Here is a 113,746-nt window from a genome sequence, read left to right as displayed (position 1 = left end):
TGCTGGCCTTGCCGACGGCGCCGACCATCCACAAGCGCAGCGAAGTCGAACGCGATCCCGCATACGCTTCGACCAGTCTCGGCCTGTTCGTGAACTTCGCGCCTCATCTCGGTATTCCAGCGTTGTCCGTGCCCAACGGGATGCGCAGGGATGGACTACCGAGTGGCTTGATGTTCGTTGGTCGGGAAGGCGACGATGGCTTACTGGTCGATATCGCCCAGAGCTTCGCCGAGTTACAATCGGTCTCTGCAGCCATTGGTGAGCTGCCCTGACACTATGTGTCGTGTGCGGATGGCGAGATAGCGTGCTCCCCAATAGGAGGTGCGATGCGGTGACCGCTGACCCGCTCCGGGCCTATCGTCCGCTTTGGACGTGGGGATAAGCTGTCGATCAACGAACTGGCGGCTCCATTCCTTGCGCCGTCAACTATGATGCGTTCTCGCGGTTGCGCAGCCCCAAGGTTAGCCAATTGGCATGTTCTCTAAGTGCGATGATCTTGTCTGGCATCCGGATCGGCGCTGGAGCTACCGGTCGCGGCTAGACTAAGCTCCGGCAGCGCGCTCAAGACGGAACATTTTCGCCGCGAGGTCTTTGATCGTTGGGTGACGTCAGGACCAGCGTCGGCGCTCGTCGTGATCACCGACTACCATCGCCGCGAGAATCCGCTCTGCATCGAACTTCTGCATGTAGAGGATGCGCTCACACGCGGCGAACGTCACATCGCCGGCCACAAGCAGCCCGGAGATATGATAGATCGGCAGGGCGTGGATCAGGACGTCCGGGGTGAGTGGCGCCATCGCTCGAAGGAAGCAGGCCGAGATGCAGGTGCGAATCAGGCTACGTTCAGTAAATGTGTTGACGTGGATCGACAACGCGGCTCCCAAAACTGCAAACGAGGCCAACGTTACGATCTCGAATGACCAAGCGCGAAATGGACGCCGACCAGGGTTGAGGCTTTTCTTCCTGCATCAACTTCCGCGCAACTTTATCGGTCGCCGCGAGGTGGTCCGGATCGAACGCATGGCGTAAGTCGAAGGTGCAGGCAAGCACGGTCGCTCCGAGGAGTTCAGGTTGACCACTAAGGGCTTGCAGAGTCCAAACCCAGATCGCCATGTTGGCGATGATCCGAAAGGCGAAAGTTGCGATGTTTACGGCGTTAGGTTAATTCCGTCGCACATTTTCTGCCATTGCCTCCTTCCTGCCTCGCATTGCTTGCGGAATCAAACCAGTTAGACTTTGAGCAGTTGTGCCGCCTGGGCCCCTGGCATCGCAGAGCCAATGTTGTGGCGATACTGAGTCGGCGGTGTCTGGAAGGCGCGAGCGAACGCGCGGCGCATGTTAGCCGGGCTCCCGAACCCAGCCCGATGAGAAATTTGTTGGACGGACAGCAGTGTCGTTTCCAGAAGGATGCGCGCCGCTTCGACTCTAATACCCTCGACAAAGCGAGCCGGCGTCGTCATCATTTCGTCCGTGAACGTGCGGCTGAAGTTCCGAGAGCTCATCGCTGCGCGTTTCGCCAATGCGTCGACCGAAAGATCGGCCGCAAGGTTCGCCAACGCCCAATCCATGACATGGCTGATCTGAGAATTTCGGATCGACTGCGCTTTGAGAAACTCGCTCACCTGGGGGTGATTGCCCGGCCGCCGCAGGAAAATGACCATCATCCTGGCCACGTCCAGAAATGTGGCCTGCCCACAGTCATTCTCGATCAGGTAGAGACAAAGGTCGATGCCGGCCATTCCGCCGACGGCGGTATAATATAAACCGTCATGAGCGAAGAGCCTATCCGGCTCCATATGGACCTGCGGAAATCTCGCTGCGAACTGCCTGGTGTAGTTACGGTGCGTTGCGACCCGCCGTCCGTCGAGCAGGCCCGCTGAAGCAAGGACGAAGGTCCCTGCGCAGGTTGCGCAGATTCGACGTGCGGACGCCGCGGCTCGGGTCAGCCAATCGATCAGTGGCTGGTTGTTGTCTCCGGACGGCTGAAGTTCCTGACTGCCAGCAACCAGGATCGTGTCGTAGAACGTATCCAGTTCGGATCCGATGACCTTGTCAGGAACTATGCGAACACCGGAGGAGCCGACAATGAGACCAGGTGCGGCCCCGATCAGGTCAACCTTGTAACGAACCGATGTTGCAGGTGATCGACCGGCTTCATTGAATGCATCGATTGGTCCCATGAAGTCGATCGTGTTGGCGCCGTTGATGACGACGATGCCGACACGAATGGTCTGTTCAGGAACTCCATGACCATCTCTGGATCGACCAGGAGCGGGGACGTCGCCATGTGTCATTGATCGAACCTCGACTATTCGAGCATCGAGGACTGAGCCGGGACAGACGAGTCCGCTGTCACCCGGGCCGGCCCCTGCCGACCCTGCGAGTTTTGCTTAGTCTCGATCAGACAAGCCGTTTGATTACAGATGTACCGGGATTCACGGCGTCAATTCGGCCAAACTCACGTCGACATCGGCCATGTGTATCCGAAGATCGCCGTCTCCGGGCAGCCCGACGGACCGGCCCGTACGATTCCGGGACCTTGATCCAAATCTGTTGTCGCTGCCGTTCGTCCTCGCGGCAGCTCTCTTCGTCACGGGGACGAGGCGCGTGTTCTATGGCCGGCTGGCGGACGGATCGTTCGCGGTGCATGACTTGTACCGGCCCAGGCACTTCGAAACCGAAGGCGGTATTCACCTGGGGCTATACCCAGATTGCGGACAAACGCTCGCCTCATGCCATCGGCATTCCCGAAGCCGCACCGTATCGCGATTTGTTGCAGCGACTTTGCGCTGTCTTCGAGGAGCAATCGCGCTGCGTCCAGCCTTGCCGCGTCCACGAATTCGGTGGGGGTCATGTTCATGTCCTGGCGAAACACGCGCGTGAAGTTCCGAATGCTCATTCCCGACTGTTGCGCCAGATTGTCGACTGAGAGCTGGGTAGCGAGGTTGTCGAGAACGTACTGCTGAACTTGTTGGATCCGGCTCTTGCCCGACATTTGCGCCGCAAGGTGCGCGCTGAACTGCGACTGTCCGCCTGGGCGTTTCAGGAACATCACCATGTAGCGCGCGACGATCAGAGCCAGGTCGCGTCCGTAGTCTTCTTCGACGAGCGCGAGCGCAAGATCCATGCCCGCTGTGACGCCGGCTGTGGTGCAAAGATTCCCGTCCCGTATGAAGATCTGATCGGAATCGATATCGAGATTGGGAAATTCATTCCGCAAACGGGTGGCGCATTCCCAATGCGTCGTTACGCGCTTGCCTTCGAGCAAGCCCGCTGCCGCAAGCAGGAAGACGCCCGTGCAGACGGAGCCAAGACGGCGAACTGTGGCGGCTCTGCGCCGCAGCCACTGGACCATGGCGGGGTCGACGATCGCAAATGATGGATCGCCGCCGACCAGAAGTGTGTCGATCGGCTCGTCTGGATCGAAGATATGCCGGTCGGCCACGAAGCGAAGCCCGCCCGTTCCGCGGACGGGATCTGCCGACCCCGCGATTACCTGTACGGTGTAGGCGTTCGGATCCCCTAGTCGCCTGCCCGCCTCCCAGAACACTTCGGCCGGACCGACGATGTCGAGAGACTGAACTCCTGGGGGCGCGAGCAATGCGATCCGCATCAACAATCCTCAAATGAGGCGAGTTGTTAAGCAATTTTCATTCCGATGGGCCGGCACGAAGGCATCACTTTCGGCCAAACCTGCGTCATATTCGGACTCTCTGGAGGTGGGCGACTTCATCCCGTGTTCATAGCACGAACCGGGACGAGCGACGAATTCACTGTTCATTGGTCTGGGGTGAGCAGAGGGTCTTAATCAGGGCGCCTCTGCCGCGCGGTCACCGAGGCCGGACCGTTCCACCATCGTCTCGAGCACGGTGAGCCAGATTTCGTAGTAATCCCAACTCGGGTCGGACTTGTCGTGGGTCGCCTCCCAGGCGGCGATCGTTGATATCAGCTCCGAACGGAAGTCGTCCCATTCGAACAGGCCCAGCTTGGAAAGTGCGAGCGCCATGCCGAAAGCCTGCCGCTGCCAAGGCGCACCGAAGCAAAGGCTTCCATTGTCCTTGGGCGGCATGTCGGACTGTCCCAACATTGCGCCCAAGGCGAAATGCTCGAAGCTTGTCTGCATTGCTGCCTCAAGCGCCCGGGGGCTTGACGACGGCGACGCCCATCATCGATTCCGGCGTGACGAGGGCCGCCAGTTGCTCCTCACTGAACCCATCCGTGCCCGTCGGCCGCTCGGGAACGACGAACCAGCGGATCTGAGCACTGCTGTCCCAAGTCTTGATTTCCTTTTTCGGATCTATGTCCAGGCCGAACTCGCCGAGCACCTTCCGCGGCTCCCGCGCGGCCCGCGCGCGGAAGGACGGATCCTTGTACCAGTAAGGCGGCAGACCGAGGATTGGCCAAGGGTAGCACGAACACAGGGTGCAGATGATGAGATTGTGCACCTCAGGCGTGTTGATCGCCGCCTTCATATGCTCGCCTTCCGCGCCTGCGCCCTTGGTCGCAAAGTTCATCTGTTCGACGGCGGCCATGGTATCTTCGGCCAGAAGTGTCTTAAAGGCGGGATCGACCCACGCCTTCGCAACCAGCCTGGCGCCGTTGAACGGACCCATCTCGGTCGCGAAGATCGCCATGATCTTGTCCACGGTCTCGCTGGTGATGATGCCCTTTTCGATGAGAAGCGCCTCCAGTGCGCGCGCGCGCGCCGCGTTCACCGCCTCACGGTCCTTGGAGTATTCGAAACGTTCCATCGGGTGGTCCTCAGGCGGCGGTCGCGGGCTCGAGATAGGCCTCGAACAGGTCTGCATAGAAAGTGAAATTCGTCTCCGTATTACCAGGCCAGAGATCCCCGGGATCGAACCTGACGCAGTAAACGGGCATCGCCTTTCCGATTCCATCGACGCCGGTGTCGCAAAGATAGGTGTAGGCATCTGGGTAGACGCTATCGATGATGCCTGCCTTGTTGCGGAGGTGACCGGGCAGACGCGTGTGGTCGATCGATTTCGGGCTGGCGACCCAGACGGCGTCTCCGGCCGCGAAGCGGGGCGGCGCTGACCGCTCACGTTTCGGATCGTCTCCGATGAGAAGATATTTCCGGACCCGGGCATCGACCCCGGCATCTCCGCCCTTAGGCATCGCGCTAGATGCCGACATGAAGGTTTCGGTGCGCGCGTTGAGTTCTGCCTGCGTGATATATCCGTTGGCGACGAAATATCCGGAGATGCCACCAAGCCATTTTTCGTAGTACCGGAATTTGAAGTAGTCGAACGGATTCATCGACTCTGCACCTTTGCGCAGGTCGGCCCAAGTCCACGTGGTGTTGAACTTGCTCGGCGTCGCATCTAGCTCGAGTTGCGGGCTTAGTGCCATCATCGCGGTGTGGATGCCGAAGATGCGCTCCTCCCAGGCTTCCACGAAGACGCGCGTTTCAAGCGATATCGGGTCGAGGCCTTCGAGGCCTCCGAGATAATGTTGCAGCTTCATGCGGAGCAGGCCTTTCCTGAGGTTGAGCATGCCACCACCCGCGGGCGGCCGGTACGTCGACGGATCCTTCGGACACGAAGCCGACCATCTCTCCGGTCAGCATGGAACCGCGGCGGAAATGACGGATCGTCGGCCCATGCTAGGCTACGAGACTTGCGCCCTGCTCGGTTAGTTCGGCGATTTCATCGCGAATTCGAGCCGCCTCAAGGCCCCTTCCGATGAAGACGATCGCGCTGGTACGAGGCTCGTTGGGGGCCCACGGCCGACCTGGCCGGCCGTCGAGCGTCATGTGGACGCCATGAAACACCCAGCGTCGCGGTTCGCTTGCCAGCGACAGAATGCCTTTGCAGCGCAGAAGGCCCTCACCATTCTTCTGCACGAAGCCGTTCAGCCATCGAAAGAATCGAGGTCCGTCCAGGGGCCGTTCCTCGCGGACTTCCACGCTGATCACGGATAGATCGTGCTCGTGCTCGAGGTCGGAGAGCAGTAGCGGCTCGATCGTCAGGCAGTTCTTCAGATCAAAAGCCTTGACGTCGATAATCGAGGCGGCATTTGCGCGGCCTTCGACCGAAGTCACCACCCGAACCATCGGATTGATTGCCCGGATGGTCGCCTCGACCTTGGCGAGGCAGCCTTCGCCAACCAGATCCAACTTGCTGATCACCGCGATGTCGGCGAAAGCGATCTGCTCGGCCGCGACGTTCTCGCCGGCGCTCTGGTCGGCAAGCCATCGGTCGATATGGGTGGCGTCGACCACCGTCACGACCGCATCGAGCGTGGTTGCGGCAGACAGAGTTTCATCGACAACGAAGCTCTGAATGATGGGAGCGGGATCGGCCAGACCCGTGGTTTCGATGAGAATGCGACGAATGGGCCTCGTTCCCGATAGAAGTTTGGTGATCGTCGTAACAAGATCCGTCCGAACCGTGCAGCAGATGCAGCCGTTGTTGATCTGGAGAATCTCTTCGTCTACGCCAACGACCAATTCCGCGTCGATGCTGATGGCCCCGAACTCATTCACGATGACAGCGGAATCTGCCATCAAGCCGCTTTCAAGGAGCTGATTGAGCAGCGTCGTCTTGCCCGACCCCAGGAAGCCGGTGAGGACGGTAACCGGAATTTTTTGTGATGCCACCATCGAGCCCTGCGCCTCGTCGCAAAGCACGCTAGTTTTAGGGCAAGGGCTGGTGCAACTTTGGTGAACGTGCAAATCCTGCCAAACAGCGTCAACATTGTGCGCCGACGACGGCAAAGCCCTGATATTTAAGCGGCTGGTAAGGCAGCCCGACCCAGTCTGGCGATCATTTTTCCGGTCGTGAGAACCCCATGCATTTTCTTGGTTTGAGAACCAAATTCCTTGTCATCATCGGCGTCGCGCTCACCGGCATGATCGTTCTGGTTCCGATCGCGCTATACAACATTCGCAGCCAGATGATGACGGATCGACAAGCCAAGATCCAGCAGATGGTCGACATCGGCCACGGTATCCTGGCGCACTATCAGAAGCTTGAAAGCGACGGAAAGCTTGGCCGCGAGCAGGCCCAGGCTGCCGCACTCGCGGAGATCAAGGGGCTGCGCTACGACAAGGTCGAGTTCTTCTGGATCAACGACATGGCTCCGAACATGATCATGAGTCCGGCCAAGCCTGAGCTTGATGGCAAGCCGGTCGGAGAGTTTAAGGATCCGGCTGGCAATTACCTCTTTCGGGGCTTTGTCGACGTTGTACAGAAACAGGGTGCCGGCTTTTACGGCTACTTCTGGCCAAAAATGGGTTCGGATCAGCCGGTCTCCAAGTTGTCCTACGTGAAGGGGTTTGCGCCCTGGGGCTGGATTATCGGGACCGGCATCTATCTCGACGATATCGATGCGATCTTTCGACAGGCCGCCTGGACGTTCGCGTGGCTTTGCCTTGGCGTCGTTGTGCTGGTGGTCGTCATTTCCTTGGCAATCAGCCGCACCGTGACTCGGCCACTTACCACGGTTACCTCGCTTACCGAGAAGCTTGCTTCGGGCGAAGACGATTTCGAAGTGCCATACACAACCCGTCACGACGAGGTCGGGAGTCTCGCCCGCGCTTTGAGCGTATTCAAGGAGAACGCGGCGGCCGTGCGCAAAATGCACAGCGAACAGCAAGAACTCAAGCGAAGTGCGGACGAAGACAAGCGCAGGACCATGGTCGAACTTGCCGGAAAATTCGAGGCGAGCGTCGAAAGCGTGGTCCGGGAGGTTTTCGCGGAGGCGAGCGAGATGCAGAAAGCCGCACAGAGCATGTCAGCAAGCGCTGATCATGCCAATGGACGCGCGAACTCAGTTGCTGAAGCATGCCGCGAGGCTTCCGAGAACGTACAAATGGTTGCCTCGGCCGCCGGTCAGCTGTCGGCCTCGATAAGCGAAATAAGCCATCGCGTAACGCAGGCGGCCCAAGTTGCCGACAAAGCTGCCAACGACGGGCAGCGCGCTAACGCGACCGTGCAAGGACTGGCCGCGGCGGCCTCCAAGATTGGCGAGGTCGTAGGACTCATCAACCAGGTCGCCGCTCAGACCAACCTGCTGGCGCTGAACGCAACGATTGAGGCGGCGCGGGCTGGCGACGCCGGACGGGGCTTTGCCGTCGTCGCGGCCGAGGTGAAGTCGCTTGCGACGCAGACTGCCAAGGCCACGGACGAAATCAGCGCTCAAATTTCTTCGATACAGGCTGAGACGTCTTCTGTGGTCGGCAACATTCAGAACATTCTCGCGACGATAACCGAGGTGAATGAGATCTCGTCTTCGATCGCGTCGGCGGTAGAGGAGCAAGGCGTCGCAACGCAAGCCATCGCGCAAAGCGTGAGGGATGCGGCCTCCGGCACGAACCGGGTTTCGCAGAACATCTCTGACGTTAACACCGCCACGTCGGAAACAGGACAGGTGGCGGGCAGCGTCCTTGGCTCGAGCGTGCGCCTGACGGGCAAGTTGCGGCTGTTACAGGAGGAAGTCAGCGGCTTCGTCGCAAGTGTCCGTGCGGCTTAGGATGAAATCATTGTCCTGTGTCGTAAGGTGGTATCGACCCTTGATGCGCACAATTACAGGCTTCGCTCCTTCATGAGCCGATAGAGATGTGCGCGGCTGATGCCCAGTAGCTCGGCCGCGCGGCTCTTATTCCCGCTGGATTGCTCCAAGGCGGTCCGGATCTCCGTGGCCGTCTGCGACTGGATACGCTGCTTGAGCGGCTGCGGCGTGCGTTTCTCGTCCTTCTCGGGACGTGGATCTGCAGGAAGCAACATCAGTTGGCCGGTTACCACGAACCGGGTGAGCACGTTTTCAAGTTCTCGAACATTGCCGGGCCATCGATGTGCAATAAGCGCCGCGATCTCTCTTCGGCTCAGGTCCCTCGGCTCCGCGCTCAATCGGGCTGCGATCCGCGTCAGCAATTGCCGGGCGAGAAATTCGATGTCCTCCCGATCTCGAAGGGGAGGTACGTCAATCGGCAGCACGCCGAGGCGATAATAGAGGTCTTGTCTGAAGCGCCCCCCGCGCGAGAGCTCGGGAAGCGATTGATTGGTCGCGCAAATGACGCGGGCATTGATGGCGACTGGCGTCGTGCCACCAACGCGTACCATCTCGCTGGTCTGGAGAACGCGCAGCAAGCTGCCCTGTAGGTGCAGCGGCATATCTCCGATCTCGTCCAGGAAAAGGGTGCCCCCGGAAGCCAACTCGAACTTCCCGAGTTTTCCGCGACTGCGCGCGCCGGTGAATGCGCCGCCTTCATAGCCGAACAATTCGGCTTCGATCAGCTCGCTCGGGATCGAAGCGCAATTGATCCAGACGAAAGGACCTTCCGACCGGCTCGACTGTGCGTGGATGGCGTGAGCGGCCAACTCCTTGCCGGAACCGGTTTCGCCCGAGACCAATACAGGGAGATCGTGCCCGGCGACCATGTCAAGCGAATTTCGGTAGGCCTCCATCAGTTCGCCTTGACCCACGATGTCGCTGATGCCGGACCGTGAGCGCCAAGGCTTGTTGCCTTGGGGCATCGCCAGTTCGGCTTGCGTAGCCCGTCGAAAGGTTCTCTTCAGGGTGCCGAGATCCGAGAACAGTGCGAGGCCGACCGCGCCAATGATGCGGCCGTCCTGAAGAACGGGAACCTGTCTGGTGATCAGTTGATGGCCGCGCACCTTCAATGGATAGCCGACGTGGCTTCCTTCGCCGCGTGCGACGAGATGGAGCTTGGTTTGCGATCCCACCACGTCGGTTATGTGTCGTCCGACGAAATCATCGGCAACGCCCCCCAGGAGTCTGCAATAGGGCTGGTTGATCAGGACGATCGTGCCTGATGTGTCAACCGCGACCAGGCAGTCGGAGACGTGATCGAGGACGAGCCTCAGGAAGCCTGCTTCCTCCGACGACCCGGCAATCCACTGCGAAAGGACCATTGCGGAAATCTCGATGTCCAAGTGTCACAAGATTAGGACAGATATGTAACGCAAATGATACACTAGCGTCACGATCGCTGGACGTCAAACAGCGCCGCTCTGTTCCAGCCATGAGAATTTGGATCGCATTGCCAACGCGTTAGGCGTCGTCCTGTTACAAGAGGCCGAATTGGCACGGCGCTTGCGAACCTCCTGTTCGGAAAGAAAACTCGGGAGGAGCAGAATGACAACCATCAGAACCACGACAATAGGAGACACCGTGGTGCAGGTGTCAGGAGAGGGAATGCCGCTTGTGTTCGTGCACGGCTTCACGACCACGGCCGAGTTCTGGCGCGAGCAGGTCGAGGCGTTCTCGGCCCGTCACCAGGTGGTCCGCATCAATCTACCCGGTCACGGGCGTTCGCCGCGTCCCGAAGACCGAAGCTACACGATCGAGGCCTTCGTCGAAGACGTGCTGAAAGTGCATCGCGCACTGGCGATCGACTCGGCCGTCCTGGTCGGCCTTTCGATGGGCGGCACCGTGGCCCAGAACTTTACGCTCTCCTATCCCGAGCGCGTAAGGGCGCTCGTGCTGGTTGGAGCCACGCCGCACGGATTGGGAGCCGACGTCAATGTCGACAACGTGCTCAAGGCCATCGACGATCTGGGCGTGGTGGCGGCAAGCCAGCAGGTCATCGAACGATCTTTCGGTTCTGTTGCAAGCCCCGCGCTCATCGACTTCGCCAAGAACGAGGTCGCGCAGACGCCGGCCTTCGTGGCGCGCCAGGCGATCACCTCGCTCAATGCGTCGGACAGCCGCGCAAGGCTTGGAGAGATCCGCGTACCGACGCTGGTCGTCGTCGGCGAAGAGGACATCATCACTCCGCCAAGTGAGTCACAGACCTTGGCGAACAACATTCCCAATAGTCAGCTCCATAGCTTGCGGTGGGCAGGCCATTTTCCGATGCTCGAGCAACCTGAAACATTCAATCGCTTGCTGGGCGACTTCTTGGCGAGGCACGGATTGCCGCCGCCGCGCCTGAGGGAAGAAGCACCATCAAATTTGCAGCAAAACGTTTGATGCGGGAGAACAAGATGTCAGTTCACGCCATTGAATCAGAAGCCGAACTCGCTTCCCGCCACCTCGATCGCGACACCAAGCGCATCATCTTCGCGGCCGCCCTTGGTACCGTTTTCGAATGGTATGATTTCTTCATCTACGGCTCTCTGGCAGCGTTCTTCAGCACGCTGTTTTTTCCGAAGGGAAACGAAACGGCAGCATTGCTGGCTGCGCTGGCAACCTTCGGGGCGGGTTTCGTTCTGCGCCCATTTGGCGCGGTCGTCTTCGGACGGCTCGGCGATCTCGTCGGACGCAAGAAGACTTTCCTCGTAACCATGCTGGTGATGGGTCTCGCCACCGCGGCTGTCGGGCTGCTGCCCACCTTCGAAACCTTTGGTTGGTGGGCTCCTACCATCCTGGTCGGCTTGCGTCTGCTGCAAGGTCTCGCTGTCGGCGGCGAATTCGGCGGCGCGGTGACGTACGTTGCGGAGCACTCCGAACCAGACCGGAGGGGTTTCACGACAAGCTGGATCCAGATCACGGCGACGCTGGGATTATTCCTCTCGCTGCTCGTCATCATATTGTGCCGCTCTTCTATCTCAGCGGAGAACTTCGCGAATTGGGGCTGGCGGATTCCGTTCATTGGATCGATCGGTCTTCTGGTTCTCTCCTTGTACATACGGCTCAAGCTTCAAGAATCGCCGGTGTTCCAGCAAATGAAAGCCGAGGGTAAGGGCTCGAAGAATCCGATCGCCGATACATTCGGGGACGGTCGCAATCTGCGCCTCGTGCTCGTCGCTATCTTCGGGGTCGTGGCCGGTCAGGCGGTGATCTGGTACACCGGCCATTTCTACAGCCTCTATTTCATGACCACCACGCTGAAAATGAGCCAGGATCAGGCCAACTTCTACCTCCTGATCGCGCTCACGCTCGGAACGCCGTTCTTTCTGTTCTTTGGCTGGCTATCCGACAGAGTCGGGCGCAAGTGGATCGTTGTGACAGGATGCGCGCTGTCTGCGTTGCTGATCATGCCTCTATTTCAGAGTCTGGCAACTTACGGAAACCCGGCGCTTGCGGAATTCCGCGCTAGGACCTCGGTGGTGATACACGGGAACGACTGTAGCGAGGATCAATCCCTGCTGGGTCAGCTCTTCCAGCCCCAGGCGACGAAGGATTGCACCCGTGCGAAGGCATTTCTGACGGCGCGTGCCGTTCCATACGTTGTGAAGGCGGATTCGGCGTCGCTCGGCATCCAAATGGGCGACGAGACAGTCGTTGGCTTCGATGAATCCAAACTCCTGAAAGCGCTGACCGAAAGAGGCCTCCCATCGACGAAAACACCCGCAGAGCCAAACGGGCCAATGGTCATAGCGGTGCTATTCGCCCTCGTGTTCCTGGCGACGATGGTCTACGGGCCACTTGGTGCTCTTTTGGTCGAACTGTTTCCTGCCCGTATCCGCTACAGCAGTGTTTCCGTGGCGCTGCAACTGGGAAACGGCTGGATCGGCGGATTTGCACCGTTCGTGGCAACCGCAGTTGTCATCACGACCGGCAACATTTTCGATGGGCTCTGGTACACCATTGCGTTCGCAGGTTCGACGGCGGTCATCGGGGCTCTATTGCTGCCGGAAACGCGTGGTCGAGACATCAATACGTGACCGCCGACGAGACCGAGATGTCGCGCTCGCCGGTTCTTAGCACCTAGGCCGGTTGGGAGGCATTCGACAAGCAACGGACTGCATAGGATCCGCTGGCAGACCGGCTCGTCTGCTCAACCTCCCTAGACTGGGCAGGGCCGCTGCTGGATCACGGCAGCGGCCCTTTTTTCTGTCGTGAACCGTAGGGGGGCAATCGCGCTCTTCTGGATGATGAGAGAGGCAAGGAATCGTATTTCGAATTTCAGGAGCACCCCGGTCTTACCCCGCGGTCAGTCTCGCACTCGAGTGCGGCGTTCGTACCAATTGCTGAAGAACGCAGCCTAACTGCAAACGCTTCTCGCATACCATGAACGGAGAATGCTCGATGGGCGCAGAGAATAGGACTGCCGAGGAGAGAGTTTATTCAGTACCTGCGGAGTGGGCGAAGCATGCCTGGGTGGACCAGGCCAAGTACAAGGAGATGTACGCCCGCTCGATCGCGGACCCGAACGCCGTTCCAACACCTATTCCAACATTTTTCAGCTTTTCGGGCGATTGAGATCACTACAGAATTTCTCTTTGTCGGAGTGCATTCCGGCGCTCGAGCGATCAGAGAAGTTCGACTGCTCAGCTGAGCCAAAGGGCTTCCTTAGCTCCGATATGCCACGGGATGGATCCAGATCTGCGCAACGTTGGGTTTTTTCTTGTCTCTCATTGTTGTTCTCGCGACGCAGCAGATTACAGGCGTGGGCTTCAAGGACTACGGCTGGAGAATTCCGTTCGTGCTGTCCATCTTATTGCTCGCAGTGTCGGTCTACATCCGCTTGCGACTTGAAGAGTCGCCCGTGTTCTTACAAATGCAGGCCGAGGGTCGGACAAGCGCCAATCCAATTACCGAAAGCTTCGCAAGATGGGGCAATTTAAAGGTCGTCTTGCTTTCTCTTTTTGGCGCCGTCGCCGGGGTTGGAGTGGTCTGGTACACTGGGCAATTTTATGCTCTTATTTTCATGCAAAAAGTGCTTAAGGTCGAATTTGCGACGGCCTATATCATGATGTCGGTCGCTCTCGCCTGCGCCGTGCCGTTTTTCGTGATCTGCGGTTGGATATCCGACAAGATCGGCCGAAAGCCCGTAGTGCTTACCTTTTACCTCACCGTTCTCGATGGGAAGCGTTGGTCGAATTTTGGCATATTCTTTTTCCAGGCTGCTCTTACGCGCGTCGGGAACGATCAGCGCCCCGATCATCGAGATGCTAGCTCACAAAAGATTCTGGCGACGCCGTGCACCGTCTTTAGAGGGGAGGAGCTTTGCTATCTGTTCGTCGGTCGGCCGGCTTACAAAACGCCCAGCGTTCCGAACCCCTCACCCTGGCAGCTGCCGATCGCGTTTGTTGTACGGTTTAACAAGCCGCCGCCATTGAAGCATGTCCACCCCTTTGATAGCGGCGCGTTCTTCCACAAGCGGCTGCCTAGTTACATCACAAACTTCCCACTGGAGCGGTTCGATCTCGCTGCGAATCCGGCACTGATGGGGCGTTTGGTCTCGCTGATGTTTAGGACGCCGGCGAGGTATATGTCGCGCGAGCCGGTGGGTGACTATGAATTTAAGAATGACTTCAGCCTAAAGTCCTGAACGCACGCTCGATCGCCTCGCGGCCGGCCGTGGTTTCGCGGCTGCGGGACGTGATTCGCGATCCCGCGCGGGAAGGCGACAGGCCGCCTTGCAAAAAAGCCCGCTTCTTCCCCCGGGCCAGCTCAAACCCGGCGCGTTGGCCCAAGTAGTCGGCACGATGCATCGCATGGATGCAGCCAAGGCGCATTAAACGGGCAGGCGGGTTCGTCTCCGCACGACGCCTTGCGAAGATTCCCAATGGTGGCGGAAATCCGGATGCAGTTACGCTCCTGTCATATCGAGGACGGAGCGAGGCGACATGATCACAAAGCGAAGAATTCTTTCTGTTCTGGGCAGCGCGGTTTTACTGAGCGGTTGGGCATCCGTTCCGGCAGCGGCAAAGGATACCGTCAAGATCGCCTTCATAGGCCCGTTGTCGGGCGGCAATTCTGCACCGGGCCTCGGCGGACGGAATTCAGCGACATTGGCGGTGCAGCAGAGGAATGCGGACGCGAACGCGAAGTACACCTACGAGCTCGTCACCTACGACGACGAGTGCAAGCCCAATGTCGGCATCCAAGTCGCGACCAAGGCGGCGTCCGACAATTCGATCGTCGCCGGCGTGACCCATTACTGCTCCGCCGTCGGCATCGCGACCGTCGACACCTATTCGCGCTTCGGTCTGCCGGTTGTCGTCTGGGGAGCGATCCTGCCCGAGATCACCTATGGCAACGACTACAAGGAGGTCCATCGCGTCAACGGCACGATGATCAACGAGGGCAAGCTGGCCGCGGAATTCCTGACCAAGCAGGGCTACAAGAAGTTCGTCATGATTCACGACACCACGGACTACGGTAAAGGCCAGTTCAAGTATTTCTCCGAGTATCTGAAGCCGACGGGCGGCGAGATCCTGGCGACTTTTCCTGTGAGCCCGGACCAGCAAGACTTCACCGCAGAACTCACCAAGATCAAGGAACTGAAGCCCGATGTGATCTTGGTTGGCGGCTTGACGCCGCTCGGCGTCCGCCTGCGGTCGCAGATGGATCGCGTGGGCGTTCAGGCCCAGTTCGCAGGCGTCTCCGGCATCATGACGGCAGGCTACATTGAGGGCGCCGGTGCGGCGAGCGAAGGGACGATCTCCTTCCACAATGGTGCACCGCTGAGCAAGTATGCCGAGGGGCAGGCCTTCCAAGAGGCGTACACCAAAGCCGGTTTCCGCGAAGATCCGGATGCCTACGGGCCGTTTGCCTACTCGGCCGCGAACCTGATCATGGACGCGATCGAAAAGGTCGGCCCGGACCGCAAGAAGGTGAAGGCCGAACTGAACGGAACGAAGGGCTACAAGGCGCTCGTCGGTGAGATCAACTTCGACGACCACCGTCAGAACATCATGAGCGCAAACGTCTACGTCGCGCAGGGCGGGAAGTGGGTCTATTGGCCGGATAGCGACTACGCGGCCGGCAAAAAGAAGCTCGCAAAGGACTGACGATCGGACGGCCGCCGCGCGCACAGGCTGCGCGGCGGCCATCGCCCTCACGAACATCGGAATCGTGCGATGGACTTCGGAATACTGGCGCAGCAGCTGTTCAACGGCGTGATGTTGGGCGTCATCTACGCGATGATCGCCGTCGGCTTCTCGCTGTTCTTCGGCGTGCTCGACGTCATCAAGTTTTCCCACGGCGACGTCGTAACGGTCGGGGCGTTTTCCAGCCTCGGCGCTATCGGGCTCGTCGGCGGACTGGTCGCACTTCCCCCGCTCGTCGCGCTGGGGACGGGCATCGCCGCGGCCATCGCCATCGGTAGTCTGGTCGGAGCGTTGATAGGCCGCTTCCTCATCCTGCCGCTGCGCCAGGCACCCGCGGTCAACGTGCTGCTCGCGACGCTCATGGCGGGTACCGTGCTTCGCGAGGCGATCCGACTGGGCGTTCCCAACGGCGGCAATCCGAAGCCATTCCCGGCGTTGCTACCTGCCGGATCGATCCGGCTCGGCTCCTTCAGCGTTGGTTTCGACAGCGTCATCATCCTGTGTGCGGGACTGGCGCTGGTATTCGCGACGCATCTTCTGATTTCGCGGTCCCGGATGGGATTGGCCATCCGCGCCGTGGCGCAGGACGGCGAAGTGGCCCGGCTTGCGGGCGTCGATTTCCAGCGGGTCGTCCTCGGCACGTTCGCCCTCGGTTCCGCGCTTGCGGCCTTCGCTGGCTGCATGCTCGGGCTATACTACCGGGAGATCAACTTCAACATGGGACTTCTTCTCGGTGTCATCGGATTCGCTTCCGCCGTCGTTGGGGGACTCGGAAGTCTGCTCGGACCGATCATCGGCGGCTTCCTGTTCGCCAGCGTGCAGACGCTGGTGGTCGTGGCGCTGCCGTTCTCGAGCGCCTACAAGGATGTAATCGCCTTCGCCGCCGTGATTGTGCTGATCGGGTTGTTTCCCACCGGCCTGATCGCCGAGCGCAGAAGCGAGCGGGTGTAGGATGAGCAGTATACCGGCGCCTGCGCCATCCCTGTCCCTGATGATGCGGCTTCAGCGTTTCCCGCGCGCGGTCGCGGCCTTCACCGTGCTGCTTCTTCTCGGAGGTGGAGCGCTTGTGATCCATTCGGAATCGCAGGCGCAGGTGCTCGGCATGCTGGCCGCATTCCTGGTCGTTTTCGCGCTCGCCGACAAATCGGCGGCGGGTAGGGAGATCGCGGCGATCTGCGGCGATTTCAGCGGGTTCGGCAATACGGTCGCGATGATCGGCGCCTTGACGATCGCCGTTGTCTTCAGAGGAGAGCACTATACGCTCTTGATGCTGTCGACGGTCGCTCTGTTCGCGACGGCATGCGTTGGTCTGAACATCCAGCTCGCGTTCGCCGGCATCGTCAATTTCGCCGGGGCCGCCTTCTTCGTGATCGGATCGTACGCGGCCGCGGTGCTCACGACATATCCAGGCCTGCCTCATTTGGCGATCCTGGCGATCAGCGGTCTGGTCACCGGCGCGCTGGGCCTCGTCCTGCTGCTTCCCGTCCTTCGCACGCGCGGACATTACGCGGCGCTGGTGACCATGGCGTTCGGGCTGCTCCTCCGCACCCTCCTCGAAGTGAACGACACCCTCGGGGGACCGCAGGGAATGAAGATCAAGGGCTTTTCGGTCTGGGGCTTCGACTTCAGCCGGACAACATCGATCGGCTCGTGGGAGGTGTCGTTCTACTTTCCTTATGCGATTCTCGCTATCGTCCTGTTCGCGCTTGCGTTCACCTTCGCCAAGCGCCTCGAGGCTTCCTGGATCGGGGTCGCGCTGGACGCCGTCCGCAGCGACGAAACGGCCGCATCGGTGTTCGGGCTTTCGATCGTGCGCTGGAAGGCCGTCGCGTTCATCCTGGGCAATGCCATCGTGGGTGTCGCCGGTGCCGTCTACGGCATGATGAACGGCTTCGTCACCCCGAACGGAGCGGGTCTGGGCGAATCGCTCCTGATGCTGTCGATCGTCGTGCTCGGCGGGTTGGGAAACATGTGGGGCGCGGTCGTCGCCGCCTGCATCATCATCGTCCTGCCCGAGAAGCTGCAGGCGATCCAGGAGTATCGCCTGCTCATTTTTGCCGTGCTGGTGCTCTGCATCCTGCTCTTCAGACCGCTCGGCATTCTCCCGCGGCCGCTCCGCGACTTTTCCCGCTTTTCCGCGGGTCGGGAGGAGGGGCTGTGACCGGAGCTCTGCTTGCCTGCACGGGACTGACGATGCGTTTCGACGGCCTCGTCGCGCTGGATCGTCTCGATTTTACACTCGACTACGGCGAAACCGTAGGTCTCGTCGGACCCAACGGCTCCGGAAAGACGACGTTCTTCAACGTCGTCACGGGTCTCTATCGCCCGACTGCCGGAACCGTCCGTTTGGGAGACCTCGATCTCTTCGCCAAATCGCCCCAGACGATCGGGCAGGCGGGCATCGTCCGGACATTCCAGCGGTCCCGCCTCATGCTCGAACAGAGCGCGTTCGACAACATCGTGGTCGGCAAACTCACGTCTCTCGATCTCGGTCTGACGACGAACATCTTCCGCCGTGGACGCTGGGGGGCCGAAGTCGACGCCTCGATCCGCGAGGTCCGGTCGCTCGCTCACCGCTTCAATCCTGTGATCGCGGACCGCCTGTTCCAGCCCGCCGGCTCGTTCACGATGATCGACCGGCGGCGCATCGAGATATGCAGGGCTCTGATAGCCAAGCCGCGCGTGCTGTTGCTGGACGAACCGTCGGCCGGCATGACCCACGACGAGACCCGGCAACTGATGGGCGATCTTCTGGCGTTCCGCGCCGAGCTTCCGGAACTCGCCGTGGTTCTGGTCGAGCACGAGATGGACGTGATCCGCAGGGTATCCGACCGCTGCGTCGTCCTGAATTTCGGCCGCAAGATCTTCGAAGGGTCGTTCGACGCGCTGTTGGCGGACCGGGACGTGCAGACGGCCTATCTGGGAGAAGACGCATGAGGACCGCTTCCGAGAGCTCCCGCAAGCTGTCGATCATCGGCGTCACCGCAGGCTACGACAAGGCCGACGTCCTGAAGAACGTGACCGTGGAGGCGAAGCCCGGTCAGGTTACGTGCATCCTCGGGGCCAACGGAGCCGGCAAGAGCACGCTCATCCGGACGATCCTCGGCCTCAACCGGGCGCGGAAAGGCGAGATCTATTTCGGAGGCGATGCGATCGCGCGCATGCCGACCCATCGGATCGCCGCCCTCGGAATCGCGACCGTGCCGGAGGGCAACCGCGTCCTTCCGAAGATGACGGTGTCGGAAAATCTCAAAGTTGGCGGACTGCTCATCCGTGACAATGCGCGCGTCGCAGCCCGGATGGAGGAGCTCTTCGAGACGTTTCCGAGGCTCAGGGAAAGATCCGGCCAGCTCGCTGGCACTTTGTCCGGCGGAGAGCGCTCGATGCTGTCGATAGCCCGCGGCCTGATGACGGACCCGGAACTGATCGTATTCGACGAGCCGTCTCTCGGCCTCTCGCCGCTGTTCGTGTCGGAGGTGTTCGCGATCGTGAAGAGGCTCAAGGCCGCTGGGCTTTCGATCCTGCTGGTCGAGCAGAACGTCCGGCAGACGCTACGGGTGGCGGACTACGGCTACGTACTCGTTCAAGGCCAGGTAATGGCCGAGGGAGATGCCGAAACGCTGATGCAGAACCCAGAACTGCACAGAGCGTATTTCGGCGTCCATTAAGGGAGAGAGCAGGGACATGACCATCCAGATCTACGAGCGGGTCAATCCGCTGCGAAAGCCAAAGGGGTTTGAACCGGTCGTTCAGCGCTGGTCGACCGCGTTCGTGAACGGCTGCGACGAAATCTGCGTCGCTTTCCATGGCGTTCACGGAAGGTCGGCGGAGGACGTGCATGCATCGCCGTTCTTCCGGTGGATCGAAGCGGCCCTCGTCCTGCGCAACGGCCCGACCGTCCACGATCACGCGTGGTTCGTCGATCAGAACGGCCTGTACACCCATATCGTGGCCGCATATTGGGTCGACCGGCAGAAGCGCGACGACTGGTTGGCCGACCCCCATGTGAAATCCTGGTGGGACGACGACGCGCGCCTGGCCGAACCGACCGGCTATTTCCGCGAGAGTATCACCGTTCCGGTCGACCGGCAGGAGAGCATCTATTGGCTGGACTACCCTGCCGGGCTGATGCGTTCCAAGGAAGTCGCGATCTATCCGACGCCTTACTGCGGCTACTACGGCGCGATGCGAGACCGCATTCCGCTGGCTGCGGCCGACAAGCTGGAGTCGCCGATGCCCGATCTGCCGGCTCCGAAGGCGCGGGCGACGAAGGGGGCTCGCTGGCGCATCGTCACGCCGGAAAATCTCGCCATCATTCGATCGGCGGCCTTCTGGGGGCGCTGCGATCCGTCCCAGACGGAGGACTATATGCGCGAGCTGCGCGCGCCTCTTCTGCGCGGTATGGATTTCCTCAAGGAGAGCCCCACGGCCACGGGGTGCGCTTCGCTACGTTTTCAGCAGACCTGCGACGTCGCCGGGCAAGCCGTGCTCGAGACGCACGCGCTGGGCTACTTCCTGTCGCTCAAGCACATGGAGAACTGGGCCGAGCATCACGCGTCGCACGAAGCGATCTTTTCGGCGGCGATCGCGCGCTACCGCAAGTACGGTAAGGCCAATCAGTTGCGGACGTGGCACGAGGTGTTCGTCATTCCGAAGCAGGGGAACGTCTTCGAGTACGTGAACTGCACGCCGGGGACGGGTCTCTCGAGCTACTTCGATGGCGAGAAGCTGTCCGCCTGACATTCACGACATACCAATGGAAACGAGAAAAAGTCATGTCTTCACCGGTCAAGGTCGCCGCGGTCCATGCCGCTCCCGTGTTTCTCGATAGGGCGGCCACTACGGCGAAAGCCGTTTCGATCATCCGCGAGGCCGCGAAGGCTGGAGCGCAACTGATCGCGTTCCCGGAAACCTACATTCCCGCTTTCCCTGTCTGGGCCGCTCTCTGGGCGCCGATCGACAACCACGATCTGTTCGTGCGCATGGCCGAGCAGTCCGTCGCCGCAAACGGTCCCGAGATTGCCGCCATCCGGAACGAGGCACGCACGCTCGGAGTCACCGTCTCGATCGGGATCAGCGAGAGCTCGCCGGTCAGCGTGGGGCTGATCTGGAACAGCAACATCATCATCGGCCCCGACGGAAACGTGCTCAATCATCACCGGAAGCTGGTGCCGACCTTCTACGAAAAGCTCGTATGGGCCGCCGGCGACGGCGAAGGTCTACGGGTCGTCGATACCCCGGTCGGGCGCGTCGGAAACCTCATCTGTGGGGAAAACACCAACCCTCTCGCCAGGTACACCCTGATGGCTCAGGCCGAGCAGGTCCACATTTCGAGTTGGCCACCCATGTGGCCGACCCGACGGCCCAAAGGCGGAGGAAACTTCAACAACGTCGCCGCCAATCGCATCCGCGCCAGCGCGCACTCGTTCGAGGCGAAGGCGTTCGGCATCGTCACTGCCGGCTACATGGACAAGGCGTTGCGCGACTTCCTCATAGATCGGGATTCGACCGCTGCGGACGTGATCGACGCGACGCCCCGCGCGGTGAGCTTCTTCGTCGATCCGACTGGCGAAACCCTGGGAGACACGCTGCAGGACGAGGAGGGCATCGCATATGCCGAATTCGATCTGCGCCGCTGCATCGAACCTAAGCAGTTTCACGACGTGGTCGGCTACTACAACCGGTTCGACGTCTTCGATCTGACCGTCAGCCGAAAGCGTCTGATGCCGGCGACCTTCGTCGATACGCCAACCGAGATGGGCGCGATCGAGATGGGTGAACGTCTTCAGACATCCCCCGATATTCAGCCCGTGAACTGATCCTCCATACGGATGGATCGCGACGAGAGGAGGCCCTATTGAGCAATAGATTTCGCGATCGACTCTCCCGGATCCGAGGCTGTTTCTGCTGTGCCCCGGCCGATGCGTCCCGGACAACGATCGAACAGGCGGTAGCGGACGGCATCGAGCGGTCGCTCCTTCACGCCTTGTTTCCGGAGCCTGTTCTGCGACGGCAGCTTCTGAAATCGGTGGGCGCCGCGACCCTTCTCGGTGCCCTCGGCAGCATCCTGCCGTTATCGACCCTGCAAGCGATGGCGCAGGAAAGGAAACCGCTTGAAAAGACGAAACTCAACGTCGGCTTCCTGGCCATCACCTGCGCGGCGCCGCTGATCTACGGCGAGCAGATCGGTTCCTACGCCAAGGAAGGTCTCGAGGTCTCGCTGCAAAAGATCGCCGGCATCGCCCTGATCAGGGACAAGATGTTGAACGGCGAGCTCGATGTCTCGCAACAGGTCATGCCGGTGCCATTGACGATGACGGCAGGTCTCGGTGGCAACCAGCAATCCATCAAGATCCTGACCATTCTGAACCAGAACGGCAACTCGCTCGTCCTCGCGATGAAACACCGGGACAATCGCGATCCGAAGAATTGGAAAGGAATGACGTTTGCCATTCCCTTCGACCAGAGCCATCAGGCCTTGCAGTTGCGCAATTATCTCGCCGCCCACGGACTGGATCCCGACAACGACGTCAAATATCGAGTTGTGCCGCCCACGGAATACGTTTCGAATCTGCGGGTCGGCAGCATCGATGGTTTCTTCGGCGGCGAGCCGGGCGGGCAGCGGGCCGTGTTCGAGGGGGCAGGCTTCATCCACCTCATTTCGCGCGAAATATGGGACGGGCACCCGTGCTGCGCGGTATCGGCGGCGGAAAGCTGGATAACGCAGAACCCGAACACCTTCATGGCCTTCTACCGGGCGATTGTTGCGGCCAGCCTTCACGTCTCCGACGACCGAAACCGGGTTGGAATGGCGAAGGTCCTGTCGCAGCCGCAGTACCTGAACGCGCCCGAAGTCGTCATCGACCAGGTCATCACGGGGCGGTACGCGGACGGGTTGGGAGCGATCAAGGAGGATCCGAAGCGCGTCGATTATCGGCCATTTCCGCAATACTCGGCCGCGGTCTGGCTGATGACGCAGTTGAAGCGATGGAAGATGCTCAAGGAGGACATTGACTACAAGGCTCTCGCGGAGAAGGTGATGCTGGCGACCGACGCGGCGCGGATCCTCAAGGAGGACGGTGTCGAGCCTCCGCCGATCGTGTTCGGCAAGGAGCGGATTTTCGGTCGCGAGTTCGACTCCGCGAAGCCGGAGGAATACCTGGCGACGCTGCAGAAGACATGAGTTTAAGGCCATTCGCGAAGGACAGCAGAACGCTTCATGAAGGCATTTTGAACGCGGAGATTGCCGAAACGACGGTCTCCGAAGCTGCCTTGGCGCTGTTGGCCGCCGGGTGACGGGAGGCTAGGATGTCGATATCGTCGGCTGGCCCGCATTTTGTCGGGACGCCTATTCGAGTGGATCGAGGCACGGGCGGCCGCATTGTTCGACTGGAATGATCTCGTATTCTTTCTGGAACTTGCCCGACAGGGGCGGCTGGCGCCGGTCGCCCGCCGGTTGAAGGTCGATCATACGACGGTAAGCCGCCGGATCGCGGAGCTCGAAAAGGATCTTGCCGTCAAGCTCTTCGATCGCAACCGGGACGGCTTCGTGCTGACGGAGCGGGGACATCGTCTGTTCGACATCGCCGAACGCATCGAACAGGAGGCCTCGGCCGTCGAGCCGGCGATGGGGGCGGACAATGCGACAGCAGCGGGCCGGGTCCGTGTCGTGACGATGGAGGGTATCGGAGCCTTTTTTCTTGCTCAGCGCTTCGCCGAGCTCGCGGTTCAAAGTCCCGGCATTACTGTCGAACTGGTGACCGAACGGCACATCATCAGCCTCACCAAGCGCGAAGCGGACATCTTTATCAGCTTCGTGCATCCCGCGGGAGCGAAACTCGAGGTCAAGAAGCTCGGATCGTTCCGTCTAGCGCTCTACGCCAGTCAAGCCTACCTCGCCCAGCGCGGCGCGCCGAGGGACCGGGACGGACTGGCGGCCCATACCTTCGTGGACTATGTGGAGGATCTGATCGCGATCCAGCCCGTTCACTGGTTGCTCGACGTGCTGGATCCCACCAACGTGGTTTTCAGATCGTCGAGCATGCACGCGCAGCAGCAGGCCATCGCTGCGGGAGCCGGCATCGGTTTGCTGCCCTTGTTCTCTGCGAAGACCGATCCCAGGCTGATCCCGGTGCTTCCCGATCAGGTGAAGGTCTATCGGGACGTCTTCCACTCGGTTCACGAGGACCTGCAGTTCCTGGCGCGCGTTCGGACCGTGAGCCGTCACCTATCGCGCATCTTCGAGCGGGACAACGCCTACCTCAACGAGTTCTAGTTTTCTCGTCCATGCGGCCGCTCCTTCTCGGCTGGTCATCGGCCGGCGTCGGCTCCATCGCGCAGTTGCTACGGAAACATTGGATGTCTGAAGCGTTCGAATATAAGGTCAAAGGCTTCTTCGCGCGGATCCCGTCCGAACCCCACAAGCTGATCGAGCGGACGACGCCGACGAAGGATTGCATCGTTCTCTGCCACCTGGGCGTCTTGGAGGTGAGCGACGGTGATGCGTGGGAGATCGAGATCGCCGGCATGATCGGCCGCCCAATGCGCGTCACCGTGCGGGATCTCAAGCGGATGCCGAAGGTAACCGTCGCCTCAGTGCACCAATGCGCGGGAAGCCCGTTGGCTCCGGACAAGCCGACGCAGCGTGTTTGCAACGTGACATGGGGCGGCGTGCGTCTGGACGATGTCCTCCAACGTGTCGAACCGGACCCGGAGGCTGCCTTTGTCTGGTCCATCGGTGCGGACGCGGGTGAGTTCGGCGGCGCGGATTGCGGGCACTACACGAAGGATCTCCCTCGCTCGCGCGTGGGGGCCGACGTCCTCCTGGCCTACGAAATGAACGGCGAGCCTCTGTTACCGGAGCACGGTCATCCGCTGCGGCTGGTCGTACCGGGATTCTATGGGACCAACAGCGTGAAGTGGCTCCGGAGGATCGAGCTTCGCAAAGAGCGCGCTCCTGGTCCCTTTACGACACGATGGTACAACGATGTCGTCGCCGAAGGCGTGACGCGCCCGGTCTGGAACATCGCCCCGCAATCGGTGATCGTGTGGCCTGTGCCCGGGACTTCGCTCGAGCGGGAGGCAGTCGTTCGGGTATCAGGCTGGGCGTGGGCGGATGGCGGCGTGGCCGGCGTGAAGATCAGCCTGGATGAGGGGCTTTCCTGGAAGGCCTGCGCCGTCGAAAAGCCTACCGGCCATTCGTGGACGCAATTCATGTGCGACTTCGAGGTGGCGGCGGGACAACAAAGCATCGTTTCCCGCGCGACCTCCCGTTCCGGCGAGAATCAGCCGGACGACGGAAAGAGAAATGCTCTCTATCGCGTTCCTTTCACGGTCGTATGAGACCTATGACGCTTCGCGTCGCCGCATGTTATTCGGCGTACGGATTGACCCCCGATCGGCGCCGAAGGTTGACCCCGCCCAACACCGCCCAATTCCTTGAACCATCACCGGAATGCCCATCACGTGTGGGTTCAATGTTGGAAGCCGATGGGGGGCACGGCGCTTATTTGCAACCGCGTCAGGTGCGCTAAGGGATACCTCTGGCCAAACGGCGCCATCAGCGTGGCCGCTCCTGCCTCCCCCCTTGGCCGCTTCGGCCCTCTTCGTCGAGCAGGCGTTCCGCGCATGCTGGTCCCCCTCAACATGTCGAATAAGGGCTCAAGCATGTCCAGCTCCACGGCCCAATGCACGAATAACTGCGCTACCGGCTTAGCGGCGCACCGCGGAGACAGCACTATGGCCGAGGTGCGGATCTTTTCCTACTTGCCCAATCCTCGTGTTTGGAAGGCGGTCATCGCCGCGCGCATCGGCGGCGTCGCGTTGGAGGTGCGGGGCGCCGCGGGCGCAGAACTCGTGGACTGGCTTTGGGATTTTGACGCTCACCCGCTGAGCGAAGTGTCCGCAGAGGAACGCTCAGCCGCGGAGCGGGTGGGCCGCATCGGGTTCAAGGGCCGCAAGCTCTACAAGACCGACGCCTTCCTTGCGGCCCAGCCGTTCGGGACGGTCCCCGCGGGTTTCAGCGGGGACGGACAAGTCGGCATTTTCGAGTCCAACAGCATCATGCGCGCGGTCGCCCGCCAGGCGGAGCGGAGCGGTCTATATGGCCACGATCCATTCGAGGCCTCGCGGATTGACAGCTTTCTGGATGTCAGTCTGGTGTTCGGCCGCGACGCGCAGATCTACCTGCTCGCCATGCAAGGCTCCGAACTTGCCGCGGATGTCCACGCTCGCGCCGACGAAGCTTTCACGACCTACATGGCGGGGATCGACCGGGCCCTGCGGCCTGCGCGCCAAGCCCTGGTCGGCGAGGGGGTGAGCCTGGCCGACATCTGCTTCGCCTGCGAACTGGCCCTGTTCCACAATGAACTGGACCGTCGCGAAGCCCTGAGGACGCTCGGCAAGGCGCCGTTCCTGGACATCGCCCGGGAGCGGTTTCCCCGCGCCATGGCACACTTCGACCGCCTTGCGGCTAATCCGGCGTTCGCGCCAGAGTTTGGGCCTTATCTCGCCAAACTCGCAGCATAGCGCGCATCCGCCGATGGCTGCCAGATGATCAACATCATGCAGAACGACGCTTGCGTCAAAGGAGCTCCAAATGAGAACGCTTGATTTCTATTTCGACTATCGCAGCCCCTACACCTTCCTGGCGCTGTCCCAGCTCCGGCAGATGGACGTCGAAATCGTATTCCGTCCATTCGAGATCGCGGCCCTGATGAAGCTAGTGGGGAACGTGCCGACCAGCATCACCAGCGCAAACAAGGGCCGCTACGTGTGGACCGACGTCTCGCGATGGTCGATCCATTATGGGGTACCGCTCAATCGGCACCCCCAGGCTTCGGAGTTGGACGCCGGCCGGCTGTTGCGCGCCACGCTCGTGGCGGGGCAGTTGGGCGCTATGCCCGTGGCGGTGAAGGCCATCTTCAACGCGTTCTGGTCGGTTCCGGCGCCGTTGGCGACGGCGACCGAGGTCGCGGCCCTGCTGGGCGCCGAGGGTCTCGACGCCAAGGCGCTTGAAAGTCGGATGGACGAGCCGGCTGCGCACGTTCTTTTGGAGGAGGCGACCGCAGAGGCGGCGGCGCGCGGCGTGTTCGGCTCGCCGACCATGTTCGTGGGGGACGAGATGTTCTTCGGCAATGACCGCTTGCAGTTCGTGCAAGATCGCCTGGCGCGCGCCGCATGATGCCGCTCGCCATCATCACCGGCGTCGGGCCGGGCACCGGCTCAGCCATGGTCCGGCGGTTCCACGACGGCGGCTACAAGGTCGCCATGCTGGCGCGTACGGCCGAACGCTTGGCAGATCTCGAGAACGAGCTTCCGAACGCCTTTGCTGTCCCCTGCGATGTGGCCGACCCTGTCGCGCTTGCGGCCGCCCTCGAAGGCATCGAGCAACGTGCCGGCGCCCCCAAGGTGGTGATCCACAACGCCGTGGGCGGGGCCTTTGGCAACTTCCTCGACATCGAGCCGGCAGTCCTCCAGCGGAATTTCCAGATCAATGTCATGGCCCTGCTGCATCTGGCCCGGTGGGCGGCGCCGCGGATGGAGGCCGCAGGGGGCGGCGCCTTGCTGGTCACGGGCAACACCTCGGCCTTCCGCGGCAAGGCCGGCTTTGCCGGCTTCGCGCCAACCAAGGCGGCGCAGCGAATCCTGACCGAGGCCATTGCCCGCGAAATGGGACCGCGGGGCGTGCACGCATCCTTCATGATGATCGACGCCGTCATCGACGTTCATTGGGCCCGCGCGCGATTCCCGGACAAGCCGGATGATTTTTTCATCAAGCCATCCGACATCGCCGAAGAGGTCTGGCACGTCACCCACCAGCCGCGTTCGGCCTGGTCGTTCCTGACGGAGGTGCGGCCCTTCCGCGAGTCCTGGTGATCGGAGGCGTTCAGCTCGATTGCGGTCGACGGAAACCAGACCGCCAGGTGCAGGCACTACCGCTGCTGCGATCCCGCGTCTTCTGAAGCGGTAGGCCTGAAAATCGATGACGTCGATCTCTCGGAGCTGAATGAATCCTATGCTGTCCACGTGATCTACCGCCGCGACAAGCTGGCACTGACCCGAACAAGCTGAACGTCAAAGGCGGCTCGATCACGTCGCGACGCCTGCGCTATGGAAAGGCCACGCCGCGGCAGGGTCTTTTACTGGAGGCGATGCGGGACGAGGGCGAGCGGTGGAAGATGTTCGGCGAGCTCATCGAGGGCTGCAACGTGCAGGAGTAGCGATGGCGCCCCAGGCCGTTTCAACTGCCGCATTCACATCGGTTCAATTCCGATCTCTCTGATGATCGCGGCCCATTTGGCAGTTTCCGACGCCATGAAGTTTCTGAGTTCTTCCGGGCCGAGGACAAGCGGTTCGGCGCCTTGCTCGACGAGGAGCGTGCGCACCTTGGGATCATTCTCGGCCTCCACCACAGCGGCATACAGCTTGTCGATCACGGCCTTGTTTGTGTTAGCCGGCGCGAGCAGGGCAAGCCAGGCAGAGCTCTCGTAGTCCGGAAGGCCTGCCTCGGCAGCCGTCGGGATGGCGGGTAGCGCAGTCATGCGTTTGCTGCTGGCGACCGCGAGCGCCCGCGCATCGCCGTTCCTGATCAGGCCGATCACGTTGGGCAGAAGTTGGAATCCGAGCGGCACCTGGCCGGAGATGAAGTCCGGCGTATAGTTGGAAATGTTGCGGTAGGGAACGTGAGTTAGCTCGGTGCCCGTGAGCTGCTCGAAATAGGCGCCCGCCAGGTGCTGCGACGAGCCTACACCGACCGTCCCGTAGTTCAGCTCCCGAGGATGCGCCTTGGCATAGTCGATCAGCTCGTGCAGCGATTTCGGCGGCAGCCTCGAATTGATCACGATGACGTTCGGCAGTGTCGCGAACAAGCCGATGGGCGCGAGATCCTTGATCGGATCGTAGGGGAGCTCCTTGTACAGCGATCTGTTCGCGGCCAATGGGCCGGAGGTGCTCATCAGCAACGTGTAGCCGTCCGGTGCCGCATGCGCTGCGGCCGCGGTGCCGATATTGCCGCCGGCGCCCGGGCGGTTGTCGACCACAAAGACCTGCCCGAGTGACGAGCCCATGCGGTTGAGCAGGATGCGCGTGATTACATCGCTGGCGCTGCCGCCGGCAAAGGGCACGAGCACCTGGATCGGCCGGGCACGATAGTCTTGCGCTTGCGCAGGAACCAGCCCGGTTGCGGCGAGAGCCGCGCCTGCGCCGAGCGACAGCAAGGACCTGCGGTCAGGGTGAAACCCCTCAGCGTGCCGCGCCGTAATGCCCGTGATCTTGCTGCGACCGAACCTTGCCATCTCGGACTGAATCTCCCGACTGTGTCTTGTCTGCGAGCCCTGAGATCGTCCGGGACAAGAGTCGTCGGGATCAGCGCCAGGTCGCGATTTTCTGCGCCTGGACCGTAGTTAGCGGCTTGATGCAGCCATCATGCCGGCCGGTCTCAAAACTTACCAACCCGTCTCATTTCTTGTCCGCGTAGAGATTCTGCATTCAGGAGATCGTTTTCCGCCGTGGCTTCCTGCGCTCTTTGCGGGAGGACGAGCTCGCGCCGCCCGAGGCGGGCTCGACAAACTCTCTCGCCACGGCGGCGGCCTGCGCAAGGTCTTGGCTGATGACATCGAGTACGGCCTTCGCCGCGACGGACACCGCTCGTCGTGGATGATGCACCCAGGCAATCGAGCGCACGATCCTCTGCTCATCGAAGCGATGCGCCCGGATGGTGCCGCTCGCCAGCGATTGCCGGAGTGCGATGGTCGGCAGCACGGTCGCGAAATCGGTGGTGGCAATGACGTCGCACAGGGCGGGCAGAGTGTCGAGCTCCAGCCGCGGCCGCAGGTCGATGCCGACGGAGGCGGCATGCTCGTCAAGGATCAGCCGAAGGCCGTGGCGCTTCGAGGGCAGCACGAGATCGAAATTCGCGATGTGGTCGAAGCGTAATTTGGCATGCGGCTTGGTCGGATTCTCCCTCCTGCAAGCAAAAACCATCTCCTCGTCCATGATGTGATGTGCGGCCAGCGGCGTCTTCCGCCGCGGCACGTTGATCAGCGCGAAATCGAGCTGGCCGGTGTTGACCCAGTCGACCAGCGTCTCGGTATAGCCCTCGCAGGCGGACAGCGTGATCTCGGGATAGCGGCTGGCGACCGTCGCCGACGAACTGGCCATGGTGCTCTGCGCCACCGAGGTGATGAGGCCGACCGAGACGCGGCCCGAGATGCGGCCGCCGAGCTGGGCCATCTCCTGCCGCGCATATTCGGCATCGCGCACGATCGGCGCTGTCAGCCGCACCAGCGCTTCACCGGCGCTGGTCAGCGTCATGCCCTGGACGCTGCGATCGAACAGTTTTTGGCCGAGCTCGGCTTCGAGCTTGGCGATCTGCATGCTCAGCGCCGGCTGCACGATGTTGAGCTGGCGCGCGGCCCGGGTGACGTTCTTCTCCTCGGCCAGGCACAGGAAATATTGCATCTGCCTGAGTTCCACGGACCCGTCCTTCCTTCGCCGGTCTTGCACCCGAACCATCATCGCAAATGATGAATGATATAATCAATCATTATTTGTGATGATGATTGCGATTGCCTAGTCTCACGGCGGACCCGCGTGGCGCGGAGCTCAGGGAGCGAAACCACAAATATGCAGGACGCAACGCCCAAGCGGATGATCATCGGCATTTCCGGCGCCTCGGGCGTCACCTATGGCGTGCGCCTGCTGCAGCTGCTGCGCAATGCCGGCGTCGAGACTCATCTGGTGATGTCGAAGACGGCCGAGCTGACCTTTGCCTATGAGACCGATTTGAAGATCGCGGAGGTAAGGGCGCTCGCCAATGTCAACCATGCGATCGACGACATGGCCTCGGCGATTTCGAGCGGCTCGTTCCGCACCGCAGGGATGATCGTGGCGCCGTGCTCGATGCGCTCGATGTCTGAAATCGCCTCGGGCGTGACCACGACCCTGCTCACTCGCGCCGCCGATGTGGTGCTGAAGGAGCGCCGGCGCCTGGTACTGATGGTGCGCGAGACGCCGCTGCACACCGGGCATCTCAGGACAATGACGGCGCTCTCAGAGATGGGCGCGATCATCGCGCCGCCTGTGCCGGCCTTCTACGCCAAGCCTGAAAACCTCGACGACATGGTCGAGCACACCGTCGGCCGCGTGCTCGACCTGTTCGACATCGATATCGGCGTGGTGCGCCGCTGGGGCGAGGACGAAGCGCTCAAGCGTCGCTCGCCGTCGCTGCGCAAGATCGCGCCCTGACCTTAAGGAAAGACCCGTATGCGAATGGAAAATGTTGCGAGCAAGGGTGTGAGCTCGCCCGCCGATCTGCGCACCTGGCTCGCCTACCTCGCCGAACGCGGCAGGCTCGCCATTGCCCGCGAGGGCATTGGGCTGGCTGACGAACTCGCCGCGATCGCCAAGCGGCTGGAGCGCGATAGCGCGGTGCTGTTTCCGCGTCCCGACGGGCACGAGATTCCTGTCGTCGCCAATCTCTTCGCCGGCCGTGACTGGGTCGCCGAATCCATCGGCGTCACCGAGGACCAGTTATTGCCGCGGTTCCTGGCCGCCGCGAGTAACCCGTTGCCGACGCATGAGGTCGCGAGTGGGCCGGTGCAGGAGGTCGTGCACGACGAGGTCGATCTGCTGCGCCAGCTTCCGGTGCCCAAGCACAACGAGCGCGACAGCGGCCCCTACATCACGGCCGGCCTGCTGATCGCCCGCAATCCCAAGACGGGCGTGCAGAACGTCTCGATCCACCGCTGCCAGATCTCCGGCAAGAACCACATCGGCGTGCTGCTGTTGCCGCGGCACACGTTCTCCTATTATCGCATGGCGGAAGAGTTGGGACAGGCGCTGGAGATCGCGATCGTCATCGGCGCGCATCCGGCGCTGCTGCTGGCCTCGCAAGCGATCGCCGCGCTCGACGAGGACGAGATGGCGATTGCCGGTGCGCTGCTCGGCTCTCCCGTGGACGTCGTCAAATGCCGCACCAATTCGGTCCGCGTGCCCGCTCATGCGGAGATCGTGATCGAGGGCCGCATTCTGCAAGGCGTGCGCGAGCCGGAGGGGCCGTTCGGCGAATTCCCCCAATATTACGGTCCGCGCGCCAATCGCGAGGTGATCGAGGTCGATGCCATCACGCATCGCAAGGCGCCGATCTTCCACACCATCGTCGGCGGCGGTTTTGAGCATCTGATCCTCGGCGGCGTGCCGCGCGAGGCGACGCTGCTCCAGCATCTGCGCCGCAGTTTTCCGAACGTGATCGACGTCCGCCTCACGCGCGGCGGCACCTGCCGCTATCACCTCGCGATCAGAGTCGATAAGACCAATGATGGCGAGCCGAAGAACATCATGATGTGCGCTTTCGGCGCCCACTACGACATCAAGCAGGTGGTCGTGGTCGACAAGGATGTCGACATCTCCTCGTCCGAGGAGATCGAATGGGCGGTGGCGACGCGCTTCCAGGCCGACCGCGATCTCATGGTCGTCGCCGGCGCGCTCGGCTCGAAACTCGATCCGACCACCGACAACGGCATCAGCGCCAAGATGGGCCTGGATGCGACCGCGCCGGTCAGTGCGCCCGAGCTCGCCTTCAAGCGCATCCGTGTCAAGGGCGAGGAGGAGGTCGATCTGGCCACCGCCTTGCAGGCCGACCCCGGCGTCGCGATCGCGCGGCTGCTTGCGGAGGCGGGGACATGAGCGGGTTACCGCTTGGAAGCAACTTGCGTCGGTTTGCGCGATTGGAATATGTAGCTGACGCTGCTTATAGTGCCGCGCCAACAAGGCAACCATTTTGCGGCGCAATGCCGGGAGGAAGGAACTGATGTCGACGGCCCTGCGCATTGCTCATGGCGCTTTCGGCAGGGTCGCTCTGCTCGACATGGATCGTTCGCTGGTCCGCCACGCCCATCATCATTGCCACGTCCTGCTCAAGGTCGAGGGCGCCGACACGCAGTTCCTGGTGGGCGACCGGGTCACGCCGCTGACGGACACCGCCGCCGTGCTGGTCGACGGCTGGAAGCCGCATGCCTATGTGCACGACGCCAACCGTCCGCGCACGCTCATCATGGCGCTCTATATCGAGCCGGAATGGCTGAAGGAGTTCCGCCCCGGCTGGGCCGCGAGCGGCGCGCCGGGCTTTTTCGAGCGGCCGTCAGGCGAGGTGTCACCGCGCATCCGCCAGCTCACACTGCATTTGGCGTCCGAAATGATGGCGAATCCGGATGCGGTGCGGACTCACGAGCAGACGCTGTCGGACCTCATGATCGCGGTGATCGAGCGCTTCACGCCGTGGCGCAGCTTTCCGGTCTCGATCCGCGGCATGAGTGCAGTGAGCTGCGACTGGCGCATTCGCCGCGCGATGGACGCGATGCGGACGCACGATTCCTATGCCAACGTCGATCAGTTCGTGAAGGGCGCCGGCCTGTCGCGAGCGCAATTCTTCCGCCTGTTCGAAACCTCGCTCGGCGTCTCGCCAAAACTCTATCTCAACGTCGTCCGCATGGAGCGCGCGCTCGATGCGGTGATGCGCGAGGAGACGCCGCTCGGTGAGCTCAGCGAGCGTTTCGGCTTTCCGGAGCCGGCGCATTTCACGCGCTTCTTCCGCGATCATGCCGGCGTCAGCCCGCGCGAGTTTCGCAACGTCTCGCGTCTTGCCGGCTGATATTGCGCTGCACGCTCTCGAATGAGACGATTTGGTAAGTCGTGAGAGCGGGCGGTATGGCCGCCGCGCCCCCTGTCCTGACAAACGTCACCGTCGCGTCAAAGAGCGCGTCGGGAGGTATGCCGGGACATGGTGCAGGCTGCGGTTCAATCCGCAAATTCAGTCGATCAAATTGGCGACAGGCCGTGGGTCGGGCGTTCGATCGAGCGCGTCGAGGACGCTGCGCTGCTCAGCGGCCGCGGCCGCTTCATCGACGATCTCGGCGTACAGCCCGGCACGCTGCACGCGGCGATCCTGCGCTCGCCGCACGCGCATGCCGATATCCTCTCGATCGACATTGAAGCCGCAAAACGCCTGCCGGGCGTTGCCGCGGTCCTGACCGGCGAGCAGGTCAAGGCGGTCACAACAACCCTCGTTGTCGGCGTGAAGGCGCCGGTCGAGTGCTGGCCGATCGCGATCGACCGGGTGCGCTATGTCGGCGAGCCCGTGGCTGTGATCGTTGCCACCGACCGCGCCCGCGCCGAGGATGCGGCCGAGCTGATCAATGTCGAGTATCGCCCGCGCGGCGCCGTCGTTGATCCGCTCGGCACGCTCGTCTCAGGCGCGCCTGTCCTTCACGACGGCTTTCCCGGCAATCTCGCCAGCGACCGCGCCTTCCGTTACGGCGACCCCGAAAAGGCCTTTGCGGATGCGCCGCATCGCTTCTCCATCGACATCCGCTATCCCCGCAATTCCTGCACGCCGATCGAGACCTATGGCGTCGTCGCCTCGCATGATGCCGGCGAGGACGCCTTCGAGGTGCTCGCCAATTTCCAGGGCCCGTTCAGCATCCACACCGTGATCGCGCGCGCGTTGAAAGTGCCGGGCAACCGGCTGCGGCTGCGCACGCCGCCGGATTCCGGCGGCAGTTTTGGCGTCAAGCAGGGCGTGTTTCCCTATATCGTGCTGATCGCCGCCGCCGCCCGCGTCACGGGTCGGCCGGTGAAGTGGATCGAGGACCGGCTCGAGCATCTCACCGCATCGGTGTCGGCCACCAACCGTGCAACGACGCTGGCCGCGGCGGTTGCGGCCGACGGAAAGATCCTCGCGCTCGACTGGGACCAGGTCGAGGATTGCGGCGCGCATCTGCGCGCGCCTGAGCCGGCCACGCTCTACCGCATGCACGGCGATCTGACCGGCGCTTACGACATCCGTCACGTCAAAATCCGCAACCGCGTCGTCGTCACCAACAAGACGCCGACCGGCCTCAACCGCGGCTTCGGCGGACCGCAGGTCTATTTCGCGCTGGAAGGGCTGGTGCAGCAAATCGCGATCGGGCTCGGCCTCGATCCGCTCGATGTCATCAAGCGCAATCTGATCGATGCCGGCGCGTTTCCCTATCGTACTGCGACCGGCGCGCTGCTCGATTCCGGCGACTATCAAGAAGCGATCGCGCGCGCGGTCGAGCAGGGCAGGCTCGCGGAGCTTAGGGCGAAGCGTGTCGAGGTGCGGGCGCGTGGCGGCCTCTACGGCATCGGCTTCACCGCCGTGGTCGAACCCAGCGTCTCCAACATGGGCTACATCACCACCGTGCTGACGGCGGCCGAGCGCCGCAAGGCGGGCCCGAAGAACGGCGCGCAGGCGACCGCAACCGTCGGGCTCGATCCGGTTGGCAGCGTCACCGTTCACGTGGCGTCGGTGCCGCAGGGGCAGGGCCATCGCACCGTGCTGTCGCAGGTCGTCGCCGATGTCTTCGGCCTTCAGCCAAAGGAGATCCGCGTCAACACCGAGATCGACACGGCAAAGGACGCCTGGTCGATTGCGTCGGGCAATTACGCCAGCCGCTTTGCTGCGGCCGTGGCCGGCACGGCGAAGCTCGCGGCCGAACGCGTTGCGGGCCGTCTTGCCCGCATCGCGGCCAGCCAGCTCAACGTCGAAGCCTCGGACATCGTGTTTGCAAAAGGCTTCGTCGCCTCAAGACACAATCCGGAGAACCGGATCGCGTTCTCGCGCGTCGCAGCGCTGAGCCATTGGTCGCCCGGATCGCTGCCCGATGATGCAGGCCAGACCATCCGCGAGACCGTGTTCTGGACGCCGCCGGAACTGACTCCGCCGGACGAGGACGACCGCATCAACTCCTCGCTCTGCCACGGTTTCATCTTCGATTTCTGCGGTGTCGAAATCGATCGCACCACGCTGGAGACGCGGATCGACCGTTACGTTACCATGCACGACTGCGGCACGATTTTACATCCCGGAATGGTCGATGGCCAGATCCGTGGCGGTTTTGCCCAGGCGCTCGGCGCCGCGCTTTACGAGGAATATGCCTACGCCGAGGACGGCAGCTTTCTGACGGGAACGCTCGCCGACTATCTGCTGCCGACCGCGACCGAGGTGCCGGAGCCTGAGATCATCCACATGGAGACGCCGTCGCCGTTCACGCCGCTTGGCGCAAAAGGCGTCGGTGAAGGCAATTGCATGTCGACTCCGGTTTGCATCGCCAACGCGGTCGCGGATGCGCTTGGCATTGCCGACATCACGCTGCCGCTGGTGCCGGCACGGCTCGCCGAGATGGTGCGTGGCGCCGAGCCGCCGCCTCCGGCAGGCGGCGCGACCGCGGCGCCTGTGCGCGAAGGCGACCGGCGGCTACGCGGCGAGGGGCAGGCCTCGGTGAAGGGCGCGCCCGAGCAGGTCTGGGCCATGCTGCTTGATCCGAACACGTTGCATTCCGTCATTCCCGGCTGCCAGCGCGTCGACAAGGTCACCGACACGCATTTCCGTGCCGACGTCACGCTCGGCATCGGCCCCGTCAGTGGGCGCTATCGCGCTGACGTCGATTTGTTCGATCTCGATCCGCCGCGCGCGGTGACCCTGCGCGGTGGGGCCACAGGTGCACTTGGCTTTGGCAACGCCGAGGGACGCATCACGCTTGCGCCCGATGGCAAGGGCGGGACAAAGCTGACCTACAGCTATGACGCCGCGATCGGCGGCAAGGTCGCCAGCATCGGCGGGCGCCTGCTCGATGGTGCGACACGCGTGATCATTGGCCAGTTCTTCACCGCGCTCGCCCGCAAGGCCGGTGGCGGCGGCGCATCGGGCGGCGGCTTCTCGCTGTTCGCGCTGCTGGCAAAGCTCGCGAGCCTGTTCGGGGGACGCCGATGAAGCCGCCCGCTTTCGACTATGTCCGCGCCGAGACAGTTGGCGACGTCCTCGATGGGCTCGCGCAGGAGGCCGGCAATGCGCGCGTGCTCGCCGGCGGCCAATCGCTGATGGCGATGCTGAACATGCGCCTTGCCAAGCCAAAACTCCTGATCGACATCATGCGTCTCAAGGAGCTTCGCAGGATCGAACGGCAGAAGGACGCCGTCGTGATTGGGGCCGGGGTGCGCCAGGCCGATCTGCTGGCCTGGCCGGATCTGGCCGAGGTGCTGCCGCTGGTGGCGATGGCGCTGCCCTGGGTCGGGCACATGCAAACCCGCAGCCGCGGCACCATCTGCGGCTCGCTCGCGCACGCCGATCCAAGTGCTGAGATGCCGCTCACCCTGGTCGCGCTCGGTGGTGAGGTGCATCTGCGTAGCGCAAAGCGGCGGCGCCGGGTGGCGGCAAAAGACTTCTTCGCCGGCATGATGCTGACCGCGCGAGCCGATGACGAACTGATCGAGGGCATCTCGCTTCCGGTGGTCCGCGAACGCCGCTTCGCCTTCCGCGAGGTCGCGCGCCGGCATGGCGATTTCGCCATCGTCGCCTGTGCGGCGATGAAGACCCCGAGCGGCGTGCGCCTCACCGTAGGCGGCGTCGCTGACGTTCCGACCGCGCGCGACTGGCCGCGGCTCGATGGGACTGCACTCGACGACGCGCTCAACGCCTTTGCCTACGAGCTCGGTGCGCGTGACGACGTCCACGCGACCGCGCGTTACCGCCGTGACCTCGTCCGCATGATCGGCCGCGATTTGATCTGCGAGGTACTGCAATGATCCGCCTCAAGGCAGATAGCCGCCATCCTGTCCGCTTCACGTTGAACGGCAAGCCGGCCGAGGCCGAGGCCGAGCCGCGCATGCTGCTCTCGGATTTCCTGCGCCATCAGTTGGGCGCGACCGGCACCCATGTCGGCTGCGAGCACGGCGTCTGCGGAGCCTGCACAATCGTCGTCGACGGCATGCTCACGCGCTCCTGTCTCACGCTCGCGGCGCAAGTCGATGGTTGCGATCTGAGAACGGTGGAAGGGCTTGCACCGTCGGCTGATCGGCTCGGCGTGCTCCAGCGCGCGTTCCGCCGCAACCACGCGCTCCAGTGCGGCTTTTGCACAGCCGGCATCTTGATGTCGCTTGACGACTACCTCAGCAAGAACGCCAAGCCGACCGAAGCGGCGATTCGCGATGTCCTAAGCGGCCATCTGTGCCGCTGCACCGGCTACACCCCGATCATCCAGGCGGCGCTCGAAGCTGCTGCGGAGCTCCGTTCAACCACAAAAGAGACGTCAGATGCTTGATCTCGCCTGCAGCTTCGTAACCAGCGTGGCGCGCGATCCCCACGCCATTGCGCTGGTCGATGGCGACCTGCGCCTGACCTATCGGCAATGGTACGACAAGATTTCTGCCCTGGTGGCGTCCTTCGATCGCCTTGGCCTCATGCCGGGCGACCACGTCGTCACCCTGCTGCAGAACCGCTGGGAGGCGGCGACGCTGCACTGGGCCTGCCAGTTCGCAGGCCTCGTGATCACGCCGATCAACTGGCGCGCCAAGGCTGACGAGCTCGATTACTGCATCGAGAACGCCGAAGCCTGCGCGGTTTTCTATCAGGACATTTCCGCCGAAGCCGTCCAAGGCTCGGCGCTTGCCGGCCGGCTGCTGCGTATATCCGTCGATCCGGGGACAGGTGAGGTGGCGAGCTTCGCCGACATGCTCGGGGACCGCGCGCCGGACGCCGAGCCGCGTGTCGGCGCCGACGCCTGGTCGATCATGCTCTACACCTCGGGCACGACCTCGCGGCCGAAAGGCGTCCCGCGGCGGCATCGCGCCGAGCGGGCCGCTGCGATCGCCCATGTCGCGCAAAATCTCTACGGCCGCAGCGAGCGCACCCTCGGCGTGATGCCGCTCTACCACACCATGGGCGTCCGCTCGCTGCTGGCGATGTCGCTGATCGGCGGCACCTTCATCTGTCTGCCGCGCTACGACAGCCGCCAGGCGCTGGCGCTGATCGAGAAGGAAGAGATCACCAATCTGTATCTGGTGCCGACGCTTTACCACAACCTCGTCCATCACGAGGCCTTTGCCGCGACCGATGTGTCGAGCGTGCGCAAGCTCGGCTTTGCCGGCGCGTCGATGACCGACGGTCTCCTGAAAAAGCTGAACGCCGCATTCAAGCCGGAGCTGTTCGTCAATCACTACGGCAGCTCAGAGATCTACACCTTTACGATTGACCAGAACGCTCCGGCAAAACCGGGCTCGGCCGGCAAGGCGGGGCTCAATCAGCACGTCAAGGTCGTGCGCATCGGCGCGCGTTCAGTCACCGACCTCGCCGCGGTCGGCGAGGAGGGCGAGATCATCGCAACGCTTGCCGGCGACGAGGCGTTCGAAGGCTACTGGCGCCGTCCGGAAGCGGATGCGAAATCGCTGCGCGAGGGCTGGTATTTTACCGGCGATACCGGCTTCGTCGATCCCGACGGTGATCTGTTCGTCACCGGACGCGTCGACGACATGATCATCACCGGCGGCGAGAACGTCTCGCCGGTCGAGATCGAGAGCTGCCTGTCGCTGCATCCGGCGGTCGACGAGGTCGCTGTGGTCGGCGTCGCCGATGAGAAATGGGGCAAGGTCGTCGCCGCCTTCGTCAAGCGCAACCGCTCCGTGTCCGAGGTCGAGCTGGAGCAGTTCTGCCGCACCTCCGGGCTCGCCAATTTCAAGCGCCCCCGCCGCTACGTCTTCGTCGACGCCATTCCCAAATCGCCGGTCGGCAAGCTGCTACGGCGACTGCTGGTCGCCGGAGAATACGAGGCCGAGCGCCTGCCGCCATCGGACGCTGCCTGATCATCAATCATCAACAGAAGGAAGCATAGATGCCGTCACCCTATATATTTGCTGATCCCCGGCTCTCCAAGCTCGACGGGTTCAAGGTCGAGATCGACGAGGCGCATGAGCGCGCTGACATCATTCTCGGACGTCCGCCCTATAACGTCGTGGCGATGCCGCAGCGTGACCAGCTCCGGCTGACCTTCGAGACGCTCGACGAGGATCCGCGCGTCCGCATCATCGTGCTGCGCGGCGAGGGCGAGCACTTCTCCAGCGGCGGCAATATCGGCGGCTTCATGGAAGCTAGCCCCGAGCACGTCTCCAAGCTCGCCTGGAACATCGCGGCGCCCGCGCGTTGCGCCAAGCCTGTCATCGTCGCCAACCGCGGCTATTGCTTCGGCGTCGGCTTCGAGCTCTCGCTCGCGTGCGATTTCCGCATCGCGTCGGAGACCGCGCAATACGCGCTGCCGGAGCAGAAGCTCGGCCAGATCCCGGGTTCGGGCGGCTCGGCGCGCCTTCAGAAAATGGTCGGCATCACCCGCACCAAGGACATCGTGATGCGCTCTAAGCGCATCTCGGCGAAGCAGGCGCTGGACTGGGGCATCGCGACCGAATGCGTGCCGGATGCCGAGCTGGAGAAAGCGACCGACAAGCTGGTCGACGAGCTCCGCACCTTCTCGCCACTGGCGCAGCGCACAGCCAAGAAGCTCCTGAACGACACCGAGGATTCGACGCTGGCCATCGCGATCGAACTCGAGGGCCATTGCTATAGCCGTCTGCGCCAATCGGCGGATTTCAAGGAAGGTGTCGAGGCCTTCAACACCAAACGTGCTCCGAAATTTACGGGGCTATAGTCCAGGAACGGACGTGACCCGGCGGAAGACTGCCGCTCGCCGGGTTACGTCGTGCTGCGCGCCTTGCAGATAACATCCAGGATCAGCAATTCATGATATCAATGCAGGCTCGAAATCTCATCGACGGTCATTGGCAACCTGCTCAATCCGGCCGAACGGTCCCGAGCATTGACCCGTCGACCCAGCAAATATTGGGATGCTATCCAGCAAGCGGACGGGCGGACGCGGAAGCGGCAGTTGCCGCGGCGCGCCGCGCCTTTGATCGTCCGGGCTGGGCACAGAATGCGCGGCTCCGGCAACTTGTGATGCTGCGATGGGCCGATCTGATGGAGAACCGCGGCGAGCAATTGGCGCATCTCCTCACATTGGAGAATGGAAAGCCGCTCGCGCACTCGCGGGGCGAGATCGCCGCTAGTGTATCTGAGATACGCTACTATGCCGGCTTGACGCGCTACATTCCCGGCCACGTGTTCGAAGTCGAGCCAGGAGCATATTCGACCCTGTTTAAGGAACCGGCCGGCGTCGCCGGGCTCATCATCCCGTGGAATGCGCCTGCCGTGCTTTTGATTCGCGCACTTACGCCTGCCCTTTGCGCGGGCTGTACCGTCGTTATAAAGCCAGCGCCACAAACCGCATTGATTACTGCGGAGCTTGTAAAATGCCTCCACGAAATCGGCGGCTTGCCCAACGGAGTTGTCAATCTTCTCTCAGAAGAACGGCATGAGGTTGCGCAATATCTCGTCACCTCACCCGAAGTGGATGTCATTAGCTTCACCGGTTCAAACGCGACGGGCCAGCGCATTATGGTTGCGGCGGCCCCGTCCATGAAGAAGTTGTCGCTTGAGCTGGGCGGGAAGTCCGCCTGCCTAGTATTTGAAGATGCGGACGTGGCGGACGTCGCCCCGAAGCTCGCTGCGGCAGCTACGATCATCGCCGGGCAACAGTGCACCGCGGCCCGGCGTGTGCTGGTTCATGCTTCGCGTTACGACGATATGAAGGCAACACTCTGCTCCGCGCTTGCACGTGTCAAAGTCGGGACCGGAATAGAACCAACGGTCGAGATGGGACCTCTAATCGATGCGACCTCTCTTGAGAGCGTCACCAAACGGATTGCGGAAGCCGTCGAGCTCGCCGACGAAGTCGTTCTTCGCGGGGGACGGCCGGACGGTGATTGTTCTCGAGGGTTCTTTCTGACGCCGACCCTTGTCGCGCACAGCGACACCGCTGCATTCTTCGTCCAAGAGGAAATCTTCGGCCCGTTGGTGGTGATTGAGAAGTTCGAAGACGAAAAGGAGGCTGTCGTTCGGGCTAATCACAGTGAATATGGCCTCTCAGCCAGTGTATGGACCAACGACGGCGCACGCGCGATGCGGGTGGCACGCGCGTTGCGGAATGGCACCGTCTGGATAAACGACCACAACAAGCTGTTTGCCGAAGCTGAGACGGGTGGCTACCGCCGCAGCGGACTTGGCCGCCTCCATGGTTATGAGGCGCTGAACGACTTTGTCGAGATCAAGCATGTCTATCAAAATTGCGGTGTGGTGTAGAGGCGGGCGATCTCCTTCGATAACGTTACCGTCAAGTCGTGTCAGCTCAGCCGCCGTTGCATGGTCGACAACGGTTGGCCGGCGCTTCCTTCGATCTTCAGCTTGGCCTCCATAAAATCGAGAAACGCGCGCAGGCGTCGCGACTCCTTGCGCTTGCCGAGGAATGTCGCACTGACCTGCAGTGACGGACTTTCCCAGTCAGTGAGCACGCGAACCAGTCGTTTGGCTCTCACATCGTTCAGACACATGATGTTAGGAAGAATGCCAAGTCCGACTCCACCGATTACGAGTTCGCGTGCCACGCCGATGTGATTCACGGAGATCCGTCCGACAACGTCGATGACCTTGACACCAAGCCCACTGCGGAAATTCCAGACGCCTTCGGCGCGCTGATGTTCGGTCACGATGCAATCGAAGCGTTCAAAATCGTCGACGCTGAGGGGAACGCCTCTTCTTTCCAGGAACGAGGGGCTCGCGTAGACGCCGCGCGCAATGCTTGCCAGGTGGCGGATGCCGCCGTGTGTCTCGGGGAGAGTGCCAAGTTGCACCGCAACATCGTAGGGCTCGACCGACACGTCGATCCACCGGCTGTTGGCGTCGATCACAAGATGGATATCTGGAAAACTGACGGCGAATGCGGCGATTGCGCTGCTTAGCCAGCCGGTGCCGAAATCCACGGGCATGCTGACCCGGAGCATTCCCCGCAGCTCGGTTTGCATTCGCGTTGTTCCAAGACCCGCTTCCTCAATCTCGGCGGCGATGCGTTCGCAGTGCTCGTAGAGAGCTTGGCCGATGTCGGTCACGGCAAGCGTGCGGCCTCCCTTTTTGAAGAGGACGGCTCCGAGCTGATCTTCCAGAAACATCAGCTTACGGCTGACTGTGGATTTTGGAATATCGAGCTTTCTCGACGCGCTGCTAATGCTGCGGGCATTGACGACCTCGAAAAACAGCAGGAGCGCGTTCAGGTCCAATTTTCTGGTCATAGCCTGCATCCCTTCCACCCGGGACCCATCAGTTCGTCCCATATTTGGAACGGCGTAGCGTCGAAAATGCGCTATCGTCCCGACTTTGGCAAGCATAGGGTCAATTCAAGGTTCGGACCGAGATCGGATTTGGTCTTTCCGGACCAGGGCGCAGCGAAGCCAAAAAGCAAAAAAGACGCGGTCCACGCACCGATCCGGGAGAAGACAATGGCGCACATTTCCAGGCGACACTTGCTCGCCGCTGCGGCCGCGAGCTCATTTGCGTTGCCATCATCTATCCGGCACGCGATGGCGGCGGCGGACATTCGGGTGCGGTGGGCATCGCTGCAGCCAGGTTTTACGGTGCTGCCGGTCCAGTACATTCTCGCCAACGACCTTGGCAGCAAGAACGGTCTCTCCTTTCCCGATCCGGCTCCGTATACGGCCGTGTCGACCTACTACAACGACTTCGTCGCTGGAAACTACGACGTCTGCATTGGGAGTTGGGATACCTTCGCTGCCCGCTACCAGGCCGGTGTGCCCATCAAGTACCTCTGTACGATCACCGACGCCAACATGATCGCCCTGTTGGCACCCAAGGGCGGCGTCGACAACGTGTCTCAGCTCAAAGGCAAGACGATCGCGGCCCTGCAGTCGACCGGTACGTATCGCATGGTCAAAGCCCTCATCAACGAGGCGTTCGCATTCGACATCGAAAAAGAGGCAACGATCCAGAACGTCGACAATCCTGCCGCGTCGGTGACGCTGCTGATGGCCGATCGAGCCGACGCGGCCTTGTCGTGGGAGCCTAACATAACGACCGGGCTGATGAAGAAGCCTGACTTACGTGTGATCTTGAAGGCAGGCGACGTCTATAAACGGCTCTCTGGCGGGCTGGAGCTACCGTATTTTGGGGTGGCGATCCGCAAGGAATTGGCCGATGCCAATCCTGGCATCGCGGCGAAGGTCAGCAAGGTCTTCGAAGATTGCCTCAGCGGCATCAACGCGAACACGACGAAGGCTGTCGATCTGTTCGGCAGCAAGACTGGCATTGCGCCGGATACGCTTAAGGAGGCCATGAGTTCGAAGCGCCTCGCTTTCAACTACCGGCCTATGAGCGATGACCTTTCGAGATCGTCGATACTTCTTGCAAGCGAGTTTTTAGCGCGCAACGGCCTGCTGACCAGGCCGGTCGATCAGAACTTCTTTGCCGCCTGACCCATCATGACGGAAAGACCGATGTCTATTGCGGTAGATCGAACCTCGCGTCCGGAGCGCTCAGTCGCTGCGGAACTCGTTAAGCCGCTGGCCGGAGTGGCCGCAGCGCGGAAGAATCCCGAGGGAAGACGCGATATCTTCGCGACGTGCGTTGTTGTCATTGTCCTTCTTGTTGCAATGGAAATCACCAGCCGCTTCGTGCCGGACTACATCATGCCGTCGCCCGTGACCGTCTGGAATGCGGCACGGGAGCTGTTCTTCTCGGATCCCTACCACGTTGCCGTTACGCTCGTCCGTCTCGCCATTTCCGTCGTGATTGCGATGGTTGCGGGGGTATTGATCGGACTCGCGATGGGAATGTTTCCTTCCGTTCGCCCATATCTGAAGGCCATCGTCGTTATCGATACTGGTATTCCCGCGCTGTCGTGGATGCTGATTGCGGTGTTCTGGTTCAAAAATCCGGAATCGAGAATTTTCTTCATTCTGCTCGTCATCCTGCTGCCGTTCTACGCCCTCAACGTCTACGAAGGCGTACGCGCTTTACCGAAAGAGCTCGTCGACATGATCGAGAGCTTCCGTCCGTCGCGTTGGCAGGTGCTTCGCTATCTCATTCTCCCGCACATCGTGGCCTACATTTTCCTTACCACGAAATCGGTGATCGGCTACGCGATCCGCATGGTGATCTTCGCCGAACTCGTCGCATCCGCCGTCGGTATCGGCGCGCGAATGAACCTCGCCCAGTCGACATTTCGGATCGATCAGGTGCTGGCATGGACCTTCTTCCTCGTGATCCTAAACCTGCTGTTGCAGGCAATCGTGAACGGACTGGAAAAGATCTCTCTGAAATGGCGTGCGGAGGCGACGGTAAGATGAGCGAAGAAGCTCTCATTGAGGTTCACGACGTTACCAAGACGTTCGGGAACTATCTGGCGGTCGATAACCTTTCGATGAGTGTCCGCCGCGGTGAAATCGTCGTTCTTCTCGGACAGACCGGTGCCGGAAAAAGCACAGTCCTGAATTTGATCATGGGTACGACGTGCCCCAACTCCGGTCAGATCCGGGTGGCCGGCTTCGATCCCTATGCGTCCTTCAAAGCGCTCAAGGGACGGCTTTCGGTCAGCTTCCAGACCGACAGGCTCTTGCCGTGGCGGACGGCAGTCGAGAACGTTGAATTGGGACTTCTTATTCTGGGAAACTCCAAGTCACGGGCACGCGCGAGCGCCAGAGAGTGGCTTGCGCGGGTCCGTCTCGACGGCGCCGACGATAAATATGTCCACGAACTTTCAGGAGGCATGCGCCAGCGCGTATCACTTGCGCGCGCGCTCGCCATCGACCCCGAAATCGTGTTTCTCGACGAGTCGTTCAGTCAGCTCGACCATGTGACGTCGAAAACGTTGCGTCGCGATTTTCTTCAGATAGCGCGCGAATTTCGAAAGACCTGCTTGCTGATTACCCACCGGATTGACGACGCACTCGAAATGGCCGACCGCGCGCTAGTGTTGAGCCCTCCAGCCAGGGTCGCGCTCGAGGTGCAGATCAGCGACGAAGCGAGGTACGACCCGCACAAGATCGCCGAACTCCACGCTCAGATCGCATCTGCCATGGGCGGCGAATCACAGACCGAACATTGAAATCATCGGAGACGAAGAGATATGAGCTACCAGGATGTCATCCTCAACCGCGAAAACGGCTGGGTCGAAATCACGATCAACCGACCCGACAAGCTCAATTCGCTTCGAGAACAGACGGCCGACGAGATCCTCGCGATACTGAATGAAGTCGAGCACGACAGGAGCGTACGGGCGGTCATTTTGCTTGGCAGCGACAAGGCATTTTGCACGGGGATCGATACCAGCGAGTTCCAGATTGAGGAAAACGGCTATTTTGACTTCTACCGATACCGGAAGAGGACCCGGAAGGTGAATCGGCTCTTCAAGGACATCGGTGGTTTCACCAAGCCGCTGATAGCCGCCATCGAGGGGTTTGCGTTGGGCGGCGGCCTGGAGCTCGCACTAGTCGGAGACATCATAGTCGCCGGCGCCAACGCAAAATTCGGGCTGCCCGAGATCAAGCTCGGAATGATGCCCGGCGGTGGCGGCACCCAGACGCTCCCACGGTTAATAGGGAAGCCGCTCGCAAAGGAATTGATGTGGACCGGCAGGCGGATCACCGCCGCGGAGGCCGAGCGCTACCGTATCCTCAATCACGTCACGGAGCAGGGGAAAGCGCTAGAAAAGGCTCGCGAAATCGCCAAAAGCATCAGCGACAACGCGCCGATCCCGGTGATGATGACGAAGTCCGTGATCGATCGCGGCATCGACATGTCGCTTGCGGACGGCTTTGACGCCGAGGGTGACGCTTCCTTCCTGCTTTACTTCACCAAGGATCGCGACGAAGGGCTGGCAGCTTTTCGTGAAAAGCGGTCACCTGCATTCCGCGGAGAGTGACAATGACTGCGAAGAAACGCGACATCGTAATCGCCGGGTATTCGGAGACGGCGATTGACTTCAAGACCGGACGCAGCGCGTTTGACCTTGGAGGTGAAGCCTTGGCCAAGCTTCTGGCCGCAACCGGCATTTCAAAGGATGTCATCGACGGCCTCTCCGTGACCACTCCGCTGAGCGAGTGTCCCAATCCGTTCTTTGCAGTCTACATGACGGAGGCATTGGGCCTTACGCCGACCTGGCTCAACTACGGCGGGACTGGCGGATGCTCGGCGACCGGGGGTGTTGCCCGCGCGGCATCTGCCATTCGCGACGGACATTGCGAGGTCGTCGTCGTTCTGTCCGCCGACGCTCCAAGCACGGCGTGGCGTGCAAACTACGGAGCCTACCGTTCCGAATTCCAGGATCCGCCCGGCGTCCAAGGACCGCCGGCGACATTCGGGCTTCTGATGAGCAGGTACAACCATCAGTTTGGCATCAAGTCGGAAGCGCTGGGAAAGATCGCGATTACGCAGCGCGAACATGCTCTCCACAACGAGAACGCCTACGCAAAGTTCAAGACGCCGATTACGATGGCAGACTATGAAAAATCGCGCGTCATTGCCGACCCGCTGCGTCTCCTCGACTGCGTCATGTTTTGCGACGGCGCGAACGCTTTTCTCGTAACGACAGAAGAAAAGGCTCGCAGCCTCGGGATCACCAAAATGGCATTTCCAACGGCCTATGCCGAGGTGACGAATTTCAATGGAAGTAAGCCGCTTTCGGAGATCACCGAGACCGGATTCTCGGCGATAGCGCCGAAGATCTTTAAGCAATCAGGCCTGACAGCGAAGGACATTCGCATGTTCCAGCCTTATGACGACTTCACCATTGCCGTCATGATGAAGTTCGAGGATTTCGGCTTCTGCAAGCGTGGGCAGGGCAGCGACTTTACCCTCGATACTGATCTCTCCCACAAGGGAACGCTGCCACTCAACACCGGAGGAGGCCAGATCTCGGCCGGTCAGCCCGGACTTGCCAGCGGGGGGCTCAATCTAGCCGAGGCAGTTCGACAATTGTTTGGCGAAGGTGGTGGACGCCAGGTGGCAAATCCGAAGAACGCGCTGGTGACCGGCATCGGCGTGATTCCCTATGCGCGGAACTGGGGTACCAGCGCCGCTATGATTTTGGAGGCATAAAATGGCTGATGAAAAGACGGGACGTCCCGTCCCGAAGCCTTCGGTTTACGTTGACACCAAGCCGTTCTGGGATGGAGCCAAGGTAGGCAAACTGGTGCTGCAGTACTGCAAGGATACCGGCCAGTTTCAGCACTATCCGCGCCCGGTCAGCATCTTCACTGGCAGCCGGAATTTGGAATGGCGCGAGGTGGCCGGTAAGGGCACGATCTATGCCTGCACCGTGATCCGCGTTCCCGGCCCCGGTCTCGAGGGACGGCTTCCCCTTTCCGTTGCAACCATCCAGCTCGACGAAGGCGTGCGCATCCTTGGCAACATCCTGAACAAGGACGTGGACACGGTCAAAATCGGCCAGCGCGTGGAAGTGGCGTGGGATCGTCTTTCTGAGGAAGTGCAATATCCAGCATTTAACGTGGTCTGAGGCATCCGACATGCGCCTGGAAACCATACTTAGCGCGCAAGCGGTGCGCCATCCTGACCGGATTGCTCTGATCTGCGGTGACGATCGGATTACCTACAAGGATCTCGACCGTAGAATCCGGAGCGTCGCGAGCGGTCTTCGGTCGCAAGGCGTCGGTCCGGGCGATCGAATCGTCGTGTTTCTTCCCAACTGCATCGAGATCGTCGAACTATTCTATGCGGCATTCTCGGTAGGCGCGATCGTGATCCCGGTCACGACGCGGCTGACGCCGCACGAATTGCAGCACATCTGTTCCGACAGTCAGCCCCTGGCGATTGTGTTCGAAGGAAATGGCTCGTCTATTTCGGACGTGCTGCAGAAAAATCCGGATGCGATCTGGGTCACCACTGGACGTGCCGTAGAGGGCTCAGTCGAATATGCGGAGCTTAGAAATGCGGAGCCCGGTCGGTTGCCGCGGCTGTCGATCGAATCGGACGACGCAATCATAATGTACACTTCGGGGACGACCGGAAAGCCGAAGGGAGCGATCATAACGCACTCGAATGTTGTTGTTCAGCATTGTTTCATAAACGCCGTCGAATGGGAAATTTCGAGCGAAGACCGCTATCTTGTGACGACGCCGCTCGCCCATCGGACCGGCTTTGCCCGGCTCGCCAATTCGCTGACGCTCGGCGGCACGCTCGTCGTCATGAAGAAGTTCGATCCGCGTGAAACGGTCGACACGATCGCGAAAGAACGGATCACCGTCGTCGGTATGGTCCCGACGGTATGCCGGATGCTGCTCCCCGAGATCAAAGACGATCCTTCGCGCTGCGCATCGCTGAGGCGCATCGTCGTGACGGGCGAAGCGTTCCCGGTTGAATTAAAGAATCAATTTCTAGCGCTGCTGCCGGACGTGCGACTGGTGTCGTTTTTTGCGATGACTGAGGTGGGAGGCGTGACCTCGCTGTCGCATGAGGAGCAGTTCGATCACGCCTCCTCGATCGGCCGTCCGACGCCCGGCGTCGAGGTTCAGATCGTCGATGATGCAGGTGTTGAGGTGAAGACCGGTGAGCCGGGCGAACTACTCGTACGCGTAGGGCAGCCAGGCCGATATTCCGTGATGCGGGGCTACTACAATCGGCCCGACGAAACAGCGAACACCATAAAGGACGGGTGGATACATACGGGCGACGTCGCCAAGGCGGACGACGACGGCTACCTCTATATCGTCGATCGCAAGAAGGATATGGTCCTGAGCGGCGGCTTCAATATCTACACCAAGGAAGTCGAGCAGGCCCTGCTGCAGAATCCCGAGGTCGCCGACGCCGCTGTTATCGGAGTGCCCGATGCCGTCTTCGGAGAGGCGGTTGCGGCCTTCATCGAGCGATGTCCAGGCACAAGCCCGACGCCGTCCTCAGTTGTCGAACACGTGCGCAATCTGGTCGCTGGATATAAGAAGCCCAAGTACGTATTCATAGTCGACGCGTTACCGCGGAATTCTCTCGGTAAGGTGCTCAAACGATCTTTGCGGGATCAGGCAGTCAACGTCGACGACAGCGTCGGGTCGCTGGAAAAGAGCGCCTAGCGTCTCGCTTACAAAGCAAGGGCGCATGTACTCCTACGACCCCATCGCGGCGCATTGGGCGAGCCGGCGTGGAATGGCCGCAACGTCGGTTGGCCGAAACGGCCCCCCTATCTGGCCGAAACTGCCCCGTTAGTCGTCGGATAGTCGAAGCTAAGGAAGAAAGCCTCCATGGCCGGTGACTCTAGCAGCACGTCAGCTAATGGAACAACGCAAGGCCCTCGCTGGTCTCCGCGCGATGCCTCGCGACGAGAGGCAGACGGCAGCGAGATTCCCAGCTTTCCAAGCGATCGGTCGTCAAGTTGACTATCAAACGGCTTGCCTTCGAACCGGTGCTCGTCAAGCACCTTGAAACCCTCGGCATCGATCATCGGTCGGTGACGAGTGATCTTGGCTTTAAGAAACTTGATCGCCAAGGACGTCTCTACCGGCTTGCCCTGTTCGCCAAAGGTGCGACAGGTGATGATTTGTTAGGGCTGCGAATTGGCAAGAAGGTCCCGATAAATGCGTTCGGTCCATTGAGCTACGCGGTCATGAGCGCGCCAACCCCACGCCATGTGCTGCAGACGAGTATCAAGTATATGCGGATATTTCAGTCTCATCCGCCAAATGCGGCGACCCTGAGCACTGGACAGTCAAACGTCGTTTTCGAGTACAAGCATCCGATCCGTTTGAAAGGCTTTACGAACTTCGTCCCGGACCTCTTCTTCGCCAGCAATCTGCAGACTCTTTCACAGCTGGGCGCAGATCTTGCGGAGGTGCGACTTGAACTTGACTATGCTCCACCGGACATTGCCGCGTATCGTGCGGAAATCGGAATTCCCGTGACGTTCAAGGCCAGTCGGAACAGACTGATCATGCCGCAGGCGGCGATCGATGCGCCCCTCTCTGGTACCTTTTCAACGTATTCCCGGGCGCATGGCCGCTTGGCCGAGAATGTACTTGCGAGTATTGCGTCGGAAGAGGGATTGCCTGATCGTGTGGCCGAAATTCTATCGCTTGCGCGCGACCAATCCTTGCGCGCTTCAGAAGTCGCAGCGGCCCTTAACGTATCGGAACGTTCTCTTCGGAGGAGGCTCTCGAGGATGGGTTGGAGCTTTACCGCACTGTTGGCAGAGCTGCGCACCGAACTTTCCCGTGCTTACCTGCTGGAAATGCCGGTTCGCGATGTCGCCGAACTGCTCGGGTATTGCGATGCCTCCACTTTTAGGCGTGCCTTTCGACGCTGGACGGGCATAACGCCAGATAGTTATTTGAGGGAAGCTCTCCCGGACAATTCGCGCCGGCGCCAACGTGCAATTTGAAGCGCTCCGCCGGAGCACGCCCTTCAGAAACGAATGTGACGACGACATCGCAACGCTTCCATCCGGCTCACAAGTCTCGCCGCCGTCGGTTGCCGAAACGGCCTTCCTCCTTGGCCGGAATGGCCCTTAACAGCGTTGCATTATGTCGCGCGTGCGGCGCGTCTTGGGGCGCTACTGGTGCGCGATGAGACGCGCTGGAGCATTTTCCAGCAGGCTCGAGCCGCTATGGCTCACTATCTAAGCATCCAGGTACACAGACGGAGGCTGACGTGAGCGATAGTCGTACTCGGGAGATCGGCGGCGCCAGTTCTGACCTGTTGGCGACCCTGTCAGAACTCGACGGATATGATCAGCTTTTGGCGATGCGCGCCCATGGTATCAGCGCGCCCATGCTGCAAACCTTGAAATTAGAGCTGACAACGCCCGACCGGGGCCAAGTCGTATTCGAGGGCTCGCCAGATCGTTCAGTATACAACCCGATTGGCACTGTGCACGGCGGCTATGCCGCGACGTTGCTCGATAGCGCTTGCGGCATTGCCGTGCATTCGAAGCTGCGAATCGGTCAGACCTATACGACCCTCGAGTTGAAAGTTTCCTTTCAGCGCGCCCTCACTCAGAAGAGCGGGCCAGTGCGCGCGGAGGGCCGTGTGATCTCGGCGGGTGGCAGGGCTGCTTTTGCGGAGGCCACTCTCACTGACGGAGAGGGACGACTTTGCGCGTCTGCGACGTCCACGCTATTGATCTATGAGAACCCCGCGAGGCCTAAGGCCGAAACGACTGAGCAATGATCCTGGCTGCTTCTCGAATTGCCGCGATAGGGCCTATCGCGCGGCTTGCCTGGCCAACAACATTGGTCCTGTGTTCGCAAATCGCCGCGAATACATTCGATGCCTTTATGGCAGGCAAGATTGGGACGGGAGCGCTCGGAGGCTTCGCTTTCGTTTTTCCCGTTCGTGATCTTGATGCAGACGCTTGCTGCGGGCGGCATAGGCGGCGGTATAGGCGGCGGTATAGCAGCCGCCGTCGCGCGTGCGACCGGACGCAAGTCACGCACCGATGCGCACGATCTAGCGGTCAATGGCTTAATCATTGCCATGGTTTCCGGCTTGGCTTTCATGGTCGTCATGATCGGCTTTGGGCGGCCCATCTTCCGAGTGTTCGCAAACGCGCGAGGCGCCGGTGACGCCGCCGCAACCGACGCTGCTACCACCTACGCGACAGGTTTCTTTGCCGGCGCGATGGTCACATGGATCCTTCAAGCATTGGCTTCGACCTTCCGCGGCCTCCGCGACGCAGCGTTTCCTGGATGATGGATACTTATGTCATCCCTGATGCAGATGCCCCTCGGCTACCTGCTCACTTTCGGCGTCGGGGCTTTGCGGGCCTTGGCATTATTGGCATAGGGTTTGCTGCGCCGGCCGCGCAATGCTTCGCACTGATCATTCTCACGCGGCGTATCCGGCGTGACGTTGGCGGATTGGGGCCGTTAATCACCCGTTCTGCGCAACTGGTCTATTGCGTGCCAACGTTAGTTTCCAACCAGCCCGACATGGTTGTGGCCGACTGCGACTCGTTACGTCGCAACTTCGGTTCACAAGGCTCGCCGCTGCTTGCCGAAACGGCCTTCCTTCTTGGCCGAAACGGCCTCCCGGCAGCGTGCATTATATCGAGGCGGCGCATGCTGGGTCGCCAATGAATATACGATTCGGAGGATATTGCGGTGCAGACATCGATCGGGAAAGTGGACGATCTCAAGATGATTGCCTCCCGCTATGCTGACGAAATTCGCAAGCGACATCTCGAATTCGAGCAACTGCGGCATTTGCCCCAAGACCTCGCGGACCGCATGGCTCGTGACGGCCTGTATCAGGTATGTACGCCGGCCGAGTATGGAGGTGAGGAGCTTTCGCCACGGGTCTACGCCGAGATCGTCGAACAATTAGCGAAAGCAGACGCGTCCGCAGCTTGGTGTGTTTTCATCGGCATCACCTCGTCATTCGGGCTGGCGAGCGCGCAGACTGAGGAATTCAAGCAAATTCTGCGCAAGCCAGGGGTGATCGCCGCCGGCGCATTTGCTCCCAACGGTCGCGCCAGGCCGGTGACCCGCGATGGTCGTGATGGCTATCTGGTCAAGGGCCGTTGGCAATGGGGGTCAGGCACTCGCAATGCCCATTGGATAGTTGGCGGTGCGTTCGTCGTGGATCAGGCCGGTGCGATACAATTGGACGAGAGAGCCAAGCCGGAACACCTTACGATAGTTTTCGACGCGGCCGACGTCGAATTTATTGATACCTGGAACGTAATGGGATTGCAGGGCACGGGTTCGACCGACTACGCCGTGAACGACGTTTTCGTGCCGGCAGTCCGGACGATAAAGCGGTTCGGCAAGCGCCGCAGCAGCCACCCCATCTTCCTGTTTCCGAACTTCGGAATTTTGGCCATCGGCATTGCTTCGGTCACGTTAGGCGTCGCTAGGGCGACAATCGACGACTTCTTGGAGTTCGCGGGCAAGAAGGTCCCGCAAGGAAACACGCGCGTCCTGGCCGAGAAACAGTCCACCCAATCTGGCATCGCAAAAGCTGAAGCTGCTTTGCGCGCGGGTCGGGCGTTCTTCTACGAAGCAATCGATGCCGCTTGGTCAGGCGCGCTTCGTGGCGAGGTGTCGACCGAAGATCGTCGTGACCTGCGGCTGGCGACCTCGCAGGCCGTTCAAGCCGCCAAACTATGCGTGAACATCATCTACGAACTCGCAGGCGGGACGGCTGTGTATCGCACCTCCGACATTCAGCGACGACTTCGCGATGTCCAGGTCGCTGGTCAGCACATGATGGTCGGACCGGGGACCTACGAACTTGTGGGTCGACTTTTGCTCGATCTTCCGACCGATATTGAGCAGCTATAATCCCGAGGGGGGCCATCATCTTGGCATTTTTGGACGAATATAAAGGCGCACTCAGGCTACCGCTTATCGCGGCACCGATGTTCTTGGTGTCGGGGCCTGATCTCGTGATCGCGGCCTGTGCGAATGGCGTTCTCGGCAGTTTCCCATGCGCGAATGCTAGGACCATCGAAGTGCTCAGTGAGTGGATTGCCGAGATAACGCAGCGATTAAGCGGTCCGTCGTGTGTACCTTGGGCGGCAAATCTCGTCGTGCACCCGACCAACCCACGCCTCACTGATGAGTTGAGCGTTTTGGAGAAAGCCCGCGTACCCGTCGTCATCACGGCATTGGGCGGGCCGAAGCCGATCGTCGACCGGGTTCACGCTTGGGGTGGAAAGGTATTCGCCGACGTCAACTCGGTCGCCTTTGCCAAAAAGGCGGTCGACGCTGGGGTGGATGGTTTGATCCTGGTGTCAGCAGGTGCCGGTGGACATACAGGGCGGATGAATGGCTTTTCGCTGCTGTCGGCCGTCAGGGAATTCTTCGATGGTCCCATCGCTCTCGGCGGAGGGCTCTCAAATGGCGCCGAGATCAGAGCCGTCGAGACGGCGGGTGCCAACCTGGCAGTGATGGGGACGGCGTTCATCGCTACCGAGGAGAGTCTCGCCGTCCCGGAGTACAAGAGCATGCTGATCGATTCGACCATTGATGATCTGGTTCTCACGAACACGGTTACGAACGTCTTGGCGAACTGGCTCCGGCCAACCTTGGTTAGGGCCGGCATTGATCCAACCGATTTTCTCGTGAATCCGAAAGTGGATTTCAGCGACAGTTCGCTGATCGAGAAGCAGCGCGTTCGCTGGACAACGGTCTGGTCGGCCGGCCATGGGGTCGGATGTGTGCGTCGCGTGGACACCGTCGCCGAGTTGGTCGCCCGTCTGAGACGGGAATATCTGCAAGCATGCGACCTTCCGCGCAATTACTGCTGACACGAAGAAGAGCTGACAGACCTCTTCAAAGGAGATTACACAAATGACACGCTCAATTGAGACGTTGTTTCGACCATTCGCATCAGAGAAGCTCAGCATACCAAACAGAATCGTCATGGCACCGATGACGCGCTCCTTTTCTCCAAATGGGATTCCAGGAGAGAACGTTGTGGCGTACTACCGCCGAAGAGCCGAAGGTGGGGTCGGGTTGATCGTCACCGAGGGAACCACTATCGACCACCATGCATCCTCTCAATCAACTGACCATCCGGCGTTTCATGGCGAGGCGTCGCTTGCCGGCTGGTCGGATGTCGTGAAAGCGGTCCATGCGGCCGGAGGTAAGATCGCTCCGCAGCTTTGGCACGTCGGCATGATGCGCAATCAAGGACGGCCAAAAACCGACCTCCTGCCGGCGGTCGGACCGTCAGGAATCTATGTACCTGGAAGGGTCGTTGGTTCGCCCATGGCGGAAAGCGAAATTGCGGACGTAATCGACGCCTTCGCCAAGGGAGCTCGTGCAGCCCAACAGATCGGCTTCGACGCGGTAGAATTTCATGGAGCGCACGGTTATCTGATTGACCAATTCTTCTGGGCAGGCACAAACACTCGCGAGGATACTTGGGGAGGAGATTTACGCAGAAGAGCGAACTTCGCAGCTGAAATTATCAAAGCAGCTCGAGCCGCTGTCGGACCGCGTTTCCCCTTGATTCTGCGCGTCTCGCAATGGAAGCAGCAGGATTTCACTCAGCGTTTGGCGCATTCTCCGCAAGAATGGGAACAGTTTCTCTCCCCGCTCGTGGAAGCTGGGGTTGACATCTTCCACTGCTCCACCCGGCGCTATCATGAGCCGGAGTTCGAAGGATCCAACCTCAATCTAGCCGGCTGGACCAGGCGCCTGACGGGTAAACCCACGATTACAGTTGGAGGCGTTGGCCTAAGCAGCGGCAGCGACTTCATTGCATCATTGGGCGGTCGCGTTGCCGACGTGGCGAATATCGACGACCTCCTCGACCGGCTTTCGCAGGATGAATTTGACCTGGTCGCAATCGGGCGCGCACTCGTCGCCAACCCAGACTGGCCCGCGCAACTTCGCAACGGAACGTCAGGCAAATTGAAGTCTTTCGAGAAAGACATGCTCTCCGATCTCGTTTGAGCAATATGTATTCGGTTCTTTCTGGAGGAGCGAATGTTATACCCAACCAGTCTCGATCGCGCTATCTCGCCGGAGGATTTCCGAAACGCTATGCGCAACCAGGTCTCCACTGTCTCGATTGTGGCTTGTGGTGACGTTGGCTCGCGCACAGGGCTTACGGCCACGGCCGCATGTGCGCTTTCTGACAAGCCAGCAATGGTGTCGATCTGCATAAATAAAAGTGCGAGTGCTCATCAGGCCATCCTGGATGTTGGCTGCTTCAGCCTCAACTTTCTTTCCGCCGGGCAGATTCGATTGGCGGACACGTTTTCAGGCCGAACTGGATTGACCGGAGAAGCACGCTTCGGTGAGGGGACCTGGAACAATCTGTCCACGGGGGCGCCGATACTCGACGGAGCTCTAGCAAGCTTCGATTGCGCTCTGGAAAGCAGACACGAGTTTCCATCGCACTCCATATTTGCAGGCGTCGTCAAGGCCACTCGCGTGCAGCCAGAGGGGTCGGCGCTGCTATACGCGCACGGCCGCTATTTTACTCTGGACTGCACGAGCCGCCCCAAAGCCGCCTGAGCGACTACCCGGCGGCGCAACGCCAACGATTGTGCCTCCGAAGTTGACGGACGTGCCGGTTGTTGTTCGAGGACTTCCGCCTTGGCCCCGTCGACAGCTTTAGGCCTTGGACAAGATATCATCGCGTTTGCTGCCGAGTACGCAGCCACAAGCGGGCATGCACATGAAGCTCGACTTCGGCTCCATCTGGCTTCCGCGAATTGCGTGGACGGTATGGTCCTGCACGCTGCCTGATCGCCAGAAAGGCGAAGAACGTCACCGTTTCGGTGATCGTCGGCAATTGGCACGATTCGAGGCAATCGGCCGGATGTTTATCGGCTCGCGACGAACGCAGTTGTTCGCACTCACTAGTCCTCTGGCGGATAATGTAGCCGCGAGGGGATCTCGGTTCTCGCTGTGTCGATCAACCGGACATGACCAGTGACAGTCGTTCGTATGGAAGTCACGTTCATCCCATCGCGCAACTCATCCCGCCGTCCACCGGAATTATCTGACCCGTGATGTGTTTGCCGGCAGACGATGCCAGCAAAAGTGCAATGCCCTTGAGATCGTCTTCGTCGCCTATGCGCCTTAGGGGTGTTTGTGCAGCAAGGTTATCGATGCCGAGTTGCTGCAAAAGTCCATCGGCCATTTTGCTCGGAAAAAATCCGGGTGCGATCGCGTTTACCGTGATGCCATGCTCGCCCCATTCCGCCGCAAGCGCCCGGGTGAAGTTCACCAGTGCACCCTTGCTCGTGTTGTAGGCGACGGTCTCGATTCCGGCCCGATTTCCGCCCAACCCAGCGATTGAGGCGACGTTGATGATCCGACCATGCTTGTTGGGGATCATGCTGGCCCGCCCGATCGCCTGGCTGAACAAGAAAATGCTTCGGATGTTGAGGTTCATCACCTTGTCCCATGCCTCGATAGGATGACTCTCAGCCGGGGCGCCCCAAGAGGCGCCGGCATTGTTGACCAGGATGTCGATCTGCTTCAACCGGTTCAGTGCTTCGGTGCAAACGTATTCCACCTGATCCGGCCGTGCCGCGTCTCCGGCTATCCATTGCGCGTCGATGCCGCGCGAGGTCAGGGCCGCTGCGGCGTCTTCGAGGTCGGGCGCCTTTCGAGACGTGATTACAATGCGTGCGCCGGCCTCTCCGAGGCTTTCAGCGAGCTGCAGTCCAAGCCCCCGCGAACCGCCAGTTATCAGAGCCGTCTTGCCGCTCAAATTGAGAAGCGTCATTACGTGTGTGGACATAGAGCTTCCTCGTGTTCTGGCTAACTTCGGCGGCTAGCGGTTCTGGCCAACATGACGCGTGGAAGCCGGACCGTTCAACGTGGCATTCGCTCCTGCCGAATTTGAAACATCACAATCGTGGCGCGGCGACCATCCCTGGTTTCGTACATTCGTTCTAGCAAGCCCGACAATAGGAGGGCCGCTTCGGCCAAACTGAAGGCTGTTGCGGCCACGAGAAGCTATGAGCATTGAGCGCACTGCTGAAGAAAGGGCGCAATCGATCAGAACTGCATGGGCGAGGGCGCCAAACGCATTGAGGTGAGCTTGTCCAGTCTGGAGACCCGGCAGCGCATCTCCAGTCATACGAAGTGAGCCGTTACAGTCTTTGCCGCCGGTCAGAGTCTTGAAAGTCGGGAGACATCGTTGCGGCCGAGTGTGCCGAGAGTTTCAAGCTGAGTTTTGAGCGTGACTCAACGGCAAGGCGCTTAATGATCAAGGTTTTCCTGGCCGCAACGGCCTTCAGTTTGGCCGAAACTGCCCTCCTATTATCGGGCTTGCAAGAACGAATGTACGAACTCAAGGACAGTCGTCGCACCACGATTATGCGGTTCGATTTCGTCAAAGGTGAACGCCGCGCTGAAAGATCTCAGTGCTTCTGAATCACCGAACATCGCTGGTTGAGTACTTATCCCGAAGGCCAACGAACTGTTGCAAGGTAACGTGGGAGTACATTCATGACGACCGCACTCATTACCGGCGCTTCAAGTAGCATCGTTGCACCCCGAGCTTAGATCGCGAATGACAGCGCGGGCGGATTCAACACCGGCGGGGAGCGAATGAAAGTCATCGTTATTGGCGCCGGAATCGCAGGCTTAACCGCAGCTCTAGCTCTTGTGAAAAAGGGCATCGATGTCACCGTCGTCGAACAGGCCCAGCAGTTCCGCGAAATCGGGGCGGGGATTCAGATCGGAGCAAACGGCACGCTGGTAATGCGCGAATTGGGACTTGAGGACAAGCTGCTAGCCGTCGGAGTCATTCCCCAAGCCTGGGATACCAACGACTTCGAAACTGGCCGAATGCTGTTTGCAACACCGCTCGGTGAAGAGGCTGCGCTGCGTTATGGTGCGCCGCTATACAATCTGTACCGCGCGGACTTGATTGACCTGCTCGCCAAGGGGCTTCCCGACGGGGTGCTGCGTTTCGGCGCTCGTTGTGAGGAGCTCGGGCAGACCGCGGATTTGGCATGGGTCAAGCTTGTTACCGGCGAGGTTCTAGAAGCCGATGCCGTTGTTGGGGCAGATGGCATTCATTCGATGGTCCGCGAAAGACTGTGGGGACACAAGCCGGCCCAAGCCGCCAATATTCTCATGTGGCGCGCCCTCATTCCGGGCGAGCGCCTTTCGTTCGTCGATCTGCCGGAGCGCGGACATAATTGGACCGGGCCGGGCCGCACGATCGTATCGTACTGGGTACGGCCGCAGAAGCTGTACAGCGTCCTTGCGTCCGTTCCGGACACGGAAGTGCAGCGCGAATCGTGGGAAGAGGGCGGTAACATCGAGGAGTTTAGGCGATCGTTCTCCGCTGCTGAGCCACGGCTAAAGCAGTTGCTGGATCAGATCGATACCGCCTTTATTACAGGGATGTACTATCGCGATCCGATTGAAGAGTGGACAAGCGGACGTATCACCCTGCTCGGGGACGCGGCGCATCCGATGGTGCCCTTCCTGGCGCAGGGCGCATGCCAGGGAATGGAAGACGCTTGGACGATCGCCACCGTACTTTCTAGATCGAACGACGTTCCAAAAGCCTTGCGGGAGTACGAGACCCGCCGCCGGCCACGCACTACGCGCGTTCAATCCGGCGCGCGCGCGATGGTCAAGCTTGTGCACGAGTCCGATCACGAGCGAATCCGCATGCGAAACGGCCGTTGGAAGGGTATGTCGCGCATCGATCCGCTGGCGGAGACAAGCTGGGGACTTGGCTGGAAATACGACGTCCTGAAGGCTGTCGATCAGCCAGTGGGCGAGGTCTTCGGCCTGTCGGCGGTTCAGGAGGGTTTCCGCCTCTCGCGTCCGGAGAGCTGTCAGGCCTACGATCTGTGGAAAAATGCGCTAACGCCGGAAGATGCCGCTCAAGGCTATGACGGCTTGAGGAGGGCTTACGAGCGGTTCCTACTAACGAACTTTCCACCGAACAGTGACATTGAAACTGCCGAGAGGGAACTTAACGGCGTGCGGACGATCCGCATCAATTCATCGCGTTCGAAGTCGGGACCAGTCGTCCTTCATTTCCATGGAGGAGGTTATGTCGTCGGGTCAGCCGATAGTTCGCAGAACTATGCCGCACGCCTTGCGCAGGCTGTCGAAGGCGAGTGTTTTACGGTTGATTATCGGCTCGCTCCCGAGAATCCCTATCCGGCCGCTCTCGACGACGCGGTCGATGCGTATCGAGGTCTGCTCCGCGAAGGCATCACGCCGGAACGCATCATTCTGAGCGGTGAATCGTCGGGGGGCGGCCTCGCAATCGCCCTTGTAATGGCGCTTCGATCGGCCGGCGATTCGCTCCCCGCAGGCATTCTGGCGGTTTGTCCTTTCGCCGACATGACGTTAAGTGGTGAAAGCCTCAGGCTCGCTGAGGGCAAGGACCCGGCCGCAAACCGAGACAGCCTGACATTCCTTGCGGCATCTTATTTCCAGGGTCACGAGCCTCGTGATCCTCTCGTCTCGCCGCTGTTCGGGGATTTCAGTTCGTTGCCGCCGTTGTTTCTGACCGCAGCCACGAACGAGGCACTTTTCGATGACACCAGCAGGATACTCCTGCGTGCGCAGGCGCAGAGTGTCGATGTCACCGTCGAACTGGTCGACGATTCCGTTCACATCTATCCTCTATTTCCGTTCCTCCCGGAGACGAAACGGTTCGTGCTGGCCCTGAACGGCTGGTCAAGGCGCATCCTGCAACAGGACGTCAAGAATTTCGGCCCGCCGGAACACCGGATTGCTGCCCATTCCTAAGCCTGCGGAGAACACGCAATGAAATCCTTCCATACCCTAAAATTGATTGCTGCCGCGGCTCTTGTATGCACATCGCAGACGGTCCTTGCGCAGAGCAAATACGATACCGGCGCGAACGACACCGAGATCAAGATAGGCAATATTTCTCCTTATAGCGGACCGGCATCGGCCTACGGAATCATCGGACGGATGCACGCCGCTTTTTTCAAGATGATCAACGAGCAGGGTGGCATCAACGGGCGCAGGATCAATTTCATTTCGTACGATGACGGCTTCAGTCCTCCCAAGGCCGTGGAGCAGGCGCGCAAGCTGGTGGAAAGCGACGAGGTTTTTGCGATCTTCAATTCGATCGGAACGCCGTCCAATTCAGCTATCCAAAAATATATGAATAGCAAAAAGGTACCGCAGATCTTCATCGCTACAGGCGCGACTAAGTGGGGCGATCCGAAGCATTTTCCTTGGACGATCGGATGGCAACCTAATTACCAAAGCGAGGGTAGGGTGTATGCCAAGTATCTCTTGAAAGAACATCCCGGTGCCAAAATCGGCGTTCTGTATCAGAACGATGATTTTGGAAAGGATCTTCTTAAAGGGTTGAAGGACGGGCTCGGAAGCCATGCCTCGCTGATCGTCGCAGAGGACAGTTACGAAATCACTGAACCGACTATTGATACCCACATCGTCAAACTGAAAGCCGCCAATGTGGACGTACTTATGAGCATGACGACGCCGAAATTTGGCGCGCAGAGCATCAAGAAGGTGGCCGAGCTTGGCTGGAAGCCCATTCACATTATCAGCTACATCAGTTCCTCGATCAGCTCCATCAAACCGGCCGGCTTCGACAATGCCCAAGGGATTCTATCGTCGAATTATGCGAAGGACGCCGCGGATAGCCGATGGAAGGATGACCCGGGTATCAAGAAGTTCACGGAGTTCATGGACAAGTATTTGCCCGACGCCGATAAGACGGATGGCTCGACCCTGTACGCTTACGGCGTGGCGCAGACACTCGTGCATACGATCAGACGGTGCGGCGACGACTTGACGCGAGAAAATTTAATGCGCCAGGCAGCTAATCTAAAGGATATGGAGAACGATATCTTTTTGCCGGGGATTAAGATCAACACGAGCCCCACGGATTTCTTTCCGATCGAGCAGATGCAAATGGAGCGCCTGACCGGCGATCATTGGGAAATGTTCGGAGACATTTTCGACGGCGAAGTTGGTGGCTAACATTGCTGTCAGAATGACTTCCGGATTTGCTAGCGGACTTCAGAACCTTCAGCTCCGTCGACGACCCTCAGCGGTCATCGACCATCACGAGGGTATTTTTGCTCGAGAGCTTTAGGCTCCCTCCAACTCTCGAGCTTAGAGAGTTGCACTACCGTATCGTACTCCGAGCATCAGGCCCTACAAATGATCCACATTGCAAAACCCACTCCGCTTCACTTCCTTCCGTTAACGGACGCTACGGTTGACGAATTTTACGATTGTCTTTTCGCCTCTTGGGTGAAGTTGCTGGGGATTCGTGATTTCAAGGTTAGCCCGGGGGCGGTGTCCGCCCTGCTTCCCCAAAATGATGCGCTCAAGTTTTCCACCGGTGCCGTGTGTGGTCAGGCCATTATGGCTGCTATTGATACGGTCGCATCGCTGGCAATGCATACGACTGAGCGCGCATCTAAGGGCACCGTCTATCAACACACGCACTTCTTGCGTCCCGCCGTCAGCGACGATTTTCATGTAAAATCGGAAGTTCTGCGCTTTGGCAAAGCGTCCGCCTTTACGGAAACTCGCGTACCCTTTGCGGCTACCGGCGAATTGGTAGCGCACGCCAGTTTGGAATGCGCTTTCTGAACCGGCTAGAGGTTCAGGATGATCGACAATGCGACCGAGTCGTCCCAGCTATGTCCGCTTCTGGTGAATATTGCATTTGCGTCGGCAACCTAGGGCCGGGACGAGAGTGACGGATCGAGAGATCTGCGATGATGAGACGCCGCGCGAGGTGTTTTCGGCCAACTATGGAGGCAGATACGGTCAGCATCGTGGATTGCGCTTGCGGCGAAGCGAAAGCTCGTCAATTTGCTTGCAGGACACACGCATCGCGTGCCGCTTCCTCCCAGACTGCCAGGACTGCATTTGTAGCCCTGGCTTTTTTTTGGCTTGCGAAGTATCGGAACCGTGCGGCAGGAACGGGAGTCGTTCTCGCCGACATCACGGCCCAGGCTGGTCCGGACCTGGCGGTTTCGCGGAAACGCTGATGGGATCTCGGTTCTCGCTGTGTCGATCAACTGGGCATGACCAGTGACAGTCGTTCGTATGGAAGTCACGGTTCATCCCATCGCGCAACTCATCCCGCCGTCCACCGGAATTATCTGACCCGTGATGTGTTTGCCCGCAGACGATGCCAGCAAGAGTGCAATGCCCTTGAGGTCGTCTTCGTCACCTATGCGCCCTAGAGGTGTTTGCTTGACTACGTGATCGATGCCGAGTTTCTCCAAAAGTCCATCGCCCATTTTGCTCGGAAATAGTCCGGGTGCGATCGCGTTTACCGTGATGCCATGCTCGCCCCATTCAGCCGCAAGCGCCCGAGTGAAGTTCACCAGTGCACCCTTGCTCGTGTTGTAGGCGACGCACTCAATTCCAGCCGGATTTCCGCCCAACCCTGCAATCGAGGCGACGTTGATGATCCGACCATGCTTGTTGGGGATCATGCTGGCCCGCCCGATCGCCTGGCTGAACAAGAAGGCGCTTCGGATGTTGAGGTTCATCACCTTATCCCATGCCTCGATAGGGTGACTCTCAGCCGGGGCCGCCCAAGAGGCGCCGGCATTGTTGACCAGGATGTCGATCTGCTTCAACCGGTTCAGTGCTTCGGTGCAAACGTATTCCACTTGATCCGGACGCGCCGCGTCTGCGGCTATCCATTGCGCGTCGATGCCGCGCGAGGTCAGGGCCGCTGCGGCGGCTTCGAGGTCGGGCGCCTTTCGAGACGTGATTACAATGCGTGCGCCGGCTTCTCCGAGGCTTTCAGCGAGCTGCAGTCCAAGCCCCCGCGAACCGCCAGTTATCAGAGCCGTCTTGCCGCTCAAATTGAGAAGCTTCATTACGTGTGTGGACATATAGCTTCCTCGTGTTCTGGCTAACTTCGGCGGCTAGCGGTTCTGGCCAATACGACGCGCGGAAGCCGACCCGTGCGCGACTGCAATTCGCGTGGCACTAGAGGGTGGCGCGAACTTACTTCACCCTTGCCAGGTGGCCTGGATGCAAGTTCGTGTTCAGTTTTTGATCGGAGCGTAGGCCCGCATGTCCTTCTTGAGTACTTTGCCGACGGGTGACTTCGGAAGGGACTCGACGAATTCGATGATCTTAGGCTGCTTGTATCCCGTCAAATGACGGCGACAATGCTCCTTCACATCAGCTTCGTTCAACGCGCTGTCTCTTCGCACGACAACCAGCCGGACGGCCTCCCCCGTATCGGTATCTGGGGTGCCGACCGCGGCGCATTCGAGGACGCCCTCCAGTTCCGCAACCACGCGTTCGATTTCGGTAGGGTAAACATTGAAACCACTTACCAGGATCATGTCCTTCAGGCGGTCGACGATCTTGAGATAGCCATCTTCGTCCATGGATCCCAGATCCCCCGTGAGATAGAAGCCCCGAGCGTCGAACACTTGAGACGTCTCTTCCTCGCGGTTCCAGTAACCGCGCATGACCTGCGGCCCTTTGATGGCGACTTCGCCAACCATGCCCGGACCGACTTCCTTTCCTGCGGGATCCAGCAGAGATACGAACGTCGAGGGAACGGGCAGGCCGACGCCAGGAGCTCTGATGTCTCCGGTCGGGGGATTGCAGGTTACGGTGCCAGAGGCCTCCGACAGACCGTATCCTTCGCAAATCGTGCTGCCGGTGCGCAGTTTCCAGCGTCGAGCTGTCACCGGATTGGTCGGCATCCCGCCGGCCGTTGTCACCTTGAGATGGCTCCAATCGACCTGGTCGAAATCCGGATGAGCCATTAGTGCGTTAAAGAGCGTATTGAGGCCCGGAAACATATGGATCTTATGAGCGCTTAGTGTTTTCAGGGTGGCGCTTGTATCACGCGGATTGAGTACCAGGACATTCTTGCCGCCGACCCTCAGCATAACCATGCTCGTAATAAACGCGAGGATATGATACAGCGGTAAGGGACATGCCGTTACTGGCTGCTCGCCTGCGGGAATCGTGTCGAGTGCTGGTCCAAACCATGCCTCGTTTTGCAAAACATTGGCGACCAGATTTCGGTGCGAAAGAATTGCCCCCTTCGATATGCCGGTGGTGCCACCAGTGTATTGCAGAACCGCCACATCGTGAGGCTTGATCTCGGGATTTTTTGGAACCCCACGACTTCCACGTCGCACGGCCTGCGAGAATGTTACACCCGACAACTCAAAAGCCGGAACCATTTTCATTGTTTTTGTCGCGACGAAACTGGTAGCGGCCGACTTGGAGACCGGCAGCATGTCGCCGATCGAGCAGAGCACGACACGATCTATTGTCGTTCTTGCGACGCACTGATCCAGCGTTGTTGCAAATTCATCCAGGATCACAATTGCCTTAGCACCGCAATCTTTGAGCTGATGTTCGAGCTCTCGCGGTGTGTATAGGGGATTGACGTTCACGACGATCATTCCAGCCTTGAGGATCGCTGCAACGGCGATCGGATACTGCGGGACGTTAGGCAGCATCACCGCCACCCGATCGCCTTTCTGCAAGCCAATGCTTTGGAGATACGAAGCAAGGTGCGAACTAACCAGATCCACGGTCCGATATGTTATGTCGATCCCGAAAAAGTCGTAGGCGACGCGATCGCCGAACTTCGAAACACTGGCGCGGAGCAAGTCGACCAGCGATCCCGATTCTGCTGTTAGGTCGATGTCTGCCTTGAGACCATCTGGATATTTGCCTAACCAGCGCCGCTCAGTCATTCTAGCTCCTTGGGTTTCCTGCTTTTTTATAGTTCGGCGTGGCATTCGCCTTTGACGAACTCGAACCAACAATCGTGGCGCGGCGACCGTCTCAGTTTCGTACATTCGTTCGTGCAAGCTGCTCGATAATGGGGGGGCACTTTCGGCCAAACTGAAGGCCGTTGCGGCCAGGACAAGCTGCGGTCATTGAGTTTCGCCTCACTCGCGCGTTTGACTGAGTTCAGCTTCGAGAAGGCCTGTCAGGCGCACTATGTCGCGCAGTGCATCGGTAAATTGAAAGGACATTCTGCAGAAGGTCGAGCGTCGTAGAACGGCATCGATGCCGGCGCGCAAAAAATGAATTTTGCTACCATCGAATTGCGCGCCGGAGTTTGCGAAGGTGCCGCCGTCTCAGGTGAGACGGAGCAAGTTCGATTCATGACGGATGCATTGCTGCTTTCCAGGCCCGCCGATGCGACAGCTGCGCCTGCGGCCGGTCGCACGGGACCTTTCCCCCGTGCCGGCGAACCCGTGGCGACAGTGGTCGCCGACATTACGCGTCCGTCGGAGATGTCGGGATCGGGTGTGCGCGCCCTGACATGGCGCTCCTTCGTTCTACCCTGGCTTTTGCCATTCGGCTTGCTCCTGGTCTGGCAATTCCTCTCGGCGACCGGGATTGTGTCCACGGCGATCGTGCCGGCGCCATCCGACATTTGGGATGCCGCACGGCAGCTTGCCGCGCGTGGCGAATTGCAGCACGACATCCTTGTCAGCCTTCGCCGGGTTGCCATCGGCTTCAGCATTGGCGCCGTCGGAGGGCTGCTGTTCGGCTTGGCCGTCGGGCTGTTCGAGCCGCTGCACGATCTGTTCGATCGCTCGCTGCAGATGATCCGGACCATTCCGCACCTGGCGCTGGTGCCGCTGATGATCCTCTGGTTCGGTATCGGGGAGGAGCCGCGGCTAATTCTCGTGGCGATGGGTTCGTTCTTCCCGGTTTACATCAATACGGTCGGGGGCGTCCGCAACGTCGATCCCAAACTTGTCGAACTCGGAAAGTCCTACGGCCTCGGTCGCGCCGAGCTGATTTGGTCGATCATTCTGCCGGCAGCGCTGCAGCCGATCCTGGTCGGCATGCGTTATGCGCTCGGCGTGGCCTGGCTCACTCTTGTCGTGGGTGAAACCATCGCGTCGCGGGACGGGGTTGGATATCTCGTGCAGAACGCCCGTGAGCTGCTGCGCATCGACATCATCGTGCTGGCCATCGTGCTTTACGCGATCGCAGGCTGGCTGTCGGATCTCGTCACGCGTTTGATCGAGCGGCGGCTGCTGCGCTGGCATCCGAACTATGCGGATCGGGTGAAGGCATGAGCGGGGCCAGCGTCAGCCTGCGTTCGGTCGGCAAATCCTACGCCGGCCGCACCGTCTTGCACGGCGTCGATCTCGACATCGCTGCCGGTCAGTTTGTCTCGATCATCGGACCGAGCGGGGCCGGCAAGTCGACGCTTCTGCGCCTCGTCGCAGGGCTGGACGCGCCATCGTGCGGTCGCATCGAGCTTCGTGCGACGGGACACAAGGCGGACGTGCGTCTGATGTTCCAGGAAGACCGTCTGCTGCCGTGGCGGAGCGTCCTCGGCAATGTGCTGCTGGGCGTCAAGGGCAGGAAGCAGGACGCGGGGCGGATCCTCGACGCGGTCGGGTTGCAAGGGCGCGAAAGCGAATTTCCGATCGGGCTGTCGGGCGGCCAGCGTCAGCGCGTGGCGCTGGCGAGGGCGCTGATCCACGAACCGGATTTGTTGCTGCTCGACGAGCCGTTCGGCGCGCTCGACGCCATCACCCGGGCTGCGATGCAGTTACTGCTGGAGCAACTGCTCGCCGCGCGTCCGCGCACCGTCGTGCTGGTGACGCACGACGTCGAGGAAGCCTTGTTGCTTTCCGATCGCGTGCTCCTGGTCAAGGACGGGGGCGTCGCGCGCGACCTGATCTTCGATCAGCCGCGTCCCCGGCATCGCGGCGATCCGGCGCTGGCGAACCTTAAGGAAGAACTGCTCGACGGGCTGCTGACGGCCGAGCGCGACTTGGCTGCCGTTGCATGAATGGACAAAAGGATGACGACATGACTTTGAATGGCTCGACCAGTAATCGCGTTGGTATCTCTCGCCGAACGGTGTTGTCGGTCGGCACGGGATTTGCCTCGGCGTCCGCAGGTTTTGGTGGGGCGTCGCGCGCTCTGGCGGCTGACCCGGCACCGTCGCAACTGACCGTCGCGGTCATCGGAGACGGCCGTACCGGCGTCTGGGCATCGCTGCGGGCAGGCGTGGGTGGCCGCAATCTCGAGCAGGAGCTCGGCACCAAGATCGTCTGGCAACCCGGCTTCACTGCATCGCTTCCGGTGATGGAGGCGATCAAGGCAGGCTCCGTCGATTTCACGTTTGCAACCGCAACCGCGGTTGTGAACGCCGTTCCGGCGCGCGTTCCCATCGTACCGCTTGCGGCCTATCCCTTGCCGGCCGATGAGGTCGATTTCCTGGTGCAGGCCAACTCGTCGATCAAGACAGCGGCCGATCTGAAAGGTAAGAAGATCGCCCACCAGAACGGTACCACGGGCACCTACAGCCTGATCAAATATCTGGAGACTGCCGGCTTGCGATTGTCTGACGTTCAGGCCGTCAGCTTGAGCGGTGCGGATGCGTTCACGGCCTTCGCGCAAGGAAGCATCGACGGCTGGATTCACTGGCAGCCGGCCACGGCCCTGGCGCTGACAAAGCTCGGCGGCAAGTCCCGTCTGCTGCCTGACGTGAAGACCTACGACTACGCCTTCTACGTCGCGCGCAGTGACGTCGCCTTGGAATATCCGCAGCTCTTCGCCAAGTTCGTGAAGATCATCCGGGAGACACAAGCCTACATTTTCGCGCACCCGGCCGAGTCCGTTGCGCTGTGGGCCTCGCAGGGCGGCTTTCCGCCGAACGGGACCGAGCAGGCCGTCTACGAGAAACTTGTCCGCGATGCCAGGCTGTCGGAGTCGACCGCGGTTGCGCTCAAGCCGATCGATGATGCGGCGGCAGCGTCGGCCCAGGATCTCGCCGACAATTTCCACGCGCTCGGCGTGCTGCCGAATAAGGTCGACGATCATTCCTGCTCGGCACCCAGTTCGACCCGGCGAAGAAGGCCGTTGCGCTGGAGCTCGGCGCGTAAGCGGCCACACGAAAACACGAGAGAAACATCATGAGCAGTCAGACCGCCGAAACGGTGTCGATCACCTCTGCCACGCTTGGCCACTTCGGCCGCTATTTGCTTAGTGCAAGGACGAACCATTTCATCTCGGACCAGCGCGTCGCCGTCGGCGGTCCCGGCGAAGCGATCAACGCCGGCGAATTGCTGCTGTCCTCGCTCGGCAGCTGCTCGCTTGGACTGATTCAGAAGACGGCGAAAGAGCAGGGGATTCGGCTGCATGAGGCCGGATCCGAAGTTTCGTTCCGGCGTCACGCGACCGATCCTACGCAGTACGAATGGATACGGATCGTCGTGCGCCTGTCCGGCGTCACGGCGGGCGAGGCTGAGAGGCTTGTTACCGGTTTCACCGCCAACTGCCCGATCTACAACACGCTGAAGCGCGGCGGTCCCGTCGAGATCTCCTGGACTGTGAGCTGATGCATGCCTGACAAGAAGCTCCACCTTGCCGCCTTTGTCTCCGCAGGTCCCGTCTCCGGAAGTCACGCCGGATGGCGGCATCCGGAAGCCGACGGCGACCTGCTGTCCGCTGCCTACTATCAGAACATCGGGCGGTTGCTGGAGCAGGGGCGGTTCGATCTTCTTTTCATCGCGGACATCCTTGCGATCCCGGACACGCTGGGCGGCAGCGTTGACAGCCAGCTCCGCTATGGTGCGCTGGGCGCGCTGCGGCTCGATCCGCTAGTGGTGCTCTCGATCATCGCGGGCGCGACAAAGCATCTTGGTCTCGGCGCGACCATTTCGACAACCTACGCCCAACCCTATGTCCTGGCGCGCGCGCTCGCGACGCTCGATCACCTCAGCGGCGGTCGCGCCGCCTGGAACATAGTCACCTCGTTTCAGGAGGCAGAGGCTCGCAATTTCGGCCTGACTGAGCAGCTCTCACGCGAGGGGCGCTACGAACGCGCCGACGAGTTTCTCGAGGTCGTGACCAAGCTGTGGGATTCGTGGGAGGATGGTGCGTTGGTCCGCGATCGCCAAGCGCCGCTGTTCGCTGATCCTGCGCGGGTGCACCGGATCGACCATTCCGGCAAATGGTTCAATGTGCGCGGGCCCCTCAATGTCAGCCGGCCGCCGCAAGGACGCCCGGTCTTCATCCAGGCCGGTGCTTCGGATCGCGGACGCGACTTCGCCGCGCGATGGGCCGAGATCATCTTCGTGACGCCAGGCCTGATCGACGTCGCTGTCGAATTCCGCAACGACCTGCGCGCTCGCGCGGTGCGTTTCGGTCGCGACCCCAATACGATCAAGGTGCTGCCCGGCATTGTCCCTGTTATCGGTGACACGGACAAACAGGCCGAGGCGCTGCACGACCAGCTCCACGAATTATCGCATCCGGAGTCCGGCCTCTCGACATTATCCTATCATCTCGGCGTCGATCTCTCGCGCTTCCCACAGGATCAGGTCCTGCCCGAGAATCTCGATGTCCCCGGTGTCGAAGGGCACTACCGCGAGGTCTCCGAATTGACGCGGCGCTCGGGCTTGAGCCTCGCCGAGCTGGGGCAGCGTTACGGTGCGGGGCGAACCACCAGCGGATTTGCCGGCACGCCTGGTACGGTGGCCGATCGCATGCAGGAGTGGTTCGAGGCCGGCGCCTGCGACGGCTTCATGTTGCAGGTCCCATATCTTCCGGGCGGTTTAGAGAAATTGGTCGAGGGGCTCGTGCCGGAGCTGCAACGCAGCGGCCTGTTCCGAACCGAGTACGACGGTTCGACCCTGCGTGACTTGCTGGGATTGCCGCGCCCGGCGAGCTGAGGTCGCTTTGGCCGTCATAACCGTGCGACGAATGCCCATTTCCAGTCGGTCAAACCCAGGTGTGTGACTACTAAGTCGTTGATTGTTCTGAACTCGCAGCTGACTCTTAATCATCCGTTTTAACGGGATATTCAGATGCTTACGCCAAGGCGCTTGCATGCCTGATAGCGCGCGCCATGCCTAAGCCAATCTGGAGGGCAGGTGCGTTGCTTGATTGATCGTTAGCTGCCCCATTTCCATTTGGAAACAGTCGCCAACCTACTGAAATTACTGGAGCGTGTTTTTATCAGTTTTTCCAAATGCGCCTTGAAATCACAATATAATCAAGCGGGTTTTGATTCCGCCATTCGGAGGTTCGATCCCTCCCGCCCCAGCCAGCGCTTAGCTCGCGGCGCTTACTCGGTCGCTTCCATGTGGTTTTGGTCCACGACCCGCAGCGTCCGCCGCACCATGCCCTCGACAATGACCGTCGATTCGCTTGGACGCAGATGGATCGCCGTGGACCTGAGCAGCCATGGCAACACCGACTGCTCGAGCCGCTCTTCATAGGCGTGGCGCATCATGTCGAATGCCATCAGGCCTGGACCCGCCAGGATGACATGGTGTGGGCGCAGCACCGATATCGTTGCGGCGACCGCCTCGGCGAGGGCGCGACCTGCCTGCAGGAACAGCTGCTCGAGACGTGGATCGCCGCCCAGCGCACGCTCGCGCAACAGAGCCATCTGTCCTTCGGACGGCTGCTGCGAGTCCGCCGGCGGCAGATCGAGAAAGGTGCGGGCGTCGCGGTAGAGCGCATAATCGGCAAGATAAGCCTCGATGCAGCCGCGCTGGCCGCAGCGGCATTGCGGGCCGTCCGGCGCCAGCTTGACATGGCCGATCTCGCTGCCGGCGCCCCAGCGTGCTTCACCATCGGCAACGACGCCCATCCCGATGCCGTGACCGACCATGATCGTGGCCGAGAGGCCTTGCGCCAATGCCGGTTCGGCGGACGTGAGGGCGAGCGCGACCGCGACAGCGTCGTTCGCCATCACGACCTCGACCCCGAACGCCTGACGTATCGGCGTCGCCAGATCGACTTCGGTGATCGACAGCGCGGGACTCCACAGCGTCGTGCCGGTGTCGACGTTCACGATGCCTTGCAGCGCAATCCCGATTCCCAATAGCCGATGGCGCGGCGTCGCCGTCGCATCGAGCAGCGCATTGATCTGCGCGATCACGAGATCGCGCAGCGCGCCTGCATCGAGCGCGCGCGTCGACAGTGCAAGTCGCGACTGCGCCACGCCGGAGCCCCGGAAATCCGCGATCAGCGTCTCGATCAGGTTCATACGCACGGAGATCGCGACGATGCGCCCGAACTCCGGGTTCAAGGTCAGCAGCACGGCCGGCCGGCCGCGGCGACGGCCATTCGGCCCGTCCGCATCCTCTTCGTCGGGATCGTCGGACCATGCGGTTGCCGCTGTCTCGGTCTCGCACAGCATCTCTTCCGCGATCAGCCGCGACGTCAGGCCTGAAACGGCCGGGAAGCTCAATCCCGTGTTCCGGGCGAGCTCCACACGCGGCAACGGCCCTTGGCGTCGCAAGACTTCGACCAGGCGGCCACGGTTCGAGCCGCGGGCCACGGTTGAAACGCGTCTCGGCGGCTCAGTCCGGTCAACCATGTTGCCCCTTTAATTCTGTTGGTGAATTTAATATGCGCGCGGTGCAGTACTGTGGCGTAAAAAGCACATTCGGAAAACGTCTTTGGGCGCCATGTTTACTAATATCGTACCTTATGTACTATTTATGCTTGAATAAGACGCTCGTACATCCTGATCTTGACACTTTACGCTGCGTCATTTCTTCGCGGCGTAAATAAAATAAGGGCGCAAAAGCGCTGTGAAGCCCCGGAGTGGGTGAACAAAGGGAGATACACATGAACGGATCAATCAAGAAATTGATAGTGCCGCTGCTCGCGACCGCCGCCGCGCTCGCGATGGCCACGGGGATGGCGCAGGCTCAGCAGAAAAAGACCATTGCGCTGGTCACCAATGCCGCGGCCGATTTCTGGACCATCGCGGGCCGTGGGCTCGAGAAGGCTCAGAAGGAGCACCCGGAATACGACATCCAGTTGATCGTCACCAACGAGGCCACCGCGGCCGGCCAGCGGCGCGAGTTGGACGACCTGCTGGTGCGCGGCGTCGCCGGCATTTCCATCTCGGTGGATGATGCGCCGCACGCAACCGAAGAGCTCAACAAGGTTGCGGCCAAGACCGTGCTGATCACGACGGACAGCGACGCGCCGCAGAGCAATCGCCTTGCCTATATCGGCACCGACAACGTCGCGGCCGGACGCCAAGCAGGCGAGGAGATCAAGAAGGCGCTGCCGAACGGCGGCAAGATCGCGCTGTTCGTCGGCACGATGGATGCGGACAATGCCCGCGAGCGGGTGCAGGGTATCAAGGACGCGATCGCCGGCACCAAGGTCGAGCTGGTCGACGTGTTCACCGACCAGGTGGACTTCGCCAAGGCCAAGGCGAACATGGAGAACGTGCTCGTCAAATATCCCGACATCGCGCTGTTGTCCGGCCTTTGGAGCTACGAGACACCGCTGATCTACGACGCCGTCAAGGCGGCGGGCAAGGCCGGCAAGGTGAAGATCGTCGGCTTCGACGAGGACCAGCGCACGCTGCGGGGCGTTTCCGACGGCACGATCGAATCGACGGTGGTGCAGCAGCCCTACGAGTTCGGTTATCTCTCCGCCACCAACATCATCAAGACGCTGAACGGCGACAAGTCCTGGATCCCGGCGGGCGGCAAGCTGATCGTGCCGACCAAGGTAATCAGCAAGGCCAACGTCGCGGCATTCACCGCAGACATGAAGAACCTCCTCAAGAAGTGAGTATCAGGCGCCCGGCGGCACGTCCGCCGGGCGTCGTGCGGGAGGAAATGAATGGCGGAAATCCTGTTCGAACTCGCCGGGATCAGCAAATCCTATCCCGGGGTCATGGCCCTCGATGACGTCAGCCTGCGGGTGTACCGCGGCGAGGTGTTGGGCCTGATCGGCGAGAACGGCGCCGGCAAGTCGACGCTGATGCGCGTGCTCGGCGGCGTGATCGCGCCGAGCGAGGGTGTGATCCGCATCGGCGGTAACGACTACGCGCGGATAACGGTGAACGAGGCGACGCAGGCCGGCATCGCCTTCGTGCATCAGGAATTGAACCTGTTCGAGAATCTCGACGTCGCCGCGAACGTCTTCATCGGGCGCGAGAAGCTGATGGGCGGGCCGCTGAAGCTGGTGGACAGCGCGCAGATGCGCGCCCGCGTGACGCCGCTGCTGGAGCGGCTGGGTGCGGATTTCGCGCCGGATACGCTGGTCGAAGACCTGTCCATCGCCGAGCGTCAGATGGTGGAGATCGCCAAGGCGCTCTCGATCGACGCCCGCGTGATCATCATGGACGAGCCGACCTCCAGCCTGACGATTTCGGAGACGGAACGGCTGCTCGAGGTGATTGCCGACCTGAAGGCACACGGCATCTCGGTGATCTATATCTCCCACCGGCTCGGCGAGATCATGACCTGCGCCGACCGCGTCGTGGTGCTGCGCGACGGCCGCACGGTGGGAGAGCTGGCGCGGAACGAGCTAAGCCATGCCGCGATGATCCGGCTGATGATCGGCCGCGACCTGAAAGCGCTGCATACTCCGCCGAAATACCCGCCGCAGCCGGGCGGCTGCGACATCGTCGGCGTCGTGACATCGGCTTTTCCCGACCGGCAGGTTGATCTTTCCGTGCGGCATGGCGAGGTCCTGGGCCTGGCGGGGCTGGTAGGCGCCGGCCGCACCTCTCTTGCCCGCGCGGCCTTCGGGGTTGACCCGCTGCTGGGCGGCGAGATCAGGATCGACAGCGCGCCGATCGCAATCGCATCGCCGCGCGACGCGATCAGCCAAGGCATCTATCTGGTGCCGGAGGATCGCAAGAAATCCGGGCTCGTGCTGGAGCTGCCGATTCGCGAGAACATGACGCTGGCGAGCCTGTTGGATCATGCGCGGATGTGGCTGGTCAGCGGCGCGGCCGAACGCAAGGTCGCGAAAGAGCAGGTCAGGCGCCTCTCCATCAAGGCGCCGAGCATCGACATGGAGGTGGTGACGCTCTCCGGCGGCAACCAGCAGAAGGTCGTGCTCGGCAAATGGCTGTCCATGAAGCCGCGCGTGATGTTCTTCGACGAGCCCACTCGCGGCATCGATGTCGGTGCCAAGAGCGAGATCTACGCGCTGATGCGCGACCTCGCCGACCATGGCGTCGCGATCGTGATGATCTCGTCGGACATGGAGGAAGTCATCGGCGTCTCCGACCGGGTGGCGGTGATGCATGAAGGCAGCGTCAGCGGCGTGCTCGAGCGGGAGCAGTTCAGCGAATACAACGTATTGCGACTGGCCATGGGCCAGGCGCTGGAAACCGCGGAAGCGGCCGCGCCATGATCAGGAAAGAGCTCGGTCTGGGATTGCTGCTGGTGGTGATCGCCGCCATCACGGGCGCGATCAATCCCGCCTTCCTGTCGCTGGTGAACCTTTTGAATATGGCCAATCTGATCGGCCTGTTCGGTGTGTTCGCGCTCGGCGAGGGGCTCGTGATCATCACCGGCGGCATCGACCTGTCGCTCGGCTCGATGTTTGCGCTGCTCGGCGTCGTGTTCGTCGACCTTCTGACGACCTACGACGTGCCGTGGCCTCTGGCGCTGGCGGCCGTGCTGCTGGGCGGGCTGGTGCTTGGCGGCATCCAGGGGTTCCTGATCACCCGGCTGAAGATGCAGCCCTTCATCGTGACGCTGTGTGGGTTGCTGATCTATCGCGGCGCCGCCCGTTACTACACGAGCGATTCGACCCGCGGCTTCGGTTATGGCGACGAGGCGGCGACACTGAGCAACATCGCCTCGGGCAATGTGGCGGGAATCCCGAACACCTTCATCCTCCTGATCGTCCTTGCGCTGATCCTCGCTGTGCTGCTGCACCGCTCGGTCTACGGGCGCTGGCTTTATGCCGTCGGCAAGAACGAGGAGGCGGCGCGCTTCTCGGGCATCAGCACAAACGTCGTGATCGCAACCGCCTATATCATCAGCGGCGGGCTCGCCGGAGTTTCAACAGTCTTGTTCGTGTTCTACACGAACTCGGTCTCGCCGAGCTCCTTCGGCAATTTCTACGAGCTCTACGCGATTGCGGCCGCCGTCCTGGGCGGGTGCAGCCTGCGCGGCGGCGAGGGGTCTATTCTCGGTATCGTGCTGGGCACGGCGCTGCTGCAGGTGTTGCAGAACCTCGTGAACATCCTGGGCATTCCCAACTCGCTGAACTTCGCGGTGATGGGCACGGTCATTCTGATCGGCGTGTTGGCGGATCAGCAATTGCAGGCACGACGGCGCCGCAAGCTGGCGCTGGCCGGCCTCGCCCGTGCGGCGCCGAAATCGACATTGGCCGAGCAAGTCCAAGGCGCGTCACCGCGCCCCGCGGATGCATTGCCGGCGAGAACGGGTGATCGGGCATGACAGATCCACGCTCCAGTTGACACAAGGCCGCCTGGTCGGCGGCCGCTGGGGGAGGGAGCGCGTTCCAGGCTCGAGGGCTTTGGGCAGGGGCGTGAAGGCGAAACAAGCAAAGCCTGAGACGGCGGGAGGACGAGACAAATGTTGCGCAGGTTTATAAACACCGCAGGGGTGTGCGGTGTGGGGATTGCTTTCTCATCGCTGTTTTGCGGTGGAGTATATGCGGCCGATTTTTCGACGAAAGCTGCACCTGTTCCTTATGCGGCTGACGATTTCTGGACGAGACCGTATCTGTTCGGCGATCTCGGCAGGACCAGGCTGAAGGAGCAGGGCATCGATATCGGCCTGACGCTCGGTAACGAATCCGTCGGCAATCTCTCCGGTGGAAGCAGGAACACCGCAGCCAACGCCGGTCAGTTGTGGTTTGGCGCGAAGCTGGACATGGGGAAACTCGCCGGCATCCCCGGCGGCACCGTCGGTCTCACGCTGGTCGATCGCTTCGGCAAGAATCTGAATACCGAAGCGGACATTCCCGCCCTGCAGCTGACGAACGAAGTGTTCGGCCGCGGCAATATTCTGCGCCTGACGCAGCTCTACTACTCGCAGAAGCTTTTCGATGACCGCCTTGAACTCAAAGGCGGCCGTCTTCCGGTCGGCTCGGACTTCTTCTTCGGCCTGTGCGAGTTCATCAACCTGACCTTCTGCGGCGGCCAGCCCGGCAACATCCAGGGCGGCTACATCTACAATTGGCCGGTGAGCCAATGGGCCGGGGTCGTCCACTACAAGATCGCGCCGGAATTCACAGTGTCGGTCGGTGTCTACGACGCCAATCCGGGTTACCTGACGACGTCGGACCCAGGCGTCTACTTCTTGCCCGGCATTCCCGCCTCGAATCGCGCCAGTGGCGTGATGGTGCCGGTGGAATTGGTTTGGACGCCGAAGGGGCCCTTGACCGGGACCTGGAGACTTGGCGGCTGGTACGACAGCGCCTCGTCTATTGATGGCGGCCTTCCGGGTGTCATCAGCACCATCCCGGGCGTCGGTGGCGTGCCGGATCAAAATATCAGCGATCAACGCGGCCGCTTCGGCGTCTACGAGTCGATCCTGCAACGATTGACTGTTGACGGTCCCGGTGCGGTAGGCTGGTACACATTCCTCAACACGACCGTCGCCGATCACCGGACGTCGTTCCAGGATTACCAGATCGCCCTGGGCTTCCGGCATACCGGAACGTTCTCCTGGCGTCCCCAGGACGAAGTCGGCTTCGCGGTGGGCACGACCCACGTGAACACGGCGGCCCTCAGTCCCAACGCCGGCGGCAACGAAGTGCCGCTCGAGGTCTGGTACGGATGGCAGGCGACCGGCTGGCTGAACCTCAAGTTCGACGCCCAATATGTCATCAATCCCGGCGGGCGCGGCTATAACGCCGTGGGCGTGAAGACCGACAATGCCGTGGTTCTTGGTATGCGCACCGAGGTCCACTTCTGACGGGACGCTCACCCGTCTGATGCGAAAGGTGGGGCATGCCCGTCCCACTGGAGCGCACGCAACATGTGGCGGCTCCGCTCAGCGGAGCCGCCCGGCCGGGACTTCGGTCATTCCGACGTTGCTGCGGCTAGGCGCGGCACTTGGTTATCACCTATCCCTCGTATTGATCCGGCCCCATCGCCCAAAGCGATTGATCGTGGCCGGATGCATAGTTCCGATTGTTCAGCGCCGGATTGCGATTGACCATCGGCCGCATGAACATCGGGTGGGTGGCGCTGCGCACCTCGTGCTCGACCGTGAACAGCGGCTTGCCGCTGTCGAGATCGACGATGTCGCAGAAGCGGTACTGGTATTGATTGTCCTCGCGCGAGATCAGATCGCGCGCCAGCAGCTTGCGATAAGGGCCGGAAAAATCGGTGATGTACATCTGCACGTGGTGGCCGTCATAGTCGCCTTGCGGCTGATCGGTCTCGCGGAACAACAGATGCTGGTCGCGGCCGGTCTTCACGGCGGCAACCGTGCCGTCGCCGTTCCGCAACTCGGATGGCATGCCCATGATCTCGGGGTAGAAGGTGCAGATGCGCGCGGCAGATCCCACCGGCACGTCGAACTCGACATAGGGAATGCCGAGCGCGACGCGACCGAAGCGCGCGGCGTCGGGCTCGTAACAGCGTAGCCGGTTGCCCCACGGACAAATCGCCTCGACATGGTCGTTACGCTCGGCGAAGGCGAACGCCGTGCCCTCGAGCTTCTTCGCGACTGACGCCAATCGCGCCAGCAGCGCCTCGCGGCCTGCGATGACCAGCCCGACATGACCGCGCAGCACTTGCGGCCGGCCGCTCGGCAAATGAAACTGGCTCCGTCCGGCGTTGATCCACATGTTGGTGTCGGACACCATCAGAAAGGGATCGCGGGTGAGCCCGAGGCCTGCGACATAGAACAGCGTGGCGAGGCGCTGGTCCGGGACCTGGATGTTGACGTGCTCGAAATGGATCGCGTTGCCGAGATCTTCTTTGGATCGATCGAATTGTTGCGGCATGGACGGGGCTCTGATTGGGGAGGGAGGTCCATACTAGAGCACAATTTCCGCCAGTCGAAATGATTCGCCGATCACATCTCGAGGGTGGGGCATGGCGTCCGTTGCCACCTTGCCGCAAATGCCAATCCCTGTAAGCTGACGAACAGCACAAAGGAAAGAGATCGATGGGAGGGGTTCTGGACGGCGTCCGGGTTCTCGATTTCGGGCGCTATATCGCGGGGCCCTATTGCGCGACCTTGCTGGCCGAATTCGGCGCCGAGGTCATTCGCGTGGAAAAGCGCGACGGCAGCGAGGATCGCTTCGTGGCGCCGGTCGGCGAAAATGGCGAAGGCGCGCTGTTCCTTCAGGTCAACCGCAACAAGAAGTGCCTCACGCTCGATCCGATGAAGCAGGAAGGGCAGGAGGTGATGCGCCGGCTGGTTGCGACCGCGGACGTGGTCGTCGCCAACTTGCCGCCGCAGACATTGCGCGCGATGAAGCTCGACTACGATTCGCTCAAGGCGATCAAGCCGGACATCATCCTGACGACGGCCACCGCGTTCGGCGGGCCGGGGCCATGGTCCGACCGCGTCGGCTTCGACGGTGTCGGCCAGGTCATGTCGGGATCGGTGTACATGACGGGCGCCGGCGATCCGCCCTACCGGGCTGCGGTCAACTGGGTCGATTTCGGGACCGCGCTGCATTGCGCGTTCGGCACGCTCGCCGCGCTGATCGAGCGCGGCAAATCCGGGCGCGGGCAGATCGTCGAGGGCGCATTGCTCGCCACCGCCTTGTCCTTCACCAATGCCACGCTGATCGAGCAGGCCGTCATCAACGTCAATCGGGTGTCGACAGGCAATCTCGGCCAGACCGCGGCGCCCGCCGACATCTATCGCACGAGGGACGGCTGGGTGCTGTGCCAGGTCACGGGGCATCCGCTGTTCAAGCGCTGGGCGAAACTGATGGGTGAGGAGGAGGTCTGGCTGAACGATCCGCGCTTTACCGACGACATCAGCCGCGGCAACAACGGCCCTGTCATCAGCGAGCGGATGGCGCGCTGGTGCGCCGAGCGCACCACGCAGGAGGCCGTCGACACCTTGGGCAAGGCCATGATTCCGACCGGCCCCGTGCTGAGCCCGCAGCAGGCGCTGGATCATCCGCACATCCGCTCCGCCGGATTCATGCAGGACGTCGACTATCCCGGCTTGCCGAAGCCCGCACCGGTGGCGCGCGCCGCCGTCCGCCTGTCGGAAACGCCCGGTGAAATCGCGACGCGCCCGCCCACGCTCGGCGAGCATACCGACCTTATCCTGGGCGAGCTCGGCTACGACAAGGCCGCGATCGCGGCGCTCCGGCAGGGCGGCATCGTCTAGCGGTGAACAACGGCACCTGCACGGCGGCTTGCCGTCGTGATCGCCGCGCTTTGCGGCACGCTGAGCAATTGCTTCAACGCCTGTGCATCGGCCGGCGCCGCGCTTTTCTGGTCGTTGTCGAAATAGACATAGACGTCGCAGCCCTGCCGCTTCCAGGACTTGATGCGCCGCGCCCATTGCGCCAGCGTGGGTTTCGCATAGTGCCCGTGATAGCGCCCGCTGGGCCCGTGTCCGCGCACATAGACGAAATCCGCCGTGCGCTTCCATGGCGCCGGCGCGTCGTGATGGTCGGACAGGCACAGCGAAATGTTCTCGTCGGCCAGCATCCGCAAGATGCGCGGTTGATACCAGCTCGGATGACGGAATTCGAAACTGTAACGCCGCTTCCGCGACAGCAGCTTGAAGAAGCCGGCGAGGCGGTCCGCGTCGGCCTCGAATTGCGGCGGCAGCTGGAACAGGATCGGGCCGGCCTTGCCGCCGAGCCGTGAGATGCGATCCTCGAGCAGCTCGAGGCTGTTCACCGAGCGATCCGAGAGGCGCTTCCAATGCGTGATGAATTTCGAGGCTTTCCAGGCAAAGACGAAATCGCGGCCGGTCTGCTCCCGCCAACCCTCGACGGCCTCCGGCGTCGGGGTGCGGTAGAACACGCCGTTCAGCTCGGTGGTGTCGAACTGTCCGGCGTAGTAGCTCAGCTGCTGCTTCAGCGTCACGCCCTCGGGAAAGAACGGGCCTCGCCAGGAGGCGTAATGCCAGCCGGAAGTTCCGATCAGAACGCGCGCCATGTTTGCCGTGTCCATCCGTTGCGATTTGCCGGATGGGAACGTCCGTGCGGCCGATACGTTGCTCGTGAGCTTGATCAACGCAGGACCGGAACCGATGTACGCGCTGTTCGAAGGCAATAAGCAGATCGGCGACCCCTTTCCCACCGAGAAGGAAGTGTGGGAAGCCGCCTTGATCGAGGGGCTGGTGACCGACGTGCCGGTCGCGGACGAGGAGGGCGGCCGGCTTCTGCCTGCCGGCTATCACGTCGCGCAGGTCGAGGAGACGTTCGAGCCGAAGCCGGGCTGGAAGCTGCCGCGCGAGATCTCTTGAGCGGGCGCGTGTTCGCAGGGCGGTGAGCTTACTACGCGCAGCCAGGCTTAGCCGGATGAATGCGCAAGACCCGGTGAGTTCGTTATCGCTTGAAGCACGGCAAGACGGTCGGGCCTCAAGATGATCCGCCGCGGCGGCTGATCGCCGACTTTCGAAATTGGTCCGTCGACGAAGTAGTGGCGCACCTCGTTGAGGCCCGTTCAGCGAGGCATGACGGATTTGGATTTGCTCAGGTTCAGTTCTTCGATGCCGCTATCGCGATGTCGGGCCGAAACCCGAAAGCTCGTCGAGACCGTCACATGGTTTGCATCGAGGTTAAAATGATACTTGGCAGATCTGACGGCATTTGGCTGAATGAGCCGAAACAATGGACCGAGGAGGGCAACAGCCTTGAAGTGGTCACTGACAATGCCACCGACTTCTGGCGCGAGACTCATTACGGCTTTATCCGCGACAACGGACATTTTCTCGGGTTTCTGGCCGGGGATGCCTTCACGGCCGAGTTGCGGGTGCGAGGTAATTTCCAAGCGCTCTACGATCAAGCCGGCATCATGGTGCGCGTAGACGCTAATCGCTGGCTTAAGGCCGGAATCGAATTTGCGGACGGACGGGCCATGCTTTCGAGCGTATTGACGGATGGGCGGTCGGACTGGGCAACAGCACCCTATGAGCACGACGCACGTGACTTCCGATTGCGGGTAACCGTTGCTCATGGCGTTCTTCGTGTGCAAGCTTCGAACGATGGCAAGGTTTGGCCTCTCATGAGGCTTGCGCCGTTTGCCAAGAAACCTTCCTATCTTGTTGGACCGATGGCTTGCACGCCGGAGCGGGCCGGGCTGGAAGTGGCTTTTTCGGAGTTTCGGATGACGGCGCCGCTCGGCAAGGACCTTCACGATCTAGAATGAGGCTGCTGGCGCGGCCGGAGGCAGCGCTGAAGTCTGAAGTCGCCCATCGCCGTCGGTTGGCGCATTGCAGCGGCAGGTGTGGAGTCGGGGTAGGGCAGAAGCCGTTGCCCGGTGCAGACCGCCGCCTTTGACCCGTCGGAAGCATGGCGGGCATCAAGTGCAGTATCATTCACGGATGCACAGTCTAGTTCGAAGCCAGCGCCGCCTTGGCGACTTCCGCCATCCAGCCCGATGCGACCGGCAGGATCGCGTCGTTGAAATCATAGCGCGGGCCGTGCAGCTCGGCGCCGTCGCGCAATTCGCCATTGCCGATCCAGACGAAGGCGCCGGAGCGCCGCGAGAGAAAGTGGGCGAAATCCTCGCCTGCCATGCTGGGCGCGAGGTCGCGCCGCAGCTCGGCCCGTACCTTGTCCGCGGCGAGGCGGGCGAGATCCGCCTCGGCCGGCGTGTTGATCACGACGCCGACGCCCATGACGATCTCGGGCGTCACCTTGACGCCGAAGCTCGTGGCAATCCCGGCGCAGATCTGTTCGATCCGCGCCACGACGGTGTCCTTCACCGCATCGCGATGGTAGCGCAGCGTGCCGCCGATCGAGACGCGTCCGGCGATTTGGTTGCGTGCCGTGCCGCCTTCGAGCGTACAGAGCGAGAGCACGGCGGTGTCGAGCGGATCGACGCTGCGCGAGACGATCGATTGCAGCGCCACGATCAAATGGCCGGCCGCCATCACCGGATCGCGCGTCAAATGCGGCATGCCGGCGTGACCGGCATGGCCATCGATGGTGATGGTGATGCGCCCGCCGGAGGCCATGACGACGCCGTCATGGACCGCGATGGTGCCGGCGGCAAGCCCCGGCCAGTTGTGAAAACCGAACACCCGCTCCATTGGAAAGCGCTCGAACAGCCCGGCCGCGACCATCGCACGCGAGCCGCCATAACCTTCCTCGGCCGGCTGGAAGATGAAATCAACCGTCCCGCTCCAGCTGGTGTCGGCGGCGAGCAGCGCGGCGGCGCCGAGCAGCGAAGCGGTATGTCCGTCATGGCCGCAGGCATGCATCACACCGGGATTTTGCGAAGCGTAAGCTAGCCCCGTATCTTCGGTGATCGGCAGCGCATCCATGTCGGCGCGCAGGCCGACGCGGCCCTGTGCAGCCCCTCGCGTGAGGGTCGCGACGATACCGTGGCCGCCGATGCCTGACACGAAGGGAATGCCGAGCTCGGTGAGCTTGTCTTGCACGAAAGCGGCGGTGGCTTTCTCCTGGAGGGACAGTTCGGGATGCGCATGCAAATGCCGGCGCCACGCCGTCAGTTTCTGGTGCAGCTCGGGGGTCAAGGCGGGAATCTCTCGGCTTGTGTGTCGGCATCGACACCATAGCCGAATAACCGCAGCTTGCATCAAGCGTCAGCGAATGCCTCGCGTGCAGCAACGCGTTAGTGATTGCCGGGGCAGACCGACTGCGCTCCACTTCACCTCTCCCGCTTGCGGGAGAGGCCGGGAGAGGGCTCGATCGTCATTGGGGATCTCACTGCGGAGACACCCTCTCCCCAATCCTCTCCCGCAAGCGGGAGAGGGGGCGCACTCGCGCTCGTGGCTCCGCGCTACGCCGACAGCTTCGCCAGCCCGTCCCAATCGAAGCTGATGCCGTGGCCGATCCGGTCCGGCGCGAGCGCAAGCCCGTCCTCAAGCACCAGCGGATGCTCGATATATTTGTCGAGCCCAAAACCGTGCGCCTCCAGATACGACCGGTTCGGGCAGGCTGCGAGCAGGTGCACGGTGATGTCGTGCGCGCCGTGGCTGGTGACGGGCAGGTTGAACGCTTCCGCCAGCCGCGCGATCTTCATGAAGGCGGAGACGCCACCGCAATTGGTGACGTCAGGCTCGGGATAGGACACCGCGCCCGCGACGATGTAGTTCTTGAACTCCCACAGCGAGCGCAAATTTTCGCCCGCCGCGATCGGCACGCCACCGGCCTGCATGATGCGGGTGTGGCCCGCGACATCGTCGGGGATAACAGGCTCCTCGAGCCAGGTGAGGTCGTAGGGTTGGAACGCGCGGGCGGCGCGGATCGCGTCCTCGACCGTCCATTTCATGTTGGCATCCACCATCAGCGGAAAGCCGTCGCCGAGATGCTGCCGCATCGCCGCGACCCGGGCGACATCCGATTTCAGATCGGGGCGGCCTGCCTTCATCTTGATCGCGCGAAAACCCTTGGCGAGATTGCCGTCGGTCTGCTTCAGCAGCGCCTCGACCGAAAGATCGAGGTCGATGCCGCCGGCATAGCAGGGCACGCGCGCATCGAAGCCGCCGAGCAATCGATACAGCGGCAATTTCGCGCGCCGCGCCTTCAAATCCCACAGCGCGATATCGAGCGCCGAGAGCGCCAGCACGGCCGGTCCGCCGCGGCCGCCATAATGCAGGCCCCACCAGACCTGATGCCAGATCGCTTCGGTATCATCGGCCTCGCGTCCTTCGACCAGCGGCGGGATCTCGCGCTTGAGGATGTCGGCGACGGCGCCGCCATTGCGCCCGACCGTGTAGGTGTAGCCGACGCCCTCGGCGCCATCGGCATCGCGGATGCGGCAGGTGATCAGCTCGAATGCCGCGATGTCGCCATGGGTCGAGTCGGAGAGCATGACGGGGAGGGGGATCCGGTAGAATCCGGTCTCGATGGTCGAAATGCGCGGCATGCAGCCTCCCTTATTTTTTTCTTGTAGGATGGGTAGAGCGCAGCGAAACCCATCATCGTCATCTTCGCAAGTAGCGATGGGTTTCGCTGCGCTCTACCCATCCTACGAAGTTAGCTCACCGCATCGTTGCGAGCTGCACGGCCAGCGCGCAGGCGCGATCGTATTCGTCGAGATTGATCCACTCGTCGATGGTGTGCGCCTCGTTCTGGCCGGCGCCGAAGGTCACGGTCGGAACGCCGTGGCGGACCATCCAGTTGGCATCGAGGCCGCCATTGGCGGTGCGCACGTTCGGGGTGCCGCCGATGGCGGACACGGCCTCGACCGCGCGTTTGACGACGGGAAGGTTGTCCTTCATGCGGAACGGGAAATAATCGGTCTCGGCCTTGAACTTGACCTTGCCGGACTTGCCTTGCGCATTGGTGACTCTCTTGGCGGCCTTCTCGAACGCGGCTTTGTAGGCTTTCGTGATCTCCTTGAAGAACTTTCCGTCGTGGCTGCGGCTTTCGCCGCGCACATGCACGTAGTCGGTGACGACATTGGTGGCGTCGCCCGCAGGCCGCCCCTCGCCGCCGGTGACGGGGCCGACATTGCTGGTGCCTTGCTGCTTGCGCTTGACCACCTTGCCGAACCAGCCGCCGGCCTTCACGTCGGCGAGCGCGAGGGCCATGATCATGGTCGATGAAATGCCGCGCTCCGGCGCGACGCCGGCATGCGAGGCGCGGCCGAAGATCTCGACGGTCCAGCGGTCGGCACCCACAGCGCCGATGACGACGTTGGAGGCCGAGCCGCCGTCATAGTTGAACGCCATCACCGGCGAGCCGAGCTCGTCGAGATTGACGTGGCGCGCGCCGTAGAGCCCGCTCTCCTCGCGCACGCAGAACAGCAACGTGATCGGCGGATGATCGAGCTGCTGCTTCTCGAGCTCGGCCGCCAGCGTCACCAGCACGCCGCAGCCGCAGCGATTGTCGCCGCCGAGTGCGGTCTTGGCCTCGTTGACGATCTTGCGACCCGACTTCTTCGGCCTGGCGCCGGCGCAGAGCGGTACGGTGTCCATGTGGGTCATGAACATGATGCGCGGCTGGTTGTGCAGCGCGCCGCGGCCGGGCAGATCGACGATGAGGTTGCCGGTCTCGGTCGGCACCGGAATGCGCGTATTGGCGTCATCGAGCCGGATCGCCTTCGCCGGTACGCCGCTTTCCTTCAGCGCAGCCGTGAGCTCACGCCCGATCGCCGCCTCCTGTCCGGTGACGCCCTCGACGGCGAGAAAGCGCATGAGGCGGTCGGTGGCGGCTTTGGTGTCGACAGGCATGAGATGTCCCTTTGATGCACGGTGCCTGCCAGCATCCCCTGCGGCAACTTGTTTCGCAAGGCGGCCTCAACGCATGAACTGTGGCGCCGCGTTGCTGTGCGCGCATGGTCCCAGAACCAACCGCTATTCCCGTCCGATCAGTCGTGCACGATGGCCGTCGCCTCTATTTCGACACGAGCCCGGGCGGGGGTTAAAGCGGCTACCTGAACGAGCGTGCTTGCCGGACGCGTCGCCCCGAATGTTTCGCGATGGGCGCGGGCGACTTGGTGTGTGTCCGCCATATCGGAACGTAGACGACTGTTCTCACCACGTGCCGCAGCTCCGCTCCAGCATCTGCAAGCGCCTCGGCGACTATCGCGATTGCGCCCAGCATCTGTATGTACGCATCCCCTTCGAGTGCTGGAGGACGAGCCGTCGTTCCGGAGACGAAGACATGGTCCCCGACACGGACGGCACGCGCATAGCCGTAGCTGTCCTCAAAAGGATAGCCGGACATGACGCTTTTCCTGATCAAAACGATTTCCCACGTCTGCATCTACGACATCAGCACGCCTTCCGCACCGGATGTCTGCGAATTGACATCCTCCTGCCGGGACTTCGCCGGCTACATCTGCCGGGCCGCCCCGGAGACCCGGATGCTCGCGCCGGGTTCGGCGCTGATCTCGGCACGCAGCCGCGACGGCACGCCCATGTCCTCGCCCTGACCGATATCAATCGTGCCGCCATGAGGCCAGCCAAGGTCCCGCAGATATCCGGCGAGGGCCGCGGCCGCGGCGCCTGTCGCGGCATCCTCGTAGACCCCGCCGGCTGCGAATGGATTGCGGGCGTGGAACAGCGTGTCGGTCTCGGCATGGACGAGGCTGATGGTGACGAGGCCGGCTGCAGTCATCAACTGCCGCCCTTGCTCCAAGTCATAATGCATCGCGGCCAGCTTCTGCCGGCTCGCCAGGGCCAGGACGAGATGCCGGGCGCCGGCCTCGGCGATCGCGGGAGGTAGGCGCGGGTCGAGATCGGCAACGCTGTACGAAAACAGGCCCAGCGCGGCCGCGACCAGTGCGTCGGGCGCCTGCGCGCTGCGCGTGCGCGGCGATTGCAGCGCCGCCATCAGTGCGGACTGCTTCCGCCAGCCTGTCACCGTGATCGCTGTGTCGTTGAGCTGGAGCGCGAAGGTGCCTTCGCCATGGGCAAGGGCGAGCGCGGCCCCGAGCGCGATCGTTGCATGGCCGCAGAACGGCACCTCGATCTCGGGGGCGAAGTAGCGTACCCGCCAGCCATCCTGGTTTGGCGCGGCGAAGACCGTCTCCGAATACCCGACCTCCGCCGCGATCGCCAGCATCCGGTCGGCCGGAGGCAGCGCGTCGCAGAGTACGACCCCGGCAGGGTTGCCCCCGTTCTCTCCTTGCGAAAAAGCGGCGATCCGCTGCACGTCCATTCGTCCCTCCAGAAGACCAGGGACTCCGAGCCTACCGGTTTTGGACGGTCCGCGTATAGGCCAGAAAGATGAGCGTACCGAACAGAAGCATGGCTGCCATGAACAACAGCACCGCCGGCAGTCCCGCGAACGCGGCCACCGCGCCGGTGATCGACTGCATCAGCGCCGCGCCGAGGAAGAAGGCGAGATTGATCGCCGCGAGCGCCTTGCCTGCCACTTGCGCATCGACGAGCTGCCGCGACATGCCGAACAGCAGCGGCTGTGCCGAGGTCGCCAAGCCAATGAGCACGAACAGTACGAGGTCGTATTGCGGCGGCATCACGGGAAGGCTGAGCAGCTTCGAGACGGCATAATGCGGCGCCCCTAGTGCCATCAGCGCCAGCAGCAATGCGCCGGCCAGGTGTGTTCCCGCCACCAGCGCGCGGCGGCGTCCGAGCCTGCGGTCGATCATGCCGACGAGAAGCGGACCTGCAATCATCGCCAGCGTGAACGCGCCGAGCTGGTTGCCGGCCTCGACCCGCGACAATCCCTTGACCTGCATCAGCCACGGCCCGCCCCACAGGCCGCGCAGCACCAGCGAGGTCGCAAGCGACACCAGCGCCAGCGCGATCAGGCCGCGCAAGGGCCGCGACAATCCGAGCCTGAGCACCTCGATCATCTGCGACAGCGGCGAGGATTCGTCCTTGTGCTCGGCCGGCTGGTTCGGCACCAGCAGGAACACCGCGAGCGCCACGGCGACGCCGCCGAGCGCCGAGATCCAGAACCCGGCGCGCCAGCCGTAGGTGTCGACCACGAAGGCGAGCGGGCTCGACGACAACAGCATGCCGATATTGCCGATCGAGAGGATCGCGCCCGACCACAGCCCGAAGCGCGCAGCCGACAATTGCTTGGCAGCCAATGTCATCGGGCACATCAGCATGCCGGAGGTGGCAACGCCCAGCAGCACCTGACCGACCGCGAAGCTTTCGGGGCCCGTCGCGAACCCCGACGCGATAGCGCCGACCACGGTTCCCGCGAGCAGGCTCAGCGACACCGGCCGCACGCCAAAGCGGTCCATCGCCGCACCGACCGGGATCTGCGCGGCCGCAAACGCGAACGGGTAGACCGAGGTGAGGCTCGCCAGCGCCTGCGGTTCGATGCCGAAATCCGCCGCCATCAAATCGAGGCTGACCGCCGGAATGGTGCGCAGTAAGGTCGAGAGCATGTGCCCGCAGGCCAGCGCAAGCAGCGCAAAGATCAGCGCGCGGGTGGCTCCCGCGTCGTTGGTGGCGGCGGTGGTCATGGGCGTTGCGTCCCGAGAAGGTTTCGGGTGGGGTTACATGATTGACGGGTGCGTGCCAACATCGGGAACGCCATGGCCGCAATGTCATGGATGCACAAGGCAAGTGACATCATGTATCTCGGCATCGACCTCGGCACCTCTGCCGTCAAAACCGTTCTGGTCGACGACGCGCAGCGCGTGGTGGCGAGCCGCAGCCGGTCGCTGACGGTCTCTTCGCCGCGTTCCGGCCATTGCGAGCAGGACCCGGCGCAGTGGATCGAGGCCACATTTGCGACGCTGGACGCGCTGAAGGCAGATCACGCGCGCGAACTGGCCGCGGTCGAGGGCATCGGCCTGTCCGGCCAGATGCACGGCGCGACGCTGCTCGACGCCGGTCACACGCCGTTGCGGCCCTGCATTCTCTGGAATGACGGACGGTCGTTTGCGGAATGCGCCGAGCTGGAGCGGCGCTGGCCCGCCTTGCGAATGACGACAGGCAACAAGGCGATGCCGGGATTCACGGCGCCAAAATTGCTGTGGGTCGCGAGGCACGAACCGGAGATCTTCGCGGCGACAACACTCGTGCTGCAACCCAAGGCCTATCTGCGCCTGGTGCTGACGGGCGAGGCGATTGAGGATGTCTCGGACGCCTCGGGTTCGCTGTGGCTCGACGTTGTCAGCCGCGATTGGTCGGATGAGGGGCTCGCCGCGACCGCGCTGTCGCGCCGGCGGATGCCGCGTCTGGTCGAGGGCTGCGCGCCGGCGGCACGGCTGCAGAGCGAGTTGGCGCAGCGCTGGGGCATGACCGGGCGGCCGATGGTCGCCGGCGGGGCCGGCGACAATCCGGCGGGAGCCGTCGGCATCGGCGCCATCAATCCCGGCGCAGCCTTCATTTCGCTCGGAACCTCCGGCGCATTGCTGGTGCCCACCGAGACGATCGCGGCCAATCCGGAGCGGGTCGTGCACACGTTCTGTCACGCCGTCCCCGACAGGTGGATACAAGCCGGCGCGATCCTCTCGGCGGCCTCGTGCCTGGCCTGGATCGCGCGGCTGTTGGGGACTTCCGAGGCCGACCTGCTGGCGCCGCTCGGGTGCCGCCCGCGGGCGCCGTCGCAGGTCAGCTTCCTGCCGTACCTCTCCGGCGAACGCACCCCGCACGATGATCCGGATGTGCGCGGCATGCTCGACGGGCTCAGTCACGCCACCGATCGTGATGCGATCGTGCAAGCCGTGCTCGAAGGCGTCGCCTTCGCGCTGGCGGATTGCCGGGACGTCCTTGCCGAGACCGGATTGGCGATCGCGGAGGCGGATGTCATCGGCGGCGGCTCGCGGTCGCGGTTCTGGCTTGCAGTGCTGGCCAATGTCCTGAACATCCCCATGCATCGCTTTGCCGACGGCGAGACGGGCGCGGCGTTTGGTGCGGCGCGGCTTGGCCGCCTCGCCGTCACCGGGGAGGCGATTGATGCCGTCTGCACTGCACCACGGCGCGTCGAGACCTTCGAGCCTGAGCCCGCGCTTGCGCAGGCCTATGCCGAGCGGCTTCCGCAATGGCGCCGCCTGTACCGGCCGCGACGCTGATCGCGATACGCGATGATGTGGCGAAGAAAAGGCATCACGCGCGGGATCGGTTCCGTCTGCAAAAGATAAAAGCAGCGCCGGACCGTTCGTCGGCATGCGTGAGGTATTGCCCTGCGCCACAACCTTTTGTTTAATGCTTGCACCCGCGCCGGGGACCAACGAGACGCGGGTGAGATTGCGATGCCGCCGTCGGCGCATGGGGGAGGTGTGATGAGCGAGCCCATCCTCGAGATGCGCCGGGTCTCTAAATCGTTTTTCAGCATCAAGGCGCTGCGCGACGTCGACCTCACCGTCTACGCGGGCGAGATCCACGCTTTGATGGGCGAGAACGGCGCCGGCAAATCCACCCTGATGAAGATCCTGTCGGGCGCCTACCGGCCGGACCCGGGCAGCGAAATCCGCATCGACGGCCAGCCCGTGCAGATCAGCGGTCCGCTCGGCGGCCGCGCGGCCGGCATCGCGATCATCTATCAGGAACTCTCGCTCGCCCCCAATCTGAGCGTCGCGGAGAACATCTATCTCGGTCGCGAGGTCTCCCGCGGCGGCTTGCTGGCGCGCGAGGCGATGCAGGCCGGCGTCGGTCCGATCCTGGCGCGGCTCGGCGCGGATTTCACGCCGCAGACGCAGGTCGCCAATCTCTCGATGGGCCAGCGCCAACTGGTCGAGATCGCGCGCGCGCTGCACGCCCGCTCCAGGATCCTGATCATGGACGAGCCGACCACCGCGCTGTCGGCCGGTGAGAGCGAAAGGTTGTTCGCGCTGATCCGCCAGCTGCGTGCCGAAGGGCTCGCCATCATCTACATCTCGCATCGCATGGACGAGGTCTATGCGCTCGGCGACCGCGTCACGGTGCTGCGTGACGGCACGCTGGTCGGTTCGCTCGACAAGGGCGACATCCGCGCCGACACCATCGTCCGGATGATGGTGGGTCGCGACGTCTCCTCCTTCTACAAGAAGGAGCATGATCCCAGGAATGATGCGCGGTCGGGAGCTCCCGTGCTCGCGGCCGTCGACATCGCCGACGGCAGGCGCGTCAAGGGATGTTCGCTGACGGTGCATGCGGGCGAGGTCGTCGGCCTTGCCGGCCTGGTCGGCGCCGGCCGCACCGAGCTTGCGCACCTCATCATCGGCGCCGCGCCGATGGTCTCCGGTCATGTCGAGATCGAGGGGCGCACGGTCTCGATCCGCACGCCCGGTGAGGCGCTGGATGCCGGCATTGCCTATCTCACCGAGGACAGGAAGGCGCTCGGCCTGTTCCTCGACATGTCCTGCCTCGACAACATCAATCTCGCGGTGCTCGGCCGGGATGCGAAATTCGGCGGCATCCTCGACCGCGACAAGGCCCGCGACCGCGCCAAACGCGCGTTTGCGGGGCTCGGCATCCGTGCTGCGAATGTCGCTGTTCCCGCCGGCGGGCTCTCCGGCGGCAACCAGCAGAAAGTGCTGCTGTCGCGGCTGCTCGCGATCGGCCCGAAGATCCTGATCCTCGACGAGCCGACGCGCGGCGTCGACGTCGGCGCCAAGTCCGAGATCTATTCGATCATCGACAATCTCGCGAAGTCAGGCACCGCGGTTCTCGTCATCTCGTCCGACCTGCCCGAGATCATCGGCATCTGCGACCGCGTCATCGTGATGCGCGCGGGACATATCGCCGGGCAGATCCGGCGCAACGCGACATCGCCGCTCAGCCAGGAGGACATCATGGCCCTCGCCACCGGAACGGAGCACCTCGATGCCTGAGAACGGCGCTTCCTCCAGCACCGCCCCCGCCAAAGCCGTCCCCGTCGCGCCCGGTCTTGCCGCCGCGCAGGAGACGAAGCGGCAGCGGACGCGGATGATCATTCGCGCGGTCGGCATGCTGCCGGTGCTGCTGCTGCTGTGCATCGGTTTTCACGTGCTGTCGGACGGCCGCTTCTTCACCGGCCAGAACATCGGCATCGTGGTGCAGCAGTCCGCGGTCAATACCGTACTGGCAGCAGGCATGACCTTCGTCATCCTCACTGGCGGCATCGACCTGTCGGTCGGCTCCATCCTGGCGGCGTCGGCGATGGCCGGGCTGATCATCTCCAAATTCCCCGATCTCGGGGCGCTGTGGTTGCCGGCCGCGGTGCTCACCGGCGCCGTCTTCGGCATTCTCAATGGCGGCTTGATCGCGCTGTTGCGCCTGCCGCCCTTCATCGTCACCCTGGGGTCGTTGACCGCCGTGCGCGGCGCGGCGCGTCTGCTCGGCGCCGACACCACGGTGTTCAATCCGTCGATCCCCTATGCCTTCATCGGCAACGGCGCTTTGACGCTCATTCCGGGCGTCGTATCGATTCCCTGGCTCTGGGTGATCGCGTTGCTGGTCATCCTGGTGTCGTGGCTGGTGCTCAAGCGCACCGTGCTCGGGGTCCATATCTACGCGGTCGGCGGCAACGAGAGCGCCGCGCGGCTCGCCGGCATCAAGGTCTGGGCCGTGCTGATCTTCGTCTATGGCGTGTCCGGCCTGCTCGCGGGGCTCGGCGGCGCGATGCAGGCGGCGCGCCTTTACGCCGCCAATGGCCTGCAGCTCGGCCAGTCCTACGAGCTCGACGCCATCACCGCCGTGATCCTGGGCGGCACCTCCTTCGTCGGCGGCATCGGCTCGATCTGGGGAACGCTGGTCGGCGCGCTGATCATTGCTGTGTTGTCGAACGGCCTGATCCTGATCGGCGTATCCGACGTCTGGCAATACGTGATCAAGGGCCTGGTGATCATCGGCGCGGTCGCGCTGGACCGCTATCGGCTGCAGGGCTCGGCCCGCACGTGAGCGCGGAAAAAATGCAGCGGGCGCTGCGCCGTCATGTTCATTTCGTCACGGCAACTGGTCGCCGTGCCGGAGCTTCAAACGGACCAGGGAGGAAGCCAATGTTGAAGTCGATCTCGTTTGCCGGCGCCGCGATGGCGCTCGTCCTGAGCTCCGCGCCGTCCTTTGCGAAGGAGCTCAAGTCGATCGGCGTTTCGCTGGGCTCGCTCGGCAATCCGTTCTTTGTCGCGTTGTCGAAGGGCGCCGAGTTCGAGGCCAAGAAGACCAACCCCAACGTCAAGATCACCACCGTCGGCTTCGAATATGACCTCGGCAAGCAGGTCACCCAGATCGACAATTTCATCGCCGCCGGCGTCGACCTGATCCTGCTCAACCCCGGCGATCCCAAGGCGGTCGGCCCGGCGATCAAGAAGGCGCAGGCCGCCGGCATCGTCGTCGTTGCCGTCGACACCGCGGCCGAAGGCGCCGACGCCACGGTGACCACCAACAACGTCCAGGCCGGCGAGATCTCCTGCCAGTACATCGTCGACAAGCTGGGAGGCAAAGGCGACGTCATCATCGAGAACGGCCCGCAGGTCTCCGCGGTGATCGACCGCGTCGTCGGCTGCAAGAACGTGTTCGGCAAGAACCCCGGCATCAAAGTCCTGTCCAACGACCAGGACGGCAAGGGCTCGCGCGAAGGCGGCCTCACGGTGGCGCAGGGCTATCTGACCCGCTTCGCCAAGATCGACGCCATCTTCGCCATCAACGATCCGCAGGCGATCGGCACCGACCTTGCGGCGCGCCAGCAGCAGCGCACCGGCATCATCATCACCGCGGTCGACGGCGCACCCGATATCGAAGCAGCCCTGAAGGACCCGCAGGCGCAGCAGATCCAGGCCTCCGCCTCGCAGGACCCGTTCTTCATGGCCCGCCGCGCCGTGCAGGTCGGCGTCAACATCCTCAACGGCCAGAAGCCGGCGTCCACGGTCGAGCTGCTGCCGTCGAAACTCGTGACGCGCGACAATGTCGGCGAGTACAAGGGCTGGACCTCGGACCGGTCGCAGTAGCGGGCGCGAGACGGCCGGCGCCGGATGTGGCGCTGGCCGGCTTGCGTGGCGTGGTGCTAGCTCGGCATGCAGCGTTTGACCGGGGCTGGGTCGACCGCGCTCTCGTTAGGCTCATGATCTTGAGGTCGCAGGTTCAATCCTGTCCCTAATCATACCCGCAGACTCAACCACCCGACGTCCGCTTTTCGACACGAAGCGGGCCCCTGGCTTTCAATGCACCAGTTCAGCTTGTGACCCATAGGAGACTTCCCACAGCGGTGGTTCCCTCGTTAAGCGGTCTCTACGGAGAGGACACGAACAGCACCGTGATCCTTAAGGTACGCGGAGAGACAGTCGCCAAACTCGTCAAGAAGTGCCAATCCAGCTCTATCAAAGTCATTCTTCCCGCACAGGATCAAGGTCCCGTTTTCATAACGACAGTGGACAGCTTGATGCCATCGACGGTGATCGCGGAATTCAGCTTCGATGTCTTGTGCGGCTATCGCCCCAGCAGAAGCATCGATCCCACTGCAAACAAGTGTGATCTTGAAACTCATCGGCCTCCGACGCCGGTCATGGAATTGCACCCAAATTACTATGCTATTTCGTCCGAGTGAAGGTCGCCTTTTGGCCCATAGCTGACCTGTCCCGCGCAGCCGGTCCATGACCGCTTGTGACCCTTAGCCGACCTCGCGCCGCTTTGGCTCAGGTGCGGACATCAAGTTGCACCAGAATTGCGATCGGACAATTCCACCGGCTTGCGCAGCGACATCGTGTGTTGGTGGGGTGCGCCGCCGCGTCAATGCGTTACCACGATGAAATCCGTGTCTTTTCCCGTCTCCTGGCTAATTCCGTTGTCGGAAACAATCAACGAAGAGGCCGGCGTCAGGAGTTCAGAGATCTTCTCAACCGTATCCTGGGGCATTTCGATGCGGTTGAGCGCCGCGTTGGCTTTGTCGGGTAACGGTTCCGGCGCGGTTTGCTTCGCGGGCGCTTCTCGCCGTTTCGTGGCAGCTTCGGACATACGGGGCAATTCCTCTGGAATCGACACGACGCTCCAGCGAATAGCCGTTCCCTCGTTCTGGAATTCCATTGCGGTAAACACGTGCGTTCCCAGCGGCTCCTCCGGATTTTCGATCTTGACCGGGACATCAAACAACGGCGTGAAGCCCTGACGCACGAACAGCTTGCTCAACTTACGACTGACGAAGATGGAGATCGGGACGATCTTTTTAGGCACGCTTGCAGCGGGAGCCGAGCCCGGCTCCTGGAGACTGGCGGCTTCTGGAGTCTCGGCGCTTGACACCAGTGATCCCTGCGTTGCCGCGGCTGCACCGATGCTCTTGGTTGCGACGGTGGCACTCTGGAATTCGGACGAACCGGACGCGGCTTTCGGTTGAAAAAGATGCGGATTGGTTATCTCGACCGGCTGGACATCACCATGCGCAATGATCACGCGCGTGCCGCGCTTCGTGAGATGCCAGAGTCGAACGGCAAAATCATTTTTCAAACGGATGCAGCCGTGTGACGCTGGATGCCCGGGCACGACACCGGCGTGCAACGCTATCCCTGACCAGGTGATGCGTTGCATGTAGGGCATGGGGGCGGCGCTATAAATATTTGAACGGTGCCATCGTTCTTTGCTGATGACGCTGAACACGCCGAGGGGAGTCGGATGCCCCTCCATTCCCGTGGACACCGAAGAGCGTGCAATCAGGGCCCCGTTGTCAAAAAGCGAGACCCGTTGGTCTGCGAGCGAGATGATGATCTGGAGCGGGCCCTTCGGAAGGGGCTCGGGCCGAACGCTCTTGGCCGTTTCAGAGTTTGTCTGCCGGTGGTGGTGCTTGTCTTTGTACGGAGCGTATGGGCTTCGCCAGAACGTGTGTTGGGGTCCAAACAGAAATTGAGCGTGTGCGATCCCCGCAGGGAGCATGAAAATGGCGAGTACAGCGGTTGTTATCGCGCGCTGCATTGCTGGTAATTCCTTAACGAGCATCGCCCGGTCCCGTAGGCGCGATTCCATCGTTTCGAGACGATGCGCGAAGCCGAAGCCTGATGCGTCATCCTGACAGCGCACCAAGCCTCTCCTCCAAATCTGGTCGCAGTGGGTCGAAAATTGGACCGTACTCACAATTACCGTGGGAGTTGCCGCTGAGACGGGCGCGATTGCTTGCGATCGACGCGTTGCAATCGGGCAACACGTTTCGGAAAAATTGACGAGCGGCCGTTTGCGCCATTGTGCGACCCACATTGAACCCAAGAATGAGCCTCTTCGCATGCTTGGCTTTTCTACACGGCTCCGGTGGAGCCTATGGGGGCAACGGCATCATGAACCCGCGGCGATTTGCGATAGTGGCGCCGACGTTTTGCGGAACGGTCGTTCTCGCGGGGTGGATCGCTGGCTGGCTGGCTGGCTTGGGTCCGGCCGGCACCGAGAACGCCCGCGCAGTGACCATCCAGGACCGCGCAGCATCTCTCGCCGCTACCGCGATGCTCGCGGATGAACCGCAGGCAATCGCAATGGGCAACACCGGACCCGCGAACGCCGCTGTTGCTAGCGCCGAAGTGGCGACGGCCGCTGAGCCCGCGGCGGGGACGGCCACCGACACCACGGCGGCCTCGGATAAATCGGAATCGATCGTCGTGGCCGCGTTGCCCGATTCGTCGCAAACGCTGTCGGCCGATTTACCGCCTGCGCAGGACTCGGTGGACTTGGGCCACCACGATGTCGCCCAGCTGGCGCCGACCACGTGCGGTGCATCCGGCGGTGCCTCCAGCACGGGGCCGCAGGATTTCCGGTATCTCATTTGTTATGTCTGGTCCGAACTGCCGCCTGCCGAGAAGCCGGCGGCGATCGTCTTGCGTTCGTTCAAGGACATCCCGGTCGGAACGCCGGTGGAAGAGATCAAGCGCGCGTCCGACGCTTTCGGTCTGGATTTCACTTTCATGAAGGCCGTGGCCAAGGTCGAGTCCGGTTTCGATCCCAAGCAGCGCACCGGGTCATATATCGGGCTGTTCCAGCTGAGCAAATACGAGTTCAGAAAATTCGGCTCCGGAGACATTCTTAGTCCCCGCGATAATGCCGTTGCGGCAGCCTACAAGGTCATCACGGAAGGCATTCTATTCCAGTGGGTGACGCACAGGAAGCCGGACTTGAACGATCTTTACCTGATCCATCAGCAGGGCTGGGAAGGCGCCGCGGAGCACCTCAGCCAACCCAATCGCATCGCCTGGAAATCGATGTGCGCCACCGGCGAAGGCAGGGAGAAGGGCGAAAAATGGTGCAGGCGCGCGATCTGGGGCAATACGCTTCCGGCCGTCAAAGAGGCGTGGAAATCCGTGGAGAAGCTGACGTCGGAGGCGTTCGTCGGAATGTGGCGCGAGCGGGTTGCTCATTTCCAATCGAAATACATGGGCACCGCGACCGCCGACGCCGAGCGGGCGCAGGCACCAGTGAACTCCCGTTGAGTGGTTAGCAGGAGTTGCCGCACCCGCGGGCGAGCGGGCCTTCCGTCGCTGGTCGCGCGGATGCGCTTTATATTGTTGCCTGATCAGTCATTCGCGCCGACATCGGTAAAAAGGAACCCCGCCGGCGTCTTGGTAAAGACGAAGATGACCTCGCCGCAGAAGACGAAGTAAGTGTCATTGTTCTCTTGATCGCGGTCGTAGACGGCCTTGCCGCGCTGGATACACGCGCGGTTTTTCGCCGTGAACGAGGTCGGATAGGTCTTGGCGCGAAATTGCGCGGCGTCACGAATTGCGCTGTCGTTCATGAACGGCAATCGTGTCATACCGGCGACGGCGGCGGAATCGTTTGTCCTCAGCGCCGCGCGAAACCTCTCGATGAAGGCATCGAATTCCTTCTGCAAGGCAGGAGAAGCGACGGCTTTCTTCGCTTGTACAACGGCTGGAGCAAGGTTCACGAAAGCGGTTGCGAGCATAATTCTCAGCAAAAATCCCAAGGGTCGGCTCCGTCCATCGACTAATCAAGGCCCTCCGACCGATCCAAATCCATGGTGTTCTGTTGCGTCAAGGGCTTTCTGGCGCGCCAGCGCAGCGTTAGCCCGCCCAGGCGTGGACCAACAGCATTTGCTTGGCGCCCACTGCTGCTTTTCAACCCTTAGCCGATCTCCAGGCTGGCGCCGAGCTTGTCCGCTCGTGACGGCGTAGCCGAGCAAAGCCCTCAGGGACTTTAAGAAAATGACCCACGGTGCAAGTCTGCAGGGCATCTGTTGCGGGTCTCTGCAAGCGTCCTCGTCAACAACAATTGCGATCTACGCTGGCTTGAGAATCTATTCGGCAACTCGCGACAGCTCCCCAAGTAGCTTCAACGCATCATCCAGCACCTCGTGAAGCTGCCTTCGTTCAGCGGCCGCATCACGCGTGAATGCGCCGTGCGTTTGCGCATTCTGATTTCCTTTCGGCGCGCCTGATCTCCGTGCGCCGCCGTGCATGCGGCAGCGAGACTTGCCGTGCACGGCGGGTGAGAAGACAGCTATTTTGATCTCGCTCCAATGCGAGCAACGCAAGGATCAGCGCGCGGGCACCGCCCGCGTCGTTGGTGGCGCGGTCCCCATCAGCGTCCCGTCCCGATCAGCTTTTCGGTGGCGTTACACGATCGGGCGGCCCGTGCGCAAGTGGCGCGCCGACAGACCATCGTTGCAGATGGCGAACGGTCAGATCACGGCGTGGAACATCATATACAGCAGGCCGGCGATCAGCATGGCCGCGGGCAATGTCAGAACCCATGCCAACACGATGTTCCTGATCGTGCCCGTCTGCAGCCCCGAGCCGTTAGCCGCCATGGTGCCGGCGACGCCGCTTGACAAGATATGCGTGGTCGACACCGGCATGCCGTAAAACTCAGCGCCGAGGATGGTGCCGGCGGCCACCAGCTCGGCCGAAGCACCTTGCGCGTAGGTCAGGTGCTGCTTGCCGATGCGCTCACCGACCGTCACGACGATCCGCCGCCAGCCGACCATGGTGCCGAGGCCAAGCGCGATCGCGACCGAGACCTTGACCCAGGTGGGAATGAAGCGCGTGCCGTCTTCCAGGCTGGTGCGATAGTTCTTCAGGATCGCGGCATCGGCCGGCTCGAGCTTGGCGCCCGCCTCGGGCAGCAGACGGATGGCGTCGGCCGCCAGGTACATGTCGTTGCGCATATTGGGCGTCGCCGCCGCCGGAACCCGGCTGATCGATCCGTAGCTCTTCACGCCATTGGCGACCTCGTCGGACAGGCTTGCGAGCGCTGCGAACACGTCCGGCCGGTTCAGGTTCCGGGTCTTGAGCGCGGTCCCGATCAGGCCGCGTGCATCGTTCGGACTGACCTGCTGAGCGCCTTGTGCATGCGCCGCGAACACCCACTTCGCCTTGCTGGTGATGTCGACGAACGCCGGCGTGCTCGAATCCGGCATGGTCCGGTTCAGAGCGTAGGCGGTCGGCGCCACGCCGATCAGGATCAGCATGATGAGGCCCATGCCCTTCTGCCCGTCATTGCCGCCATGCGCAAAGGACACGCCGGTGCAGGTCAGGATCAGGATGCCGCGGATCCACCACGGCGTCTTGCCCTTCGGCTCCTGGTACAGCTTCGGCACGGGAACGACGGCCTTCAGCAACAGCAGCAGCAAGGCCGACAACGCGAAGCCGACCACCGGACTGAACAGCAGCGCCTTGCCCACGCTCATGGCCTGGGTCCAGTCGACCCCCGACGTGGCCTGCCCGGCGGGGGCGAGAAGCTCGTTGGTAAGCCCGACGCCCATGATCGATCCGATCAGACAGTGCGACGAGCTGTTCGGGATGCCCATCGACCAAGTCGCGAGATTCCAGATGATTGCCGCGATCAGCAGGGCGAAGATCATGGCGTAGCCGGCGGCGCTGCCGACCTGGAGGATCAGGTCGACCGGCAACAGCGTGATCACGCTGTAGGCCACCGCGCCGGTGGAAACGAGCACGCCGAGAAAGTTGAACACGCCCGACCAGATCACCGCGGTCAGCGGCGGCAGGCTGTGGGTGTAGATGACGGTCGCGACTGCATTGGCGGTGTCATGGAAGCCGTTCACGAATTCGAAGCCGAGTGCGATCATGAGGGCGACGCCCAGCAGCAGCAGCGCACTGATCGCGAGTGGCTCGCCGACGCTTTGCGTATCGGTGAAGATGCCGTAGGCGGCATAGCCGATGCCGCTGACGAGGAAGAGCAGGAAGACCGCCACCATGCTGACATGGGGTTTCTTGTGGAGGTCGGGTTTGGCGGCGGCTTGCGCGGCCGGACGTGCATCGTTGAGTGCGAGATCGGACATGGGGATTGCTCGGCGGTCAGTCTGTCAGCGATGATCCCGGCGGATCAGGAAATCCATGGGAGCCTCAGCTCAGCCGCTGGGCACGGCGCGCAGCCGGCGCAACCGGTGCAGCTCCTTTGCCGCGTCCTTCATCAGGCCATCGGCGGCCTCGCGTTCCTGGCCGACGATGACCCCCGATGTGAAAGCCTGGGCGCGGCGGTGTGCAGGCGGCGCCGCCAGCGCAGCCTCGGTCGCCAGTTTGCGGTGTGTCATGAAGTCGTTCAGCGATCCCAGGGCCGATTGAATCTGCTTCAGCCGGCCGGAAAGAGCTGCAAGCTCCCTCTGGCCGCGATCGCCGTAAAGGCTGCTGAAGAAGTCGGTTGCATAGCGAATCTTCTTGATCTTGATCCGCAGCTTGTGGCGTTGCACCGGATCGAGAAAATTCAGTCGCTTGCCTTGCTTTCGCGCCTTCCTGATGCGCCGATCCAGCACCTCCGCGGCGTAGGCGGCGATCGAGCGGTCGTCATCGACGCGAGGCCGTCCGGCTTCGATCCACTCGATCGTATCGATCAGCAGGCGGCGGTAACGCGCCGCCGCGACCGCGTCGCGGGCGCGCTTGAAAGCCGCCATCCTTTGCCTTGAGAACCTCTCGCGGATCGCCCGTGCGCCGCGTGCCGGGACGCCGTGCCTGGTGATCGGCTGTATGCTCTCCTTCAGAAACACGTCGATTTCACGCGCAGGCGCCAGTTCGTCGGTGAGCCATTTCAGCTCGGCCTTGATCCGCGCCGTGCTTGCTCGCGGCAGGATGTCGCCGAACAGCGAAATCGCCGCGCGCAGGCGCCGCAGCCCGACGCGCATCTGATGAACGCCCTCGGCATCGAGGTCACGCACAGGATCGGCGTTCGCCGTGATGTGACGCAGCGTCGAATGCGCGATCACGCGGAATGCCTCGTGCGGCGATTGCTCGGGAATGAGCTCGATCGCCTCGGCATGTTGCGCGCCGCCGCCGCTGTTCGCGACGAGCTGGTAACCGCGCTCGGCCTTGGAGCGCAGATCAAGCTCGGCCCCCGTTCGGCGTTCGAGATGGCGCGCGAGGCGGAACAGGTCCGCGACATGTCCGGATTTGAGTTCCAGCTCCAGTTCGGCAACGGGCCGTGACCGCCGCCCGGCGCTGATGCGGCCCCGGTCGACGGCGAGTTCGATCTGGCTCTTTCGTACGCGGCGGGCCTGCGCCATCCGACGGATGTCGGTCTGGAATACCGGCTTCAGCTTGCGGGGAAGTTTCCCCGTAGCAAGGCGCCGGAGCGGTGTATGGCTGGTCTTGGCAAGATCGGGATTTGCGCCGGAGACCTCGTGCTCCCATTCTCCGCGCCATACGCCGCCCGCGCTGCCTGCTTTGACGGTTTGCACGTAGCGGTCCTCGATCTTGCGAACGCGTAGCGTTAGGCCGTGGCGCCTCAGCTTGTGCCTGTTCGTATCGTAGTAGGTCGATACCAGCGTCTGCTCGGATTTGTCGCGGCGCTGGCCCGCAGCGCCGCTCCGCAAAATCGACGACAGTTTGTGCGGTGAAATCCGGAATTTCAGTTCCGTTTCTGCATTCATGGCTGGATCTTTCCGTTGCCCATTCAAAGTGGCGCACCCGCGGGAAGTTCCGATGCTGCGAGCATTTCAAAGCGGCTGGCGATCAGGGGCGCCGCAAGTCATGGAAACTTCACGGAACCCGGCGCCAGCGTGCTCGATTGAGGAGCAGCACCACGATTGAAGGAGGCAGCCTTGAGGCGAACGAACGCAATTGCGATCCTGATCATCGTGCTCATCCTCGCTGGCGGTGCTGCTGCGCTTTATCGTCTGGATACCGGCGAAGGAACCCGTACCAGTCGCGCGGATTCGGCAAGGACGGCGTCGGATTGAGCCGGGCGGATCCTGCCGAGAGCCAGGCTTGCCGCAGCGATTGACCGGAGAGCAAATACGTCGATGTCCAGAACCGCGATCACCGTTCGAGACCTCACGGCCGGGGTGCTTGCCATTGTCCATGCGCATCCAGACTGCGAGCTCGTGAAGGAGATCGCGATCACGCCGGTTGAGATCACCGGCGTGGGAAGGACTTGGCACGCGAATCTCGTCGACAGCGGCGGCGCCGATGTGCAGCGCGCGGCCAGCGTCTTGAGGCAGGCGAGAGACGATCTCGAGCCGGTGTTTGAATTGGTTGACGAACCGCCACCGAAGGACGAGCCATGAAAAAGCCCGCGATCCATCCAGATGACTTCCCGGTTGAGACCAGCAAGACGACCGTCAAGACCAACAAGGGCGAACCGCTTGCGGACGCCGAAAGCGAGCCGGTGGCGGAGGAGATCGCCGACCGTCTCAACGAGCATGCCTACCGCGAGGAGCACGATCGATGGTCGCCGTGACCTCCGGATATCCACGGTCGCAATCGACGCTACGCGCAACAGCCGTTCGCTGTCATTCCGCCGACGGACTGGCGCGGCTTAGTTCGCGAAGCAGTTCGCCTGCCTGATCCAGCAGCGTCCGAACGTTGTTCCGCTCCGCTACCGCTTCCCCCGTGAACATCCCATGCTTCCGCGCATTGCGGTTGCCGGGCGGCGCGCCTGTCCTTGCGGCGCCGCCATGCATGCGACATCGACTCTTGCCGCGCACCGCCGGCGCGCAACAGGGGGTACCACTACGAGCCCTTGCGCCGCAGCGGCGGCTCGCTTGCATCGGGCTGGTGTTGCGAACGTGATCGCTGCTCATGCGATGGCGCCGTCCTCTACGTCAACGTTCGGCTCCGCGACGATCATGCTGGCGTGTTGCGTGACGTTGCCTACGATCGCCCTGCCGCCGTCCTGCACCGACAAATTCCGGACCGTGATCGCGCGCTCGCCGTTGTTGCGGTGGCGGCTCAGTGCCTCGATCTGGCTTGCGAAGGTGCGGGCCAGCCGGGTCAGCGCGCGTGTGAGGCTCTCCTGCTGCGGGATGTCATCGGTGAGGGCGAGGCGGCAGGCGGAGCGCATCGCTGCGGCGTGAACGGACGCCATCTGCACTGCGAGCATGGCCTCGATCGAGTCCTTCGGCGCGATATTCTTCACCAGCGAGATCAGGAAGGCGAGGTTGGCTTCATCGGGCTTGCGCCCGATCACGCTGGCCTTCACCAATTGGCTGAGCAGACCATGCAGCGCGTCGCGGTCGGCGGCGCCGAGCGCCTCGGCCAGCAGCCGTTCGCCGGCTTGCGGGTCGGCATGAAGGATCGCAATCCCCCGCTTGTAGAGCTTGATCCGCGGGCGCGCGGCGGGGCCGCTGCGATCGTTTGCCGCAACCGGCAGCGTGCTGTGGCGTTTCGCAGATGTCGTCATGTGCTGTGTCCTTTGCCCGAGCGGGCTCATTGCGCGCGGCATCGATCGCTCGCTGCGCGCCTGTGGGATTTTCGGGATGTTGATGAAGGGCTTACGCACAATTGCCGCGAGGCGCCCCGTAGTCGGGCGGCGTGGACGCAGGCGAATGTTGCGATGATGGCATTCTGCCGGTGTTTTGCCCGACGAGTCAAACGAAGATTGCGAAGCGCGCAATCCTCGTTCGTGCAAATTCTGGTCCGTGGAAGTCCTTGTTCTTGCAGGTGCCGGCTACTGTGCATGGGGTTGTTTTCGCGTTTTTTGTTTTGAAGCTGCTCCGACCTGCCGCGCGACGGAATGCCGGCCTGCAAACGCGATTGCGAAATCCGGCACGGCCGCTCATCATGATCCGCGAATCCGCCGCGTCATGCAAAGCGGCGCGATTCGTCTGGGGAGAGAACGAATGCAACGAACGCTTCGCCTGCTGGCGATCGTCGCCGGATTGTGCGCGACGACGGAGGCCCTCGCGCAAAAATATCCGGTGCGGCCGGTCAAGATCATGGTCGGCTTCAGCGCGGGCGGCCCGGTCGACGTCGTCGCGCGCATCGTCGCCGATCGGCTGAGTAACAAGCTCGGACAAGCCTTCGTGGTCGAGAACCGCGCCGGCGCCAACGGCATGATCGCAGCCGAAGGCGTCGCCCGTGCAGAAGGCGACGGCTACACGATGCTGGCCTGCAACTCATCCACGATCACGCTCAACAAGACGCTGTTCAGGGATATCCGCTACGACCCGGAAAAGGACTTTTCGCCGCTCACCACCGTCGTGTCGGCGCCGCTCGTGCTCGTGGTCAACCCGGAGAATCCCAAGACGGCCAACATCAACACCGTCGCTGATCTCGTCGCCGCGGCAAAGGCTGCGCCCGGCGCGCTTGCCTACGGCTCGGGCGGCAACGGCAACCTCGCCCATCTCGCCATGGAGCTGCTCAGCCAGAAAGCCGGCGTCAGGATGATCCACGTGCCTTATCGCGGTGGTGCGGCGTCCGAGGTCGGCATCCTCGCGCAGGAGGTCCTGGCGGTGTTCGATCCCTTGTCCGCCGTGCCGCTGGTGAAGGCCGGCAAGCTGCGCGCGCTCGCGGTGTCCTCAGCCGAGCGGCTGCCGGCGCTGCCGGATGTGCCGACCGTCGCGGAAGCCGGCTATCCCGGTTTCGACATCTCGTTCTGGGTCGGCTTCTTCATCCCGAAGGCAACGCCCGCACCGACGCTCGAGATGCTGCACCGGGAGATCGTCGCCGCCGCCAACGATCCCGTGTTACGTGAGCGGCTGGAGACGCAGGGCGTCGTCAGCGTGCTCAGTCCGGCCGAGTACACCGCCAAGATCGCGAAGGAGACCAAGGAGCTTGCCGAAGTCGTGGCGGCGGCAAACATCAAGGCGGAGTAGGGCGTCTGCTTGGCGTGATGCCGACCACCTCAGCCAGCCGCTCGAGCAGCGGGCGCTGTCCTGTGTTGATCTTCCCGTGCGCTTCTGCGAGCGTGAACCATTCGGCACGATCGACCTCCGGAAAGGTCTGACGTTTGCCGCTGCGCGGCGGCCATTCCATCTCGAAACTGTTGCTGCGAATGCTGCGCACGTCGAGGTCCAACTCAGCCGCGAACGCGGTGACGATCTTGCCGCCGCGCTGCTTGACCTGACCAAGCGAAGTCAGCGGCACGGACAGCTCAAGTCCAAGCTCCTCGGCAAACTCCCGTCGCGCCGCGATGTCTGCGTCTTCTTCGTCCGCATACTCGCCCTTCGGGATCGACCAGGCACCGAGGTCCTTGTTGCGCCAGAACGGTCCTCCGGGATGAACGAGGAGAACCTCAATTCCCCGGCGCTTCCGATAGGCAATGATCCCGGCGCTTTTCGATGGCATCGCAGGTTCCCTGCAGGCGGCGCATTCGCCCGGGAAAAAGTGGAACAGACGGTTTTAGCGCAGGTTAATAGCCAACGCTTTGACCGAACAAGGGAGTGAACCATGATCCGCCTGTTGGCAACGACAGCCTTAGGGCTGGTGCTGGCGAACGCCGCCTTTGCGCAATCGCCAAGCACGAACACCAAATCCGAGCAGACGCCGCAATCCCAGTCGAATTCCGCAGCTCCGTCCAACACGTCGCCCTCTGGCGCGGCACAAACGCAACAGACCACGTCGCAGCCGCAGCAATCATCAACGCCGGCAGCGTCGACGCAGAATACCCAGGCGACCACACCGTCTTCCGGGTCTGCCAATTCCGGCTCCGGGACCAATGCCACCAACAGCGCGGACACGTCGTCCCGGCCATCCAGCGGTACGGCAAACTCGAACGCGGCCGGCAACCAGCCCGCCTCGCAGCAGAGCGCCAATCCGCCGGCGGCGAACGCGAACCAGACGCAGGATCGCTCCAATCCTCCGTCGAACAATACCAATCAGGCACAGCAGGCGCCCGGTGCATCTGGAACCAACCAGGCCCAGCAATCGCCAAACGCGCCGAGCAGCAATCAGGCGCAGGGCGAGCGGACCGGCGCCAATTCACAGACCGCCGCCCGCACTAACGTCAACCTCGACAAGCAGCAGGAGACCAAGATCAGCGCGTCCATCTCCCATCTCAACGTGCGGCCGCTGACCAGCGTCAATTTCTCGCTCAACGTCGGCACGGTGGTGCCGCGCGATGTCCAGCTGTCGACGCTGCCGCCCGACGTGGTCGAGATCGTGCCGCAATATCGCGGCTACAGCTTTGCGCTGGTGAAGGATGAGATCGTGGTGGTCGATCCGGCGACATACAAGATCGTGACGGTGCTGCCTTACTCGGGACAATCCACCGCGACAACGACGACCACGCGCGAGCGCAGCGCCAGCAAGTTTTCGGATCGCGATCGCGAAGTGATCCGCAAGCATGCGAAGACCCGCACCGAGGGACGGAGCGAACGACAGACCACCGGCAGCACTGCGCGGTCCGAAATTCATGTTGGTGACCGCGTTCCCGAGAGTGTCGAGGTCGAGGAATTCCCGAGCAGCGTCTACCGGGACGCCCCCGACCTGCGCGAATACCGCTACATTCACCGCGATACACGGACCTATGTCGTCGAGCCCAGCGAACGCCGCATCATCGAGGAGATCGACTAGTTCGCGGACCACCGGAAGCCGCTCCATCGAGCGGCTTCCGGATTTCGCATCAGCCCGAAGATCGTTCGCGCGCTGCAAAACGGATGGCGCGGGCCTTCGCGCTCTTTCCCGCCGCGCGCGCGGCGATCATGTTGCGTGCCTTACCGTGGGTGCTCTTCCGGATCAGGGACGCGAGCCGCTTGCGTGCGCGGCTGGCCGTCAATCGCGCCGCCAGCTGCTCCGCCTTGCGAATGATGGTCGTGACCGAGGGCGTCAGGTTCACCGGAACCCAGGCGACGTCTTTCGTCTTGGACAGGCTGCCGATGCCCTCGCAGGGAGCTTCGCGCGGCAGGTCGATCCGGATCGCGAGGGCTTCCGCGCGCTCGGTCCAGTCCTCGGCCCTGGTGCCGGTGATGATGCGGACATAGTCGCGTGTCTCACGCGGCAGCTCGCTCTCTTTGGCAAGCCATTTCTGGATCCGGCCGGGGCCTGCGTTGTAGGCGGCTGCGGCAAGTCCGAGATTGCCGAAATCGTCGCGTAGCTTGCGCAGGAATTTGGCCGACGCCGGCAGCGCCTTCATCGCATCGAACGGATCATCCAGCCCGACCTCCGCTGCGGTTTGCGGCATGAACTGTGCGACGCCTTGCGCGCCGGCCTGGCTGACCTCGTTCGACTTGAAGCGGCTCTCCTGCCAGATCAGGCGCGCAAAGAACGGCACTGGAATCCCGCTGGCCTCGGCCGCTCCACGAAGCGCGTGGCAGAAGCGCTCCGTCGGCGAAACCGGCGCCTGCGCGACGGGTTCGACCGTATCCGGCGGCTCGGACGTCTCCTCATAGGACGCACGCGCATTGGCGAGCTCAAGCGCCTGCACGCTTGCGAGGAACAGTTCGACCACCGGAACAAGTGGCGAGGCCTGAGTGTTTTGAAGAACGGTGTGATCGAAGGCTGACGTTTGGCGGGACACCGACGGATCGAAGTCGCACATCAGAATCATGAACGCGGCGCAAGCCGCGACGACAAATCGCATTTGCTGGAGCAACCTCGAACTGTGGGTGAACGGCCAGCGGTGCGCCGGCGATAAGGAGTTCTTAACCGTGCGATTGCGGCAAAGCTGCGGTCTCACCGGTTCCGCCGGTGTTACTACGGTGTTCCCGCCAGGAAACTCTTTTCTCCGCGAATTTGCGGGCATGGCGAATTGGGACGAGCAAGATGATGCGATGGATGCTTGGCGCGGTGATTTCGCTGTCGGTGATCTCTGCGGCGCTTGCAGGCAATCTTGATCCAGCAGCGGTGAACGACGCTGCGCGTCCCGCAAAGCAAATTGCTGCCGATAAGCTCAACGCATCGATCGTGAAGCTTGAGATTTTGCTCGACCGTGCGCGGTTCTCGCCGGGGGAGATCGACGGCAAGCTCGGGGAGAACGCGCAGAAGGCGCTGAAGGCATTCGCCGAGCAGAACGGCGTTGCATCCGACAAAACGATCGCACCGGAGCTTTGGGATAAGTTGAACGCCGCGAGCGAAGGCCCGGTCCTGATCGAATACAAGATCACGGATGCGGATGTGAAGGGGCCGTTTCTGAAGGAGCTGCCCGGCAAGCTTGATGACATGAAGCCGCTGAAGGCGCTGAGCTACACCAGTCCGCTCGAAGGGCTTGCCGAGAAATTCCACATGAGCGCAGATCTGCTCAGGGCGCTCAACCCGGACAAGGCCTTCGACAAGGCCGGAGTGACCATCGTCGTTGCAAACGTTCCGGCGCGGCGAGAGCTGCCGCACATCGCGCGGCTCGACATCGACAAGAAGAACGGCACGCTGAAAGCATTCGACGAGGGCGGCACCCTCATCGCATTCTATCCTGCGTCAATCGGAAGTCCGGATCGTCCCACGCCGAGCGGTACGCTCAAGGTCACCAGCGCCCACGAGAATCCGGTCTATCACTACAACCCCGACTACAAGTTCAGAAGCGTCAAATCGAAAAAGCCGTTCGATGTTCAGCCGGGCCCGAACAATCCGGTAGGAGCATACTGGATCGGCTTGTCCGCGCAGGGTTACGGCATCCACGGAACGGCGGAGCCCGACAGGGTCAGCAAGTCGGCGTCGCATGGCTGCGTCAGGCTGACCAATTGGGACGTGCGCGCGCTGGGCGAGCACGTCAAGCGCGGCACACCGGTGGTCTTCCTGGATGCGCCGACGGACTCCTCGTCCGAGCAGCGGCGGAAGTCCGTCGGCAGGCGCGCCTCGAACTAGTCTTTGGGAAAGTCCTTGCGCATCGCGATCTCGGCGGCATCGCCGGGCGATAGCACGGTCTGGTCGAACGCTGCTTGCGGCCTCGTCATGATGTCGTAAAGCGAGATGCCTTTGATCGGCTTGCCCATGAGCTCGCGGACGCAGTCGGCGAGCGTGCCGTCGTAGACGAGATAGGGCGGACCTCGATCCTTCTGCCTCTCGCCTTTCAGCGACGGCCACTTCTTCAGTTCGGCCGGCGCGTCATAGGCGATCGGCGATTTCTCTTTGAACATGCGCTTGGCCCCTGAAGGCGCGGGTAGCCCAGAAGCCTAGGGCGGCCCGGTAAAACGCTTGTTAAAGAATTAGTTCAAATCAGCCGGCAACAAAGGCGAGCAGAGTGCCGTTCGCCTTGGCCGGCGGCACGCAGATCGCAGACCCGCTGCGCACCGCTGCCGAACCAAGCGCCTTCTCGGTGGCCGCGAGATCGCCGCTCACGAGCACCAGGGCAGCGCCTCCGCGTTCGGAAAGACCCGCGAGCGGCACGCCGGGATAGCGTTTGCCGAGCTGCTCCAGCGTCAAGTAAACGAAATCGGCCCGATCGCCACCGGAGGGCACGGTCACCGCGCCATCGGTTTCACTCTTCGGCTCGCGGTCGATCAGCCGCCCCAGATGCGCAGCTTCCTTCGCGGGTTCGGGCGCTGCGATCAATGTCTGCTTGATCCGCTTGGCCGCATTGGCGTGCTTCATCAGCGCGGGAATCCACACCGTCTCCCGCGTCTTGTGCTGGCAGGCGAAAATGCGCACGCCGCCGGGCGCTTCCGCGGTCGGCCACATAAAGGTGCGGAATTTCGCTGCCGAGATCGTGCCGTCAGGCAGCGTCACGGGCCGTTCGAAATCGGTCGGGCCGATCGGCTCCAGGCCGCGTGCGCGGATTTCCTCTGCGCCGGCGGTGGAATCGACCGCGGTGAAGGCGATGCGCTCGATGCCTTCGCCGCGCTTGTCGAGGAAGGCACGCGCCGGCGCGTTGTGCTCGGTCGCCGCGAGCACGCCGAGCAGCTCCATATAATCCGGGTCGAACATGATGGTGTAGTTGCCGGTGCCCATATGTGCGCTGTGAGTGCCGCGCGGCGAGATGGTGAAGCCGAGCTGCCGGTAATTCTCGGCGGCCTTGTCGAGGTCCTGAACCATGACCACGGCGTGGTCGATACCGATGACGTTCTTGAGAGCCACTGTTCTTCCCCGGATGCAAACTGACTGGACCGCCGTTGACGGCCACAAATCCTGTCTACGCCGGATAGGCGGTCAAGTCATTTTCAAATCGGCGGGACATGCGGAAATTTCATTCCGCGAAAGGCGATATCGACGCGCAATGGTGTCAGCGAGCCTGCTCGAGATAGGCGGCGAGGATGGCGCGCTCCTCGCTGGTCATTTCGGTGATGTTGCCCGGCGGCATGGCATTGGACCAGGCGGCGACGCGGCCGATCAAGCGGATGTTGCGATGGATGTGCTCGGGCGCGTCGAGCAAGATGCCCTTCGGCGCGGTGACGATGCCGGCCCAGACCGGCTCGGCGGCGTGGCACATGCTGCAGCGGGACATCACGATCTCCTCGACATTGGCGAGGGTCGGCTGCGCTGACAGCGCGCTTGTCTTGACCTCGCGCGGGCCGGCCGCCGAGAGAAAGAGGATTGCGATCACGCCGGCCGCTGCAACGCCCCACACCCACCATGGCGATTTGCGCCCGGCATGCCCCTCGTTGAAGAAGTGCCGGATCACGGGGCCGAGCGCCAGGATGATGGCGACGATGATCCAGTTGTAGCGGGTGGCATAGAGTAGGGGATAGTGGTTGCTGATCATCAGCACGACGACAGGCAGCGTCAAATAGTTGTTGTGGACCGAGCGTTCCTTGCTGGCCTTGCCGAGCTTTGGATCGGGCGCCTGGCCCGCGAGCAGGGCGGCCACGATCTTCTTCTGGTTCGGGATGATCAGCGTGAAGACGTTGGCGACCATGATGGTGCCGATGATCGCCCCGATCTGGTTGAAGGCGCCGCGCCCGCTCAGCACGTGGGTGAAAGCATAGGTCAATGCCACCAGGAACAGATAGCCGCCGATGGCGAAGGGGAGCTCGCGCTGCGCGAGCCCGGTACGGCAGGCGCCTTCATAGAGCAGCCATGCCAGCGCGAGGCTGCAGAGGCTGAATAGGCCGGCCTGGAATGGCGTGAGGTCGAGGATCGACTTGTCGACCAGGAACAAATCGGCCTCGAGATAATACACCACAACCATCAGCGCGAAGCCGGACAGCCAGGTGGTGTAGGCCTCCCATTTGAACCAGGTCAGCTCGTCCGGCATCTGGGCCGGCGCGACCAGATATTTCATGATCCGATAGAACCCGCCGCCATGGACCTGCCAGGCCTCGCCCTGCACGCCGTCCGGCAGATCGCTGTCAGGCTTGAGGCTGAGGTCGAGGGCGATGAAATAGAAGGAGCTGCCGATCCAGGCGATCGCTGCGACCACGTGGAGCCAGCGGAGCAGCAGGCTAGCCCATTCCGATATGATGGATCCCCACATGATCACCCCAACAGATGCGACCCCAATGCCGCAGCCTTGATGACCGCAACCGGCGGCCCGCCCTTACAATGTGTCGCACCGATCAGCCGCATTTTCCAGTACGATGGGCTGCGGCTGATGCACATCGTGCGGGCATGAGCTGACGTGGGATTCGGCAGGCATTTGTCCTGTCGCAGAACGTTTGCGCGTCGTTGATGCGCCAGACGCGACGGCCGGGAGGAAACGACGTGAGGAACAGGATTTCGTTCGTAGCGATGTCCGCCGGGTGGCTGGTCGCGGTCGCGAGCTGCGCCCAGGCGGAGCCGGTGCTGCAGGGCAAGGATGCCTACGGCGATTGGCAGGCCGACAAGCCTGGCACGGTCAGATTGATCCGGCCGCAGGATCTGGTCAGGCCCGGCGCCACGCGGTCGGTTGCGAGGTCGTCGCGCGTGGTGCCGCGCCCACCGGAGGGTGCGCTTCAGGTGCCAACCGGCTTCAAGATCGAGCTGTTCGCCGAGGGCCTGCGGGCTCCGCGCATCGTGCGCGTGGCGCCGAACGGCGATATCTTCGTCGCCGAGACGCGCGCGGGCAACATCCGCGTGATGCGCGCCGGCGAAAACGGCAAGGCCGCGACCAATGAGGTGTTCGCTGCCGGACTGCGGCAGCCCTTCGGCATCGCCTTCTTTCCGAACGGCGATAATTCGCAATGGGTCTATGTCGCCAACACCGACAGCGTGGTCCGCTTTCCGTACCAGGCCGGCGATCTCAAGGCGCGCGGCAAGGCGGAGACGATCGTGGCGGGCCTGCCGCATGACGGCGGTCATTCCACCCGCGACATCGTCTTCACACCTGACAACAAGCGCATGCTGGTGTCGGTCGGCTCGCTCAGCAACGTCGCCGAGGGCATGGGTACGCCGCCGGGCGGATTGGATGTGTGGTCGAAAACCCATCCGCTTGGTGCGGCGTGGGCGAGCGAGACCGAGCGCGCCGCCGTGCTGGCCTTCAATCCTGATGGCAAGGAGCGGAAGATCTACGCCACTGGTATCCGCAACTGCGTCGGACTCGCGGTCCAGCCACAGACCGGGCTGCCGTGGTGCTCGACCAACGAACGCGACGGGCTCGGCGACGATCTCGTGCCTGACTATGTGACCAGCGTGAAGGAAGGCGCGTTCTACGGCTGGCCGTGGTTCTATATCGGCGGCAACGAAGACCCGCGCCATGCCGGCGCGCGGCCGGACCTCAAGGACAAGGTGACGATACCCGATGTGCTGGTGCAACCGCACTCGGCCTCGCTCGGCATGACCTTTTATCAGGGCACGCAGTTTCCATCCGAATACCAGGGCGATGCTTTCGCGGCCGAGCACGGCTCCTGGAACCGGTCGAAGCGCACCGGCTACAAGGTGATCCGCATCCGGATGAAGGACGGCAAGCCGACCGGCGAGTACGAGGATTTCGTCACGGGATTCGTGGTGAGCGACACCGAGGTGTGGGGGCGGCCGGTCGGTGTTGCTGTGGCGAAGGATGGATCGCTGCTGGTGTCGGAGGATGGCAACGGGACAATCTGGCGGGTGACAAGCGTGCGCTGAGCCGCGGTGGAGGTGTACCCTCGCCCCTTGCGGGAGAGGGTGGCTCGCCGCGCAGCGGCGAGACGGGCGAGGGGTTCTATCCGCGAACTCCCTTATATGCGTGTGCGGAGAGAAACCCCTCATCCGGCGCTTCGCGCCACCTTCTCCCGCAAGGGGAGAAGGAAGAGGCATGTCCAGACCGGATAGATAGGTAACACAGTAGACCAGATGGATGGGTGACAGTTCTCTGTCGGCTGGGAGGATCAGCCGATGCCTTGGAGAGAGAGCTGCGCAATGGACCAACGGGTTAACTTCATTTCGGAACAGCGAACCGGCTTGTGGACGATGACGGAGCTTTGCGAGCGTTACGAGATTAGTCGCAAGACCGGTTACAAATGGTTGGAGCGCTACCGGCTGGAAGGACCTGGAGGGCTTGGGGATCGCTCGCATGCCGCGCGGGTGCATGGGCGCGCGACGCCACGGCACATCGTGGATGCGATTGTGGGGCTGCGGCTTGAGCGGCCGAGCTGGGGGCCGCGCAAGATCGTGAGCAAGCTTGAGGCTCGTCAAGGGGATGTGGATTGGCCATCGGCCTCGACGGCCGGGGAGATTCTCAAACGGGCGGGACTGGTCGGCGACCGCAGGGTTCGGC

General features: G+C 62.0%; 103 protein-coding genes and 2 pseudogenes (1 of these 105 cut by a window edge). 69 read left to right on the top strand and 36 right to left on the bottom strand.

Features of this window, described 5'->3' with window-relative positions; genetic code table 11:
• Positions 1-272: the 3' end of an amidase family protein gene (locus BRA1253DRAFT_RS11880; RefSeq protein ID WP_157158575.1), read on the top strand. Its footprint begins 1,117 nt before the window's first position; 272 of the gene's 1,389 nt are visible here — the last part of the coding sequence; the start codon falls outside the window, past its left edge; the stop codon is at positions 270-272.
• A 336-nt stretch (positions 273-608) separates the two neighbouring features.
• Here BRA1253DRAFT_RS11880 and BRA1253DRAFT_RS11875 read toward each other — a convergent pair whose 3' ends face one another.
• From BRA1253DRAFT_RS11875 to BRA1253DRAFT_RS11845, 8 genes are all read right to left on the bottom strand, one after another.
• Positions 609-872, bottom strand: a complete 264-nt coding sequence (locus BRA1253DRAFT_RS11875; RefSeq protein WP_157158574.1) for a hypothetical protein — start codon at positions 870-872, stop codon at positions 609-611.
• On the bottom strand, positions 844-1,113 hold the full coding sequence (locus BRA1253DRAFT_RS45185; protein WP_245285901.1) for a hypothetical protein: 270 nt from the start codon (positions 1,111-1,113) through the stop codon (positions 844-846). The genes BRA1253DRAFT_RS11875 and BRA1253DRAFT_RS45185 overlap by 29 nt, the downstream gene beginning before the upstream one ends.
• A gap of 116 nt (positions 1,114-1,229) precedes the next feature.
• The gene (locus tag BRA1253DRAFT_RS11870; protein ID WP_007594295.1) at positions 1,230-2,294 is read right to left on the bottom strand and encodes a GlxA family transcriptional regulator; all 1,065 of its coding nucleotides are present in this window, start codon (positions 2,292-2,294) and stop codon (positions 1,230-1,232) included.
• A gap of 296 nt (positions 2,295-2,590) precedes the next feature.
• Entirely contained in the window at positions 2,591-3,613 is a 1,023-nt protein-coding gene (locus BRA1253DRAFT_RS11865; RefSeq protein WP_007594294.1) for a GlxA family transcriptional regulator, read from the bottom strand.
• Between the two features lie 195 nt (positions 3,614-3,808).
• Entirely contained in the window at positions 3,809-4,087 is a 279-nt protein-coding gene (locus BRA1253DRAFT_RS11860; protein ID WP_371261369.1) for a nitrile hydratase accessory protein, read from the bottom strand.
• Positions 4,088-4,130: 43 nt separating this feature from the next.
• Positions 4,131-4,751 carry a nitrile hydratase subunit alpha gene (nthA, locus tag BRA1253DRAFT_RS11855; protein ID WP_007594292.1) on the bottom strand — a complete coding sequence of 207 codons (621 nt, stop codon included), beginning with the start codon at positions 4,749-4,751 and terminating at the stop codon, positions 4,131-4,133.
• Between the two features lie 10 nt (positions 4,752-4,761).
• Complete coding sequence (gene nthB / locus BRA1253DRAFT_RS11850) at positions 4,762-5,484, bottom strand: nitrile hydratase subunit beta (RefSeq protein WP_035995101.1); 723 nt, start codon at positions 5,482-5,484, stop codon at positions 4,762-4,764.
• A gap of 139 nt (positions 5,485-5,623) precedes the next feature.
• The gene (locus BRA1253DRAFT_RS11845) at positions 5,624-6,622 is read right to left on the bottom strand and encodes a GTP-binding protein (protein ID WP_007594290.1); all 999 of its coding nucleotides are present in this window, start codon (positions 6,620-6,622) and stop codon (positions 5,624-5,626) included.
• 188 nt (positions 6,623-6,810) lie between these two features.
• Here BRA1253DRAFT_RS11845 and BRA1253DRAFT_RS11840 point away from each other — a divergent pair, with 188 nt between their 5' ends.
• Positions 6,811-8,493, top strand: coding sequence for a methyl-accepting chemotaxis protein (locus BRA1253DRAFT_RS11840; protein WP_007594288.1), 1,683 nt, complete (start codon positions 6,811-6,813; stop codon positions 8,491-8,493).
• Positions 8,494-8,546: 53 nt separating this feature from the next.
• Here BRA1253DRAFT_RS11840 and BRA1253DRAFT_RS11835 read toward each other — a convergent pair whose 3' ends face one another.
• A complete protein-coding gene (locus tag BRA1253DRAFT_RS11835; protein WP_245285899.1) occupies positions 8,547-9,917 on the bottom strand; it encodes a sigma-54-dependent Fis family transcriptional regulator in 1,371 nt (456 codons plus the stop codon).
• 262 nt (positions 9,918-10,179) lie between these two features.
• Between BRA1253DRAFT_RS11835 and BRA1253DRAFT_RS11830 the strand changes: the two genes are divergently transcribed.
• From BRA1253DRAFT_RS11830 to BRA1253DRAFT_RS45180, 17 genes and pseudogenes are all read left to right on the top strand, one after another.
• On the top strand, positions 10,180-10,956 hold the full coding sequence (locus BRA1253DRAFT_RS11830) for an alpha/beta fold hydrolase (RefSeq protein WP_245286083.1): 777 nt from the start codon (positions 10,180-10,182) through the stop codon (positions 10,954-10,956).
• A 14-nt stretch (positions 10,957-10,970) separates the two neighbouring features.
• Positions 10,971-12,593 (top strand): MFS transporter, encoded by a 1,623-nt coding sequence (locus BRA1253DRAFT_RS11825; RefSeq protein WP_007594284.1) that lies wholly within the window; start codon positions 10,971-10,973, stop codon positions 12,591-12,593.
• A gap of 653 nt (positions 12,594-13,246) precedes the next feature.
• Positions 13,247-14,203, top strand: a complete 957-nt coding sequence (locus tag BRA1253DRAFT_RS11820; protein WP_157158719.1) for an MFS transporter — start codon at positions 13,247-13,249, stop codon at positions 14,201-14,203.
• A gap of 298 nt (positions 14,204-14,501) precedes the next feature.
• Positions 14,502-15,668 carry a branched-chain amino acid ABC transporter substrate-binding protein gene (locus tag BRA1253DRAFT_RS11815; RefSeq protein ID WP_007594283.1) on the top strand — a complete coding sequence of 389 codons (1,167 nt, stop codon included), beginning with the start codon at positions 14,502-14,504 and terminating at the stop codon, positions 15,666-15,668.
• A 69-nt stretch (positions 15,669-15,737) separates the two neighbouring features.
• Complete coding sequence (locus tag BRA1253DRAFT_RS11810) at positions 15,738-16,658, top strand: branched-chain amino acid ABC transporter permease (RefSeq protein ID WP_007594282.1); 921 nt, start codon at positions 15,738-15,740, stop codon at positions 16,656-16,658.
• Position 16,659: 1 nt separating this feature from the next.
• Positions 16,660-17,868, top strand: coding sequence for a branched-chain amino acid ABC transporter permease (locus BRA1253DRAFT_RS11805; RefSeq protein WP_007594281.1), 1,209 nt, complete (start codon positions 16,660-16,662; stop codon positions 17,866-17,868).
• Positions 17,865-18,644, top strand: a complete 780-nt coding sequence (locus BRA1253DRAFT_RS11800) for an ABC transporter ATP-binding protein (RefSeq protein WP_007594280.1) — start codon at positions 17,865-17,867, stop codon at positions 18,642-18,644. Before BRA1253DRAFT_RS11805 ends, BRA1253DRAFT_RS11800 begins: the two co-directional genes overlap by 4 nt.
• Positions 18,641-19,375, top strand: a complete 735-nt coding sequence (locus BRA1253DRAFT_RS11795; RefSeq protein ID WP_007594279.1) for an ABC transporter ATP-binding protein — start codon at positions 18,641-18,643, stop codon at positions 19,373-19,375. Before BRA1253DRAFT_RS11800 ends, BRA1253DRAFT_RS11795 begins: the two co-directional genes overlap by 4 nt.
• 16 nt (positions 19,376-19,391) lie before the next feature.
• Complete coding sequence (locus tag BRA1253DRAFT_RS11790; protein WP_007594278.1) at positions 19,392-20,447, top strand: phenylacetaldoxime dehydratase family protein; 1,056 nt, start codon at positions 19,392-19,394, stop codon at positions 20,445-20,447.
• A gap of 35 nt (positions 20,448-20,482) precedes the next feature.
• On the top strand, positions 20,483-21,526 hold the full coding sequence (locus BRA1253DRAFT_RS11785; protein WP_007594277.1) for a carbon-nitrogen hydrolase family protein: 1,044 nt from the start codon (positions 20,483-20,485) through the stop codon (positions 21,524-21,526).
• A gap of 209 nt (positions 21,527-21,735) precedes the next feature.
• The gene (locus tag BRA1253DRAFT_RS11780) at positions 21,736-22,890 is read left to right on the top strand and encodes a CmpA/NrtA family ABC transporter substrate-binding protein (protein WP_245285897.1); all 1,155 of its coding nucleotides are present in this window, start codon (positions 21,736-21,738) and stop codon (positions 22,888-22,890) included.
• A 198-nt stretch (positions 22,891-23,088) separates the two neighbouring features.
• Positions 23,089-23,982, top strand: coding sequence for a LysR family transcriptional regulator (locus BRA1253DRAFT_RS11775; RefSeq protein ID WP_007594274.1), 894 nt, complete (start codon positions 23,089-23,091; stop codon positions 23,980-23,982).
• An 83-nt stretch (positions 23,983-24,065) separates the two neighbouring features.
• Positions 24,066-25,049 carry a molybdopterin-dependent oxidoreductase gene (locus BRA1253DRAFT_RS11770; protein WP_035995094.1) on the top strand — a complete coding sequence of 328 codons (984 nt, stop codon included), beginning with the start codon at positions 24,066-24,068 and terminating at the stop codon, positions 25,047-25,049.
• A gap of 396 nt (positions 25,050-25,445) precedes the next feature.
• Positions 25,446-26,234, top strand: coding sequence for a glutathione S-transferase family protein (locus tag BRA1253DRAFT_RS11760; protein ID WP_007594272.1), 789 nt, complete (start codon positions 25,446-25,448; stop codon positions 26,232-26,234).
• A 70-nt stretch (positions 26,235-26,304) separates the two neighbouring features.
• Entirely contained in the window at positions 26,305-26,889 is a 585-nt protein-coding gene (locus tag BRA1253DRAFT_RS11755; RefSeq protein WP_007594271.1) for a 2-hydroxychromene-2-carboxylate isomerase, read from the top strand.
• On the top strand, positions 26,886-27,584 hold the full coding sequence (locus tag BRA1253DRAFT_RS11750) for an SDR family NAD(P)-dependent oxidoreductase (RefSeq protein ID WP_007594270.1): 699 nt from the start codon (positions 26,886-26,888) through the stop codon (positions 27,582-27,584). Before BRA1253DRAFT_RS11755 ends, BRA1253DRAFT_RS11750 begins: the two co-directional genes overlap by 4 nt.
• A 67-nt stretch (positions 27,585-27,651) precedes the next feature.
• Positions 27,652-27,802: pseudogene (locus BRA1253DRAFT_RS45180) on the top strand (acetyl-CoA C-acyltransferase); the annotation flags it as partial.
• Positions 27,803-27,961: 159 nt separating this feature from the next.
• Here the strand turns inward: BRA1253DRAFT_RS45180 and BRA1253DRAFT_RS11745 are convergent.
• On the bottom strand, positions 27,962-29,002 hold the full coding sequence (locus BRA1253DRAFT_RS11745) for a tripartite tricarboxylate transporter substrate binding protein (protein WP_007594269.1): 1,041 nt from the start codon (positions 29,000-29,002) through the stop codon (positions 27,962-27,964).
• A gap of 193 nt (positions 29,003-29,195) precedes the next feature.
• Positions 29,196-30,167 carry a LysR family transcriptional regulator gene (locus BRA1253DRAFT_RS11740; protein ID WP_007594268.1) on the bottom strand — a complete coding sequence of 324 codons (972 nt, stop codon included), beginning with the start codon at positions 30,165-30,167 and terminating at the stop codon, positions 29,196-29,198.
• Positions 30,168-30,332: 165 nt separating this feature from the next.
• Between BRA1253DRAFT_RS11740 and BRA1253DRAFT_RS11735 the strand changes: the two genes are divergently transcribed.
• The 9 genes from BRA1253DRAFT_RS11735 (at position 30,333) to BRA1253DRAFT_RS11695 (ending at position 41,745) form a co-directional block, all read left to right on the top strand.
• Positions 30,333-30,953 carry a UbiX family flavin prenyltransferase gene (locus tag BRA1253DRAFT_RS11735; RefSeq protein ID WP_007594267.1) on the top strand — a complete coding sequence of 207 codons (621 nt, stop codon included), beginning with the start codon at positions 30,333-30,335 and terminating at the stop codon, positions 30,951-30,953.
• 18 nt (positions 30,954-30,971) lie between these two features.
• Entirely contained in the window at positions 30,972-32,393 is a 1,422-nt protein-coding gene (locus BRA1253DRAFT_RS11730) for a UbiD family decarboxylase (RefSeq protein ID WP_007594265.1), read from the top strand.
• 124 nt (positions 32,394-32,517) lie between these two features.
• Complete coding sequence (locus BRA1253DRAFT_RS11725) at positions 32,518-33,357, top strand: AraC family transcriptional regulator (RefSeq protein WP_007594264.1); 840 nt, start codon at positions 32,518-32,520, stop codon at positions 33,355-33,357.
• Positions 33,358-33,486: 129 nt separating this feature from the next.
• Positions 33,487-36,498: a molybdopterin cofactor-binding domain-containing protein gene (locus BRA1253DRAFT_RS11720; RefSeq protein ID WP_007594261.1), complete on the top strand. Its 3,012-nt coding sequence runs from the start codon at positions 33,487-33,489 to the stop codon at positions 36,496-36,498.
• Positions 36,495-37,310 (top strand): xanthine dehydrogenase family protein subunit M, encoded by an 816-nt coding sequence (locus BRA1253DRAFT_RS11715; protein WP_007594258.1) that lies wholly within the window; start codon positions 36,495-36,497, stop codon positions 37,308-37,310. Before BRA1253DRAFT_RS11720 ends, BRA1253DRAFT_RS11715 begins: the two co-directional genes overlap by 4 nt.
• Positions 37,307-37,825 carry a (2Fe-2S)-binding protein gene (locus BRA1253DRAFT_RS11710; protein WP_007594256.1) on the top strand — a complete coding sequence of 173 codons (519 nt, stop codon included), beginning with the start codon at positions 37,307-37,309 and terminating at the stop codon, positions 37,823-37,825. The genes BRA1253DRAFT_RS11715 and BRA1253DRAFT_RS11710 overlap by 4 nt, the downstream gene beginning before the upstream one ends.
• A complete protein-coding gene (locus BRA1253DRAFT_RS11705; RefSeq protein WP_007594254.1) occupies positions 37,818-39,362 on the top strand; it encodes an AMP-binding protein in 1,545 nt (514 codons plus the stop codon). The genes BRA1253DRAFT_RS11710 and BRA1253DRAFT_RS11705 overlap by 8 nt, the downstream gene beginning before the upstream one ends.
• Before the next feature lie 29 nt (positions 39,363-39,391).
• Positions 39,392-40,198, top strand: coding sequence for an enoyl-CoA hydratase/isomerase family protein (locus BRA1253DRAFT_RS11700; RefSeq protein WP_007594252.1), 807 nt, complete (start codon positions 39,392-39,394; stop codon positions 40,196-40,198).
• A 92-nt stretch (positions 40,199-40,290) separates the two neighbouring features.
• Positions 40,291-41,745: an aldehyde dehydrogenase family protein gene (locus tag BRA1253DRAFT_RS11695; RefSeq protein WP_007594250.1), complete on the top strand. Its 1,455-nt coding sequence runs from the start codon at positions 40,291-40,293 to the stop codon at positions 41,743-41,745.
• A gap of 41 nt (positions 41,746-41,786) precedes the next feature.
• On the opposite strand, the gene BRA1253DRAFT_RS11690 is transcribed toward BRA1253DRAFT_RS11695, so the two are convergent.
• On the bottom strand, positions 41,787-42,728 hold the full coding sequence (locus tag BRA1253DRAFT_RS11690; RefSeq protein ID WP_007594248.1) for a LysR family transcriptional regulator: 942 nt from the start codon (positions 42,726-42,728) through the stop codon (positions 41,787-41,789).
• A gap of 207 nt (positions 42,729-42,935) precedes the next feature.
• On the opposite strand from BRA1253DRAFT_RS11690, the gene BRA1253DRAFT_RS11685 reads away from it, so the two are divergent.
• The 14 genes from BRA1253DRAFT_RS11685 to BRA1253DRAFT_RS11620 all read left to right on the top strand — a co-directional run bounded on the left by BRA1253DRAFT_RS11685 (position 42,936) and on the right by BRA1253DRAFT_RS11620 (position 56,423).
• Positions 42,936-43,925, top strand: a complete 990-nt coding sequence (locus BRA1253DRAFT_RS11685; RefSeq protein ID WP_007594246.1) for an ABC transporter substrate-binding protein — start codon at positions 42,936-42,938, stop codon at positions 43,923-43,925.
• Between the two features lie 6 nt (positions 43,926-43,931).
• Positions 43,932-44,798, top strand: a complete 867-nt coding sequence (locus BRA1253DRAFT_RS11680; protein WP_245285895.1) for an ABC transporter permease — start codon at positions 43,932-43,934, stop codon at positions 44,796-44,798.
• The gene (locus BRA1253DRAFT_RS11675) at positions 44,795-45,556 is read left to right on the top strand and encodes an ABC transporter ATP-binding protein (protein WP_007594244.1); all 762 of its coding nucleotides are present in this window, start codon (positions 44,795-44,797) and stop codon (positions 45,554-45,556) included. Before BRA1253DRAFT_RS11680 ends, BRA1253DRAFT_RS11675 begins: the two co-directional genes overlap by 4 nt.
• Positions 45,557-45,577: 21 nt before the next feature.
• Positions 45,578-46,372: an enoyl-CoA hydratase/isomerase family protein gene (locus BRA1253DRAFT_RS11670; RefSeq protein WP_007594243.1), complete on the top strand. Its 795-nt coding sequence runs from the start codon at positions 45,578-45,580 to the stop codon at positions 46,370-46,372.
• 2 nt (positions 46,373-46,374) lie between these two features.
• On the top strand, positions 46,375-47,547 hold the full coding sequence (locus BRA1253DRAFT_RS11665) for a thiolase family protein (protein ID WP_007594241.1): 1,173 nt from the start codon (positions 46,375-46,377) through the stop codon (positions 47,545-47,547).
• Between the two features lies 1 nt (position 47,548).
• Positions 47,549-47,965, top strand: a complete 417-nt coding sequence (locus tag BRA1253DRAFT_RS11660) for a Zn-ribbon domain-containing OB-fold protein (RefSeq protein ID WP_007594239.1) — start codon at positions 47,549-47,551, stop codon at positions 47,963-47,965.
• A 10-nt stretch (positions 47,966-47,975) separates the two neighbouring features.
• Positions 47,976-49,532 (top strand): class I adenylate-forming enzyme family protein, encoded by a 1,557-nt coding sequence (locus BRA1253DRAFT_RS11655; RefSeq protein WP_007594237.1) that lies wholly within the window; start codon positions 47,976-47,978, stop codon positions 49,530-49,532.
• 299 nt (positions 49,533-49,831) lie between these two features.
• The gene (locus BRA1253DRAFT_RS11650; RefSeq protein WP_007594235.1) at positions 49,832-50,833 is read left to right on the top strand and encodes an AraC family transcriptional regulator; all 1,002 of its coding nucleotides are present in this window, start codon (positions 49,832-49,834) and stop codon (positions 50,831-50,833) included.
• Positions 50,834-51,102: 269 nt separating this feature from the next.
• Positions 51,103-51,621: a PaaI family thioesterase gene (locus BRA1253DRAFT_RS11645; protein WP_007594233.1), complete on the top strand. Its 519-nt coding sequence runs from the start codon at positions 51,103-51,105 to the stop codon at positions 51,619-51,621.
• A gap of 99 nt (positions 51,622-51,720) precedes the next feature.
• The gene (locus BRA1253DRAFT_RS11640; protein ID WP_007594231.1) at positions 51,721-52,143 is read left to right on the top strand and encodes an MATE family efflux transporter; all 423 of its coding nucleotides are present in this window, start codon (positions 51,721-51,723) and stop codon (positions 52,141-52,143) included.
• Between the two features lie 410 nt (positions 52,144-52,553).
• The gene (locus BRA1253DRAFT_RS11635) at positions 52,554-53,735 is read left to right on the top strand and encodes an acyl-CoA dehydrogenase family protein (protein ID WP_007594229.1); all 1,182 of its coding nucleotides are present in this window, start codon (positions 52,554-52,556) and stop codon (positions 53,733-53,735) included.
• 20 nt (positions 53,736-53,755) lie between these two features.
• The gene (locus tag BRA1253DRAFT_RS11630) at positions 53,756-54,703 is read left to right on the top strand and encodes a nitronate monooxygenase family protein (protein ID WP_007594227.1); all 948 of its coding nucleotides are present in this window, start codon (positions 53,756-53,758) and stop codon (positions 54,701-54,703) included.
• 43 nt (positions 54,704-54,746) lie between these two features.
• Positions 54,747-55,856: an NADH:flavin oxidoreductase gene (locus BRA1253DRAFT_RS11625; protein ID WP_007594225.1), complete on the top strand. Its 1,110-nt coding sequence runs from the start codon at positions 54,747-54,749 to the stop codon at positions 55,854-55,856.
• Between the two features lie 33 nt (positions 55,857-55,889).
• Positions 55,890-56,423, top strand: coding sequence for a flavin reductase family protein (locus BRA1253DRAFT_RS11620; RefSeq protein ID WP_007594222.1), 534 nt, complete (start codon positions 55,890-55,892; stop codon positions 56,421-56,423).
• 448 nt (positions 56,424-56,871) lie between these two features.
• Here the strand turns inward: BRA1253DRAFT_RS11620 and BRA1253DRAFT_RS11615 are convergent, their stop codons facing one another.
• Complete coding sequence (locus tag BRA1253DRAFT_RS11615) at positions 56,872-57,660, bottom strand: SDR family oxidoreductase (RefSeq protein WP_007594220.1); 789 nt, start codon at positions 57,658-57,660, stop codon at positions 56,872-56,874.
• 815 nt (positions 57,661-58,475) lie between these two features.
• Between BRA1253DRAFT_RS11615 and BRA1253DRAFT_RS11610 the strand changes: the two genes are divergently transcribed.
• The 3 genes from BRA1253DRAFT_RS11610 to BRA1253DRAFT_RS40440 all read left to right on the top strand — a co-directional run bounded on the left by BRA1253DRAFT_RS11610 (position 58,476) and on the right by BRA1253DRAFT_RS40440 (position 62,504).
• Positions 58,476-60,650: an FAD-dependent oxidoreductase gene (locus BRA1253DRAFT_RS11610; protein ID WP_007594218.1), complete on the top strand. Its 2,175-nt coding sequence runs from the start codon at positions 58,476-58,478 to the stop codon at positions 60,648-60,650.
• Between the two features lie 18 nt (positions 60,651-60,668).
• Complete coding sequence (locus BRA1253DRAFT_RS11605; protein WP_007594215.1) at positions 60,669-61,883, top strand: ABC transporter substrate-binding protein; 1,215 nt, start codon at positions 60,669-60,671, stop codon at positions 61,881-61,883.
• Between the two features lie 183 nt (positions 61,884-62,066).
• Positions 62,067-62,504, top strand: coding sequence for a PaaI family thioesterase (locus tag BRA1253DRAFT_RS40440; protein ID WP_007594213.1), 438 nt, complete (start codon positions 62,067-62,069; stop codon positions 62,502-62,504).
• A gap of 476 nt (positions 62,505-62,980) precedes the next feature.
• Here the strand turns inward: BRA1253DRAFT_RS40440 and BRA1253DRAFT_RS11595 are convergent, their stop codons facing one another.
• Positions 62,981-63,769, bottom strand: a complete 789-nt coding sequence (locus tag BRA1253DRAFT_RS11595) for an SDR family oxidoreductase (protein ID WP_007594211.1) — start codon at positions 63,767-63,769, stop codon at positions 62,981-62,983.
• Between the two features lie 156 nt (positions 63,770-63,925).
• Positions 63,926-65,611, bottom strand: a complete 1,686-nt coding sequence (locus BRA1253DRAFT_RS11590; RefSeq protein WP_007594209.1) for an AMP-binding protein — start codon at positions 65,609-65,611, stop codon at positions 63,926-63,928.
• Between the two features lie 417 nt (positions 65,612-66,028).
• Between BRA1253DRAFT_RS11590 and BRA1253DRAFT_RS11585 the strand changes: the two genes are divergently transcribed.
• From BRA1253DRAFT_RS11585 to BRA1253DRAFT_RS11565, 5 genes are read left to right on the top strand one after another with little or no spacing between them, the layout of a single operon-like run.
• On the top strand, positions 66,029-66,958 hold the full coding sequence (locus BRA1253DRAFT_RS11585) for an ABC transporter permease (protein WP_007594207.1): 930 nt from the start codon (positions 66,029-66,031) through the stop codon (positions 66,956-66,958).
• 56 nt (positions 66,959-67,014) lie between these two features.
• The gene (locus BRA1253DRAFT_RS11580) at positions 67,015-67,683 is read left to right on the top strand and encodes an ABC transporter ATP-binding protein (RefSeq protein WP_245285894.1); all 669 of its coding nucleotides are present in this window, start codon (positions 67,015-67,017) and stop codon (positions 67,681-67,683) included.
• Between the two features lie 20 nt (positions 67,684-67,703).
• The gene (locus BRA1253DRAFT_RS11575) at positions 67,704-68,816 is read left to right on the top strand and encodes an ABC transporter substrate-binding protein (RefSeq protein WP_007594203.1); all 1,113 of its coding nucleotides are present in this window, start codon (positions 67,704-67,706) and stop codon (positions 68,814-68,816) included.
• Positions 68,813-69,238, top strand: coding sequence for an OsmC family protein (locus BRA1253DRAFT_RS11570; RefSeq protein ID WP_007594201.1), 426 nt, complete (start codon positions 68,813-68,815; stop codon positions 69,236-69,238). The genes BRA1253DRAFT_RS11575 and BRA1253DRAFT_RS11570 overlap by 4 nt, the downstream gene beginning before the upstream one ends.
• A gap of 3 nt (positions 69,239-69,241) precedes the next feature.
• The gene (locus tag BRA1253DRAFT_RS11565) at positions 69,242-70,573 is read left to right on the top strand and encodes an LLM class flavin-dependent oxidoreductase (protein ID WP_007594193.1); all 1,332 of its coding nucleotides are present in this window, start codon (positions 69,242-69,244) and stop codon (positions 70,571-70,573) included.
• Between the two features lie 395 nt (positions 70,574-70,968).
• Here BRA1253DRAFT_RS11565 and BRA1253DRAFT_RS11560 read toward each other — a convergent pair whose 3' ends face one another.
• The gene (locus BRA1253DRAFT_RS11560; RefSeq protein ID WP_007594183.1) at positions 70,969-72,231 is read right to left on the bottom strand and encodes an ROK family protein; all 1,263 of its coding nucleotides are present in this window, start codon (positions 72,229-72,231) and stop codon (positions 70,969-70,971) included.
• Positions 72,232-72,485: 254 nt separating this feature from the next.
• Between BRA1253DRAFT_RS11560 and BRA1253DRAFT_RS11555 the strand changes: the two genes are divergently transcribed.
• The 4 genes from BRA1253DRAFT_RS11555 (at position 72,486) to BRA1253DRAFT_RS11540 (ending at position 77,572) form a co-directional block, all read left to right on the top strand.
• Positions 72,486-73,451 carry a sugar-binding protein gene (locus BRA1253DRAFT_RS11555; RefSeq protein WP_007594182.1) on the top strand — a complete coding sequence of 322 codons (966 nt, stop codon included), beginning with the start codon at positions 72,486-72,488 and terminating at the stop codon, positions 73,449-73,451.
• Positions 73,452-73,502: 51 nt separating this feature from the next.
• Positions 73,503-75,029, top strand: coding sequence for a sugar ABC transporter ATP-binding protein (locus BRA1253DRAFT_RS11550; RefSeq protein ID WP_007594181.1), 1,527 nt, complete (start codon positions 73,503-73,505; stop codon positions 75,027-75,029).
• A complete protein-coding gene (locus tag BRA1253DRAFT_RS11545; RefSeq protein WP_007594180.1) occupies positions 75,026-76,087 on the top strand; it encodes an ABC transporter permease in 1,062 nt (353 codons plus the stop codon). Before BRA1253DRAFT_RS11550 ends, BRA1253DRAFT_RS11545 begins: the two co-directional genes overlap by 4 nt.
• A gap of 138 nt (positions 76,088-76,225) precedes the next feature.
• Positions 76,226-77,572 carry a carbohydrate porin gene (locus tag BRA1253DRAFT_RS11540; protein WP_007594179.1) on the top strand — a complete coding sequence of 449 codons (1,347 nt, stop codon included), beginning with the start codon at positions 76,226-76,228 and terminating at the stop codon, positions 77,570-77,572.
• 151 nt (positions 77,573-77,723) lie between these two features.
• On the opposite strand, the gene BRA1253DRAFT_RS11535 is transcribed toward BRA1253DRAFT_RS11540, so the two are convergent.
• Positions 77,724-78,611, bottom strand: coding sequence for a VOC family protein (locus BRA1253DRAFT_RS11535; RefSeq protein WP_007594178.1), 888 nt, complete (start codon positions 78,609-78,611; stop codon positions 77,724-77,726).
• 164 nt (positions 78,612-78,775) lie between these two features.
• Here BRA1253DRAFT_RS11535 and BRA1253DRAFT_RS11530 point away from each other — a divergent pair, with 164 nt between their 5' ends.
• A complete protein-coding gene (locus BRA1253DRAFT_RS11530) occupies positions 78,776-79,963 on the top strand; it encodes a CaiB/BaiF CoA-transferase family protein (protein ID WP_007594177.1) in 1,188 nt (395 codons plus the stop codon).
• Here the strand turns inward: BRA1253DRAFT_RS11530 and BRA1253DRAFT_RS11525 are convergent.
• Positions 79,960-80,745, bottom strand: a complete 786-nt coding sequence (locus BRA1253DRAFT_RS11525; protein WP_007594176.1) for a DUF72 domain-containing protein — start codon at positions 80,743-80,745, stop codon at positions 79,960-79,962. The genes BRA1253DRAFT_RS11530 and BRA1253DRAFT_RS11525 overlap by 4 nt on opposite strands.
• A 94-nt stretch (positions 80,746-80,839) precedes the next feature.
• Between BRA1253DRAFT_RS11525 and BRA1253DRAFT_RS11520 the strand changes: the two genes are divergently transcribed.
• Complete coding sequence (locus BRA1253DRAFT_RS11520; protein ID WP_007594172.1) at positions 80,840-81,055, top strand: hypothetical protein; 216 nt, start codon at positions 80,840-80,842, stop codon at positions 81,053-81,055.
• A gap of 320 nt (positions 81,056-81,375) precedes the next feature.
• Positions 81,376-81,960, top strand: coding sequence for a DUF1349 domain-containing protein (locus BRA1253DRAFT_RS11515; RefSeq protein ID WP_007594171.1), 585 nt, complete (start codon positions 81,376-81,378; stop codon positions 81,958-81,960).
• Between the two features lie 184 nt (positions 81,961-82,144).
• On the opposite strand, the gene BRA1253DRAFT_RS11510 is transcribed toward BRA1253DRAFT_RS11515, so the two are convergent.
• The 6 genes and pseudogenes from BRA1253DRAFT_RS11510 to BRA1253DRAFT_RS11485 form a co-directional block, all read right to left on the bottom strand.
• Complete coding sequence (locus tag BRA1253DRAFT_RS11510) at positions 82,145-83,293, bottom strand: amidohydrolase (RefSeq protein WP_007594169.1); 1,149 nt, start codon at positions 83,291-83,293, stop codon at positions 82,145-82,147.
• A 266-nt stretch (positions 83,294-83,559) separates the two neighbouring features.
• A complete protein-coding gene (locus BRA1253DRAFT_RS11505) occupies positions 83,560-84,648 on the bottom strand; it encodes a mandelate racemase/muconate lactonizing enzyme family protein (protein ID WP_007594167.1) in 1,089 nt (362 codons plus the stop codon).
• Positions 84,649-84,763: 115 nt separating this feature from the next.
• Positions 84,764-85,957 carry a M20/M25/M40 family metallo-hydrolase gene (locus BRA1253DRAFT_RS11500; protein ID WP_007594165.1) on the bottom strand — a complete coding sequence of 398 codons (1,194 nt, stop codon included), beginning with the start codon at positions 85,955-85,957 and terminating at the stop codon, positions 84,764-84,766.
• Between the two features lie 137 nt (positions 85,958-86,094).
• Positions 86,095-86,453: pseudogene (locus tag BRA1253DRAFT_RS11495) on the bottom strand (Rid family hydrolase).
• 108 nt (positions 86,454-86,561) lie between these two features.
• On the bottom strand, positions 86,562-87,389 hold the full coding sequence (locus BRA1253DRAFT_RS11490) for a PhzF family phenazine biosynthesis protein (RefSeq protein WP_007594159.1): 828 nt from the start codon (positions 87,387-87,389) through the stop codon (positions 86,562-86,564).
• 31 nt (positions 87,390-87,420) lie between these two features.
• Positions 87,421-88,671, bottom strand: a complete 1,251-nt coding sequence (locus BRA1253DRAFT_RS11485) for an MFS transporter (RefSeq protein ID WP_007594157.1) — start codon at positions 88,669-88,671, stop codon at positions 87,421-87,423.
• 111 nt (positions 88,672-88,782) lie between these two features.
• On the opposite strand from BRA1253DRAFT_RS11485, the gene xylB reads away from it, so the two are divergent.
• The 4 genes from xylB (at position 88,783) to BRA1253DRAFT_RS11465 (ending at position 94,062) form a co-directional block, all read left to right on the top strand.
• Positions 88,783-90,228, top strand: coding sequence for a xylulokinase (gene xylB, locus BRA1253DRAFT_RS11480; protein ID WP_035995078.1), 1,446 nt, complete (start codon positions 88,783-88,785; stop codon positions 90,226-90,228).
• Positions 90,229-90,438: 210 nt separating this feature from the next.
• Positions 90,439-91,968 carry a sugar ABC transporter ATP-binding protein gene (locus BRA1253DRAFT_RS11475; protein ID WP_007594148.1) on the top strand — a complete coding sequence of 510 codons (1,530 nt, stop codon included), beginning with the start codon at positions 90,439-90,441 and terminating at the stop codon, positions 91,966-91,968.
• Entirely contained in the window at positions 91,961-93,016 is a 1,056-nt protein-coding gene (locus BRA1253DRAFT_RS11470; RefSeq protein WP_007594142.1) for a ribose ABC transporter permease, read from the top strand. Before BRA1253DRAFT_RS11475 ends, BRA1253DRAFT_RS11470 begins: the two co-directional genes overlap by 8 nt.
• Before the next feature lie 98 nt (positions 93,017-93,114).
• The gene (locus BRA1253DRAFT_RS11465) at positions 93,115-94,062 is read left to right on the top strand and encodes an ABC transporter substrate-binding protein (RefSeq protein ID WP_007594140.1); all 948 of its coding nucleotides are present in this window, start codon (positions 93,115-93,117) and stop codon (positions 94,060-94,062) included.
• A 269-nt stretch (positions 94,063-94,331) separates the two neighbouring features.
• Here BRA1253DRAFT_RS11465 and BRA1253DRAFT_RS11460 read toward each other — a convergent pair whose 3' ends face one another.
• On the bottom strand, positions 94,332-94,598 hold the full coding sequence (locus BRA1253DRAFT_RS11460; RefSeq protein WP_035993166.1) for a hypothetical protein: 267 nt from the start codon (positions 94,596-94,598) through the stop codon (positions 94,332-94,334).
• Positions 94,599-94,840: 242 nt separating this feature from the next.
• Positions 94,841-96,118 carry a L,D-transpeptidase gene (locus tag BRA1253DRAFT_RS11455; protein WP_245286082.1) on the bottom strand — a complete coding sequence of 426 codons (1,278 nt, stop codon included), beginning with the start codon at positions 96,116-96,118 and terminating at the stop codon, positions 94,841-94,843.
• Positions 96,119-96,369: 251 nt separating this feature from the next.
• Here BRA1253DRAFT_RS11455 and BRA1253DRAFT_RS11450 point away from each other — a divergent pair, with 251 nt between their 5' ends.
• Positions 96,370-97,509, top strand: a complete 1,140-nt coding sequence (locus BRA1253DRAFT_RS11450) for a hypothetical protein (protein WP_007594130.1) — start codon at positions 96,370-96,372, stop codon at positions 97,507-97,509.
• A gap of 83 nt (positions 97,510-97,592) precedes the next feature.
• Here the strand turns inward: BRA1253DRAFT_RS11450 and BRA1253DRAFT_RS11445 are convergent, their stop codons facing one another.
• The 3 genes from BRA1253DRAFT_RS11445 to BRA1253DRAFT_RS11435 form a co-directional block, all read right to left on the bottom strand.
• Positions 97,593-98,003 (bottom strand): hypothetical protein, encoded by a 411-nt coding sequence (locus tag BRA1253DRAFT_RS11445; RefSeq protein ID WP_007594128.1) that lies wholly within the window; start codon positions 98,001-98,003, stop codon positions 97,593-97,595.
• 714 nt (positions 98,004-98,717) lie between these two features.
• Complete coding sequence (locus BRA1253DRAFT_RS11440) at positions 98,718-100,337, bottom strand: inorganic phosphate transporter (RefSeq protein WP_007594119.1); 1,620 nt, start codon at positions 100,335-100,337, stop codon at positions 98,718-98,720.
• A gap of 69 nt (positions 100,338-100,406) precedes the next feature.
• On the bottom strand, positions 100,407-101,918 hold the full coding sequence (locus BRA1253DRAFT_RS11435; protein WP_007594117.1) for a CYTH and CHAD domain-containing protein: 1,512 nt from the start codon (positions 101,916-101,918) through the stop codon (positions 100,407-100,409).
• A 372-nt stretch (positions 101,919-102,290) separates the two neighbouring features.
• Between BRA1253DRAFT_RS11435 and BRA1253DRAFT_RS11430 the strand changes: the two genes are divergently transcribed.
• Both BRA1253DRAFT_RS11430 and BRA1253DRAFT_RS44415 read left to right on the top strand, forming a co-directional pair.
• Positions 102,291-102,554: a hypothetical protein gene (locus tag BRA1253DRAFT_RS11430; RefSeq protein ID WP_007594115.1), complete on the top strand. Its 264-nt coding sequence runs from the start codon at positions 102,291-102,293 to the stop codon at positions 102,552-102,554.
• Positions 102,551-102,727, top strand: coding sequence for a hypothetical protein (locus BRA1253DRAFT_RS44415; RefSeq protein WP_007594113.1), 177 nt, complete (start codon positions 102,551-102,553; stop codon positions 102,725-102,727). Before BRA1253DRAFT_RS11430 ends, BRA1253DRAFT_RS44415 begins: the two co-directional genes overlap by 4 nt.
• 52 nt (positions 102,728-102,779) lie before the next feature.
• Here the strand turns inward: BRA1253DRAFT_RS44415 and BRA1253DRAFT_RS45995 are convergent, their stop codons facing one another.
• On the bottom strand, positions 102,780-103,037 hold the full coding sequence (locus tag BRA1253DRAFT_RS45995) for an HGGxSTG domain-containing protein (RefSeq protein WP_007594111.1): 258 nt from the start codon (positions 103,035-103,037) through the stop codon (positions 102,780-102,782).
• Positions 103,038-103,066: 29 nt separating this feature from the next.
• Positions 103,067-103,669 carry a hypothetical protein gene (locus BRA1253DRAFT_RS11425; RefSeq protein ID WP_007594109.1) on the bottom strand — a complete coding sequence of 201 codons (603 nt, stop codon included), beginning with the start codon at positions 103,667-103,669 and terminating at the stop codon, positions 103,067-103,069.
• Positions 103,670-104,108: 439 nt separating this feature from the next.
• Between BRA1253DRAFT_RS11425 and BRA1253DRAFT_RS11420 the strand changes: the two genes are divergently transcribed.
• Positions 104,109-105,083, top strand: a complete 975-nt coding sequence (locus BRA1253DRAFT_RS11420; RefSeq protein ID WP_007594107.1) for a tripartite tricarboxylate transporter substrate binding protein — start codon at positions 104,109-104,111, stop codon at positions 105,081-105,083.
• Here the strand turns inward: BRA1253DRAFT_RS11420 and BRA1253DRAFT_RS11415 are convergent.
• A complete protein-coding gene (locus tag BRA1253DRAFT_RS11415; RefSeq protein WP_007594105.1) occupies positions 105,070-105,555 on the bottom strand; it encodes an NUDIX domain-containing protein in 486 nt (161 codons plus the stop codon). The genes BRA1253DRAFT_RS11420 and BRA1253DRAFT_RS11415 overlap by 14 nt on opposite strands.
• Positions 105,556-105,657: 102 nt before the next feature.
• Here BRA1253DRAFT_RS11415 and BRA1253DRAFT_RS11410 point away from each other — a divergent pair, with 102 nt between their 5' ends.
• Entirely contained in the window at positions 105,658-106,782 is a 1,125-nt protein-coding gene (locus BRA1253DRAFT_RS11410; RefSeq protein WP_007594104.1) for a DUF1236 domain-containing protein, read from the top strand.
• Between the two features lie 49 nt (positions 106,783-106,831).
• Here BRA1253DRAFT_RS11410 and BRA1253DRAFT_RS11405 read toward each other — a convergent pair whose 3' ends face one another.
• A complete protein-coding gene (locus BRA1253DRAFT_RS11405; protein WP_007594102.1) occupies positions 106,832-107,788 on the bottom strand; it encodes a lytic transglycosylase domain-containing protein in 957 nt (318 codons plus the stop codon).
• A 182-nt stretch (positions 107,789-107,970) separates the two neighbouring features.
• Here BRA1253DRAFT_RS11405 and BRA1253DRAFT_RS11400 point away from each other — a divergent pair, with 182 nt between their 5' ends.
• Positions 107,971-109,005, top strand: coding sequence for a L,D-transpeptidase (locus BRA1253DRAFT_RS11400; RefSeq protein WP_007594100.1), 1,035 nt, complete (start codon positions 107,971-107,973; stop codon positions 109,003-109,005).
• Here the strand turns inward: BRA1253DRAFT_RS11400 and BRA1253DRAFT_RS11395 are convergent.
• The 3 genes from BRA1253DRAFT_RS11395 to BRA1253DRAFT_RS11385 all read right to left on the bottom strand — a co-directional run bounded on the left by BRA1253DRAFT_RS11395 (position 109,002) and on the right by BRA1253DRAFT_RS11385 (position 111,550).
• Positions 109,002-109,277, bottom strand: coding sequence for a hypothetical protein (locus BRA1253DRAFT_RS11395; RefSeq protein ID WP_007594098.1), 276 nt, complete (start codon positions 109,275-109,277; stop codon positions 109,002-109,004). The genes BRA1253DRAFT_RS11400 and BRA1253DRAFT_RS11395 overlap by 4 nt on opposite strands.
• A 79-nt stretch (positions 109,278-109,356) precedes the next feature.
• Entirely contained in the window at positions 109,357-110,214 is an 858-nt protein-coding gene (locus BRA1253DRAFT_RS11390) for a VOC family protein (protein WP_007594097.1), read from the bottom strand.
• A 145-nt stretch (positions 110,215-110,359) separates the two neighbouring features.
• Positions 110,360-111,550 carry a urate hydroxylase PuuD gene (locus BRA1253DRAFT_RS11385; RefSeq protein ID WP_007594095.1) on the bottom strand — a complete coding sequence of 397 codons (1,191 nt, stop codon included), beginning with the start codon at positions 111,548-111,550 and terminating at the stop codon, positions 110,360-110,362.
• A 227-nt stretch (positions 111,551-111,777) separates the two neighbouring features.
• On the opposite strand from BRA1253DRAFT_RS11385, the gene BRA1253DRAFT_RS11380 reads away from it, so the two are divergent.
• A complete protein-coding gene (locus BRA1253DRAFT_RS11380; RefSeq protein WP_007594094.1) occupies positions 111,778-113,115 on the top strand; it encodes a sorbosone dehydrogenase family protein in 1,338 nt (445 codons plus the stop codon).
• A 273-nt stretch (positions 113,116-113,388) separates the two neighbouring features.
• Positions 113,389-113,746, top strand: a 358-nt coding sequence (locus tag BRA1253DRAFT_RS11375; protein ID WP_035993158.1) for a helix-turn-helix domain-containing protein, incomplete at its 3' end; no start/stop codon positions are given.

The organism is Bradyrhizobium sp. WSM1253 (assembly GCF_000244935.1).
Lineage (GTDB): Bacteria > Pseudomonadota > Alphaproteobacteria > Rhizobiales > Xanthobacteraceae > Bradyrhizobium > Bradyrhizobium canariense.
Note: the sequence above shows the minus strand (reverse complement) of the source record. Positions and strands in the feature narration are given on the sequence as shown.

Excerpts from the sequence above, each read along its gene's own strand:
- BRA1253DRAFT_RS45185 (WP_245285901.1), bottom strand. The coding sequence starts at position 1,113 with ATGGCGATCTGGGTTTGGACTCTGCAAGCCCTTAGTGGTCAACCTGAA.
- BRA1253DRAFT_RS11870 (WP_007594295.1), bottom strand. The coding sequence starts at position 2,294 with ATGACACATGGCGACGTCCCCGCTCCTGGTCGATCCAGAGATGGTCAT.
- BRA1253DRAFT_RS11865 (WP_007594294.1), bottom strand. The coding sequence starts at position 3,613 with ATGCGGATCGCATTGCTCGCGCCCCCAGGAGTTCAGTCTCTCGACATC.
- BRA1253DRAFT_RS11860 (WP_371261369.1), bottom strand. The coding sequence starts at position 4,087 with ATGTTGGGACAGTCCGACATGCCGCCCAAGGACAATGGAAGCCTTTGC.
- nthA (WP_007594292.1), bottom strand. The coding sequence starts at position 4,751 with ATGGAACGTTTCGAATACTCCAAGGACCGTGAGGCGGTGAACGCGGCG.
- nthB (WP_035995101.1), bottom strand. The coding sequence starts at position 5,484 with ATGAAGCTGCAACATTATCTCGGAGGCCTCGAAGGCCTCGACCCGATA.
- BRA1253DRAFT_RS11845 (WP_007594290.1), bottom strand. The coding sequence starts at position 6,622 with ATGGTGGCATCACAAAAAATTCCGGTTACCGTCCTCACCGGCTTCCTG.
- BRA1253DRAFT_RS11840 (WP_007594288.1), top strand. The coding sequence starts at position 6,811 with ATGCATTTTCTTGGTTTGAGAACCAAATTCCTTGTCATCATCGGCGTC.
- BRA1253DRAFT_RS11830 (WP_245286083.1), top strand. The coding sequence starts at position 10,180 with ATGCCGCTTGTGTTCGTGCACGGCTTCACGACCACGGCCGAGTTCTGG.
- BRA1253DRAFT_RS11825 (WP_007594284.1), top strand. The coding sequence starts at position 10,971 with ATGTCAGTTCACGCCATTGAATCAGAAGCCGAACTCGCTTCCCGCCAC.
- BRA1253DRAFT_RS11815 (WP_007594283.1), top strand. The coding sequence starts at position 14,502 with ATGATCACAAAGCGAAGAATTCTTTCTGTTCTGGGCAGCGCGGTTTTA.
- BRA1253DRAFT_RS11810 (WP_007594282.1), top strand. The coding sequence starts at position 15,738 with ATGGACTTCGGAATACTGGCGCAGCAGCTGTTCAACGGCGTGATGTTG.
- BRA1253DRAFT_RS11805 (WP_007594281.1), top strand. The coding sequence starts at position 16,660 with ATGAGCAGTATACCGGCGCCTGCGCCATCCCTGTCCCTGATGATGCGG.
- BRA1253DRAFT_RS11795 (WP_007594279.1), top strand. The coding sequence starts at position 18,641 with ATGAGGACCGCTTCCGAGAGCTCCCGCAAGCTGTCGATCATCGGCGTC.
- BRA1253DRAFT_RS11790 (WP_007594278.1), top strand. The coding sequence starts at position 19,392 with ATGACCATCCAGATCTACGAGCGGGTCAATCCGCTGCGAAAGCCAAAG.
- BRA1253DRAFT_RS11785 (WP_007594277.1), top strand. The coding sequence starts at position 20,483 with ATGTCTTCACCGGTCAAGGTCGCCGCGGTCCATGCCGCTCCCGTGTTT.
- BRA1253DRAFT_RS11770 (WP_035995094.1), top strand. The coding sequence starts at position 24,066 with ATGTCTGAAGCGTTCGAATATAAGGTCAAAGGCTTCTTCGCGCGGATC.
- BRA1253DRAFT_RS11760 (WP_007594272.1), top strand. The coding sequence starts at position 25,446 with ATGGCCGAGGTGCGGATCTTTTCCTACTTGCCCAATCCTCGTGTTTGG.
- BRA1253DRAFT_RS11755 (WP_007594271.1), top strand. The coding sequence starts at position 26,305 with ATGAGAACGCTTGATTTCTATTTCGACTATCGCAGCCCCTACACCTTC.
- BRA1253DRAFT_RS11750 (WP_007594270.1), top strand. The coding sequence starts at position 26,886 with ATGATGCCGCTCGCCATCATCACCGGCGTCGGGCCGGGCACCGGCTCA.
- BRA1253DRAFT_RS11745 (WP_007594269.1), bottom strand. The coding sequence starts at position 29,002 with ATGGCAAGGTTCGGTCGCAGCAAGATCACGGGCATTACGGCGCGGCAC.
- BRA1253DRAFT_RS11740 (WP_007594268.1), bottom strand. The coding sequence starts at position 30,167 with ATGCAATATTTCCTGTGCCTGGCCGAGGAGAAGAACGTCACCCGGGCC.
- BRA1253DRAFT_RS11735 (WP_007594267.1), top strand. The coding sequence starts at position 30,333 with ATGCAGGACGCAACGCCCAAGCGGATGATCATCGGCATTTCCGGCGCC.
- BRA1253DRAFT_RS11730 (WP_007594265.1), top strand. The coding sequence starts at position 30,972 with ATGCGAATGGAAAATGTTGCGAGCAAGGGTGTGAGCTCGCCCGCCGAT.
- BRA1253DRAFT_RS11725 (WP_007594264.1), top strand. The coding sequence starts at position 32,518 with ATGTCGACGGCCCTGCGCATTGCTCATGGCGCTTTCGGCAGGGTCGCT.
- BRA1253DRAFT_RS11720 (WP_007594261.1), top strand. The coding sequence starts at position 33,487 with ATGGTGCAGGCTGCGGTTCAATCCGCAAATTCAGTCGATCAAATTGGC.
- BRA1253DRAFT_RS11715 (WP_007594258.1), top strand. The coding sequence starts at position 36,495 with ATGAAGCCGCCCGCTTTCGACTATGTCCGCGCCGAGACAGTTGGCGAC.
- BRA1253DRAFT_RS11710 (WP_007594256.1), top strand. The coding sequence starts at position 37,307 with ATGATCCGCCTCAAGGCAGATAGCCGCCATCCTGTCCGCTTCACGTTG.
- BRA1253DRAFT_RS11705 (WP_007594254.1), top strand. The coding sequence starts at position 37,818 with ATGCTTGATCTCGCCTGCAGCTTCGTAACCAGCGTGGCGCGCGATCCC.
- BRA1253DRAFT_RS11700 (WP_007594252.1), top strand. The coding sequence starts at position 39,392 with ATGCCGTCACCCTATATATTTGCTGATCCCCGGCTCTCCAAGCTCGAC.
- BRA1253DRAFT_RS11695 (WP_007594250.1), top strand. The coding sequence starts at position 40,291 with ATGATATCAATGCAGGCTCGAAATCTCATCGACGGTCATTGGCAACCT.
- BRA1253DRAFT_RS11690 (WP_007594248.1), bottom strand. The coding sequence starts at position 42,728 with ATGACCAGAAAATTGGACCTGAACGCGCTCCTGCTGTTTTTCGAGGTC.
- BRA1253DRAFT_RS11685 (WP_007594246.1), top strand. The coding sequence starts at position 42,936 with ATGGCGCACATTTCCAGGCGACACTTGCTCGCCGCTGCGGCCGCGAGC.
- BRA1253DRAFT_RS11680 (WP_245285895.1), top strand. The coding sequence starts at position 43,932 with ATGACGGAAAGACCGATGTCTATTGCGGTAGATCGAACCTCGCGTCCG.
- BRA1253DRAFT_RS11675 (WP_007594244.1), top strand. The coding sequence starts at position 44,795 with ATGAGCGAAGAAGCTCTCATTGAGGTTCACGACGTTACCAAGACGTTC.
- BRA1253DRAFT_RS11670 (WP_007594243.1), top strand. The coding sequence starts at position 45,578 with ATGAGCTACCAGGATGTCATCCTCAACCGCGAAAACGGCTGGGTCGAA.
- BRA1253DRAFT_RS11665 (WP_007594241.1), top strand. The coding sequence starts at position 46,375 with ATGACTGCGAAGAAACGCGACATCGTAATCGCCGGGTATTCGGAGACG.
- BRA1253DRAFT_RS11660 (WP_007594239.1), top strand. The coding sequence starts at position 47,549 with ATGGCTGATGAAAAGACGGGACGTCCCGTCCCGAAGCCTTCGGTTTAC.
- BRA1253DRAFT_RS11655 (WP_007594237.1), top strand. The coding sequence starts at position 47,976 with ATGCGCCTGGAAACCATACTTAGCGCGCAAGCGGTGCGCCATCCTGAC.
- BRA1253DRAFT_RS11640 (WP_007594231.1), top strand. The coding sequence starts at position 51,721 with ATGCCTTTATGGCAGGCAAGATTGGGACGGGAGCGCTCGGAGGCTTCG.
- BRA1253DRAFT_RS11625 (WP_007594225.1), top strand. The coding sequence starts at position 54,747 with ATGACACGCTCAATTGAGACGTTGTTTCGACCATTCGCATCAGAGAAG.
- BRA1253DRAFT_RS11620 (WP_007594222.1), top strand. The coding sequence starts at position 55,890 with ATGTTATACCCAACCAGTCTCGATCGCGCTATCTCGCCGGAGGATTTC.
- BRA1253DRAFT_RS11615 (WP_007594220.1), bottom strand. The coding sequence starts at position 57,660 with ATGTCCACACACGTAATGACGCTTCTCAATTTGAGCGGCAAGACGGCT.
- BRA1253DRAFT_RS11610 (WP_007594218.1), top strand. The coding sequence starts at position 58,476 with ATGAAAGTCATCGTTATTGGCGCCGGAATCGCAGGCTTAACCGCAGCT.
- BRA1253DRAFT_RS11605 (WP_007594215.1), top strand. The coding sequence starts at position 60,669 with ATGAAATCCTTCCATACCCTAAAATTGATTGCTGCCGCGGCTCTTGTA.
- BRA1253DRAFT_RS40440 (WP_007594213.1), top strand. The coding sequence starts at position 62,067 with ATGATCCACATTGCAAAACCCACTCCGCTTCACTTCCTTCCGTTAACG.
- BRA1253DRAFT_RS11595 (WP_007594211.1), bottom strand. The coding sequence starts at position 63,769 with ATGTCCACACACGTAATGAAGCTTCTCAATTTGAGCGGCAAGACGGCT.
- BRA1253DRAFT_RS11590 (WP_007594209.1), bottom strand. The coding sequence starts at position 65,611 with ATGACTGAGCGGCGCTGGTTAGGCAAATATCCAGATGGTCTCAAGGCA.
- BRA1253DRAFT_RS11585 (WP_007594207.1), top strand. The coding sequence starts at position 66,029 with ATGACGGATGCATTGCTGCTTTCCAGGCCCGCCGATGCGACAGCTGCG.
- BRA1253DRAFT_RS11575 (WP_007594203.1), top strand. The coding sequence starts at position 67,704 with ATGACTTTGAATGGCTCGACCAGTAATCGCGTTGGTATCTCTCGCCGA.
- BRA1253DRAFT_RS11570 (WP_007594201.1), top strand. The coding sequence starts at position 68,813 with ATGAGCAGTCAGACCGCCGAAACGGTGTCGATCACCTCTGCCACGCTT.
- BRA1253DRAFT_RS11565 (WP_007594193.1), top strand. The coding sequence starts at position 69,242 with ATGCCTGACAAGAAGCTCCACCTTGCCGCCTTTGTCTCCGCAGGTCCC.
- BRA1253DRAFT_RS11560 (WP_007594183.1), bottom strand. The coding sequence starts at position 72,231 with ATGGTTGACCGGACTGAGCCGCCGAGACGCGTTTCAACCGTGGCCCGC.
- BRA1253DRAFT_RS11555 (WP_007594182.1), top strand. The coding sequence starts at position 72,486 with ATGAACGGATCAATCAAGAAATTGATAGTGCCGCTGCTCGCGACCGCC.
- BRA1253DRAFT_RS11550 (WP_007594181.1), top strand. The coding sequence starts at position 73,503 with ATGGCGGAAATCCTGTTCGAACTCGCCGGGATCAGCAAATCCTATCCC.
- BRA1253DRAFT_RS11545 (WP_007594180.1), top strand. The coding sequence starts at position 75,026 with ATGATCAGGAAAGAGCTCGGTCTGGGATTGCTGCTGGTGGTGATCGCC.
- BRA1253DRAFT_RS11540 (WP_007594179.1), top strand. The coding sequence starts at position 76,226 with ATGTTGCGCAGGTTTATAAACACCGCAGGGGTGTGCGGTGTGGGGATT.
- BRA1253DRAFT_RS11535 (WP_007594178.1), bottom strand. The coding sequence starts at position 78,611 with ATGCCGCAACAATTCGATCGATCCAAAGAAGATCTCGGCAACGCGATC.
- BRA1253DRAFT_RS11530 (WP_007594177.1), top strand. The coding sequence starts at position 78,776 with ATGGGAGGGGTTCTGGACGGCGTCCGGGTTCTCGATTTCGGGCGCTAT.
- BRA1253DRAFT_RS11525 (WP_007594176.1), bottom strand. The coding sequence starts at position 80,745 with ATGGCGCGCGTTCTGATCGGAACTTCCGGCTGGCATTACGCCTCCTGG.
- BRA1253DRAFT_RS11520 (WP_007594172.1), top strand. The coding sequence starts at position 80,840 with ATGTACGCGCTGTTCGAAGGCAATAAGCAGATCGGCGACCCCTTTCCC.
- BRA1253DRAFT_RS11515 (WP_007594171.1), top strand. The coding sequence starts at position 81,376 with ATGATACTTGGCAGATCTGACGGCATTTGGCTGAATGAGCCGAAACAA.
- BRA1253DRAFT_RS11505 (WP_007594167.1), bottom strand. The coding sequence starts at position 84,648 with ATGCCGCGCATTTCGACCATCGAGACCGGATTCTACCGGATCCCCCTC.
- BRA1253DRAFT_RS11500 (WP_007594165.1), bottom strand. The coding sequence starts at position 85,957 with ATGCCTGTCGACACCAAAGCCGCCACCGACCGCCTCATGCGCTTTCTC.
- BRA1253DRAFT_RS11490 (WP_007594159.1), bottom strand. The coding sequence starts at position 87,389 with ATGGACGTGCAGCGGATCGCCGCTTTTTCGCAAGGAGAGAACGGGGGC.
- BRA1253DRAFT_RS11485 (WP_007594157.1), bottom strand. The coding sequence starts at position 88,671 with ATGACCACCGCCGCCACCAACGACGCGGGAGCCACCCGCGCGCTGATC.
- xylB (WP_035995078.1), top strand. The coding sequence starts at position 88,783 with ATGTATCTCGGCATCGACCTCGGCACCTCTGCCGTCAAAACCGTTCTG.
- BRA1253DRAFT_RS11475 (WP_007594148.1), top strand. The coding sequence starts at position 90,439 with ATGAGCGAGCCCATCCTCGAGATGCGCCGGGTCTCTAAATCGTTTTTC.
- BRA1253DRAFT_RS11470 (WP_007594142.1), top strand. The coding sequence starts at position 91,961 with ATGCCTGAGAACGGCGCTTCCTCCAGCACCGCCCCCGCCAAAGCCGTC.
- BRA1253DRAFT_RS11465 (WP_007594140.1), top strand. The coding sequence starts at position 93,115 with ATGTTGAAGTCGATCTCGTTTGCCGGCGCCGCGATGGCGCTCGTCCTG.
- BRA1253DRAFT_RS11460 (WP_035993166.1), bottom strand. The coding sequence starts at position 94,598 with ATGAGTTTCAAGATCACACTTGTTTGCAGTGGGATCGATGCTTCTGCT.
- BRA1253DRAFT_RS11450 (WP_007594130.1), top strand. The coding sequence starts at position 96,370 with ATGAACCCGCGGCGATTTGCGATAGTGGCGCCGACGTTTTGCGGAACG.
- BRA1253DRAFT_RS11440 (WP_007594119.1), bottom strand. The coding sequence starts at position 100,337 with ATGTCCGATCTCGCACTCAACGATGCACGTCCGGCCGCGCAAGCCGCC.
- BRA1253DRAFT_RS11435 (WP_007594117.1), bottom strand. The coding sequence starts at position 101,918 with ATGAATGCAGAAACGGAACTGAAATTCCGGATTTCACCGCACAAACTG.
- BRA1253DRAFT_RS11430 (WP_007594115.1), top strand. The coding sequence starts at position 102,291 with ATGTCCAGAACCGCGATCACCGTTCGAGACCTCACGGCCGGGGTGCTT.
- BRA1253DRAFT_RS44415 (WP_007594113.1), top strand. The coding sequence starts at position 102,551 with ATGAAAAAGCCCGCGATCCATCCAGATGACTTCCCGGTTGAGACCAGC.
- BRA1253DRAFT_RS45995 (WP_007594111.1), bottom strand. The coding sequence starts at position 103,037 with ATGCAAGCGAGCCGCCGCTGCGGCGCAAGGGCTCGTAGTGGTACCCCC.
- BRA1253DRAFT_RS11425 (WP_007594109.1), bottom strand. The coding sequence starts at position 103,669 with ATGACGACATCTGCGAAACGCCACAGCACGCTGCCGGTTGCGGCAAAC.
- BRA1253DRAFT_RS11420 (WP_007594107.1), top strand. The coding sequence starts at position 104,109 with ATGCAACGAACGCTTCGCCTGCTGGCGATCGTCGCCGGATTGTGCGCG.
- BRA1253DRAFT_RS11415 (WP_007594105.1), bottom strand. The coding sequence starts at position 105,555 with ATGCCATCGAAAAGCGCCGGGATCATTGCCTATCGGAAGCGCCGGGGA.
- BRA1253DRAFT_RS11410 (WP_007594104.1), top strand. The coding sequence starts at position 105,658 with ATGATCCGCCTGTTGGCAACGACAGCCTTAGGGCTGGTGCTGGCGAAC.
- BRA1253DRAFT_RS11405 (WP_007594102.1), bottom strand. The coding sequence starts at position 107,788 with ATGCGATTTGTCGTCGCGGCTTGCGCCGCGTTCATGATTCTGATGTGC.
- BRA1253DRAFT_RS11400 (WP_007594100.1), top strand. The coding sequence starts at position 107,971 with ATGATGCGATGGATGCTTGGCGCGGTGATTTCGCTGTCGGTGATCTCT.
- BRA1253DRAFT_RS11395 (WP_007594098.1), bottom strand. The coding sequence starts at position 109,277 with ATGTTCAAAGAGAAATCGCCGATCGCCTATGACGCGCCGGCCGAACTG.
- BRA1253DRAFT_RS11385 (WP_007594095.1), bottom strand. The coding sequence starts at position 111,550 with ATGTGGGGATCCATCATATCGGAATGGGCTAGCCTGCTGCTCCGCTGG.